We start from the raw sequence: 112,977 nt of genomic DNA on the forward strand, positions 1-112,977 counted from the left end.
ATGGCGCTCGAGCCTTATTCTGCAGCCAGTCGCAATGGCAGTTCCGGTTCCTCCGCGTGATCGCTGGGATGCTCCTTGTCTTCTGTCGGCTTGATCCGGAACCAGGCCGCATAAAGTGCGGGGAGGAACAGCAGGATCATCAGGGTACCGACGGCGGTGCCGCCGATCAGCGTGTAGGCCATCGAACCCCAGAAGACCGAGTGGGTCAGCGGAATGAAGGCGAGAACGGCTGCCAGCGCGGTCAGGATAACCGGACGGGTTCGTTGTACGGTTGCTTCGATGACGGCGTGATAGTCGTCCAAACCTGCCGCCTGGTTCTCCTTGATTTGCTCCGTCAGAATGAGCGTATTGCGCATCAGGATGCCGGCGAGGCCGATCAGACCGAGAATGGCGTTGAAGCCGAAGGGCTGATGGAAGAGGAGCAGTGCCGGCACCACGCCGGCAAGGCCGAGAGGAGCCGTCAACATGACCATGGTCATGGTCGAAAGGCTGCGAACCTGAAGGACGATGACAATCAGCATCGCGGCAATCATCAAGGGGAAGATCTTGACGAGTGCGACGTTCGCCTTGAGCGACTCCTCGATATTGCCGCCCATTTCGATCCGGTAGCCGACGGGCAGCGACGCGATCAAGGGCTGCAGGGCCTGCATGACCGCCTGGGACACTTCCGGCGGCTGCGTCGCCTCGTTGATATCAGACCGGATAGTGATGACCGGGGTGCGGTCGCGGCGCTTCATGATCGGCTCTTCGAAGCTGACCTCGGAATGACCGATCTGATCGAGCGGAATTGCCCGACCGTCTCGGCTGATGAGCGAGAAGTCCGACAACCGCGAAGGGTCGAGGCGATTTTCGCCGCCGCTGCGCGCCACGACCGGGACGTTGCGGATGTTCTCGCGAACCTGCGTGATCGGGACGCCGCTCAGCAGGAGCTGCAGTTGTTGCCCGGCTTCCGCGGGTGACAGGCCAATGAGGTTCAGCCTCTCCTGATCCGGGATGAAGCGGACGACAGGCGTACGGTTGCCCCAGTCGCGGTTTGCCTGGCGGACATCCGGTACCGTCTTCATGATCGCAAGGGCTTGTTCCGAGATCTGATAGAGCTTCTCGGGATCAGGTCCCTTGATGCGAAACTCGACGGGAAACGGAGTGTAAGGCCCGAATACAAGCTGCGCGACCCGGACCGATGCCTCCGGCGCGAGACCGTCGGCGATTGCCGCACGCAGGCCATGCTTGAGCGCTTCACGGCCCTCGGCATCAGGCGTCAGGGCAACGATCTTGGCGAATGCCGGATCCGGCAGTTCAGGGGCCATCGCAAAGAAGAAGCGCGGCGCGCCCTGCCCGATATAGCTGGTGACGATCTTCGATTCGGGTTGCGCCTGCAGCCAGTGCTCGACCTTTTCGACCGTAGCGGTGGTGGTCTCGATGCTCGTGCCTTCGGGCAGGCGCACCTCGACCAGAACTTCGGGACGGTCCGACGTGGGGAAGAACTGCTGCTTCACGCCACCCATGCCCACGACGGAAACGCCCATTACCACCACGACGATGGCGCAGGTCATGAACTTGTGCCGGACAGCGAATTTGATCACCGAACGAAGGCGCTGATAGTTCGGCGTCCCGTAGATGGCGCCATGACCGCCGCTGACGGGCTTGATGTCGGGCAACATCTTGACGCCAAGATAGGGCGTGAACACGACCGCGATGATCCAGGATACAACCAGGGCGAAACCGACGACCCAGAAGATGTTGCCGGCATACTCGCCGGCTGTCGATTTCGCAAAGCCTACCGGCATCAGGCCGATGATGGTGACAAGCGTGCCCGAGAGCATTGGGGCCGCCGTATGGCTCCACGCATAGGCGGCCGCCTTGATTCGGTCCATGCCCTCTTCCATCTTCACCACCATCACCTCGATGGCGATGATGGCGTCATCGACCAGAAGGCCGAGTGCCAGGATGAGCGCGCCAAGCGTGATACGGTCAAAGAAGCGGCCGGTTTCGAGCATGATCAGGAAGACGACGGCAAGCGTGAGCGGCACGGCAAGCGCAACAACGATGCCGACGCGCCAGCCCAGAGCGATCAGGCTGACGAACAGCACGACGCCGAGCGCCATGGCGAACTTCATCATGAATTCGCCGACAGCTTCCTGGATGTTGACGGCCTGGTCGCTGACCTTTGCCAAGGTTATGCCAAGAGGCAGCGACTGGGCGATCGTTGCCGATCTTTCCTCGAGCGCTTTGCCCAGTTCGAGACCGTTCCAACCCGACTGCATCACGGCAGCGAGCATGATGGCAGGCTCACCCTCGTGACGGATGACATAGGTCGCGGGATCCTGGTAGCCGCGACGGATATCGGCGAAATCGGAGAGTTTCAGCGTTCGCCCACCCGCGACGATCGGAGTATCGGCGATTGCCTGGATATTATTGTAGGCGCCGTCGAAACGGATAAAGACCTGCGGACCACGGGTATCTATGGAACCGGCGGGTGTAACAGTGTTCTGGTTCTGAAGGGCGGACGCGATATCCTGCGCCGAGACGCCAAGCGTGGCGAGCTTGGCGAAAGAGAATTCGACGAAGATCTGTTCGGGCTGCTCGCCGAGAATGTTTATCTTCTTGACGCCCGGCACATGCAGAAGGTCCTGCCGGATCGTTTCCGCCTGGCGAACGAGATCGCGCATCGGCATGCCCTTGGCTTTCAGGGCATAGAGGGCGAAGCTGACGTCGGAATATTCGTCATTCACGAAAGGACCGAAGACACCGCGCGGCAGGTTTCTTGCCTCATCGCCAAGTTTCTTGCGTGCCTGGTAAAACTCTCCCTCGACGGCACTCGCCGGCGTATCGTCGCGAAGGGTCACGGTCAGGAACGCGTAGCCCGGGCGTGTCGTCGTCTCCACCCTGTCATACCAGGTGAGTTCCTGAATGCGTTTCTCGAGCGGTTCCGCGACGAGATCCTGCATCTCCCGCGCGGTTGCACCCGGCCAGACGCTCGTGACGGTCATCGTCTTGATGGTGAATGACGGGTCTTCCGCGCGTCCGAGGCTGAGGAAGGCATACACCCCCGCTGCTGCCAGAAGAATGATGAAAAAGAGGGTTACGGCCCGCTCGCGGACGGCGAGCGCAGAAAGATTGAAGCTCATCACTTGGCCGCCTCTGCTTTTTCGACGCTGGTCCGGATCGTCGCGCCATCGGTGAGGAGATGCGCGCCGAGTGCGACGACAGCCTCTCCCGGCTTCAGGCCTGAAACGATCGCATCTTCTTCGCCAAGCCGCTCAACCTTCAGCTCCCGGAAGTGAACGGCAGACGACTTCTCGTCTACGACCCAGATGCCGGTACGGATACCGTCGTCCAGGATGGCACCCACCGGCACCTCGGCATGGGATTGCGCATTCTTGTTGGGGATCTTGATCGTGACCGTCGCGCCGAGCGGCGCTGCGGCGGCACCGCCTTGGAGGACCCACCGGGTTTCATAGGTGCGGGTGCGCGTGTCTGCGGCGGCCGAGATCTGACGAAGCACCGCGTTGTCTTCGGCATCTCGGCTATAGATGGTGGCCTGGGCGATCGCGCCGATCTCGGGCCTGAGATTTTCCGGCACCCATACCAGCGCTTCTCGTGCTCCGGCCTGGGCGAGCCTGACGACCGTCTGGCCGGCTGCAACCACCTGTCCAGGTTCGCCCAGCGTTTCGACGACGGTTCCGTCAGCATCTGCCAACAGGACCGTGTAAGTCGCCTCGTTCTCGGCTACCTTTTCCTCGGCTTTCGCTGCGGCGAGTTGCGCAGTGGCCGTGTCCAGCGCAGCTTTGGACCTCTCATACTGCTGGGTGGAAGCCGCCAGGGTTTTGACCAGGGCGGCAAATCGCTTTTCATCAGCCTGCGCCTGAACGAATGCCGCCTGGGCGGCCGCTACGGCATTGCGTTTCGCGGTCAGCGCGAGGCGCAGATCCGTCTCGTCTATCTTCATCAGGGGCTGCCCGGCCTTCACCTCGTCACCGAGGTTCACCAGCCGTTCGATAATCTTGCCGGGCACCCGAAAGCCGAGGTCGCTCTGGACCCGCGCCGCAATCGTCCCGGTAAAGCTTCTGGCAACGGTATCGGGTGTCTTTGCCTTTACGACGCTTACAAACGGAACGGCCGTCCGAGGGTCGGCAGCCGCGGAAACTTTCTCGGTCGGCCAAAAGAAAACTGCTGCCGTGGCGGCGCCGGCAATCAGGACCGCCGAGGAGAGAAGAAACTTCGTTTTCATGTGATGACCCTTCTTGACGGTCGATACGTTCGAATTAGATTGCGATCTAACTCTAAAACGTATATAGATGTCAATCGAAATCTAAAGGAGACGCGAATGAGAGTCAGTCGAGCCCAGGCCGAGGCCAACCGGGAAGCGGTGATCAACGCGGCGAGCCGACTTTTTCGAGAGCACGGCTTTGACGGCATCGGTCTCAAGGACCTGATGAAGGGGGCCGGCCTCACCCAGGGCGGCTTCTACAAGCAATTCGAATCCAAGGACGATCTGGCGGCGCTTGCTTCCAGGCGCGCGATGGAAAGCGCGACGCGCCGGTGGTCTTCCGTCGCCGCTTCGAGTTCGGATCCGTTGCGCGCGGTCGTCGATCTCTACCTCTCCGACGGCCATCGCGGCGACACCAGCGATGGATGTCCCTTGGTCGCGCTTGGCTCGGACGCCGCCCGGCAGAGTTCCGAGGTTCGAACGCCTTTCCAGGACGGGATCAAGGCCCACTTGCAGGTTCTGGAGGAATTGATGCCGGAAGAGGGTGAGCCCGGGGCCGATGAAAAGGCGATGGTGATGTTGTCCCTTATGGTCGGCGCAGTCACGCTTTCGAGGATCATGACAGACCCCGACATGTCGGATCGCCTGCTTCAGGCGGCGGCCAACGAGGTCGCGCGCCTTGCACCTCTCGACGGAGATCAGGGCGTGTCGTCCTGATCTCGCCAAACAGAAATTCTTGGAGTCGTCATGCGTCGTATCGTCGTCACGGGCATGGGAGCGCTTAGCCCCCTCGGTGCCAATGTTTCCAGCTCATGGGCCCGGCTCAAGGCCGGCCGGTCCGGCATTCGCCGTCTCCCCGATGAGGTCGTCGGCGATCTTCCTGCCAAGGTCGGCGGCGTGGTGCCGTCCATCGACGAGGACGCGGAAGCCGGGTTCGATCCCGATCGCGTCTTGCCGCCGAAGGATCAGCGCAAGGTGGATCGCTTTATTCTGTTTGCGCTTGCCGCGGTTGATGAAGCGCTTGCGCAGGCGCGCTGGAAGCCCGGTTCGGAAGAGGACCGCCTTCGGACGGCAACGGTCATCGCCTCGGGGATCGGCGGTTTTCCCGCCATCACGGACGCCGTCCGGACTGTCGACCAGAAGGGACCGCGGCGCTTGTCGCCCTTCACCATTCCGTCGTTTCTGGTCAACCTGGCGGCGGGCCAAGTCTCGATCCGCCATGGTTTCAAGGGGCCGATCGGGGCGCCCGTCACGGCATGCGCCGCAGGCGTTCAAGCCATCGGCGACGCGGCCAGGCTCATACGTGCGAACGAGGTCGACATCGCCGTTTGCGGCGGGACGGAAGCCTGCATGAATATCGTCAGCCTTGGAGGCTTTGCCGCCGCTCGCTCCCTGTCTGCCGGGTTTAACGACACTCCCGAACTGGCATCGCGGCCGTTCGATATGCTGCGCGACGGGTTCGTCATGGGCGAAGGCGCGGGCATCCTGGTCATCGAGTCACTCAGCCATGCGCTCGCGCGCGGCGCCGAGCCGCTCGCCGAACTGGTCGGTTATGGCACGACGGCCGACGCTCACCACATAACCTCCGGCCCCGAGGACGGATCGGGCGCCGCAAGAGCCATGCAGATCGCCATCAAACAGGCCGGGATCTCTCCGCACGATATCCAGCACCTGAATGCACATGCGACCTCGACACCGGTCGGGGACCGCGGGGAAATCGAGGCCATCAGGACCGTGTTCGGTAAAGCCCCCGAATTGGCCGTGAGCGGCACTAAATCCGCGACCGGTCACCTGCTCGGTGCAGCCGGCGGACTGGAAGCGATCTTTACGATCATGGCGCTTCGCGACCAGATTGCGCCGCCGACCTTGAACCTCAATGCGCCCGACCCCGCCAGCGACGGAATTGACATTGTCGCAAACGTGGCCCGGCCGATGCCTATGAATTACGCGATCACCAATGGCTTCGGTTTCGGCGGCGTGAATGCGAGCGCGGTGTTCAAGCGCTTTTCCGCAAAGGCGGCATAGGGTTCTCCCATCTTCGCTTTCCGGCGCCGGGAGGCGCCGGAAAGACCGCGCTCATTGGTGTCAGATACCCATGCACAGGTACTTGATTTCGAGATAGTCATCCATGCCGTATTTCGAGCCTTCGCGGCCGTTGCCGCTCTCCTTGACGCCGCCGAAGGGCGCGACCTCCGTCGAAATGATGCCTTCGTTGATGCCGACAATGCCAAACTCAAGCGCTTCCGCCACCCGCCAAACCCGGGAAATGTCGCGCCCGTAGAAGTATGCGGCAAGTCCGAATTGCGTGCTGTTGGCAAGTTCGATCGCTTCGCTCTCCGTCTCGAACCGGAAAATTGGCGCTACCGGCCCAAAAATCTCTTCGCTGAAAATCTGCGCCTCCGGCGAGACGTCGGCGAGCACGGTCGGCTGATAGAAGCTATGCCCAAGCGCGTGTCTCTGCCCACCTGAAACCACCCGTCCGCCGTGACGGAGCGCGTCCGAGACGAGATCTTCCACCTTCGCAACCGCTTTTTCGTCGATGAGCGGGCCGATCTGGACACCCGCTTCGAACCCGTTGCCGACCGGCATCGCCGAAACGGCCTCGGCAAGCCGTGCAACGAAGGCGGCATAAATCCCGCTCTGTACCAGGAATCGGTTGGCGCACACGCAGGTCTGGCCGGCATTCCGATACTTGGACGCGATCGCACCCTTAACCGCGGCCTCCACATCGGCATCGTCAAAGACGATAAAGGGCGCATTTCCGCCGAGCTCCATGGAGGTGCGCTTGACCGTGCCGGCGCACTGGGCCATCAGCACCTTGCCGATCTCGGTCGAACCCGTGAAGCTGAGCTTGCGGACGATCGGGTTGGCGGTGAGTTCGCCGCCGATCTCGCCCGCCGACCCCGTCACACATGACAGCACGCCCTTGGGCACGCCGGCGCGCTCGGCAAGGACGCATAAGGCCAGCGCCGAAAGCGGCGTCTGGCTCGCCGGCTTGATCACCATGGTACACCCCGCCGCGAGCGCCGGCCCAACCTTTCTCGTGATCATCGCGGCGGGAAAGTTCCAGGGCGTGATCGCGGCACAGACGCCAATCGGCTGCTTGATGACCACGATCCGTTTGTCAGCCGTCGGTGCGGGGATGGTGTCGCCATAGACGCGCTTGGCCTCTTCGCCGAACCATTCGATATAGGAGGCCGCATAGGCAATCTCGCCCTTGGCTTCAGCAAGCGGCTTGCCCTGTTCGGCTGTCATGATGGCCGCCAGGTCATCCTGATTTTCGATGAGGAGATCGAACCACTTGCGCAGGATCGCGGCGCGCTGCTTGCCGGACAGCGCTTTCCACGCAGGCAGCGCCTTGCCTGCTTCCTCGACGGCGCGCCTGGTCTCGCCGGCACCCATGCGGGGCACCGTCGCCACGACGGAACCGTCTGCAGGATTGGTGACTTCGAGTACGCGACCGTCGTCGGCATCACGCCACTCTCCCCCGAGGAAGCACTTATCAATCAGGAGCGAGGGGTCGTTGAGTGTCAGAGCTGCCATGGGATTACCTTTCTCGGGATAGTTCAGGACGAAGCCAGGAGCGGCTCGAGCACACGCCTTGCGCCCTCACCGAAGTGTACCGGCCGCCGTGAGAAGCGATCGACGTTTACGTGGACGAAAAAACCCTCGGCCGACGCCACGTCATCGTCGTTACGGAAGAGGCCGATCTCGTATCGAACCGAAGAGTTGCCGAGTTTCGCCACCCGTATTCCAGCCGTCACGCGATCGGGGAATGCCATTTCGGCATGATATCGGCATCCGGTCTCGACAACCAGGAAAACATCGGAGCCGCCCCTGATGTCCAGCGCTCCGTTTTCGATGAGAAAGGCGTTCACCGCCGTATCGAACATGCTGTAGTGCACGACGTTGTTCATGTGCCCGTAAATATCGTTGTCCGACCATCGCAAGCCGATGGTGCGGAACACCTTGTAGGCCGAACGATTTCCAGGTGCTGCTCGTTCCGCCATCACCACGCCGCCCTGTAGATCGAAAGCGCGTCCGCCTCGCTGACGTCGCGGGGATTATTCACGAGGAGCCTGGTCTGCTTCATGGCGTCCCGCGCCATTCCGGAAAGGTGCTCTTCGCCAATACCCACGTCGCGGAGCCGCGGCTGAAGGCCGAGCTTGACGGACAACGCTCCAAGACGCTCGATGAAGGCGGCGCAGCGTCCCTGGTCGCCATGTTCCGATGCGAGGTCCGGAAATACATCGGCCGCGATCTCAGCGTAGGTCGATGCAGCGTCCGGCGCGTTGAACCGCAGAACATGCGGGAGCACGAGCGCGTTCGAGAGCCCGTGAGGAATGTGGAAGGTTCCGCCAATAGGATAGGCCAGCGCATGGACGGCCGCGACGGGAGAGTTCGCGAAGGCTTGTCCTGCCAGCATCGAACCCAGAAGCATCGCGCCGCGGGCGGCACGGTCCTTGCCATCAAAGACCGCCTTTTCGATATTCGCGCCGAGAAGCTGAAGCGCCTGACGCGCAAGCATCTTGGAAACGGGGTTATTGTTCGCGCTCTTCGATGCATAGGCCTCAATCGCATGTACCATGGCATCGATCCCGGTGGCTGCGGTGATATGAGGCGGCAGGCCAAGGGTCAGGTCGGGATCGAGGACCGCGATATCGGGGAGGATGATCGGCGACGAGATACCGCGCTTCTCGTCGGCGCCGACGGTGATAATGGAGACCGGAGTGACCTCCGATCCCGTCCCGGCGGTGGTAGGAACTAGAACCAGAGGCAGCCGCGGCCCCTTCGCATTCCCAACACCCCAGGCGTCGTCGATCGGTTCGCCGGAACCGCAGAGCAAGGCCACGACCTTGGCCACGTCGAGCGAAGACCCGCCGCCGAAACCGATCACCCCCGAGACCTTATCCGCCTTGGCGGCATCTGTTGCCGCCATCACCGTCGCAAGCGACGGATCGGCTTCGACCCGATCGAACACGATGGTCTCGACGCCGGAGGCAGCCAGAGACGCGAGAGCGGGATCGCAGAGGCCGAGCTTCCGCAAACCGGGGTCGGTCACGAACAGAATACGGCTGCCGAGTTTCTGCTTTACCAGATCACCGATCGCAGTGGCAGCGCCAGGCCGATAGACGATCTGAGCGGTCGTACTGAAGATAAACGGGTTCATGCACGTCTCCAAATGGCGATTTGCGCTTACGCGGCGGGCAGGCTTTCGCGAAGTTTAACCCGCAGGATTTTGCCTGAACCGGTGCGGGGTATCTCAGCGACGATATAGACGCGGTCCGGGACCTTATAGGCTGAAAGACGGCCTTTACAGTGCGCCAGCAGAGCATCCGGATCGAACGCGACGGCATTCTTTGGAACGATGCATGCGACCGGCACCTCTCCCAGCATGGGGTGGGGCATGCCGATGACCGCGCAGTCCATGATCGCGTGGTCGAGCAAAATCGTCTCCTCCACTTCCGCGGGAGCGATATTCTGCCCTCCGCGAATTATGAGTTCCTTGAGGCGACCGGTGATCGTCAAGAAACCGTTCGCATCGGATTTCGCGAGATCGCCGGTATGATACCAGCCATCGACAATGGCCTTTAGAGTTTCCGCCGGCTTGTTATGATAACCGTGCATCAGGTTCGGCCCCTTGCAGATCAGCTCGCCTTCCGTCCCGGCAGGAACGTCATGTCCCGTCTTTGGGTCTACGAGACGCACCGACAGCCCCGGAACCGGCAACCCGCACGACCCGGAAACACGCCAGCGGCCGGGCCAGTTCATGGTCACCATCGTCGAGGTCTCGGTGATCCCGTAGCCGTCGAGCAAAGGCACGCCGAAAAATTCCTCGAAATCCGAGTTCAATGGGCCGGGCAGGATCGCCCCGGCCGACACGCATAATCTGACGGACGACAACAGCTTTTCGCCGCTCTCCTGGCACGCCGAAAGGAAATAATGGAAGACGGTCGGGACGCCGGGCATGAATGTGAAGCGCCCCGTACGCAGCAATTCCGTCGCCTGCGTCGTCGAGAACTTCTCCATGATGTATTCGCTCGCCCCGGTCGCGATGATGGATAGCACCGCGATGTTGAGAGCGTAGGAGTGATAAAGCGGGAGCGTGTTGAGAACGACATCGTTCTCGTTCATCCCGGCAATCGGCGCCCAGCATGCGCACGTCACCCAGAGCATCGAGCGCGTGGAGAGGAGCACGCCTTTCGGCTGCCCCGTGGTTCCGGACGTATAGACAATGTAGGCAGGCCGATCGACATCCAGGTCGTCTTCGAAAACGTCGGACTGGGGGCCGGCCGTGTCGAACCCCGTCGAATCGTTCGCTTCGATCAGCTCGACCGGACTTCCCAGGCGCTGCAGCAAACATTCGATCATCGGTCGTTTTTCCGGCAGGCTGATCAGCGCCGAGCAACCGGCATCCGTCAGGCGATAGCCGAGTTCTGCCTCGGTCGAGTCGATGGCGACCGGGACGGAAATCCCCCCGGCCCTGACAACCGCGAGGCACGCGACGACCCAGTTTACCGAATTGGGAAGGAAGATCGCGACTGCCTGCCCTTTCTTCAGCCCCGATGCGAGAAGACGTGAGGCGAGAGCCTGCGTCTCGGCGTCGAGCCGGGCATAGGAGACGGACCTTCGCCGGTCTTCGAAGGCCAGTTTTTCAGGATAAAGTCGGGCGTTCCGTCGGAGGATCTCTCCGACGGGCGCAATAAGATCGAAGTGTATCATTGTCAGCTCCTCCCCTATTCCACTTACACCATGCAAAAGCCGCCGTTGACACTGATGACCTGGCCGGTGATCCACGACGACGCCTCCGATGCAAGGAAGGTCACCGTGGGAGCAACGTCATCTGGCCGACCGATGCGGCGGAGCGGATAAGCCTTGACGATCTTCTCGCGGTTCTTCTCCAGAAATTCCGGATCGGAATGGGATGTCTCGATCAGGCCAAGAGACACCGTGTTGACGGTGATGTTGTTGCGACCGAATTCGCGGGCCAGAGACTTGCCGAGAGCGATCGTGCCGCCACGAGCGGCCGCGGCAATTGCGAGATTGGCCTCCCCGATCCGGGAACTGTCACCGACAAGATTAATGATACGGCCGGAGTTCTGGCCGATCATCAGCGGCGCGACCCCGTGGCAGCAATTGATTGCTCCGTAGAGGCAGATGTCAATCTGCTTCTTCCATTCTTCCGGCGTCGAGTCGACAAACCGCTGATACTTGACGTACCCGGCATTGTTGACGAGCACGTCTATGGTTCCGAAATCGGCCCTGACCGCATCGACCATGGCTTTCACCTGCTCATTGTCACTGATGTCAGCCTGGTAGGCCTTCGCCCTCCCGCCGGTGGCGACAATGGATTCGACCACTCCTTCGGCTTCCGACTTCGAGCGGCTGTAATTGACGGCGACGGCGGCACCCTCGGCCGCGAGCGCGCGCGCGATATCGCCGCCGACGTCACGGCCACCGCCTGTTACCAGCGCCACCTTACCCTTCAGATTGGTTTGCATTCCAAGTCTCCTTTTAAATTTCGGATGCTGCCGATGCAGCGAATTCTTCCGGATGCTTCGATCGGGTTATCGGCCCAGGAACCGTGGTGGGCGTTTCTCGCTGAACGCCTTGCGCCCTTCGGCGTAATCATGGCTCGCGCTTGCCTCGTCGATCAGCCTCTCCGCCTCGGCAGGGTCGAACTCCCCCTTGGCGCAGCCATTCAAGATGAATTTCGCGCCGCTGATGGACAGGGGGGCGTTCGCAGCCATGGACCGGGCGCGCTCCTTGGCCGCTTGGAGCACATCGTCCGCCACTCCATCGGCGAAGCCGTTGCGGATCGCATCTTCGGTACCGAAACGGTTTGCCGAATACAGGATGCGCTTTGCCTCGGTGATCCCGACGAGGGAGAAGAGCTTGCGGGTCGCAGAGACTCCATAGACGATGGAAAGCCGAGCCGCAGGAATTCCGAACACCGCACCACGTTCGGCGATCCGGAAATCGCAGGACATCGCGAGGTGGGCAGCACCACCCAGGCAGTATCCACGGATTGCCGCGATCGTGGGTTTGGAGACACCGTAAATTGCGTCTCCCGCGGCATCGACGGCGACTTCATATCGCTTGCTCTCTTCCGCGCCGCCCCTGATCTCGTCGAACTCGCTGATATCCGCGCCTGCCGAAAAATCCGAACCTGCTCCGGTCAGGATAACCGACCGCACGTCGGCGTCCTTGTCGAAGTCTCGAAACAGTTCCGCGAGCCCACGCCACATTTCGAAAGTCACCGCGTTGCGCTGCTGTGGCCTGTTCAACGTGACAACCGCCACGCCTTCGGATTTCTCAACCAGTATATCGCTCATGTCCTGCTCGCCTTGCTTTCCCGATCGCATCGCGATCCGGCATACGCCATGGATTGAAGGGATGCCCGCAGCCAAACGGGCACCCCGTTCGGTCATTTCTTGACCAGCGGGCACTGGCTTTCGGAAAGCGGGCGGAAAGCCTTGTCGCCGGGAATCGTCGTCACGAGTTTCAAGAGGTCCCATTCGCTCTTGGATTCAGCGGGCGTCTTGACCTGATAAACGTACATGTCGTGGACCATCCTGCCGTCTGCCCGGATTTTTCCGCCCTTGGCGAAAAAGTCGTTGATCGGGGTCTCCTTCATCTTCGCCATGACCTGCTTCGTATCCGTCGTGCCGGCGGCCTGAACGGCTTTCAGGTAGTGCATGGTCGAGGAATAGTCGCCCGCGTCGCCCATATGAGGCGGGCGCCCTACGCGCGCTTCAAACTTCTTGGCGAAGGCTCGCGTTTCGTCGTCGCGATCCCAATAAAAAGCGTTGGTGAGGATCATGCCCTGGGCGGTTTCAAGGCCGAGCGAATGGACGTCGGTGTCCCATACCAGCAGGCCGGCTACCGTTTTCCCGGACGACGCGAGGCCAAATTCCGATGCAGATTTGACGGCGTTCACGAATGTCGTGCCCGAGCCGGCCATCGCAACCACGTCCGCGGGCGAAGCCTGCGCCTGCAGCATGAAGGCACTGTGGTCCGAAGTCTCGATCGGGTAGCGCACGGCGCCGGACACGGTCCCGCCACTCGCCTTCACGATCTGGCTGGCGTCCGCTTCCAGTGCATGACCGAAGGCATAATCGGCCGTGAGGAAGAACCAGTTCTTTTTCCCCTGCCGGATCAGTTCGTTGGCCGTGCCGTTGGAAAGCGCGTAGGTATCGTAGGAATAATGGATGCTGTTCGGCGTGCAGCTGTCGTTCGTCAGACGCGACGAGCCGGAGCCGTTGACGATGGCGATCTTGTCCTGATCCTTGGCCACCTGCGTGACGGCAAGCGCGATGCCGGAGTTGATCAGGTTGTTGATCATCGTCACGCCCTGTGACTCGTACCACTGGCGCGCGGTGGAGACAGCCACTTCCGGCTTGTTCTGATGGTCGGCGACGACGACTTCCAGAGTGCGATTCAGGACCTTCCCGCCGAAATCTTCGACCGCCATCTTTACGGCCGCGACCGCCCCGTCCCCGCTTTCGTGAGAGAACTGGCCACTGACATCCGTCAGCACGCCGATCCTCACCGGGCCTGTTGTCTGCGCATATGCCGACAGGCTCATCGCTCCGAGGGCGGCGGCGCACGACAACAGAATCTTTAGACGCTTCATAATTCTATCCTCCCAGATCCGGCGCCAAGGCTCCTCCGCCGCGCCGATATGAACTTGCGTTATCATACTTAGATCCGGCTGAAGCAGGAGTTATATGCAACGCAACAGCCGATAACGGTAAGAAAATCAGATATTCGAAAAATATGCAAGCTTGCATTATTAGACTTTATGTGATTTTCTCAGAATGCCTCTCCCACGGGACGAGGTGCGCGAACCATCTCGTCATGGCTTCGCTGGAGGAGAATTTAAGACACTAGGGAGGACGACGCGTGCCGGAGACCGCACCCGTTATCGAAGCGCGCAATCTGACGCGCTCATTCGGCGGCTTCGTTGCCGTCAACAACGTCGACATCAAGATCAGCGCAGGGACCATCCACGCGCTGATTGGACCCAACGGGGCGGGCAAGAGCACTCTCTTCAACCTCCTGACGAAGTTCCTTTCTCCAAGTTCAGGGCAGATCTTCTTCAAGAACCGTGACATAACCCGCATGGCTCCTGCCGACATCGCCCGGCTCGGGCTGGTGCGCTCGTTTCAGATCTCTTCCGTGTTTCCGCATCTGAGCGCGCACGAGAACGTTCGCGTTTCCCTGCAGGCCCGCGAACGCGAAACATTCTCGTTCTGGAAGTCCGACCGGTGTCTCAAGCGCTTCAACGATGAGGCGGGCGCGCTGCTTGATAGCGTCGGCCTCGCCGACAAGGCCCGATCGAAGGCGAGCGAACTCTCCTATGGGCGGAAACGGGCTTTGGAACTGGCGACAACGCTTGCGCTGCAGCCGGAAGTGCTGCTGCTCGACGAGCCGATGGCCGGCATGGGCACGGAAGACATCGGCAGAACCGCAGCCCTCATCCGCCGGGTGGGCGAAGGCCGGACCATACTCATGGTCGAGCATAACCTTGGCGTCGTCGCCGATCTCTCCGACAGGATCACGGTCCTGCGCCGCGGCGAAGTCATCGCCGAGGGCAGCTATGTCGAAGTCTCCTCGAATTCCGAAGTCCGCAAGGCCTATATGGGAGGCGCCCATGCCTGAACCGGCACTCCTCAACGTCAGCAACCTCCAAGCCTGGTACGGCGAAAGCCACGTATTGCATGGCGTCACCTTCGACGTCAGGAAAGGCGAAGTGGTCACATTGATCGGGCGCAACGGCGCGGGCAAGACCACGACACTGCGCAGCCTGATCGGGGTGGTGGGAAAACGTGCGGGCAGTGGCACGTTCAAGGGCGTGGACCTCCTCAAGGTCGCACCACACAAGGTCGCCCGGCTCGGGATCGGCTATGTCCCGGAAGAGCGGGGCATATTCTCGAAACTGAATGTCATTGAAAACCTCTTGTTCCCTCCTGCCTGGCAATCCGGCGGGATGAGCGTGAACGAGATTTATAGCCTCTTCCCCAATCTCAAGGGTCGCGACAGCACCCCCGGAACCCGACTGTCGGGCGGCGAACAGCAGATGCTTGCCATCGGCAGGATATTACGGACCGGAGCCGACTTCATTCTGCTCGACGAACCGACGGAAGGCATAGCTCCGGTCATCATCGAGGAAATCGGCGCTGCGCTGCGCATCCTCAAGGACCGCGGAATGACCATCATTCTCGTGGAGCAGAACCTGCGCTTTGCCGCCTCCGTCGCCGACCGGCATTTCGTACTGGACCAGGGAAAGGTCGTCGACGAAATCGCCAACCATGCACTCGACGCCAACATGGATCGCCTCAACCGGTATCTCGGGGTCTGACCATGGCGCAAACACTTCAACAGGTAGGAATCCGATGACAGACTTCCTCGGGGTGCCGATACCCGTTCTCCTCGGCCAACTGCTGCTCGGTCTGATCAACGGCTCTTTCTACGCGCTGTTGAGCCTCGGCCTTGCCATCATTTTCGGCATGCTCAACGTCATCAACTTCGCCCACGGAGCTTTCTACATGCTGGGCGGGTTCGTTGCGTGGTATCTGCTCTCAAAAATGGGCCTGGGGTATTGGTGGACATTGTTCGCCGCCCCCTTCCTCGTCGGCCTTGCCGGCGTCATCATCGAAAAGACGCTCCTGAAGCGGCTTTACCGCATGGACCACCTGTATAGCCTGCTTCTCACATTCGGCATCGCCCTGATGCTGGAAGGGCTGTTCCGCCATATCTTCGGTGCGGCGGGAAAGCCTTATCCCGTTCCGGCCTTGCTAACGGGCGGCATCAATCTGGGATTTATGTTCCTGCCCGTGTATCGCGCATGGGTGATTGCCGTGTCGCTCGCTATCTGCATCCTGACCTGGCTGGCGATCGAACGGACGAAGCTCGGCGGATATCTGAGGGCCGCGACGGAAAATCCGGCACTGGTGCAGGCGTTCGGCATCAACGTTCCCCTGATGCTCACGCTGACTTACGCATTCTGCGTCGGTCTGGCGGGATTTGCCGGGGCTCTTGCCGCACCCCTCTATCAAGTGAGCCCGGGCATGGGATCAAGCATCATCATCGTCGTGTTCGCCGTCGTCGTCATAGGCGGCATGGGATCGATCGGCGGCGCAATTGTCACCGCGCTTGCGCTCGGCGTGATCGAGGGCCTGACGAAGACATTCTATCCGGCAGCGTCGTCAATCGCGGTCTTTGTCGTGATGGTGCTGGTGATTCTCATCCGGCCGTCCGGCCTGTTTAGTCGTGAGGCGTGAAATGAACGGAACAACCCTCTCCGCCACCTCGGCCGTCCCGAACTCCGCAAGGACGCTGGGCCTGACGCTCCTCGTGGCTGTCGCAGCCGTCATGCTGCTCGCCCCCTTTGCGGTATATCCTCTGTTCCTGATCAAGATTCTCTGCTTCGTGCTTTTCGCGGCGGCATTCAATCTCGTTCTCGGTTACGCAGGGCTGCTTTCGTTCGGCCATGCCGCCTTCTTCGGCGGAGGAGCCTATATCGCGGCGCATGCCGCCAAAGCGTGGAATTTGCCGTTCGAGCTGGCAATTCTTTCCGGAACGGCGTTCGCAACCCTCATCGGCTTCGTCTTCGGAGCAATCGCGATCCGCAGGCACGGCATCTATTTTGCCATGATCACGCTGGCACTGGCGCAGATGATCTACTTCCTCGCGGTCCAGATGCCGTTTACCGGCGGTGAAGACGGCATTCAGGCGGTGCCGCGCGGCTACCTGCTGGGCATGATCGATCTACGGAACATCACGGCGATGTACTACACCGTCCTGGGCGGCACGGTTATCGGCCTGATCATCATCTGGCGCGCCGTCAACTCGCCCTTCGGCCATACACTCTCCGCGATCCGCGAGAACGAGACCCGCGTTACGTCGCTCGGCCTGAAGCCCGACCGCTACAAGCTGATCGCATTCACCCTGTCCGCAGCGCTATCCGGATTTGCGGGCTCCATGAAGGCGCTGGCTTTCCAGCTGGCGTCGCTGGTGGACGTCACGTGGCACATGTCGGGCGAGGTCATTTTGATGACCCTTCTGGGAGGCATGGGCACGCTCATCGGACCGATAGTGGGCGCGACCGTCGTGGTGGGCCTGGAGCACTTCCTGTCCACGAGCGGCCTGCCGATTACCTTCATCATCGGCCTATTCTTCGTCATCTGCGTGATGATGTTCAGACGGGGCGTGTTCGGCGAGCTGAAAAACCTGCTGGAGCGCCGCCAGCGCTGAAGACAAAAGTCTATTTATGCAAGCCAATATGAAAGGCCGGAATTTTGTTCCGGCCTTTTTCAGTTCCCGCCACGCGACTATCTCGATCTTGCTCCGAAAAGATAGCCGACGGCCGCAGCCATGACCATCAGGGTGACGCTCGCCAAGTCGGCCGGGAATCTTCCAGAAGCGCTGACCGCGGGTGCCAGGGCCGGCATCAATACGCTCGCCCACATGGCAGCCAGTACGGACGCGAATACGACCAGGGCCATCGCCGGCAGAGAGATCCCGACCCCGGAGCCGGCGACCGCCGGGACGATCGGTGAACGCGAAACCGGCGCGCCAGGAGCCTGGTGATGTGTCGCGACCGGCTCGCCGGCGTGCTGCGAAGGCTTTGGCCTTGGACTTTCCGACCGTTGATCGCCCGGCATGACCGGGCTCTGTCGGGCCTCGATCTCCTCGGCAAACCTTTTGAAGAACTGCCCCGCCATTTGCTTTGCCGTCACGTCAATGAGGCGACCGCCAAGCTGCGAAAGCTTGCCGCCGATCTGCGCGTCGACAGTGTAGCCAAGCACCGTGCCGCCATCGACCGCCTCCAATCTAACGGTTGCCACGCCCTTGGCGAAGCCCGCGACGCCTCCCTGCCCCTCGCCCGTGATCCTGTAACCGTGCGGCGGATCAAGGTCCGATAGCGTAACCGCTCCCTGAAACCGTGCCTTAACGGGACCGACCTTCATCACCGCAACGGCGGACATTTCCGTTTCCGACGTTTTTGTCAGCTCCTGACAACCCGGAATGCAGACCCTGAGCACGTCAGCGTCGTTGAGCGCGGCCCAGACCGCTTCTTTCGCAGCCGGAATCAGCTGCTGGCCAGACATCTCCATCGATATTCCTCCTCTCCTGCTTTCTCGACGCGACCGCCGAACGAACCCCGCAAGGGACTGCTTGACATTCTCCTTTTAAGTCTAATAATGCAAGTTAAATATATAAAGCCACCGATGCTGAAGGTGGTGGTGGAGGAAGCCTGATGGCGCATTTTTCAACGGCTGGAGCAATCGGGCCGGACGGAGGGTGAGACGATGAAACCAGCACAATTCGACTACGCCGCGCCCAAGACGATCGAGGAAGCCGCGGCCTTGCTCGCCGCATCCAACGGCGACGGCAAGATCATCGCAGGCGGGCAGAGCCTGATGCCGATGATCAACTTCCGTCTGGTGAAGCCGGCGATCCTCATCGACATCAACCGGATCGAAGGGCTCGATCGGATCGAACTGGAGGGCAATAGAGTGAGGATCGGCGCCACGGTCCGCCACTGCAGGACAGCGACCGATCCATTGATATCCGAACACCTTCCGGTGGTTCACGAGGCGATGCATCACGTCGCGCACATGACCGTCCGCAACCGGGGGACCTTCTGCGGCAGTGTCGCGCATGCCGATCCAGCGGCCGAGATGCCCATGATGACGCGCTTTCTCGACGGTACGATCGTCGCGTTTTCAGTACGCGGCGAGCGGCGTATCCCGGCCGCCGAGTTTTTCGTCGGCTCATTGGTGAATTCGCTGGAGCCGGACGAACTCGTGACCGCCGTTGAAATCGACGCAATCCCTCCGGACGCCGGATGGGGCTTCGAAGAATTCGCCAAGCGCCACGGCGATTTCGCGTTGGCCTGCTTCGCAACCACTCTTCGTGCAGTGGGCGGACGCGCAAAGGATGTCCGGGTAGGAATGATGGGGGTGGGCGAAACACCGATGCGGCTGCGTGAAATCGAAGACATCGTGGATGGGACGGACGTTTCCGACGTGGTGCTCGATGAGGTCGCCAGGAGGCTGACGGACATACTCACTCCCAACACCGATATCCACGCATCTGCCGACTATCGCAGGCATCTTTCCGGTGTCCTGGCGAGGCGGGCTCTCCGTGCGGCCTGGGGCCGGGCGAATGGCAAGGGTCTCGACGCATGAGCGACAAAACCATCAGCCTCAGCGTCAACGGGTTGTCCTATACCCGCACCATCGAAGCCCGCATGCTGCTCAGCGATTTCCTGCGCCAGGAGCTTGGCCTCACGGGGACGCATGTGGGTTGCGAGCACGGCGTCTGCGGTGCCTGTACCATCCTCCTCGACGGCCGCAGTGCCCGTTCGTGCCTGACCCTCGCGGTCCAGGCCGAAGATTGTGAAATCGAAACCGTCGAAGGCCAAGGCGAAATCGACAGGCTCGGGCGGGTGCAGGAAGCCTTCCGCCAGCACCATGGTCTCCAGTGCGGCTTCTGTACGCCCGGGTTCATCATGGCGATCACCGACCTTCTCCGCCATCACCCGCTCGAGACCGACGAGCAGATACGCGAGGCGCTGTCCGGCAATATCTGTCGCTGCACGGGATACGAGCACATCGTCAATGCCGTTCGTGAATTGGCAAGCGAAAGAGGACCTCTCGCATGAAGATGCATTTTCTCGAGAGCGGCCGGCTTCGCATGCGCCGGTCAATCTTTGTCGCCGGCGCACCTAAGGAAGAAACCATCGAGCTTCCTGTGCACGCCACCCTTATGCGCCATCGGGAAGGCAACGTCCTCTTCGACAGCGGTTGCAACCCGGATGCGGCCGTTGACCCGCAAGCCAGATGGGGCGGGTTGAGCAAGGTCATGACGCCGATCTTCGCACCGGAGCGGACGGTCGTGCATGAGCTGGGTAATATCGGACTCGAGCCCGATGACATCGACGTCGTGATCTGCTCCCACCTTCATCCTGACCATTGCGGATGCAACGTCTATTTTCGCAAGGCGACGATCCTTTGCCACGAAGCCGAGGTTGAAGCTGCGCGGGCGGATGGCGCCGCAACTCTCGGCTACCTCCCTCGGGAATGGGACCAGCCCCAGGGCTTCCAGACGTTCGCCGAGGAACACGACGTTTTTGGCGATGGCCGGATCGTCCTCCTGCCCATGCCGGGGCATACGCCGGGCATGAGCGTCGCGCGTATCGACCTGCGGAAGGACGGGGCCTTTGTTCTCGCGTCGGACGCCGCCCCACTTCAGACAAACATCGAAAGCGGCGTCGCACCCAAGAATACCTGGAATATGGAACTTGCCGGGGCGGCGCTTGAGCGCCTGAAAGCGCTGCGAGACGGTGGTCACACGATCATATCCGGCCATGATGACGCGCAATGGCAAGGACTGCGCAAGGGCGCGGAGTATTACGAATGAACCACCGGGACCGTTCAGCCGAACTTCGGCCCAAGCTGGTCGGAACACGCGTCAAACGCACCGAGGACCCCCGTCTTCTGACCGGTCTCGGGAAATACGTCGACGACATGTCACCGGCGGGCATGCTGCATGTCGCCTTGAGGCGCTCCGACCAGCCTCACGCCCGGATACTCAAAATCGATGTCGGCGATGCATTTTCCGTTCCCGGCGTCGTCGCGATCTATGATGCGACCGACATCGAGACAGAGATCAAGCCTGCCATTCCGGTCTCCCGCATGCCGGGTTATTACGCCACTCCCATCTGGCCGCTTGCGCGGGGGAAGGTGCGCTACGTCGGCGAACCGGTCGTCGCGGTTGTCGCAGAAAGCCGTTACGCCGCGGAGGACGCTCTCGAGCACATCAACATCGAATACGAGCCCTTGCCTTTCGCAATCAGGCAAATCGATGCGGTCAAGGAAGATGCGCCCTTGCTCCATGAGGAGGCAGGAACAAACACGATCATTCGCCGCGAGTTCAAGCGAGGCGACGTCGACGCAGCGTTCGAGGATGCAGCCGTCACCGTGAAGGGCCGTTTCCGGATGACCCGCAAAACTGCCGTTGCAATGGAGAACCGGTCCTATCTGGCGGAATGGGATAGCAGGAAGCAGTCGCTTACGCTCTACACCTCCTCGAATATTCCGGGAGTGATCCGCGACGTGCTGTCGGGCTGTCTGAACCTTCCGGGAACCAGGATGAGGGTCGTCGCGCCGGACGTCGGCGGGAGCTTCGGCGGCAAAGGATCGCTCTACGGCGAGGAAATCCTCGTTTGCGTATTGGCCCGCAAGCTGAAGCGCCCGATCAAGTTCGTCAGCGACCGCCTGGAGGACCTTTCCGCGACAAGCCAGGCTTTCGACGAACTGATCGAGGCGGAACTGGCGGTGTCGAGCGACGGAATGCTCATCGGGCTGCGGGCGGACGTGATCGGCGATGTCGGCGCCTATTCCATCTATCCGTGGACTGCGGCGCTGGAGACTGTACAGGTCGTCAGCTTCCTGCCCGGCCCCTACCGCATGGAACATTACAGGGGCCGGATCAGGGGCGTGCTAACCCCGAAACCGCCCACAGGTCCCTACCGCGGTGTGGGCAGGCCCTCCTCTACCTTCGCGATGGAGCGGCTGATCGACATGGCGGCGCGCAAGCTCGGCATCGACCCGGTCGAATTTCGCCGGAAGAACCTGGTCAAAGCCGAAGAGTTTCCCTATCGCACGGCCTCCGGCATCATCTGGGACAAATCCGCGTTTCAGGAATGTCTGGAAGGCGCCTGCGATTATGCGGATTACCCATCCCTTGTTCGCGAGAGGGACGCCGCCAGGAAGACTGGCCGCTGGGTGGGTATCGGCTTGGCGAGCTATGCCGAGTTGACAGGCATAGGCTCCCGCATTTCCGTCGCGCCAGGCATGCCTATCAATACCGGAACCGAGACATCGAAAATCGAGATCGACGCTACCGGCGCAATCACCGCGGCATTCGGCATTTCCTCCCACGGCCAGGGACTGGAGACCACGCTTGCGCAGGTGATCGTCGATGAACTGGGCTGCAAACTTGAAGACATCGAGGTCAGGCATGGAGACAGTGCGCTGGTGCCGATGGCCAGCGGTACCTATGCCAGCCGCTCTGCGGTTCTCGGCGGAGGAGCGGCAACGCTTGCGGCACGCGCCGTCAAAGGCAAGGTCCTGCGCGCTGCGGCCTTCTTGATGGAACAGAATGCCGACGATCTCGACATTCATGACGGCATCATCACCAGCAGGACCTCCAACCTGACGATGACGCTGAAGGAGGTGGCATCCGCGGTCTACACCCAGATGGGACGCATCCCGAGGGATCAACGGGAGGACCTGACGGCGTCGGAAACCTACGACCCCTATCTCGGAACCGCCTGCTCATCCACGCATCTGGCAATGGTCGAGGTCGACCCGGAAACCTACGGCGTCAAGATATTGCGCTATGTCGTCGCCGAGGACTGCGGAAGGATTATCAACCCGATGATCGTGGACGGACAGGTGCACGGAGCGGTGGCGCAAGGCATCGGCGCCGCGCTTCTCGAGGAGATCATCCACGACGATCAAGGACAGGCGGTCGCAGCCAGCCTCGCCGACTATCTCGTTCCGGTCGCGAGCAGCGTTCCGCAGATCGGCATCGTCCATATCGAGGCCGATCTGCCCAACAATGTCGGCGGCTTCCGCGGCATGGGCGAAGGCGGCACGATCGGCGCTCCGGCAACGATCGCGAACGCCGTCTCCGACGCGTTGTCGCATCTCGGGGTCTCGGTCGAGACGCTTCCGGTCACCCCGGAGCGGATATTCCAGATGTTGCGGAAGGAGGTTTCGGCGCCTTCCGACACACTGGACGCGGCCTGATACGCGTCCAGCAGCCAGGCTTACAGATCGAACGGATACCTCAGCACGTAATCGGTGTCTTTCGCCGATATCGGCTTTTTGCATTCAGAACAAACCACGATGGCGGAGAAGTCGTTTCCGCATGCCTTGTGCCGGAGACGCATGGGCGGCTTGCCGTCTGCGAGCCACCGGTCGCCCCATGCCATCATGACCAGCATGGGCTTGTAGAGATCCAGCCCCATTTCAGTGAAACGATATTCGAAACGGTCGCCCGAATTATAGGGCGTTTTACGGAAGACGCCCGCCTGGAGCAGTCGCGCAAGCCGATCCGCCAGAATGTTGGTCGCAATGCCGAGGTTCTCGCGCATCTCCTCGAAGCGTCGAACCCCGTTCCAGGCTTCGCGGAGAATGAGAAAACTCCATCGATCCCCGATAATGCCCAGGGTGCGCGCGACCGAACAAGGCCTCACCCTTTCGAGCAATGTCGGATCCGAGCTTCTCCGCGATGTGGGTCGATTTTCCACGGGCGCATACCCGGCTCCCGGCCCATCGCGCGGTGCAACCTCCTTTGCCGTGAACGGCTGGAGGCATTCGGAACAGACGGTCACGGGGTGACATTCACATCCGCAGTTCTTGTGCACCAATTGCAGGGGAGGCTCGGTATCACCGGCCAGCCACTTGTCACCGAACTCCATCAAAGACAGCATCGTAGGGAACAGGTCTTTTCCCCTTACCGTCAGGAAGTACTGCTGGCCCGGCTCATTTGGCCGTTTTCCCGTCGTCAGGATCTCGTTCACGACAAGCGCCGAAAGTCTCGACGACAGCGTCTGCCGCGGGATGCCAAGCCGCTGCTGGAATTTGTCGAACCTGCGAACGCCGAAGTAAGCCTCGCGAAGGATCAGGAAGTTCCAAGTATCGAGGACGATCTCCATCGTCTTGCGCACCGACGATTGGCGCTGCATGAGAAGAGGCTTGTTGCCGTCGCCGGAGATCGGAAAAGGGCTGTTGTTCGCTATATCCATGCAGCTAACGTCGTCTTCGGAGCGCGCTCTTAGCCGAGCGCCGGATCATACCGGACTATATAAGACGCCAAGTCTAATATTGAAAGGCTGAGAAACGCTCTTTCGGCAGCAGCGATCGATTGGCGATCAGGCAGGGGTGATGATTTCCAGCAGCTTTGACGCCGGAACCGCAGCCTCGGTCTTCGGTGCTGGGAATAACGTCGAACATGCCGTGCACTGCAAAGCGCACGGCGTTCAGTCAGTGCCCCTATCGGGCATTGACGTTTGGCTCAGCCGAGCATTTCCGAGATGCTGACCTTCCGGTTTTCCCCGCCGGCCTTCGCGATCGCCAGCACGGTCGCAAGTGTCATCATGCCGTCCCGCGCGGAAATCAGCGGCTGTACCTTGCCCTCGATGACATCGATGAAATGGTTGAGCTGGTTTTCGTAGGCTCGGCTGCTGTCGAGGGTCACGTGCTGGCGTATCAGGGGGTGCTGCCAATGCCCGTCTTCCGTCTCGTGCCGCCAGATGTCCATGCCGGGTATCGACAGCGCCGCCTTGGTGCCGGCGAGATGGTAGGAATTTTCCGGCTGATGCGGGAAATAGAGCGCCTGGCCGGCTGCCGTATCCCAGTTGAACGGCGAGACGGCCGTATCGCTCATCAGAAGCGTGCCGAGCGCGCCGCTCGCGAAGCGGACGCTGACGCTTGCCGTATCTTCCACCTCGAACGACCGCACCGCGTTGGAGGTGAATGCCATGACCTCGGTCACGTCACCGCAGATGAAGCGGAGGCAGTCGATGTCATGGATGAGATTGATGAGAAGCGGCCCGCCTCCCGGCAGCCGGCGCCAGGTTGCGTCGAAATAGGGGCCCGGCTTGTCGGTCATCCACATGGCGTTGACCGCGACCAGCCGGCCGAGCGCACCGTCGGCGACGAGCTGACGGGCCTTGGCGATATCGGGGCTGTGGCGCCGCTGATGGCCGATCAACACCGGAACGCCGGCCTTCTCGACCTCGGCGACGAGATGCATCGCGGCTTCCAGCGTATCGGCGATCGGCTTTTCGACCAGGCAAGGGATCTTGCGCTCCACGCAGGCGAGCGCCGCCTCGACATGCAGGGAATTCGGGAGCGCGATGATTGCGCCATCCGGTTTCAGCACGTCGAGCATTTCCCGCATGTCGGTGAAGAACTTCGCCCCGAATTCGTCGGCGACGGTTTTCGCCCCCTGGGACACATCGGCAATGCCGACCAGTTCCACACGGGGATTGGCCCTCAGCAACGCGGCATGCTCGCGCCCAATCAGCCCCGCTCCCATCAGTACTATTTTCCGGGACACGACATACGCTCCTTTGCTTGAGGCCAGCGGCTTGCTCACACTCTGGCGATCGACCGAAGTTCCTCTGCGGTGGTTGTTGGAAAACCGAAAAACTCGAGATAGGCGGGGATCTGCTCGAACAGCATGTCGATGCCCACCTGGAATTCGCAGCCGCGCGCCCGGACCGCCGCCAGGAAGGGCGTGATCTCCTGCTTCAGCACCACTTCGCCAACGAAGGCGGAGGGGGAAATCCGCGAGACGTCGAGCGGCAGCGGGTCGCTCTCGTTCATGCCGAGCGGCGTGGCATTGACGACGATTTCGTAACCGGCCGGATCCGCCGACCCCGTGACGACGCGCAGATCCGGGTAGTTGAGCCGCAAACGTTCGGCCAGACCGTCCATCATGGGCGCGTGCGCGTCATAGAGCGAAAGTTCGGCTATGCCCGCCTGGGCAAGCGACGCGGCAATCGCCGAACCGACGCCGCCCGCGCCGGTCATCATCGCGCGGCTGCCGCGGACCTGCCGCCCGCGCCGCAACACGCCGCGCACGAAACCTTCGCCATCGAACATATCGCCGATCAACGTACCATCCGCACCAAGACGCACGGCGTTGCAGGCGCCGGCAACCCGGGCGCTCCTGGAGACCTCGCCAAGCAACCCCATGGTGGTGATCTTGTGTGGCATGGTGACCAGCGCGCCATGGATGTTCGAAAGCCTGAAGACCAGCTTCAGAAACGCGGGGTAGTCTTCGGCCTTGCATCCCATCGGCACGACGATCGCGTCAATGTCGTGTTTGTCGAAATAGGGATTGTAGATCAGCGGCGCCTTGAACGAATGCGTCGGATAACCGAGATGGGCGATGAGCTTCGTCGTGCCGCTGATCATCGGCGTAGGCCTTTGGAATTTGGACGTCTCTGAAACTGCGGCATGGGGTCCATCCTGGACGGTTGGGAACACCCCGCCGGCCAGCCCGGCGAGGCAAGTGCTTCATCTGATTGCAGTTCGTGGCGGCTTGAGACCGTGCCCGGTACCTTCCGGTGCCGGCGCTCGGTCAGTGCCTTCCGAGGATTTCGCCGAGGAATTTCCGGGTGCGTTCGTGTTTGGGATCGGAGAAGAATTCGGCCGGCGGCGCTTCCTCGACGATCGCGCCGCTCGCCATGAAGATGACCCGGTCGGCGACCTGGCGGGCGAAACCCATTTCGTGGGTGACGCAGATCATCGTCATGCCTTCCCGGGCAAGGTCGATCATCGTGTCGAGCACTTCCTTGACCATTTCCGGATCGAGCGCCGATGTCGGCTCGTCGAACAGCATCACCTGCGGCCGCATGCAGAGTGCGCGCGCAATCGCCACGCGCTGCTGCTGGCCGCCGGAAAGCTGGGCCGGATATTTTTCCGCCTGCTCGGCGATCTTCACCCGCTCCAGCAATTGGCGCGCCCTTCCCTCGGCCTCCGCCTTGCCGAGCCCCAATGCCCGCATCGGCGCCAGCATGCAGTTCTGCAGCACGGTGAGATGCGGAAAGAGGTTGAACTGCTGGAAGACCATGCCGACTTCGCGGCGCACCGCGTCGATGCTCTTTGCCTGGTGGCCGAGCAGAATGCCGCCGACGCGGATCTCGCCCTGCTGATAGGCTTCCAGATGGTTGATGCAGCGGATCAGCGTCGACTTGCCGCTGCCGGACGGGCCGCAGAGAACGATCTTCTCGCCCTTGCGCACCGAAATGTTGATGTCGTTCAGGGCCTGGAACGCGCCATACCATTTCGCGACGCCAGTCATGCTGATCATCGCATCGGCGCTGGCCTTGGTGGTCGAGATGTCGCTCATGAATGAGCCTCCGGATAGGTCGTCGAGAAAGTCGAGAGCTTGCGGTTCATGGCCTGCCTACCTCACTGACGCCGCGAACTTGCGTTCGAGATGGGCGCCGTAGATCGTCAGCGGGCAGCACATGACGAAGTAGAGGATGCCGACGATCCCGAAGACCGTCAGCGGCTGAAAGATCTGGTTGGAAATTATATTGCCGGCGCGGGTGAGTTCGGTGAAACCGACGATCGAGGCAAGCGACGTGCCCTTGATGAGCTGCACGAGGAAGCCGATCGTAGCCGGCAGCGAGATCCGTAGCGCCTGCGGCAGGACGACGTCCTTCATCCGCGAGACATAACCGAGCGCCAGCGCCTTGGAGGCCTCCGTCTGGCCGCGCGGCACCGCTTCGATCGCGCCGCGCCAGATTTCACCGAGATAGGCACTGGCATGCAGCGTCAGGCCGACAGAGACCGCAGCCCAGGCATCGACCTTGATGCCGATCAGCGCCAGCCCGTAATAGACGACGAAGAGCTGCATCAAGAGCGGCGTGCCCTGGAAGAGGGCGATATAGCCGGCGGTAATCCGCTCCACGAGCGCGACACCGGACGTCCGCGCCAGCGCGATCCCGAGGCCCGCGATGCAGCCGCTGACGAAGCCGATCACCGACAGGGCAACCGTCCACTTGAGGCCCATCAGGAGGAAGAGGAACTCGTCTTGACCCATGATCGTCCCCTCACTTGACCGGATAGGCGAAATAACGGGCCGAGAAGAATGCGAAGAGGCGCATCATCAGCCAGGAGATGACGAGGTAGAAAGCCGTCACGGTGAAATAGACTTCGAAGCTGCGGAAGCTGTCGGATTCGATCCGCTGGGAGACCGACGTCAGCTCGTAGGCCGAGATTGCCGAGGCGATGCTGGTCGTCAGCGTCAGGAGCACGAACTGGCTGGTGAGCGACGGAAAGATCGCCCGCAGCGCCGGCTTCAGGATGATCAGCCGGAACACCTGCGCCTTATGCAGGCCGAGCGCCAGTCCCGCTTCCATCTGGCCCTTGGAAATCGACTGCACGCCGCCGCGGATGATCTCGATCGCATAGGCGCCGCCATTGATGCCGAGCGCGATGATCGCCGTCGGCGTCGGGTCGAGCCGGATGCCGGCGAGCGGCAGCGCGAAATAGATGAAGAAGATTTGCACCAGGAACGGCGTGTTGCGGATCAGTTCGACGAAACCGATCACCAGCCAGCGCAGGGCCTTGATCTTCGACGTGCGCAGCACGACGCCGCCGATGCCGATGACGGTCGCAAGCAGCATGCCTGAGATCGCCAGCATGAACGTCCCGAGACAGGCCGTCAAAAGGTTGGGCATGCCCTCGATGACGGGCGTGAAATCCAGAGTGTAGTTCATGGCAATTCCTAAGGGCAGTTCCTATGGGTCTTCCCTGAAGATCAGGATGCCTTCGCCATTCCGGCCATGGCCTCAATGGCCAGTTCGTAGCCTTTCGCGCCGAAGCCGATCATGATGGCCGTCGCAACGCGGGAAATCAACGAGTTGTGGTAGATGCTCTCCCGGGCATGGACGTTCGAGATATGAAGCTCGATCTTCGGCCCGTCGAACGTCTTCAGCGCATCGAGAAGCGCGATGGACGTGAAAGTATAGGCGGCCGGATTGACGATAATGCCGCACGCTTCCTTGCGCGCCTGATGAACGGACTCGACCAGTTCGCCTTCGAAATTCGTCTGGCGAAAATCCACCTTGAAACCGAGGCCCGCCGCCCGCGCTTCGCAGCATTCGCGGATATCTGCCAGCGTCGTGGTGCCGTAGATCGCCGGCTCGCGCTCGCCGAGCAGGTTGAGGTTGGGGCCGTTCAGCACAAAGATCGTATTGCTCATAACAATGCTCCGGAAGTCGCACTTTCAGGCGCGCCGGCGCCCACGCAGCCGCGCGGCACCGGCGCGGGCATCGCGTTTTCGCGATGCCGCGTCACGAATGTTGAAAAACCAAGACCGATCTCAGCTTCAGTTCGCGGTGAACGGAATGCCTTCGAGGCTTGCCGGGAATTCCGGAACCGGAACCTTCATCCACTTGTCGTAGATCTTCTTCAGCTCGCCATTGGCCTTGATCTTGTCGATGAAGGCGTTGAGCGCGGCGTTGATCTCTTTTTCGCCAAGCCGGGTACCGGCGCCGTTATAGAGCTTCTGGAATTCCAGCTTGTTCTCGAACTTGCCCGGAACGGCCTTTTCCACGCGGTCCATATAGAAGATGTTGCCGCCGAGAGCTTCCGCCTGGCCGGAAACCAGAGCCTGGATGCTCGGCGCGTCACCATCGTAACGACGGATCGTGGCGGATGCCGGCGCGTTCTTGGTGACCTGCGTATCCTGCGCCGCGCCCTTCGCGACGGAAATGGTCATGTTCGCCATGTCTTCGTTGGTCTTGATCGACTTGTCCTTCGGACCGATCAGAACGATGGCGTTGGCATTGTAGGGCTTGGAGAACTGGATGGCCTTGGCGCGATCCGGCAGCATCGCCATGGTCGCGAACAGAACATCGACGCGGCCGGACGTCAGCGCCGGGATGCGGTTGTTGACTTCGAGCGGAACGAATTCGACTTCGACACCGAGTTCCTTGGCGAACAACGCGCCCATATCGGCGTCAAAACCGTCCTGCTTGCCGCCGCTGGTGACGAAACCCCATGGCGGGTTGTCGCCCTGGATGCCGACGACCAGCTTGCCTTTTGCCTTGATCTCGGCGGGCGTGACGGCGGCTGCAGGCTGACCCAGCGATACGGCAGCCATAAGGGCCGCAGCTCCCAGCAGGGCATGGCGGCGCTTCAACTTCATCTCAAACATATTGCTCCTCCTCGAGCGGTCAAACGAGACCCCTGCCAGCACTCCGTTTGCTGACGACGACATAAAACTGCCACGGGAGCATCTTTAAATCAACAGAGTTTTTCTATAATCTATGATAAAGCTCATTTCAGCATGGACATTCGGCCGTAAAATATGAAAGCGATATGCTCCGGCAGGCGTGACAGGTGAATGTGCCGGCGGGGCTCCCGGGAGGAGGATAAAGATGAAGACGTCGATAGCCACGGTATCGATCAGCGGGGAACTGCCCGAGAAGCTGGAAGCGATTGCCAAGGCCGGTTTTGATGGGGTGGAGATCTTCGAGAACGATTTCCTCGCCTTCGACGGCAGCCCGGCGGATGTCGGGAAAATGGTCCGCGATCATGGGCTGGAGATCACGCTGTTCCAGCCGTTCCGAGATTTCGAGGGCATGCCCGCCTCGCATCGCAGCCGCACCTTCGACCGCGCCGAGCGCAAGTTCGATATCATGCAGGAACTCGGCACCGACCTCGTTCTCGTCTGCTCGAACGTCTCGCCGGTCTCGCTCGGCGGTATCGACCGGGCGGCGGCCGATTTCCACGAGCTCGGCGAGCGGGCGGCCAAACGCGGGTTGAGGGTCGGCTACGAGGCACTCGCCTGGGGCCGCCACATCAACGACCACCGGGATGCCTGGGAGATCGTTCGGCGCACCGACCATCCGAATATCGGCCTCATCCTCGACAGCTTTCATACGCTGTCGCGAAAGATCGACATCAATTCGATCCGCTCCATCCCCAAGGACAAGATCTTCATCGTCCAGCTCGCCGATGCGCCGCTGATCGACATGGACCTGCTCTACTGGTCGCGGCATTTCCGCAATATGCCAGGCGAAGGCGATCTGCCGGTGACGGCGTTTGCCACCGCGATCGCCGAGACCGGTTACGACGGTTATTTCTCGCTGGAGATCTTCAACGACCAGTTCCGGGGCGGCTCGAGCCGGGCGATCGCCGATGACGGCTACCGTTCGCTCATCTATCTCGGCGACCAGGTGCGGCGCAGCCCGAACGCATCGGGCCTCACGGTCCGCGACATGCCGGCCCGCGCTGCCGTAAAGGGGGTCGGCTTCGTGGAGTTCTCCTCCGATGAAAAGGATGCCGCCGACCTTGCCGCAATCCTCGCAACGCTTGGGTTCCGAAAGACAGCGAAACACAAGACAAAAAAGGTCAGCCTCTACAGCCAGGGCGATATCCGTCTCCTCGTCAACACCGACGAGAAGGGGTTTGCCAACGCCTCGTTTGCCGTTCACGGCACCTCCGCCTATGCGATGGCGCTGGTCGTCGAGGATGCCGGGCAGGCCTTCGAACGGGCCGTGGCGCTCGGAGCCGAGCCGTTCCTGCAGCAGGTCGCGGCAGGCGAGGTGGAGATACCGGCGATCCGCGGGGTCGGCGGCGGGCTTGTCTACCTGATCGACGACAAGAGCAATCTCGGCCGCTTTTCGGAGATCGATTTCCAGCCCGTCGGCGAGGAGGATGAAGCCCACCTGGCGCCGGCGCATCTCCTTCACGTCGATCACATCGCCCAGACGGTGGCCTATGAGGAAATGCTCACCTGGCTTCTGTTCTATACCTCGATCTTCGAGGCCCAGAAGACGCCGATGGTAGACATCATCGATCCGGCCGGCGTCGTGCGAAGCCAGGTGGTCGAAAACGCCTCCGGCACGCTCAGGATCACGCTGAACGGTGCCGAAAACCGCCGTACGCTCGCCGGGCATTTCATCGCCGAAAAATTCGGGTCCGGCGTCCAGCACCTCGCCTTCCACACCGACGACATCTTTGCGACGGCCGCCGCACTGCGCAAGAACGGGTTCAAGCCGCTGCAGATCTCGCCCAACTATTACGGCGACGTCGAGGCCCGTTTCGGCCTCGATGCGGAGCTTTCGGAGCGGTTGAAGGAAGAGAACATCCTCTACGACCGCGACGAGCACGGGGAATATTTCCAGCTCTACAGCATGACCTATGGCGAGGGTTTCTTCTTCGAGATCGTCGAGCGGCGCGGATACAAGGGCTACGGCGCCCCGAACGCCATCTTCCGCATCGCCGCGCTGAAGAAGGCGCTGCGGCCCGAAGGCATGCCGAGGGTGTGAGCCCGGCTTTTGCCCTATCCTATGAGGAAATTTAGTCTCACCTTACAGTCCGGTGCGATTGTATTAAGTGCAAGTTCTGATTTATATATGAGGATAGACAAAATATCAGAGATATGTCCATGCTGCCGAATACAACTGTCGAGACCGTCGCCGAAAGCAGTTACAGGCGCATCCGCGCGGACATCATCTTCGGCCGCCTTGCACCGGCCCAGAAGCTGAAGCTGGAAAGCCTGAAGGAGACCTACGGGACCAGCGTCAGCACGCTTCGCGAAATATTGAACCGGCTCTCCTCCGAGGGCCTGGTGCTTGCGGAAGGACAGCGAGGGTTTGAAGTCTCCCCGATCTCGGCCGTCGATCTGAGGGAGATCGCGGCACTCAGGCTTCTTCTCGAGACCCATGCGCTCGAACAATCCTTTCAGCGGGGCGACGTAGAATGGGAGGCCCGCCTGGTCTCCGCACATTACAAGCTCTCGCGCATGGAACGGGTGATGGCGACCGGCGATACCAGTCAGGCGGAGGACTGGAAGCGTTATGACTGGGAATTCCACCAGGCGCTGATCTCCGCCTGCGGCTCGAAGCTGTTGATGGATACCCATTCCGTCGTCTTCGACAAATACCTTCGCTACCAGATGGTCGCATTGTCCTATCGCGGCGAGATCGCGGCAAAGGAGCATCAGAAGCTTCTGGATGCGGCGCTGAGGCGGGACCAGGAAATGGCAAAGACGGTTCTGACCGTGCATATCCAGGACGGCGTGGAACATGCGCTCGCCCGCAACTCTCTGTTGTAGATGCGAGCCACGGGTCGCGAACGCAGGACGTGAAACCAGGAGACAAAATGCTGGAGCGAGTGGGCGAAACTGCGGAAACGATCAGCGACATCGTGTTCCGCCAGGTGAAGCAGGATATAATCGCGGGCGTGCTGCCCCCGGGCGCCAAGATCAAGCTGGAGCAGGCCAAGGAGCATTATTCGATCAGCGTTTCCTCGCTGCGCGAGATCCTGAGCCGGCTTACGACTGAAAATCTGGTGATCGCCGAGGGCCAAAGGGGGTTCGAAGTCAGCCCTGCCTCCCGCCGGGAACTGATGGAGCTCGCCGACCTTCGCATCGTGCTGGAAACGCACGCGATGGGCCTGGCATTCGCATCCGGCGACCTCGAATGGGAGGGCCGGATCGTTGCAGCGCATCACAAACTCGCGGCGGCCGAACGTCGGCTCCTGGCCGGCGACGCTTCACGCACCGTCGACTGGGTCCGTTGCGATTGGGAATTCCACCATTCGATCGTCTCGGCCTGCAATTCGACGACCCTGATGTCGAACCTTTCTTCCGTGTTCGACCGCTTCCTGCGCTACCACATGCTCGCCGAAAGTTTCAGGGGAAAGGCGGTTGTCGACGACCACAAAGTGCTGTTCGAACTCGCGCTCGCAAGGGACGTCGAGGGCGCAAGGAACATCATCCGCCGGCATGTGGAAAGTGGCGTCGAGCACGTTCTGAAAAGCAATAGGATATTTTAAGGGCTCTTTCGGCCGCAGGAGAGCAGGCAAATCGTCCATGGTGGAAACGAGTTCACGCGGCGGAGATGGAACGATCCGACGCGCGCGCATCCGATCTGCCGTTGTTTAACCTCTCGAAAAAGCTGTAGCCCTCTGTCCAGCGTCCAAAGCCGCTTGCGATATTGATATGTCCCGCAAAGCCGATCGTCGCCAGGTCGCTGCCCCAGGCGTTGACGTGCCGCTCCAGATCCGGGACGCTCATATAAGGATCGTTCAAACTGCCGATGACGAGGCTCGGGAAGGGAAGCGGCGCCAGCCGTTCTTCACCAAACTCTATCATGCAGGGATGAAGACGCCGCGTCATCTGCAGCGAACATGGCGCGACGAGCAATGCGCCGCGGATTTTTCCGGCGATGCTGCGCCCGGCATAACTCGCTGCCAGAAGACATCCAAGGCTGTGCGCAACGAGAAAGGCTCCATCCACCGCCAAAAGCGCCCTGTCCAGTTCCGCCTGCCAGTCCTCGAGGATAGGACAACTCCAGTCCTCCTGCTCGATGACTGACGCATTGGTGCGCTCTCTCGCCCAATGGCGCTGCCAGTGACCTTCCGGCGATCCGTTCAGTCCGGGCAATATAAAGGTCGGGGACATGCTAACCTCCGTGACCTATCGCAACCGAGGGAAACAGACTTCAGAACACCTTTCCTTCCCGGAGGTGCGTGACCGTTCCGTTGAGCAGGTAGTCGCCTACGACGCGCGACTTGTGCAGCAGCGGATTATGGTTGAGGACCGTGCGGATATTGCGCCAATGACGGTCGAAATTGTTGTTGCGGGAGGTGGCGGAACCGCCCCCGAGTTCGAACATGCGTTCCGCGCTGCGCGGCCCGAGCTGGCCGAGCACAAGCTGCGTGCGCGCGGTCTTGAGCGCGCTCGTCACCAGGGCCTTCTCGATCTCCGCCTCGTCACCTTTGCCGAAGGCAGCAACGGTTTGGTCCAGAGCCTCCGCCGCTGCCGCGACAGCTGCGTCGATCGCGAAGGAATTGGCGGCAATCTCCCCGATCACCTGCTGTACGAATGGATCCTGATTGGCCGTGTCCGCCATGCTGTGGGCTGCCGAACGCGCCTGCCTTTGGACATAGGCGATCCCGTCCGAGAGAACGTTGCGGACCGCACCCGCGGCACTTGCGGCCAGATGCAGCTGCCGCAGCGTCGAACAATGGCGGCCGACGAGATTGTCGAGGCCGCGTGTCGCAAACTCGTGGGGAAACACCTCCACATTTTCCAGAAGAACGCCACCGCTCGCCGTCAGGCGCTGACCCATTCCGTCCCAATCGTCGAGAATCCTGATGCCTTCCCGGTCGACCGGCAGGAGAACGCCGACGGTCTGCCCCTGCTCGTCCAGAGCGCTGAAAGAGGCGAAATCCGCAAAGGCGGTGCCGGTTGCATACCATTTGCGGCCATTGAGACGGTAGGTGTCGCCCTCGCGCACGATCGTCGTCGTCACCTGCCCCGGCCGCGCGGTTCCCTGTTCGGTATGGGCGCCGCCAAACAGTTTTCCCGCAAGAATGAGTTCGACCGCGCCGGCATCCCTCTCCCGCGGTTCGCTGAGGATGACATTTTCGACATAGTTGAAATGAGAGCGCAACGCATGCGCCACGTTCGAGTCCGCCGCGCCTATCGCGGCGATCATCTCTATGTAATCGGCCACAGACCCGCCCGGCCCGCCAAGTGCCGCCGGGATGCGTAGCGTGCCGAGGCCCAGTTCCCGGAATAGCCGGAAGGCTGCGAAGGGCAGTTCGCGATCGAGATCGCGCTGCGCCGCGCCCCTGGCGATTTCGGCGGTGAAAGCCGGGATGCGGGCGAGAATCTCCTCACGCGTCGGACCTCTGTTGGGCTGCAATTTGGCGATACTCAAGCGACTGTCTCCGGACATGGAAAAGCAAATGTGGCCGGGCCCAGGCCCGGCCATATCGAGGATCGATCAATCTTCGAGATAGATATCGGCGCCGTTGCTCCAGAGATCCTCGACGCCCGTCTTCAGGTTCTTGATCCGCTTGTCGTAGACGGTGATCACCGACGGTGTGACGATGTCGAGCGTCGGCAGATCCTGTACGACGAGCTTCTGGAAGTCGTTAAAGAGCTGCAACCGCTTCTTCGGATCGACCTCGACTGCGGCCGTTTCGAGCAGGCGGTCCACTTCCGGATTGAAGTATTTCGAACCGTTGGTGAAAGGCACTCCGGGCTTGAAGTTCTTCGACCAATACAGTCGCTGCACGCCAACCGTCGGATCGTAGAGATTGCTCATGCCCTCGATGGCGATGTCGAAATCGCGATCGGTGAAGACCCGCTTCACGAAGGTGGCGAAGTCCTGGCTGCGAAGTTCGACCTTGATGCCGACCTTGGCAAGCGCCTGGGCGAAATATTCAGCCGTCTGCTTGGGAGGACCAGAGGGCTGGGTCGGATCGATGAACAGCTTGAAGCGGAACCCGTCGGCGCCGCGCTTGTAACCGGCTTCATCCAGAAGCTGGTTCGCCTTGGCCGGATTGAACTCGTATTTGGGGAGGTCGGGGTTATGGAATTTCGCCAGGTCGGGGCTCACCGGCCCGTCGAGGCGCGTCGCATAACCGAGATAGACCGTATTGACGATGAAATCCTTGTCTACCGCGTGCGCGATCGCGTGACGCACCTTGATGTCTGCTAGATACTTGTTTTCCAGGTTGAATTCGGCGCGGGCAATGCTGGGCGAATAGGCGGCCGGGGTCGTGTCGACGACCAGGTTCGGATTGGCCTTCAGCCGGTCGATATCCGTGAGGGGCAGATTGGCGGTCGAGACCTGCACCTCGCCGGTTTCGATCGCCGCCACCGCTGCGGCGGGGTCGATGATGAAGCGGAAGATGATCTGGTCCAGATAGGGCTTCGGCGAACCCCAATAGTCTTCATTGCGGACGAAGAGCGCGTGGCTGCCGCGCACCCACTCGACGAACTTGTAGGGACCGGTGCCGACCGGCGCGACGTTATGCGGGTTCTCGGCGATCTTCGTGCCTTCGTAGAGATGCTTCGGCACGATCGGTGCTTCGAAGCTTGCGAAGGCGCTCAATAGATAAGGCGCAGGCTTGGAGAGAATGAGCTCGACCTCATGGGTGTTGAGCGCATTGGCCTTCTGCACATAAGCAAAGGTCGCCCGGCCGCGCGGATGATTTTCCTTCAGCGCGAGAATGGAGAAGGCCACGTCTTCAGCGGTGAAATCCTTGCCGTCGTGCCATTTTACGCCCTGACGTAGCTTGAACCAGTAGCGCAGACCGTCTTCGCTGACTTTCCATTCGGTTGCCAGAAGCGGCTGCGGGTTGAAGTTACGATCGTAGGTCAAGAGACTTTCGGTCGCCTTGCCGCTGATATAGTAGGCCGCGCCGGCGCTATGGGCGATGAGCACCAGAACCGGCGGTTCGGTGCCTATATTGATCGACACCGAACCGCCGCGAGGTGTCTCGTCCTGTGCCCGAGACACATGCGGGACGGCGGCCGCGGCCGCAAGCGCAACCGTGGAAAGCAGGAAGGCGCGGCGGGTCGCCGTCGGTACGCGTGAAGTTTTGATCGTCATGAGATATCCCCCAAAGCAGCCATTCGCGAAGCGGAACAGCCTGGATTTCGTCCGGCACCCAAGCGAGGGTGATTGGCTTGACGATATAAAATCTACTAACTTTATCGAGATACTCTATTTCTAAAGCTCCAAGCCTATTTGAAAAAAGCGACGGGTTTTTGCGGATTTTCGGAGAATTTTTGGCGGGTGCCGGCAAAAGCTGTCGATCTCCGCAAATTTTATTCTCAAAAGGAAGCTCGTGCCGCAGACGGACCTTCCGTCCCCGAGGCGAACGAAATCCCACGAACTGCCGTCGCGTTGAAAATCCGTCCCACGATCGCTCCGGAAAACGCAATCGACAAAGTCTATCAAAGAAATAGACTAAAGCTGCCCGACGCGGCGCTCGACAGAAGGTACGGGCGACGGCCCGGGCACTGAAATCGGATCGCCTTCAGGAGCTATTGATGCAACCCGAATTTATCGGCCATACGTCCAATCGCGAGGGTTCGGACATCGTCCCCGCAGTCGGGCCGGTCATCGACAAGGCCTATATCCGCAGCCACGTTCAGGCCGCGGAGGCCGCCGGCATCGACCGGCTGCTGATCGGCCAGTTCGCCCAATGGCCGGACAACAACCAGATCGCGTCCTATGTCTTCAGCCAGACGGAGCGTATCGGAGCGCTGCTTGCCCATAGGCCGGGACTGATGGCACCGACGCTCGGCGCCCGCCAACTCGCCACTCTCGATCAGTTTTCGGAAGGACGCGTCTGGGTCCATATCATCACCGGCGGTTCCGATTCCGACCAGGCCCGCGATGGCGATTTCGAAGACCACGATACGCGCTACGCCCGTACCGACGAATATCTGACCGTGCTCAAGAAGGTCTGGGAGAGCGACCAGCCCTTCGACCACGAAGGCCGCTTCTATAAGTTCAAGGGCGCCTTCAGCCAGGTGAAGCCATTCCAGAAGCCGCGCATCCCGATCTCCTTCGGCGGGTCATCGGACGCTGCGATCGCGGTCGCCGGCAAGCACGCGGATATCTATGCGCTCTGGGGCGAGCCGCTGGACGGCACACGCGAGACGATCGACAAGGTTCGGGCGGCAGCCGTCGCCAACGGCCGCTCGCCCCACGACATCCGCTTCACCCTCGCCTTCCGTACGGTGGTGGCAGATACGGAAGATGCTGCCTGGGAAAAGGCGGCCGGCATCCTGCAAAAGGTGAAATCCCAGGTCGCGAGAGTGGCCGGCGGCAATGGCGAGAAACTGCCTTCGAATGTCGGCTCGGTGCGCCTGCGCGAGGCGGCGAGGCGGGGCAAGATGCTCGACAAGCGGCTGTGGACGGAAGTCGCCGAAGCAAGCGGGGCCGGCGGCAATTCCACGGCACTGGTCGGGACACCCGAGCAGATCGCCGATGCCATCCTCGACTATTACGACGCCGGTGTCTCCAACTTCCTGGTCCGCGGCTTCTATCCCACCCAGGACACCGTCACCTACGGGCGGGACGTCGTGCCGCTCGTCAAGGCGGGGATTGCCGAACGTGAAGCCAGAAAGGTAGCCGCAGAATGACCGCGCCGCTCGATATCGTCGATATTCATACGCATCTCTGGCCGCCGGCCTGGGGGCCGGGTGGAAAATACGCCAAGCCCGCCAGCGGCTTCGCGCCGGAAATCTACCGCAGGATCACCACGCCGCAGGCGCTGGTGGACGAGTTCGAAGCGGCAGGCGTCTCCCTTGCAATCGTCACTGCGACGATCGAAAGCCTGTTCGGCGCCGAAGGGCCTGTCGATCCCGCCGCTGTTCAGGAGGCCAACGACTGGCTTGCTACTCTCCCGCACTACAGTCAGTCGCTGGCCGGCTTCGCCGTCACCGACGCATTCAGCGGCGAGGCCGGTGCACGCGAGGCGGAGCGGGTGCTCGGCGAACTTGGATTGTCGGGCCTCGTGATCGACTCCTCGCGCGACGGAAAGTTCCTTTCGGATCCCTCCGTCAGGCCGACGCTGGAAGTTGCGGCGCGCTACAAGGTCCCGGTGTTCGTCCATCCGGTCGCTCATCCCAATTCGCAGGCGCTGATCGCCGGCGCCGGCATGCTGGGCAATTCGCTCGGCCGTGGATTGATGAACGGCGTCGCCTTCCTCTCCGTTATCCAGTCGACACTGCTCGACGACTTGCCGGATCTTCACCTCATCTTCGCCACCCTTGGCCTCGGCGCGATCGTCCAGGCGGCTCGCGGCGGGATCTATGGCCGCGCGGAACGGGCTGCCGGCAAGCGGCCGAACATCTACTTCGATACGATGGGCCATGACCCGGCGATCATTCGAACGCTCACCGGCTTCTTCAGTGCCGAGCGAGTTCTGGCCGGTACCGACTGGCCGATCCTTGCCGCCCTCGACAAAAGGAGCTTTGCGGCGAGCCTCGCCGAAGCCGGCCTTTCGGAGGCGGAAGCCCGGCTCGTTGCCGGCGGCAATGCGAGGCGGTTGCTTGGCTTGCGTGATGTCCAGGCGCAAGCCGCGGAATAAACCATCCCGCCATGCAAAGGCCCCGGACCAAAATCCGGGGCTTTATCTTTAGTCGATGCCCGGCCGTCTGGCGGCCGGGCGAAAATCGATCAGGCAACCCGCTGCGGGCGGGTAAGCGGAATGACTTCGCCGGATGCAGTTCCCGAACGCGGAACACGGCCCTCAACCGGATGGCCGGGATCGGTAAAGCCCGGAGTGGACGGGTGGCCGGTCGCAACCAGCCGGTCCACGAGTGCTTCGTCTTCGGCATCGAGCTTCACGTCGAGCGCCCGGATATAGCCATCCCACTGTTCTTCCGTGCGCGGTCCGGCGATCGCAGACGTGATGAGCTTGTTGTTGAGCACCCAGGCGAGCGCGAAATCGGCAGGCGAAATGCCCTTGGCCTGCGCATGCGCGGCGATCTGCTTGGCGATGGCGATCGACTCCTCGCGGAACTCGACATCGTGCATGCGCTTGTCGCCACGGCCGGCACGGGTATCGGCAGCCGGAGCTTCGCCGACATTGTACTTGCCGGTCAGCACGCCACGGGCCAGCGGACTGTAGGAGACGACGCCGAGACCGTAAGCGGCGGCTGCCGGCAGCTGCTCGGCTTCGGCCGTCCGGTTGACGATATTATAGAGCGGCTGGCTGGCGATCGGACGGTCGATGCCGAGCTGGTCGGCAAGGTGTGCGACTTCAGCGATGCGCCAGCCGCGGAAGTTCGAGACACCGAAATATCGCAGCTTGCCGGCCTTGATCAGATCGGCGATGGCCCGCACCGGCTCTTCCAGCGGCGCATCGAAGACGGCGCGGTGGAAGTAAAGGATGTCGATATAGTCCGTGCCGAGATTGCGCAGCGAATTTTCGACGGTCTGATAGACCCACTTGCGGGAATAGCCACCGAGGTTCGGCCCCTTGTTGTGGGAGTTGACGAACTTGGTCGCCACCACCCAGCTGTCGCGGTTCTTCTTGATGCCGCGGCCGACCACCTGCTCCGACTTGCCGTCATGGTAGACGTCGGCGGTGTCGATGAAATTGATCCCCTGCTCATGCGCCTTGTCGATGATGCGGAAGGCGACGTCGTCCGGCGTCTGATTGCCGAACATCATGGCCCCCAGCATCAGGGGCGAAACCTTGAGCGCGCTGCGTCCCAGATAACGATACTCAACCATATGAAACTCCCTTTCAGTTGATGTGGTCCGCGAAATGGCACGCGACCTGATGGCCGGGCGCGATCTGGCGGAATTCGGGTTCCTGTGTGCGACACCGGTCGGTCGCGAGCGGGCAGCGGGTATGGAACCGGCAGCCGGATGGAATGTCGCTGGGGCTTGGCAGGTCGCCGCCGAGCGGGGCTGCCTGGCGCGGCCGCGCCGGATCGGGCACCGCCTCCATCAGCGCCCGCGTATAGGGATGCCGCGGATCGGACCAGAGCGTCGCGTTGTCGGCGCTCTCCACGATCCGCCCGAGATACATGACCATAACGCGGTCGGCGAAATAGCGCACCACCGAAAGATCATGGCTGATGAAAAGATAGGAAAGGCCGAATTCCTTCTTCATCTCGACGAGCAGATTGAGGATCTGCGCCTGGATCGAAAGGTCGAGCGCCGAGACGGGCTCGTCGCAGACAATCAGTTCCGGGTTGAGCAGCAGCGCCCGGGCGATCCCGATGCGCTGACGCTGGCCGCCGGAAAATTCGTGCGGATAACGGCTGACCGACTCCGCCGGCAGCCCGACCTTGGCGACGATGTCGGCGACGATCTGCCGCCGCCCGGCACGATCTCCGACCCTGTGAACGACAAGCGGCGCTTCGAGGATCTCGCCGATCGTCTGGCGGGGATTGAGGGAGGCGAACGGATCCTGGAAGATCATCTGGATCGACTTGCGCACGCCTCGCAGGCTGCGCTGGTCGAGGACGGTAATATCCTCGCCCTTGAATACGATGCGGCCCGCCGTCGGATCGACCAGTCTGAGAACCGTCTTGCCGAGCGTGGACTTGCCGCAGCCGCTTTCGCCGACGAGGCCGACCGTCTCGCCGCGCTCGACGACGAGGTCGATACCATCGACGGCGCGCAACAGGCCGTCCCGGCTCCTGTAGTGGGTCTTGAGGTCAGTGACTGAGAGCAGCGGCATGCGGCACGGCCTTGATGGATGTCGTGAAGGGGCAGGCAACCAGCCGGTCGGCGGCCGGAACGATCAATTGGGGCACGTTGTGGCCGCAGCTGGCGCGCGCCTGGTTGCATCGCGGCCGAAAGGGACAGCCCGTTTCGCCGGTGGCCGAGACGATTGAGCCCGGGATTTCGGTGAGGGCGCCGTCGCGATAGTGAAAATCGTGCTTCAACCGCGGCGAAGCCGCCAGCAGGCCGCGCGTATAGGGATGCAGCGGATCGTTGAAGAGATCTTCCGGCAGCGCCTGTTCCACCTTGCGGCCGGCATACATGACCACCACCTTGTCGGCCCATTGCGCCACAACGCCGAGATCGTGGGTGATCAGGACGACGGCCATCTGCAGTTCTCGCCGCAGCGTGTCCAGAAGATCCAGCACCTGTGCCTGGATGGTCACGTCGAGCGCCGTGGTCGGCTCGTCCGCGATCAGCAGTTTCGGCTTGCAGGCAACGGCGATCGCAATCATCACACGCTGCCGCATGCCGCCGGAAAGCTGGTGCGGATAGTCGTCCACCCGCTTTTCCGGCGCGGGAATGCGGACGAGCTTCAGAAGCTCGATCGCCCGTTCCCGCGCCGCCCTGCCCGACAGCTTTTCATGGACCTTCAACACTTCGGCGATCTGCCGGCCGATGGTCATGACCGGGTTGAGACTGGTCATCGGCTCCTGGAAGATCATGGCGATCTCGCGGCCGCGCAGATGCCGCATCTCGCGCTGATCGAGCCTGGCAAGGTCACGCCCGCCGAAGACGATGCGGCCATTCGGGATCTGTGCCGCGCGTGGCAACAGCTGCATCAGCGCCAGCGCGGTCAGCGACTTGCCCGAACCGGATTCGCCGACGATTGCCAGCGTCTCGCCCTCGGCAATCTCGAACGAGAGATTGCGCACGGGCTCGGCGCGGGGAAAACGGATGGTCAGGTTATCGACTTGAAGCAATGAAGCCATGGGTCAGCGATCCTGAGAGAAACGGGGATTGAGCGCGTCGTTCAGGCCGTCGCCGATGAGGTTGAGGGCCAGAACGGTGAAGACGATTGCGAGCCCCGGCAGCGCGGTCAGATACCAGGCGGTCCGAACCAGCTCGCGACCGGTGCCGATCATCGAACCCCAGCTGACCACGTTGGGATCGCCGAGCCCCATGAAGGAGAGCGCCGATTCCATCAGAATGGCTGTCGCCACCATCACGGAAGAGGTGACGATGATCGGCGGCAGCGCATTCGGCAAGATTTCCCGGAAAATGATGCGGGCATGGCCGTAACCCAGGCTGCGGGCCGCGACGACGAAATCCTTCTCGCGGATGGCACGGAATTCGGCGCGGGTCAGTCGCGCCACTGTCGGCCACGAGATGACGGCGATGGCGAGCGTCACCGTCGCTGCCGAGGGCTGGGCTATCGCCACCAGCACGACCAGCAGGACGAAGCTCGGCAGCGTCTGGAAGATTTCGATGAGCCGGACCAGGATATCGTCGATCCAGCCCCCGAAATAGCCCGCCGTCGAACCGACCAGCACGCCGAATGTCAGCCCCAGCGCCGTCGCCATCAGTCCGACGAACAGCGAAATGCGCGAACCGTGCAGGATGCCGGCAAGCACGTCACGGCCCAGCGAATCCGTACCGAGCGGAAAGCCGGCGTTCTGACCGGGCCACAGGAACGGGCGCCCGACCATGGACAGCGGATCGTCGGGATATAGCAACGGCGCAGCCAGTGCGGTGAGAATGACGAAGGCCAGGAAACCGGTGCCGAAGAGGGCATTCGGGTTCGATAGGAAGACCTTCAGCGCTCGCCGCCCGTTGGTCACCGCGACTGCCGCGCTCTGCTGCGAACGGGCATCCGGCGCCTTCATATTGGACCATGCCGGCCCGTCGTCAGCGGCACTCGTCGCGGGCGCTTCGTGCTCCACGGCGAACGGGCGTTGGGCTGCAAGGCCGCGGAAGTTTCCGCTATCGATCGTGGACATCAGCGGGCTCCAATACGGGGGTCGAGCCAGGCGTGAATGATATCCACGGCGGCATTGGCGATGATGACGAGAAGCGAGGACAAGAGGAGGATGCCGAGCAGCACGGTAAAGTCGCGCCCCATCACGGCCTCGAAGGCGAGCCGGCCGAGGCCCGGCCAGCTGTAGACGGTCTCCACGACGACGGCGCCACCCAGCATGCCGCCGATATGCATGCCGGCCATGGTGGTGATCGGGATCAGCGCGTTGCGCAGGATATGCCGGGCCGTGACGCCGAAGGGCGTCAGCCCTTTCGCATAGGCCGTGCGCACGAAATCCTGGTTCTTGACTTCCAGCATCGAGGCACGCGTCAGCCGGGCGTAGATCGCCACGTAGAAGAGCGCCAGCGAAGTCGCAGGCAGCACCATGTAGCGCGCCTTGTCGAGGAGCGCCGGCAGACCGGTCAGCCGCGAACCGATCGTGCCTGCTCCGCCGCTCGGCAGCCAGCCGAGCTTCACGGAGAAAAAGACGATCAGCATCAGGCCGATCCAGAAGCTCGGGATCGAATAGAAAAGCAGCGAGAAGATCGACAGAAGGCGGTCGGGAATACGTCCCGCAAACGTCGCCATGAACGAACCCAGGATCACGCCGAGCAGAATGGCGATGGCCAGTGCCACTGCCATCAAGGTGAGCGTCCCGGGCAGACGCTGCGCGATCAGGTCGGCGACCGGCATGCCGTATCGCGGTGAAAAGCCGAGGCTGAAATGAGCGAGATTGTTCAGGTAGTGCCCCAGCTGCACGAGTAGGGGATTGTCGAGGCCGAAGCGCGAGCGCAGCGCCGCCATGCCTTCCGCGGTCGCTGAGCCTGCTTCGCCAGCCATCACATCGGCCGCATCGCCGGGAGCAAGCTGCAGCAGAAAGAAATTCAGGATGACGATCCCAAGCAACGTCGGGATTGCCTGCAGCAAGGTGCGGCGGAGTGTCCGTCCAATTCTCAGCAGCGCCGGCATCGTGCTCGCCTCTAGGGTTGGAGTGGCCACAGGTTTGCGGCCCAAAGTTTCCGAAATGCCTTTCTCGGCCTCCGTTGATTTTCATAGTTGACTAATTCTATAGGCTTTGTCAAATCTGTTTGAGAAAATAAAACCTGAATTCGGCATTTTGTGAAATTCAGTTTTCATAAATGCTCGCAATGGCTCAACATAAGCAACTATTTCCTAATAGATGCAGGTGAACGGCAAGAAGCCACTCATCCGCGGCGATTAGGAGAAAAACGCTTCCGGAAGCCCGCGACAAAGGGCAAGGCACAGGAGGATTCGATGACTATTCGGAACGCCATTTCCCAGATCTGGTATACCCGTTGCCCCGTGCCCACTCCGGTGGGTCTGGCGACCCAACTCGGCCTGCTGGACGAAACTTTCGCCAAGGAGGGGATCACCCTCAGCTCGATCATCGACAGCACGGACCGGAACATCCGGTCGAGCCACTTCAATCATCACCTCGATTATTCGTTCCGTCACGGCGGCAACGTTCCGCCGATCCGGGCCCGCTCGGAGGGGAATCCGACCCGGCTCGTCGGCATCACGTGGACCGACGAGTTCCAGGCGATCATTACCTTGCCGGATAGCGGAATCAGGACGACGAAAGATCTCGTCGGCCGCCGTTTCGGCATCGCCCGCCGGCCGCCGGGGATCGTCGATTTCATGGCGGCCACCGCGATGAAGGGGCTCACATCGGCACTTTCCCTGGAAGGCCTCACGCACCGTGACGTGGAAATCGTTGACATCGCGCTTCCGGATTCGGTGCTCGACAATCGCGAGGGCCCGCAACTTTATGGCCTGCGAAACCGGCAGGCCTATGGCCCCGAGATTGCCGCCCTGCTGCGCGGCGAGGTGGACGCGATCTATGTCAAGGGAACACCGGGCATCGGTGTCGCCAATCTCTTTGCGACCCATACGGTCACCGAATTCGGCTTTCACCCCGACCCGAAGATCCGCATCAATTCCGGCTCGCCGCGCATCCTGACGGTCGATGAGAGATTTGCCGAAGACCGACCTGATCTCGTGGCAAAGCTCATCGACACCCTGAAGCGCGCCAGCGCCTGGGCGGAAAACCACCCGGACGACGTGCGCCGCTTCGTTGCGCGTGAGGTCGGAGCTTCCGAGGAGGTCGTCGCCTCCGCCAACGGGCCGGACCTGCACAGGCATCTCGGCATCGGCCTTGAGCCGGAACTGGTGGATGCAATCGGGCACTACAAGGATTTCCTGCACGAATGGGGCTTCCTCGCCTCCAATTTCGATATCCGCGAATGGGTTGATCATCGCCCCTGGGCGCTTCTCGAAACCCGTGCCGTCGCCTGACCGGAGAGTTTTATGACCGCTTCGATCGATTTTGCACCGGTGATTGCCAAAGCCGAGAAACTGGGAAAGCGCTTTGCGCTTACCGCCCGGCACTATGACGAGACGGGCGAATTTCCTTTTGCCAATTTCGACGCGCTTCACGAGGCCGGGCTGCTTGGCCTCGTGACCGGCGTCGAACATGGCGGCCTCGGCGGCGGCCTGACGGAAGCGTTGGCGGTCGTTTCTGCCATCGCGCGCGGCGAGCCCTCCACCGCGCTCGTCCTTTCCATGCACTACAACCAGCACTATGCGATCCGTGCTTCGGGCAAGTGGCCGGAACATCTGGTCGATCGGGTTACGAAGGCCAATCGTGAGGGCGTGGCGCTCATCAATGCCGCACAGGTGGAGCCGCGTGTGGGCTCGCCCTCTCATGGCACGCCGCCGGAAACCATCGCCCGCAAAGTCGGCAACGAGTGGCGGATCACCGGCCACAAGACCTATGCGACCGGTATTCCGCTTCTGCGCTGGGTCTCGGTTCTTGCCATTACCGACGAGCCGGAGCCGCGCCTCGGTTCCTTCCTTGTGCCGACCAGCGCCGATGGCATCCGGGTGGAAAAGACATGGAACGCCACCGGCATGCGGGCCACCAACAGCGACGATCTGATCCTTGACGATGTCGCGATCCCGCTGGAGGACGTGCTCGACATGGCGCCCGCCAGCGAAGGCATCAAACGCGACGAACGCCTGGGGGCCTGGTATTTCAGCCTGGTTCCGGCGATCTATGACGGTGCCGCCCGCGGCGCCCGCGACTGGCTGATCGACTTCACGTCGAAGAGGACGCCCGCAAGTCTCGGCGCTCCCCTTTCAACGGTACCTCGAATTCAGGACGGCATCGGCCAGATCGAGGTCTGGCTGACGGTAAACCAGCGCCTGCTGCGCTCCATCGCCGAGGATTTCGACGCCGGCCGGCCATTCGGCCAGGATGCTGCCGCCGTGAAGCATATCGCCATGGAAAACGCCATCGCGGCCACGACGCTGGCGCTGGAGCTTGGCGGCAATCCCGGCATCAGCCGCGACAACCCCCTGGAGCGGCATCATCGCGATGCGCTTTCGGGCAAGGCGCATGCGCCGCAGAACAACCTGATCCGCACCATGCTGGCCAAGGCGGCACTCGGCAGGCATGCCGCCGCATCCGTGGCTCCGCTCGAACCGGTGCCCGTCCGTCCTCATCCGCAACCACGCCTCGCCGTCGTCGGCTGATAGTCAAGGAGCGCCTCCCATGTCATCCCTTTCCTCGGTCTGGTACACCCGCTGCCCGGCCCCGACGCCGCTCTCGATCGCACACCAGCTCGGGTGGATCGACCGCCGGTTCCAATCCTCCGGCATCGCCGTCCATTCGATCCGCGACAGCAAGGACCCTGTGGTCCGCCAGAGCCATTTCACCCATGCGCTCGACTACTCGTTCCGGCAGGGTGGCAATATCCCGCCGATCTGGGCCCGCTCCGGCGGCCGGGAAACCCGGGTCGTCGGCATCACCACCACCGACGAATTCCAGGCGATCATAGCGCTGCCTTCATCCGGCATAAGAAACGGAGCCGACCTGAAGGGGCGGCGCATCGGTGTGCCACGCAGGCCCGACGAAAAGATCGTCGACTTCCAGCGAGCGACGGCCTTGAAGGGCATCGTCTCCGCCCTGTCGCTTGAGGGCCTGACCCATGCGGATATCGACCTCGTTTATCTCGACAGCTCCGAGGCCACCCTGATCGAACGGGGCAATGCTGCCTTTCTCGGCCTGAAGCGCCGCTATCCTTACGGCGACGAACTTCTGGCGCTCGCTCGGGGCGAGATCGACGCCTTCTTCGTCAAGGGTGCAGAAGGCATCGTGCTTGCCAATCAGATCAGTGCCACCGTCGTCTCGGAATTCGGCTTCCACCCGGATGCCAGGATCCGCATCAACAACGGCACGCCCCGCCCGCTCACCGTCGATGCACGCTTCCTCGACGAGCATCTCGATCTGGTCACGGATCTGGTCGAAACCATCGGCGAAGTGGCGACCTGGGCAGAAGTCAATCCCGCCAAAGCGGTAGGTTTCATCGCCAATGAGATCGGCGTTGGCGAAGATGCGATCTGGGCGGCAAATGGTCCTGACGTATACCGGCATCTGGCGCTCTCGCTCGAGGCGGACCAGATCGCCGCGTTCGACCATTTCAAGAACTTCCTGGTCGAATGGGACTTCATTCCGGCCGATTTTAACGTCTCCGCCTGGATCGACCACAGGCCGCTCGAAGCGGCAAACCGCCGGCTGGCCGCATGAGCCCGATCCTCGTCACCGGCGCGACCGGAAGGCTCGGCCAGCTCGTCGTGGAGCGGCTCGTCGCGCAGAAGCTGCCCGTCCACGCCCTCACCCGCCACCCGGATGCCGCGCGCCAACTGTTCGGAACGACTGTCCGGATCGTGCCGGGAGAGTTTGCCGACCGCCTCTCGCTCGACACTGCCGTGCGGGGCATCGACCGCCTTCTGCTGCTGTCACCGATCAGCCCGAGCCTCGCTGCAAGTCAGATCGCGGTTGTGAACGCGGCAAAAGCCGCCGGCGTCCGGCGCATCGTGAAGATTTCCGGCTCGGACTGGACGATCGACCCGCCCGGCAGCTCGATTGCCGGTGACGCTCATGCCGCGGTCGAGCAGCATCTCCGCCGCCTGCCGGTCGAGTCCGTTTGCCTGCGCCCGAACGCCTGGATGCAGGTATCGCTTGCCAATACGATCAGGCAGGTTCGCGCGGGCCATCCGGTGACGGCGGCAAACCTCGATGCCGGCGTGGGCTATATCGATGCCCGCGACATAGCCGACGTCGCGATTCACCTGCTTCTCGCCGACCGGATCACCGGCGGCGCCCTGAACCTCACCGGTCCCGACGTGAAGACGCCGCGGCAGATTGCCGATTTCATCGCGACCGCGCTCGGACGAAGGGTTGCGGCAATCGCAAAGGCACCTTCTCCCGTCGCGGCGGACGCAGATTTCGAGCACCGCGCCGTTGCGCAGTTTTCGACCCTGATCGCCGCCGGCCGCGCTGCGGTGACGACGGATGTGGTCGCCTCTCTTCTCGGTCGACCGCCGCGCAGCGTGGAAGCCTTCATCTTCGAACATCTTGCCGCGCAAGCGGCGCTCGCCGGATAGAGTTCATGAGCATTCCTTTCATCGACATCGCTATCATTGGCGGCGGCCCGGGCGGTCTGGCACTTGCGCAGGGCCTGAAGAAAAACGGCATCGACACCGCCGTCTTCGAACGCGACCCGGTCCGCGCCGATTACGTGCAGGGTTTTCGCATGCGCATCCGCCAGCGGGGCATCGATGCGCTTCAGGCCAACCTGCCGCCGCATCTTTACGAGGCCTTCCTCGATACGCTCGGCCTCGCGCCGACCGAAAACCTCGCACTCGACGAGCAATTCAACCGGCTCCACGATACCGGTCGCGGCAGCGTCGAGCCGGAAGATACGCATGTCGAAAAATCCGTCAGCCGCATCACGCTGCGCCAGATCCTGCTTTCCGGTCTCGACGCTATCTTTCATAGCGGCAAACATTTCGAACGATACGCAGTTCAGCCGGATAACACGGTAATCGCCCATTTTGCGGACGGCTCGGCGGTGCGCGCCAATCTGCTCATCGGTGCCGATGGGGCGGGATCGCCGGTGCGGCGCCAGCTCCTGCCCGATCTCTCGAGCATCGACACCGGCGTGCGGCGACTGGCCGGCAAGATCACGCTCGCGGACGCGGAGCGTCACGGCATCTCGCCGCTATTGACCGATTTCAACACGCATGTCCGGCCGCGCGACGGCCGCACGCTGATGATCACCAGCCATCGGGTCGATCCGGCCGCTTATGCCCGTCACGGCCTGATCGGCGCCGATGACCCGAGCCACGGAGATATTCCGGGGTTCCACTTCAACAACACGACCAGTTATGCCTGGTGGAACACGGCCTATGACACCGACGAACTCGGGCCGGACAGGGCGCTCGAGACGCTTGACGGCCGGGCGTTGCTCGAAACGCTCCTCGCGCGGATCGCCCATTGGGACGAGCGTATCCTGAAACTCATCCGCCATACGGATCCCTCGACGGTTGCCTTCCTCAAGGTGAAAAGCTCAACGCCCGGCGCCGTCTGGCAGACCGGCCCCGTTACCCTGCTCGGCGACGCCATCCATGCCATGACCTATTTTCGTGCGCTCGGAGGCAATACCGCACTCTACGATACGGGCCTTCTCGTACCTCAGCTCGTTGCCGCCCGCCGCCACGGAAAGCCGCAGACCGCCGCCGTCCACGACTATGAAAATGCCATGCGCGCACACGGCTACGAAGCGGTTCGTTCCTCCCTGTCCGCAATGCTCAGCAATGTCGGCGCCGGCCGGCCGCTTCCGGCGGTTGCGGCTCCGCGATAAACTCAAGGAACAGATCCCATGTCCATCGTCGTCTTCGGCGCCTCCGGCAATATCGGCAGCAATATCCGAAAGGAAGCGCTGTCTCGCGGGCACCGGGTTACCGCCGTCACCCGCTCAACCGACCTTGAAGCCGAGGAGCGCCTGACCGCCCTCAAGGCCGATATCGCCGATGCCGACGATGTCGCGAAGATTGTTTCCGGCCATGAAGCGGTGATCAGCGCCTACAGTCCCGGCCTGAGCCGTCACTCTGCGGAAGATGCGGCCGAACTGATCGGCAAGGCTCATGACGCCCTGTTTGCCGGCATCAAACGAGCGGGCGTGCGCCGCCTCATCATCGTCGGCGGCGTCGGCAGTCTTGAGGCAAGTCCCGGCATCGACGTGGTCGACAGCGATTTCTACCCCGCCGAACACAAAGCCCACACGCTGCGCAACCGGGAGATCCTGCGAAGCCTCAGGCGCGGCGACCACGACCTCGACTGGACCTATGTCTCGCCGCCGCTCTCCATCAAGGCCGGCGAGCGCACCGGAAAGTTCCGCCTCGGAGAGGACCGGCTGCTGCGCGACGAAGCCGGCGAAAGCCGTATCTCGGAAGCCGATTTCGCGATCGCCATTCTCGACGAGCTCGACAGGCGCAAATTCGTCCGCCGCCGCTTCACCGCCGCCTACTGACCGCCCTGCCCCAGGATAACCAGACGCATGACCAGCAAACAGCGCAAACTCAACCTCAACGTCGGCATCAATACCACCGGCTACCTTCCGGGCGCCTGGAAATACCGCACCGGCACCCGGCACGAGATTACCGATCCCGACTACTACCGGCGCTTGACCGAGCTTGCGCACAGGGGTCTGTTCGACGCCGTGTTCTTCTCCGACCATCCGGCGCTCATGACCGATCCCAACGGACGTCCCTTCCACACGATCGATCCGCTGATCCTCTGCACCGCACTTGCCGCCCAGGTGCCGGACATCGGCTTTGTCGCGACCATGTCTTCCACTTACAACTCGCCCTATAATCTGGCGCGCCGCACCCAGTCGGCCGACATCGTTTCCGGCGGCAGGCTGATCATCAACATCGTTTCCTCCTTCAATCCCAACGTCGCCGCCAATTTCGGATCGGAGCCGCTGCCACCGCGCCACGAACGCTACGCCAGGGCCTCCGAATTCCTCGACGTCGCCAAGAAGCTCTGGTCGAGCTGGGATCCGGCCCGCGAGGGCGAGGTGCCGGAAGACCGTTTCTGGGATGCGACGAGCGCCCACACGATCGATCACCAGGGCGCCTATTTTACCGTCAGGGGTCCGCTCAACGTGCCGGTCGGTCCGCAAGGTCATCCGGTCATCGCCCAGGCAGGCGCTTCGGAAGGTGGCATCGACCTCGCCGCCCGCCACGGCGAGATCATCTATTGCAACATCCTTTCCCGGCCGGCCGGCAAGGCCTTCGGCAAAAAGGTGAAGGACCGGGCAGTCGCATTCGGACGCGACCCCTCCGGTATCCGCATCGTGCCCGGCCTCGTCGCCATCATCGGCGAGACGCGCGAGGAAGCACTCCGCAAGCATGAACTCTTCAGCGGCGCCGGTTCCGAAGACGGCCTGATCGCCCGCTTCGTCAAGGAAAACGGCATCGACCCGAACGGTTTCGATCCGGACGCCGTTCTGGATGCGGAGCGTTTCATCCCGGATGCAAACCGGCTGCAGGCCGTCGGCATGGGGCTCGGCTTGTCCGATCTTCTCACCCACGAAAGACTGACGGCACGGCAAGCCGTGCGCAGGTCGGAAGGGCATCATCGGCTGGTTCTCGGTACGCCCGAGGAAGTGGCGGATGCGATCATCGATCTTTGGGCCGATGGCACGGTTGACGGCTACACGCTGCAGCCGCCCCGCGCACCGGATGATATCGAGGAGTTCGTAGAGAAGGTCGTCCCGATCCTTCAGGACCGCGGCGTCTATCGTACCCGGTACGAAGAGAAAACCGTTCGCGAACGGTATGGCCTGCCCTTTCCGGACGCCGATACCGGCACCGAAAGGAGCGCCGCCGTTTCCCGGCTGGGCTGAGCACGATCTTTGAAACGCATCGCGGCCGTGCGATGAAAGCTGGACGAACTCTTCCGCGTCTGTCAAAAGCCGCGCAGGACGCGACTGCCGTTAGATTTAGAACGGGGTCGCCCGTAGCAGTCCCGTCCATGCGCTGGTCGAACTCACCGAAACGGAGGTCGCTGCGCTTCGGCTAAGACCTAGGGACGACACCCCTCTTCGGCACGGGGAAAATCCAAACCACGCACGCACCTGGCCCTTTCATGCCGATAAGGACGCACCGCCAGCCCTCATCGATCAAACTTATCACATTCGACCGGTGCCAAATCCGATCGCAGCTACATCGACGCGCTGCCCTCAATTCCCGACCGCCTCGCGGCAGTCGCGGGACCTGACGGCTGTTGGCAGCGGCTGCTCAAAATCTCCTTACCGGATTGGCCAGCAATCCACCGCTGGACTGGCTTCATGCTGCTTTTCAAGACAGGGTGCCTGCCCAGGCGATTATGCCGGCATCGTCATGGCGTCCGATCGAGGTGCTCGGGAAGTGCGGCAACCGATTCGCGGCGATCCAGCGCATCGCGGCCCATTTCTAAGTTTGCTCAACGTCGTTTTTTCAGGATGATGACGAGGGGCCGGAGTGGGCAGTCCAGGCCCATGCGCAGCCGGTCTATAACGGCGACACGCTGTTTCGGTGGATCCGTTTTTGAAAGGGCCGTTTCGGATCTGCTGTTTTGGCTGCAGCAGTCCTTGTTCGACGCGATCCGCAACTGCGTGTGAAGATCACCAAGCCGCTTTTTGCATTAGAGACGCCGCTCGGGCTGTGCCGCTCGGACTTCCTGATAGAGGCGACCAAAGGGGAATATCGGCCTGTAACGCTCATCATCGAGGCGTTCGGTATCGAGACCGAAGAATACCGGAAAGCCAAGGACAAGATCGGGCCGCGCATGAATTACCTCGGGCCGATCTTCAGTCTCTTTCCCGAGGACCTCGCCGAAGCGAATGCGCCAGACGCCTCAAAGATTGGGTGATCGATAAGATCTGCTCTGCCGCAATCCGATGACGAGGCTGGGAGGGACAATGTCGATCACTGATGTGGCGAGGCGGCCAGCTCACGTTTAGCGGCTGCCACCAAGGCTTCCTGAACAGGCGCCAGCATCTCAGGAGGGCAGCTCCCGAACATGCGCGACACGAGGTCATCAGCAAGTTCCGATAGCCGCGGCTTCAGCCGGTTCGGAAACAAGCGGTCAATTACAGTTGGGTCAGCGTCCAGGCGCTTCAATTCGGTCATTATCGCGCGCATTTCAATTTCGCGCTCTTTCACCATTAGCCAAAGGCCGGGGTCGGCCCTTGTCCGCTCAAGACTGCGCTCGTCCGAACACGACGTTCGAAAGGTGTTCATCCTGGCCCTGATATGCTTCTCCTGACAGTCGGGCGGTGCGCCATAATGCTCGCGGCCGCCGCGCGGCTATATCTCATCTGACCTAAGTTCCGACGGCTCGCCATCTTCGCGCAGCGGATCGCGCGCCGTGTGGGCGAATTCGCGTAGATAGGCTCTTGACCTCTCCTCCGTCAGGCGATCCGAGAGGGCGTCGATCAGCAGCTCGACATCCGGATTCAAATCCGCCGGCTCGATCGTATTCTCCTCCCCCTGCTGGAAAATTGCTTCGTTCAAGGCCTGGAGATCGTCTCCAAACGCCTCCCTGACCTCCTGGCGCCGAAGGACGGCCGATCCGGACACCCGGTCGACGGAGGCGTGCGGGGAGATTGAGGAACTGTCACGCTGATTGCGCCGCCGCGCAGAAGATGCCGAATAGGTGTTTCGATTGAGCTTTTCGTTATCGATATCGAGATCAATGTCATCAGCGGGCACGGTGCGAGATCCACGCCTCGCATTTCGTTCCGGCTGTTGCTCCGCATTCTGCAACTCTTCTTCAGCAACTCCGGCCGCGCGGTTCTCATCGAGATCCAAACGGCGACGCAGTTCATCAAGTGAGGAAATATAGACATGACGAACGCCCTCCTTGACGATGAAGCGCAGATCTTGTGGTTGTCTCGGCCGCTCGACAGCTGCAAAATCGACGTCGGTTCCCGCAGATCCGCCGACGTTCCAGTCAGCTTGTTTCGCGACTTTCGACGCTCCCGGCGCGACGAATGTGCAGTTGTCGCTGTCGGCGATCGTCCATTCGACGGGCTTCATACAAGGTCTGGGTACCGGCCTAAATCTGCGGACTTTGGAGAACATCCGTTCGCCACTAGAGTCCAGCTTCATGATGCGCATCAGCGGCATGCCGGTGACCTGCAGGATCGCCTCTTCTGGCCTCATCATCATCAGCGTATTGACCGGAAGAAGATCGACAGCAACCGGCACTTTCGAGATCGACCGTTGCCTGCGACCATGACGATGGGAATAGGACGATTGCTCCACCCATTCTGTGGTCTTGCCGGCCGCCAGCGAGACCGCTGTCGCATCATCCTGGTTCTGAAAATTCATGAACAGCTTGATCGTCGACGCGCCCATCAGGATCTTCTGGCCCGAGCGCTGGTACAATCGCTCGAGTTGGGCACCGTCCTGAAGGATGAAGACGAAACGCACCCCGTTCTTGCGGATCAAGGGAGCAAGTGTCAGCACCGTGTCGATGCGACCGCCATTGCCGAATTCGTCGAGCATCATGAGAACTTCGTGCTCGCCATCTCGTAGTTCACCCATCTGCACGAGCTTGTCGGCCATCTGCTGGATGAACATCGAGATCAGCCGCTCGTAGATCTGCATCGCGTTCCAGTCGGCCTGGACGTAGATTACGAGCTTACGCTTTCGGATGACGTCGATCGGGATTGACGTGATCGAAGTCAGCGCCTCGACCAGCGGGTTCTGCAGGAAATTGAGCTTGGCGACGATCTCTGCCGCGATCCCTTCGCCGAGTTTTTCATGGCGACCGGCGAATTTGGTGAGCTGCATGCGGGTCTGGTCGGAAAGGACGTCCTCGTAATTTTCCAGCAACTGGATGATTGCCTTGCGCTCGTCTGACATCGAATTGAGGATACGGTAAAGCTCACTGAGCGACTTGCGTGTGTCCGGGCATTCAAGGACAAAGCCGAGCATTGCCGTCAGCAAGATCCTGGCGCTCTCCTCCCAGAAGTCTGAGGAGTCCGACCGCAGTCGCTCCGGCAACAACATCTGCGTCATCTTCTGAAGGTCGGTGATCCGCTCGTAGGGGTCGGTGCCGATGAGATCGAGCGGATTATAGCCGTCGGTAAATTTCGATCCGGGCGCCAGCAGGAAGGTCTCGTAACCCTTGTGCTTGAGATAACCGGAGGTTTGCTTGTAGAGCTCACCGCTCATATCGAGCACGACCTGCGACCCTTGAAAACTCATCATCGTCGGGATGGCGAAGGCGCGAGACTTGCCTTGACCGGGCGAACCGATCAGCATCACATGCTGGTCGCCGTCATTGCGCAGCAAAAGCCCCTGCTTCAGCCCGAGCACGATGCCATGCTTGTCGCGCAGGCGAAAGTCGGCGGCATCTTTCAGTGTCGCGAGGCGCGCCCGGCCCATGATCATCCGCTGGCGTTTCTGGATTGCCGCGCCGATCGGGAAGCCGATCAGCGCACCGGCGGCGGCAAGACCAGCCAGTGCGGCGAGCACCGTCTGCCGGGAGGGCTTTTGATAGACGCCGGCAGCGTCGACGGCCCCAAACGGCGCCTGGTACATGGCGGCGAGATGATTGCCAAAATAGCCGGCAATCTCGGCATATTCACCAGCCTTGGTGACGACGAGATAGAAGGCAACGCCGTAGGCGACGACACCCCCATAAGCAGCGGCAAAGATAAGAGCCGTGTGAGCGATCAGGCTGAACATCGACCGGACATGCAGAAGGTATAGGATCTTGCGCGACAGCGCCCGGCCACCTTTCAGCATCCAGAGGGAAAGGAGAAAAAACAGAAACGGCGCGGAAAGGGCAAACGCCAGGAGGGACAGTCCGACTGTATTGCGGGAGTGGATGATCGACAATGTGTAGCGAATGGCGTCGACAAAGCGCACCCGCGCGACGTAGTCAAAGTACGAGGCCGACCCGAAAGAGGAAATATACGCATCATAGATCAGCGTGAAGAAGGCCAGCCAGATCATGGCAAGTCCGAACAACGTGAGCGGCAAGGTGAACAGCGAGACGCGCTGCAGACCAGTCCATTTCGGGCGGTCAGTTTCGGTGTGCGTGAATACGCTTGCCATCTTCGTCCACCTCATCGGCAAAGTAGATTTCGCTGACGCCTCGGCCCCCGGCGGCATCGCTCTTCTTCAATTGGACCACGATCGGGATGATCGAGCGGATGTATCGAATGATATCGTCGCGCTCCATGCGCACATTGCTGTTCAGCACCAGCGTCGAAAGACGGTTGAACGCATGGTGGGGCGAGTTCGCATGGATCGTCGACATCGAGCCCGGGTGCCCGGTGTTGATGGCATTCAGGAAGTCGAACGCCTCGTCGCCGCGCAACTCGCCCATGAAGATGCGATCGGGCCTCAGACGAAGCGCCGTGGCCAGAAGATCGGTCATGGTGACCCTGGCTTCGCCCTGTCCGCCCTTCGAGACGAGCAGCGACACGACATTCTCTTGGCATGGCTCCAGCTCGGCCGTATCCTGCATCAGGATGAACCGCTCATGGTTCGGAATGGCAGTTAGCATGGTGTTGAGGAACGTCGTCTTGCCGGTCGACGTCCCGCCGGAGATCAGCATGCTGCGGTGGTTGATCGCGGCAAGTTCCAGGAAATCCCGAACCCTGCCCGCCCGCAGCAACCGCGACAGTTCGATATCGACATCGTCGATATAGTCATCTCCAGTGACCTTGGTGAAGCGGAATGCGCCAGCCTTTTCATAGTCGTTAAGATCGAAGCGGCGGATGAACTGCTTGCGGATCGAAAAAGCGTGGCCGGTTGCAGACGTGGGATTCAAAACGAACTGGACACGCTCGCCGCCGGTGAGCGTCGCAGACAATAACGGATTCTCGGCATTGACGGTTTGTTTGGTAAACGATGCCGCCCGTGAGGCCATGTGCCGGATCGCTTCCTGATCCAGGTCGCCGACGTCTTGTCTGACCATGCTGAGCTGGCCGATCTTTTCGAGCCAGATTTCGTTGCTGCGCTGGCAGGAGATCTCGACGACGGCGGGATCGTCAAGGAAGCCACGGATCGGTTCCAGCGCCTCTGCCAGAAAATGCTGCTCGGCGGAGATTGCAGGACGTGCGTTCATTTGCCGTATCTCTGCTTGCGCAAGCTCTCGAACCGCTCGCGAACCGGGTCGGGGTAGAGGTCGGCGAAATCAAGATCGCGTGTGACGAAGACGTTGATGTCGGAGCCCTGCGGAATATGGATCGTTGGCCGGATGTTGCGGCTGTCCTGAAAGGCTTCGGTGCCCAATTGCTGAATGCCGGAGGCGATGGTTTCAGCGGCGATTTCGCGGGCACGATCCTGTGACGTCTCGCCATTGTCCTGCGGGATGCGGGTGACGCTGCCATTATCGTTGACGATGGTGATGTAGCGATCTTCCTTCTGGCCAAGCTGGGCGATGTATTGCGTGGCGCCGCCGATCAGCGTCATCAGCGCCGGCGGTCCGAACCGCTCCCAATATTTCCGGTCCACGACACCGGTCATGCCTGACCGGCCAAGCCGGTCAGTACCGTAGGAGCCGAGCTGCACCGAGACGCCGTCGCCACGGATCATCCGCGTCCAGACGATCAAAATGCGCTCCTGTCCGCGTTCGACGCCGGATTTGTAATCGCCGATCAGCGACGAACCGGCCGGTATGAGGATGCGACGCCCGTCAAAGGAATAGACGTCCTCGCGCACGACCCCCTTGACCATGCCGGCAAGGTCGGAATTGATCGCCGTCTCCAGCGTCCCGCGGATCATCGTGCCCTGCGGGATCCAGGCGTCGGTGCGGCGGTTTTCCGTGGCGACGGAAACGTCCACCCCCTGCCCGCCCATCGACTTGAGAAAGGCACGGTCATTGTCGACCGCACCGCCGCCATCCGTGGCAGTCGCCGGCTGGGCACCCGTCCCGACCCCTGAGCCGAATAGGCCCGCGCCCGTACCATCACTGGACGCCCGGCCCGCGCCACTCGTCTGGTCCGATTGATCGAAGACAATTGCCGACGAACGTACGCGCTCCAGCAGTTTTGCATCCCGCGCGAGCTCGATGCACCGCGGGTTGTCGGGGTTCTTGCCTCGTGTGCAGTCGACTTCGGCAGGAGGTGCGGCCGGAGCGGCGGCCGGCACGACAGGTGCTGGCGGCGGAGGTGGGGGCGGCGGGGCCTCGGGGACCTCCACAGTCGGCAGTGGCGGTGGCGCCGGCGTCTTGAAGCCTTCATTGCGCTTTGCCTGGGCTGGACGAAACTCCTCACGCGGGGCGGTATCGACGGTCGGCTCCCTCTCTCCGCCCGCAAGGAGGAAATACAGTATCACGCCAACGCCGGCGACTGCCGCCACGAGCGCGACCGGACGCATCAATCCTATCCCGGAACGTCTGACCTGTCCTCCGATGGCGGTATCGTTGTCGATCGAGTGGTAGTTGGGATCGGACATGGGGCGCCTCCTATCGCGGTTGGGGTTGCGGGTTGCCGGCTCCGATCCGCTTGGGTGCGACCGCGCCTTCGATCGGCGCCGGGATATCGGCAGGGGCAGTCCGAAGATTGAAGAGGCAGGTTTCGCTGTCGGTGCCGTAGCGCAGCGTCCATTGTCGTGAGACCTTGTCGATGACGATGTAATCGGCCTCGCGGCGGTAGTTCACGAGGCTCTCGCGGCGCCTGCCGTCTACGATGAAGATCGCCGGAACGTCGCCCGTGAATTTCATGAAGGTCTTGAGCCCATCGTCGAATACCCACAGCGGCTTGGCTACATCGCTTCCTTTGAAGCCGTAGTCGTAATTGACCTTGTCGCGGCGAATGTTCTTGATATTCGGATTGCGCTCGGCGTCCTGAGCCTGTTTCCAAAGCTCGGCCGTGCCTTTCAAGCCGGCATCCTCGGGGTAGATGAACTTCAGCTTGAATGTCTGGTTCTGCATTGCCTTGCTGTCGTTGACGCGCAGATCGAACGAGTAGGTCCGCTTGGTGGTCACGACAGAAAGATTGGTCGCCGCGTCCTTCTCCATCGGCTTCAATGTCAGCGAACGCCGGTCGGCCGACGTGAGGATCTGCCAGGAAACAGTGTCGCCCGCGACCACCTGGGTGATTTCCTCGTCCGAACCGAAGAGGATTGTCGTCACCAGTCCGTAGGTGCCCGTCACCTGAAACACCTGCTCTGCCGAATAGGGAAGCGAGCGCACACGAGGGTCGAGCCGTCCGGGCCGTGCCAGCAGTTCGGGATGAGCGACGGTCGGTGAGAGCAGCAGAAAGAGGAAGAATGCAGCCACCCATCTCATCACGGGGCAATCCCCGACGGCATGGTCTCAGGGACTTTGGCGTATTCGGTCACCACGAATCCCAATGGATTATAGAGCCGAACCCGGTTGCTGGCGGGAAGATTGATCTGCCGGTAGCGCACCGTTGCCGACCAGCGATTGACGACCTCGCCGCCGCGGCGGCGCTCCCGTGTTTCGAACCGCACGGCCATGGTCGAGGGATTGAGGGGATTGACCGAGAGGATCTCCGGTCGGATGTCGCCGATGGCGCCTATCGTCTTCACCGGCCCCCGCGGATTGGACGGGTTCATCCACTCTTCGTAATCCTTGAAGGCCTGTGAACCCGGCTCCGACCACAGCGCAATCATGTCGAAATTGTCAGAAAGATAGCGTGGATCGTAGGTCTCGCGCCGGATAACATAATTGCCGACGAATGACGCACGCACGGCCTGCATTTCTGAAACGTTCGATCGATCCCTGTCGAGCGTCGTCACGGTCTCCATATAGCCGGTGTTCTTGTCGACGATGAGCGGAACGACCTCGGTGCGAACGAGCGGAAAAAGTTGCGCCACCGAAAACGACAGCACGCCAGCGACAGCCCAGCCGGCAACGGCGAACGCCAGGAGGATGAGACCGATCAGCGTGCGAAGAGACCGGTTTTTTTCTCCCCACGACAAGTGCTGATCGTAGATGTCCTGAGGACCTGGGACACGTTCGGCCGGGGTGGCCCTCAATTGCCTTTTGAACAATGCCAAATGCCGAACCTCGAAGTCATCATCTTGAAATCAATCCCGTCGCCGTGTCGTCATTCGCTGTTGCGGCGGCGGTTGGTCAGCATTCGTCCGAGAGCGCCGGCACCTGCCATGCCGCCACGTCCGGCGAGCGCCGCTGCAGTCACTGCTCCTCTTGGGCCTGCCAACATGCCAAGAGTAACCGCAGAGGCCTGCCCGGCCCTCGAATTGCTGGCCAAAAGCTTTCGCCGAGCCGCGCCATAAGCAGCATCGACGCCGCCCCCTCCCGGTACACCCGACACGGCTGTCCCGTAAGCGAAGGTGCGGGCGAAATCGGGCACCTGGAAAATGAAGTACGAGATCAGTGCGAGGTAGAGCACCATGGCCAAGACGATCGCCAGCGCGTTCTCCTTGGTGGCCATGTCTCCGTTGATCGTGTCCATCATGCCGATGAGAAACCCGAACGACAGCCCGGCCATGATGTAGGTGAAGAGCAGCATGAACATGCCGTAGGCGACGCCTCTCACCCAGGCGTCGAAAACAAACCGGGTGATGCCGAAGAAATAGCAGAGGATGGCGATCGGGCCGATCGCCAGCATGACGGCGGTGATCATCTTGGCGAACAGCGTGACGCCGGTGAGGATCAGCAGCATCGGCAGCAGGCCGAAGACGAGTACGATGAAGACGACTACGGCACCCGTGACGTTCGGCAGCCAGCCGGATTCATAGGAATTGAATAGCTGCATGACGAAGTCGTAGACCTTGCGGGCCATCGAGGCGACTTGGCTGACAAGATCCGCTCCAGCCGACTGCCCGCCCATCACTGAGGAAATCGCCGAGCCGAGATCCTGGGGCGTGGAGAGCACGAACTGGCCAATATTGTCGTAGAACGTTGCCCAGGACATGATCAGGGCGTAGGCGAGCGCAAGCTTGACGGCAGTGACCGCCATGTCCTGCAGCGCGACGCTCGACAGACCGAGCGCGCCCCAGAGAAAGTACAGGATCAGGAAGATCGCGAGGATGCCGGAGACGAGATTGCTGTTTTCGGCAAATAGCCCCCAGGCGCGCTCGAGTGATGCTTCGTTGATCTTGTCGAAGTATCGCAACGCATCGCCATAGAAATTGATCGCGTAGCTGACCGGATCCATCTCGCATCCTAAAAGTGGTTCCCAGAACTGCCTAGAATTGATTGACTGGCCGCATCGGACCGCAATCGTCCCTCATCGCCGCCGACAGTGCCTGTACAGGCGGAGTTGGCTTCAGAGCGTCGTCATATCCGAGAGCTGGCACTGGATTTTCATCAGCCGAGCATTTCGCCAGCTGCTCGTATTTTCCGCCGCAGCCACTCAGCGCCACGCAACCGAGGATCAGGACGAGGATCAGCCTCATTGAGACTGTTCCTCGAATGCGCGCAGTTGGTCGCGAACGGAGGCCCCTTGTTGTTCAGTTCCGCCATCGCGCATGACGCTGTCGGGAAGTGTCGCAAAGGTCTTGAGGTTCTGGGACGAGGTCGCGAGCGCTGCCTTATATTGCTGGTTCAGAAGCATGACCTGATTGTTGAGTGAGCCGACCGCCTCGTTGGCGGTCTGGTTGCCCTGCAGCACCATCTGGGTGTTCTGCTCGAGCGCCCCCTTCAGGTCCTGCGCCGTGCCGATCTGCTGCGTCGCCTGCATGAAGGAATTCTGCCGGTCCTTTGAGGCGCTGTTCATGGCGTCGGTGAGTGCCGTCATCGTCGTCAGCGTATTGATACCTTGCGAGTAAGCCTGATTGGCACCTGATAGCTCGCCGCCCTTGACGGTATCGACGACCATCTTCACCAGATTGAGCCCGTTGATTAGCTTGGCCGCCGTGTTCTGGAACTCGCCGCCAATCCCGCCGAACAGCGCCTGATTTCCCGACAGGATGCTGTTGAAATCCGGCGCCTGCCCCATGCTGAATCCGTTGCCGGTAGCAAGTCTTGCGAACTGGCCGGCGTCTTGGGTGCGATCGCCGGTGATCGCCTGCAGCGTCTTCGTCGTGTTGTCCTTGACGACGGACGTGTCTTCCTGAATCTGCTTCGAAAGCCGTTCGATCTCCTGGCTTATCGAGATATTAGCCGAATCCTTGACCGGCACCTGCGCAGAAGCGTGCGATATGGCGGTGATGCTGAGCGCTGTCGCGATAACGAGTTTTCTCATCTGCCTGTCCTCTCATTGCCTGTTCAATTCGCGGTCGGCCTGGCCTCGACCACCGTCACGAGCCCGAGGGCCGGATCCTCCATCGCAGAGAAGGTCGCGACGGTGCCGTTGGCGCGCGCCTGTTCCTGGAGATCCTCGAGCCATCGCTGGATCTGTTCGGTGGTCGCGGTCGACGGCACGGCGAAGCAGCGAGTGCTGCCGGTATCGATGATCGTCGACGGGCATTGGATCTGCGCCATGACAAGCGAGCCATCTTGGTCTTTCGCATTGCCGCTGCCCGAGCCGCGCAGGTTCGCTGACGACGATCGAAGCCCGGCTTGCAGGCGCTGCAGATATTGCTGGTTAGCCTCGGTCGATTTGCGAACAAACTCGTTCCACACGTTGCCGCGCTCGATCTGAGCCTCGGTGTTGCGATCGAAAGCTTTCTTCAGCTGTTCGCCGCATCCCTGGCTGTCGCTCACGGTTTCCGACACGGCAGTGTCTCCCGCCGGCGTGCGGTCGCCATTCTGCGCCTTGTTGCGGCTGTAATAGGCGGAAACCTTTTTGACGTAATCCTGGGTTTCCGGGATGTTGGGAATCTGGCCGTTCTGGAGTGATTGGCGATAAGGGCCGGCATTGTAGCCGGCGGCGATCAGGTCATAGCGACTACCGAACATCCCTTGCAGTTGCTTGATGTATTTGACGCCGCCGCGGATGTTGTCTCGAGGGTCGTAGGGATTGACGCCAAGCCCTGCTGCGGTTCCCGGCATCAGCTGCATGACGCCGGTGGCGCCGACCGCGGATCGCGCAGATTGCCGGAAACGCGATTCCTGCTCGGCGATAGCAAGCGCGAAATTCGGATCGACGCCTTGGCGGATCGCCTCGTCCTCGACCATTCGGGCGACTTCCTGCTGGCTCGGCGTCCGCTTCGATTGCCCTGCAGGAGCGGTGTCCCCGGCCATACCTTCTGCCGAGCAATCAGCGGGTGCGCCAGAGCCTTGACCGGGCGCCACGCTGTCCGTCGTTCCGCCCGATGCACCTTTGAATGCCTGGGTATCGGCTTGGTAGGTCCTGTACCAGTTCTCGGTTGCCTGCTGAATGTTCCGGCGGGCATCGTCGATCACTGGCACCTGTGCGTGGGCGGCAGAGGTCATCACCGCAGCCAGCACCAGAGCGCTGACCGAAGCCCGCTCAGGAAGCTTTGCGTTGGTCATCGAACGCATCCCCCTCCCAAGTGCAGAACTTCGACAGCCAGTTCTTCGGATCGCCGCCATATTCGTCGAGCAGCATCTCAACCTCGCGGACTGTTTCTTCCCGGCCCGACAGCACCTTGATAAACTCGGGCATGTGGGACATGTCGACGCGTGCGATGACGCTGCTCTTCGCCTGCTTGATCAGCATGAAGCGCGAGCTCGGGTCGCCGTTCTTGACCCAATCGAACTCGGCCCGTGAAAGGCCGAAGTGATCCATGTAGGAGTTCTCGTCGGCTTTAGGATTGGCAAAGAAGACGTTGGTCGAGGTCTGCTCGATGATCGTCCGGCTGACACTGGACTGCACCACGTCATCGGCCGACTGCGTACCGAAGATGACGAGACCATTTCGTTTTCTGATGGTCTTGAAATAGTCCTTCATGGTGCGCTTGAACTCGTCGTCGTCGAGCAGCTTCCAGGCTTCGTCCATCAGGTTGATGATCGGCGCCTTGCCGTCATAGATCGCGTCCAGCCGGTGGAACATGTAGAGAAGGGCTGCCGTGCGCACCGGCGGGTCGTCGAGGATCGACGTCATGTCGAAGCCGATCATCGGCCGGGAGATATCGAGATTGTCGTCGGCATTGTCGAAGAGCCAGGCATAGGGGCCGTGATCGACCCATTTGTCGAGCCGTGCGATCAAGCTGCCCTCGGTCCGCTCGCTGCCGGCAAGCAGGGCGCGGAGCGACGACAGACGGCGATACGACCTGTCCTTCGTCTTGAGGACCGACTTGATCGCGTTGCGAATGGTCGCCTCTTCCTGGGGCGTCAGGCTCTCGTCTTCTTTCGAAGGCTTCAGCATGAAGCTCAAGAGGCCGTAGAGGAAAACGCGGTTCTCCTCGGTATCGTCGAGCAACAGTGGGTTCCAGCCCGACGGCTCGCCAGGTTCGAGCGTCATGTAGGTCCCGCCGGCGGCCCGCACCATGATGTCGAGGCCACGATCCTTGTCGAAAACGATTGTCTTCAGACGCGGGCTGACCCGGTAGGCCTGCAGGATCAGGAACGCCATGATCACGGTCTTTCCGGAACCGGTAGGACCGAACACTGTCGTGTGCCCGACATCACCCTGATGGAAATTGAAGAAAAACGGCGTGCCTGATGTCGTCTCGAAGATGGTGATCGCCGGTCCCCAATGATTGCCGTCAGGCTTCCCATAGGGATAGGCATGAAAGCTGCTGAGGCCTGCGCAATTGAGCGTCGAGATCAAAGCTCGGCGCGCGATATAAGCTTGATTGCCGGGAAGCTGCGCCCAATAGGCCGGTTCCGCGTTCAGGTCCTCCCGGACATAGGAGGCGCCGAGCGCGCCCAATTCATTGCCGATCAACGCGACCGCGTCATCAAGCTGGCCGGTCGATTTCGCGACGGGCATGACGGTCAGATGATGCTCGGTGAACGCGACGCGTTTGCGCGCCAGCTCATCGCGGGCGATGTCGAGATTGGCCTGGACGCTGGAGCCGCCTTCGTCGGCTTTCGACATCTGCCGGTCGAGCCGTTCGATCCGGCTGCGGGCTGCCATATCTTCGATGAACGACATCGACTGGGTCACCACCATCTCGAACGGCAGCTTGAGGATATAGTCGAGCATGCCGGCGCCGGTCTCCGGCGGATATTCCTTGAGCGACACCATCGCTGCATAGCGGTCGTCGTCCTGCGTATCGCCTTGGAGATGGATGATCCGATTGCCGATCGACGTTCGCCGTGCCGGCAGCATCTCGTCGATCGGAATGTTGCCGAGACGGACCGGTCTGACTTTCCCTCCGTTCAGAAGGGTGTAGAAAAACTCGCATTGCTCCGAGAACCAGATCTTCCGCGTGCCCTCTTCGACCACCATATCCTCGGTGAGATCGCGATAGATCGTCTTTCCGCTTCCAAGATCGGCCTCGATGCGCTGCACGTCTCGCAGCACCTTCGGGCCATAGGCAGATAAGGACTTTTCCAGTGCTCTCGTGGCTTCCACGAGCTTGTCGCGCATCGCCCGGAACTGCTCCTTGCGGGCGACGTTGCCGCCCACGCCCATGACTCGGGAGAGCACCGATCCTTTTTTGAAAAGCGGACGCACCACCAGCGAGACGTAGGTGTCGTTGACAAACATCTCGTTTCTAGAAATGCGTGACTGATAGACGTCGTCGAGGCGCCGCATGAATGGATCGGCGAAGCTCGAGGGCAGCGATGGCGCCACCTTTCTTCGGACGACATGGGTGTAGAGCGCGAAATTGCCGATGGACGAAATCGCCCGAAACGCCGCATTGCGTTGGCGCTGCAACATGTTGATCGTCTCGATATCGGCGGTCTCGAATGAGAAGCCCGTCAACTTGATGGTCGAGACCAGGCAGTCGTTCTTCAACCGGATGATGCCGTTTTCGATCGGCACGTAGAACGGGACATGGGCTGAGATACTGCGATCGGCAAAGATCTCCCGCCCCTTCAACAAGCTTCCTTTCAGCGATCTTGCCATCGTGCTCATGGGTCAAGCTCCATAGGTCCGGATGCCGCCGCCGAGCCGGCGCCCGAGCGGGTTGATGCCGCACAGGCTGAGCCTGCCGACGATGTCGAAGAACCAGAGGTCGAGCTTGACGGTCAGCACATAGAGAATGGTGTGCAGGATGACGAAGGAGACCGGGAACCAGAGGATCGATCCGAGGATCATGAACACCATCAGCGAGACGAAGCATTCCGCCAGGAAATAGGTGTACGGAATGCCCATGACCGTCGGCGGACGGGTCAGGGCGAGAATGACAGGATAGCACTCGATATACTCGTCGCCACCGGCAGGAGTTTGGGTAGACCCGGCCATACTCAAGACCCTCCGCCAGCGAGAAAATCAACGAGTTCGGCGGCGGCAAACATGCCCGCGAGGCTTCCTCCAACGCGAAGCAGCGCTCCCCACGACCAGTATCCAAAGGCAGCCGCCAGAAACATGCCGATGAAGGCGATTGCTCCAACGGAGCGACCGAACGGGCCGGTAAAGAACTGCACCAGCCGATCGGCGGCGTTCTGCAAGGCATCGAGGTTTTGCGCCGCGGCCGGCTCGTATTGGCTGACGACCAGGAGCGTGGTCGCAAGTAGCACCATTGCGGAATGGCCGACCCACCTGCGCTTGGCCATGGAACGGCAGACGACGCTACCGCAAAGCACTGCCATTGCGAGTATGTTCATTGATGCACCTCTTCCTTGACGATTTTCAGCGGACTGCCGAGCTGGTTCGCCTCCTCCACCTGGTGAAGGCGAGTTTCCGGTGCGTGCGGGTCCGCACTCGAGAAGACAAGCATTGGGGATCTTGCCCGGCCTGCGGGCCTAATTCGGCCTGGTTGACTCGGGTCGGGACGAGAAGGCCGGCCAACCTGCGGAGTCGGAGCAAAATCCGCTGCGCCCGTGTAGTAGCCGACGACCCGCGTCACATAGTCCGCAGTTTCGCGGATCAGCGGCAGCGACCAATGGGCGTCGACACGAGGCTCGCCGGCATTATAGGCCGATGCGATAAGCACCGGGTTTCCATACTTGTCGATAAGAACGCGGAGGAACCGCGTGCCGGCTCGAATATTCTGCTCGGGATCCGTGAGATCATGCGCGCCGAAAGCCTCGCCGATCTTCGGCATCACCTGCATCAGACCGATCGCGCCGGTCGAACTGACCAATTGGGGATCGAACCCGGCGTTTTCGGCCCGCATGATCGACAGCACCCAGTTCGGATCGACCCCCTCCTCGGCTGCGATTGTCAGGGCGAGCTTGGTATAGCCATGAGGCATTCCGGAACGCAGGTCAGGCCGGGGCTGCATCAGCGCAGCGTCGGCATCGTTACGCGGATCGCTGAGCGGCAGGACTGCGCCTGAGTTAAAGGAGAAGACGCTCATCGGTGAGAGCACGGCGCGTTGGCGCCGCGCTCTCGTGCTTCCTGCCGCTTCTCCCGGTCGCTCCGAATCGAGGCCCCCGTAATCAATCCCGACTTGATCAAGGTGACGCGGGCTTGGCGCGAGCATGTCGGTCTCCAAGTTCCCCGCAAAGCGCTCGTTGAAACTGGCGAGATCGATTGATGGCGGTGGGAGGCGCCTTTCTTCAACAGGACCAGACGATGCGGCAATCCGCGTCGCGAGCGCGCCGGCCTCCCTGAGACGGAGAAGCACCGCTTGATCGGGGATTCCGGCTGCCGGCTGTGGTCCATTATCGGCCGAACTGGCGGCCGATCCGGTAAAGAGAAACGCGGACGTCACGGCAGACCAGATGGCGCTGCGTGGCCAACGGATTAGCGGTCTTTTCACAGAAGAATGCGAGCTGCGATCCATCACCAAACCAGTCAAACTTGTATTTCGGTACAAATTTTGAACTTCATTCTTCGGCGGAAATCAACTCCAAAGTTGCACTGCAGTACAATTTTTGATGCAAAGAGACAGCCTTATCCAATCGGATATCCAAGGAATTCAATCCGATAGGCGCGACCATCGATCCGGCTTCCAACGATACTCGATCTGCTCTCGATCGCCGAAAATTCGCGACAAACGCACAGCGGTGCCGCCTTTGACCAAAACCGAACGGAGATCGGCTGCCGACCGGCTATCATAGATTCGGCATGTGAAATTCGGGAGCTCCCGCTGAACCCTGGGCGCTTGCCAGCACGTGAGTACCTGAAAGCGATGACCACTAAGCCCCCTGGCAAGATCGCGTGAGATCAGCTGCACGGGGCCGAGACGATGACGTTGAAATTCTGCGCCATATTCCAGCTGGCACTCAACGAATTGCTTGGATAGTTTCTGCAGGCGGCGAGAGTGAGATATGCAAACGGCTCTGGCGGCAGCAGTCGCTGCGCCTGCGTCAGTTGCCCACATCCGGCTAATGGAATCGCAATGGCCATCGGCCAAAACAATGCAGTCCAGATCCGCACGGCTTCATCTCCTGGTTTCCTGCCGATAGCCGGCATGTTCGAGGGCTTCGAGAAAGAGATCGCGGGCGAGCCCGCAGAAGGGCGACGAGGTCTGGGCCACGCGCAGTTCGGTCAGCACCGGCCCAAGTCTGGAGATAGTTGCGACGACCTCCGCCAGATCGTCATTGAGACCGTCGCGAAACATCTCGCGACCCCGATGCCCCTTGACGACAATGGCGTAGTCGTTGCGCTCGATGCTATGCCATAATTCGAGGGTCCCGGTTTCACCGCCATGGCTCTCCGTGTCGCAAATGAGCATCAAGGCGTAATCCGGATGAGGCAGTTCGCATTCTTCGATCGACGTGCCGCCGTGAAATTCGGTCAGCACCGCCGCTGACGAGAACAACAGCAAGCGCTCATTGATCAGCAGCCGCCGCTGTCCGAGATGCACGAACCCGTTCATGACGGCCGACCGCAGCTGGCCCGGCGTGAGATTTTCCGCGCAGTGCTCGCAGATCGACACCAACTGATCGCTTCTCAAGGCAAATGCGTTGTGGAAACGGCCGACAACGAAACGCTCCATATTCTCGGTGCGACCGCCGAGCGACTCGACGAACGCGAAGGCACCAAGCCGCGCCCACGGCGTCTTCAGGTCATCACTATCAGCCGACAATCCGGCGACACTTACCAGGCTTGACGATCCGACGACAATTCCGGCGGCCCGGGTTTGCGCACCGCAATCCGGGCAGTGGACGCAGACCGGAACCTTGTACCATTCCTTCGTCAGTAGGGATCGCTGGCTTGTCAGTGGAAGACCCGTCTCACCGATGGAAAGCCACGCAACGCCGGCGTCGGCCAGACGCCCGCTGCCTTGCAGCAGACCAGAAACGTCACTGGCAAGGCATCCGGCTTTCCGAGATCAAACTCGTACTACAGTACAATTTTGTAGCAGCCCGAAACCGATCGCTCAAGATCGCAAAATTGGTTTGGTTAAAAATGCCGATTTGGCCACACGGTCAGGTCGCCTTGCCGTGCGCCCCGACCTTAGAGGGCGGGGCGTTGGCACGGCGGTACTGTCGGCTTTTCAGTCCGGCCCGGGGAAAGCCTATCAGGTTCTCGAAGGCCGGATTACTCCCGACAACGTCGGCAGCATTGCATGCTGCCGGCGGTGCGGTTTCACTATTCTGCCGGAGCTCGATGCAGAGGGCTTCATTCAAGCAATTTATCGCAGGTCGCGCGATTGCTGAGATGCGAGGGTCCAGCCTAAGCCGTGGTCTCGTGGGACCATATGCCGTTGTCGTTGTCGCCGAAATCCGAGATTGTCGCGATAGCGCTGGGTAGCTTGGTGCAGAACCTATTCTGTGTTGCCAGATGCAAGGCAGCAACGAATGAATCCCGAGATTTCGGAGTTTCAGATGATAAAAATCGGTTCGATCGTGATCCATTGTTACGAATTTAAACGCATGGTCGGGTTTTGGCAGGAAGCCTTGCATTATGTACCGCGTGCGCCCGCAAGCAATGACTGGATCGTGCTTTGTGATCCTAACGGTCATGGCCCCAATATTTCCTTTCAGGCTCGCGATCGCCGTGGCTGGCGGAGAAGCTGGCTCCACCTGGACCTTTATACCGATTGTCAGGAGGAAGAGGTACGTCGCTTGTTGACGATCGGAGCGAAGCAATATCCGTGGCGCTATCCCCAGAACGCTGACTACGTGGTCTTGCAAGACCCGGACGGAAATCTTTTCTGTATCGTGCAAAAGTCGCCAGTTTCCTAAGCTCGTTCTGGCGGGTTTAGGTCCTTACAGATGAAACAGCTTACTCAAAAAGGCAGCCAACGGTATCGCGACGGCCAATCATGCGTTGACGCCGAGCTGGGGGCCGGCGCTATTCTTGGTTGGACCGGCTATGCCACCGTGCGTGCGCATGTTCGCTTATCGGTGCCGTCACCAATTCACTCCAGCGCTCATGATCTCATTCCGCCCATTGCCTACCAGCGCGTTCGCTGAATCGGTCGGCTCCAGGTTCGCCTATTCGCGTATTGGAGTATTCGTCTATTCGCGGACCCACCGATCGCGCATTGCCGCAATCGCCGAAGTGCGCGTTTACCTGTTTGCCGATTGCCTCAAACGCTGTTAAGCGCAGTCGCCTATTCGCCGATTCGCTTATTGGTAACTGCCCGGTCGGAAGCGGGTCGCACCCTCCAAGGCTGACTCCACCTTCCGCCTCCTATCGGCCCGAATTCAATCGCGCACTCAGCTCGCACGGTTCCAGATTGAGCTAGAATTGTCGGCGCCGATACCACTGGACTCGCCTAGGCGACGATCGCCCCTCGGGCGAAACGGCTGATGGTATACCATTAGCCTATCCTGCCATCTCTCACCAGCCATCTCTCACCAGTTCGGCCAGCACGCCGTACCTCATCCGTCGATGGGAGCGCATCGGTGCTCCAGGGCGAAGGCTGGTGCATCATTTCCAGCGCGAGGAAGAAGCGGTCGAGCTCTTCCTCGCACTTCTCAGGCAGAAGCGCTCTCGCGGATACGGATTGAGACCCCACGCCGGGCGGGAGACGGTCTACTGACCGGCCACAAAAAGAGCTTGGCCTGCGCAGCAAAGCCTGCGCCGGGGTTCGATGCGCGGGCGCAGGCTCCGGGTCCATACCTTCAAGGGGGTGTATAGACTTCATTCGGCCGATCGAGTAGCTAGGTTGGCGAAGCGGCATTCCCAATCGGAAGAAGGGCCGTTCCGGCCCCTCCCCTTCTTTTCTTCGATCTAGGCGCGATTTGAAAAGAGCGGCATGATGCGCTTCTTTGCGAGGCGGTCTCGCGTCGTGGTGAACATCGAGCACCCCATTCCCGCCAAGTTTACCACCCGTTGATGTTGGCGGGTCCGTACCAGAAGCGCACCTTGACGGTTGTCTCATCGATTTCCTCGACGATTGAAACGGTGAAGCTGCCACCAAGGTTCGGTGGAGTATCATACACCTCGACCTCTTTTTGCCGATCGGCCATGTTCAGACCTCCGAGCCGATGATTGTGGGCTGGTTTTGCTGAACCCGAATGGTGAAACCAGCAACGCGGGTGCCGATGATGCCCGGCTCCTCGATATGCTCAAAAGCGGGATCGAAGACGGCGCGCGAAATCAGGAACCGGCCCGCCACGAGATCGATGGAATGTGTCGGCGAAACGCTGTCGCCTTCCTCGTTCTCGCCCGTCACGAGCAGGTTCCCCGCAAGCGGCGACGGAAAATCCGCCAGTTGCGTGAAGCATTCGAGGCCGTCGACAAGGCCGTTATCGTCGCAATAGGCGATATGGTAATCCCCTATCCGAACAATATCGATGCACGTGCAATCGATATGGGCATAGATGGATTTCAAAGCGTCCTGCCGGTTGATCTCCACGCTGCGGATGGTTCCGGCCTTGGCGTCGATAAGATAGCCGGTAAGTATGTCTGTCATTGGGATGATCTCCTTCGTCCTGCGAAACGGTGCTGCTCTTGCCCTCGGGGGCAGAAGCTCGGGGTTTTCGGCCCGCCCGCAGGGAGCTATCCCCACGGGCGAGACCGATGTTCCAATCGCTGGCTCAATCCCAGGGAATGACAGCCATCAGGTCCTCTTCGTCCTGACCGGGGTAACGGCCCAAATTGGCATTGAGCCGCCCATGGCCGGTGTTGATGGAAAGGCTGTAGTAGTCGCCGCCGCTCTGGTTCTTCCTCTGCCAGACCGCACCGATTTCGACATGCCGACCCCTCGGGGACTTTGCGAAGAGGCGGTAAACCGGCGCATCGGGATTGGTGCTGCGGTTTTCCTTGCCCGTTATGTCGAGGTCGTAGGAGATGGAAGCGATGTTGCCGGTAAGGGTGTTGTTCTCACCGAAGCGGATGAAATTTGCGTAGTCGGTCATTGTCTGTCTCCGTTGGATGCGGTTGCCACCCCGAAGGGCAAGCCCCCTCGGGCGAAGCCTCCCCGGTCTGTCCGGGGGAATGGCCTCTGACATTCCCCCGGACAGAGGGGGGAGGGCATAGCCCGCCCCTCGGCGACGGCTGTTCGGGTCAAGGGGTCGTGACGAGGAAAAAACGGAAGGTTCGGCCGCAGGCGGAAAGCCGTTTTTTTCCCGGCGCGACAAGCGGCTGTGCCGCGCCTGCCCCTTGATCCGGGCGGCCGGCGATGTCAGGGGCGAAACAAACAGACGCGGCCCGGAATGGGCCTCATCGCCCGGTGCAAATCACCCGCTGGACAAGCGATCGTAACCGGGATCGGCGGAGCCGGCCAAAGGCCGGCACCGTGCCCATCGGCATTGAGCGCGATCCGCTCGGCGAGCGGATGGCCCGAACAGAAGGAACGATCTTCAACATAGGTGGAGGTCAGGTGGTCGTTTCCCACGAGGCTCCGGAAAACCCTACGGCGCTATATGGGAGCGCGGGTTTCCTCCGCCTGCTCCGCTCGCCTCAGCGCAAATGCAATAGCATTTGTCGCGGGCTCACTCCGGCCGCGGTCGCGCCGCCCGGCGGCGCTGCGGCTGGGAAACGATTTCGGACAGCGCTCACGCGCAGACTCTGTCCTTTTGATCGCGCCAGCGCGACGTGAAACGAGCACGGCGCGATCCTGCAAAGATGAAGAATATCGGAGAAATCAGCATAGCGCCGGCCGCCGGCCGGGATTTCGGGAATTCTCGACACGCAAGGAGCGGAAAAAGGGCAGCCGCAGGAGCTTCAACAAAGTGGCCCGAAGGGGAAGCGGGATCGACCGCCCCCGTTCCTTGCGCTCCGTTTTCATGAGGGCGGGTGGGGAGCTGCGAGGGGTGGGGCGCCAGGGGCACCCCTCGCGCCTGACCGCGCCGCTTCGATAGCGGCTCGGGCAGGAAAGCAGCTTCACCCACTCGATCCGGTCGTCTTTGATGAAAATGGAAGCTGCGCCGCCCTGTGCCGACGGCGCTCGCTGCTTGAACCGTCACCTTGCAGCTTTCAGCGCCGCCATCTTCTCGCCGATCAGCCAAAGCGCCTTGTTGAGCTTGATGTCCTGATCGATGCCGTTCACGGCCCGGGATTTCATGCGGCGCGGGCGGCCGAGATCGTCACGACCAGTGCCGCGTAATCCGCCCTTGACGGCATTCTCCTGCACCACGTTCCAGACCGTCCACAGATCATCGGCGCGGTCATCATGACGGCGGGGAACGAGCAATTGTTCGGCCTTGATCAGCGTCGTCGTTTCGCCTTCGCCGTCCCCAAATCGCAGGACGTGGGCGGCGTCTGCGAGAATATCCCTTTCATCGCGGTTTAACTTGAGGGTTGACCAGTCCTGCGGAGCGGCAAGGGTGCGTTCGGCCTCGCCGAGAACGCGATAGGTGCCCTCGATGACCTTGTGCTGCACGTCGCCGGAATGGCGCACCTTGATCGCATCGATCGTGCCGGTCTGCGTCACCAGCGAGTTCATGCAACGCACGCGGAAAAGCCCGGCCATCAATTCGTAGGCGCTGGTTCCGTCATTGGCGTTCTTGAGGAGGATTTCGCAGACGGTGTCGCCGACATGATAAACCTTGCCATCGTCGATGCGGCGCATGCGAATGAGGTGTTTGGTGAAGTCGGCTTTGCCCTCGGTGCGGCTGCGCGACTGTTTCGCGCCAACCGGCATGAACCCTTCCCGCATGAGGCCGCGCAGAATCTCGATGGTTGGAATGGGCTGGAACCGTTCGGACCGGCTCTCGTGGGCGGTCACGGCGAAGATGGAGGGGGCGATTCGGCGCATTTCGGTTTCACTCAGCGCCCGACCCGTGTCGAAACGTGCGGTCTCGGTGTAGATGCTCATTGTCTGTCTCCAAGATTTCCCGTTGCCACCCCGAAGGGCAAGCCCCCTCGGGCGAAGCCTCCCCGGTCTTGTCCGGGGGAATGGCCTCTGACATTCCCCCGGACAGAGGGGGGAGGGCGAAAGCCCGCCCCTCGGCGGCGGTTGTTCGGGTCAAGGGGTCGTGACGGGGAAAAAACGGAAGGTTCGGCCGGAGGCGGAAAGCCGCTTTTTTCCGGCGCGACAAGCGGCTTGCCGCGCCTGCCCCTTGATCCGGGCGGCCGGCGATGTCATGGGGCGAACTAACGGAAGCGGCCCGGAACGGGCCTCCTAGCCGGGTGCGTCAGCGACCGCTGGACAAGCGATCGTGACCGGGATCGGTGGAGACGACAGAAAGACGGCTCCATGCCATCGGCATAGAGCGCGGTCGGCTCAACGAGCGGATGACCCACGCAGAGCGAACGATCTCAGTGGAAGCGCAGGGATGCTATGCCTGCAGACCCCACGGATTCACAAGTGCCACTCCCATACCCTCGAAATCCTTGATATTGCGCGTGACCAGCGTCATACGCCGCGTGAAGGCTGTCGCCGCAATATAGGCGTCGTTGATCGGTTTGGGATTGGGCACATGCCACCGGGCGGCCTGAACGGCCGCAGCCTCATCCAAAGGCAGGACACGGCCGGAAAACGCAGTGAGAACGGTATTTTCCAGCCAGTTGCGCAGCACCTTCCCGGCGGCGACATCATTATGCTCGACCAGCCGAACGCCAATCTCCAGTTCGTGCAGGACGACGGAGGAAATGAACGTCTCGGCCGGATCGACGGTTTCGTTCCAGACCACGACATTGGGATCAGCCTTGCCGCTCGCAACCTTGCGCAGTTCGGACACGACATTGGTATCGAGCAACAGCATCAGGACAGATCGACCGGTTGGGCATGTTCACTGCGCTGCGGGAGCGGCAAGTCGACGTCATCAGCCCCAGGCGCTGCCAGCATGTCGCCGAGCGTCCGCATTTTTCCAGTCAGTCGCTTGTACTCGTCAAACGACAGAAGCACATGCGCAGGCCGTCCCCTGTCGGTGATAATCACAGGCCCATCCTTGGTGGCGCGCTTTGCGCGGCCAAGGTCCTGATTGAGTTCTCGACCTGAAAGCGTGGTGACGGTCATGGCGAGCCTCCAAGACTCGTGGTTACGTAACCACATTTAATCCGCGTTTGCTGGAATTGCAAGATGCAGCGGCGCGCGCGGGACACCGGTCGCAAGCTGCCCGACCGCGGTCGGCGAGTGCGATCCTACAGAGATGAAGAATATCGGAGAAATCAGCATAGCGCCGGCCGCCGGCCGGGATTTCGGGAATTCTCGACGCGCAAGGAGCGGAAAAAGGGTAGCCGCAGGAGCTTCAACAAAGTGGCCCGAAGGGGAAGCGGGATCGACCGCCCCCGTTCCTTGCGCTCCGTTTTCATGAGGGCGGGTGGGGAGCTGCGAGGGGTGGGGCGCCAGGGGGCACCCCTCGCACCTGCCCGCGCCGCTTCGATAGCGGCTCGGGGCAGGAAATCGGCGTCGGTATCGGCCTGACGTCGGCTTGCGCCGGCCTTGGCGCAATCGAGGACTTTTCTAAATCCTGCCGTGAAAATCCAAAAAGTCTGAGCTGCCCGGTTTTTTCGACATTAATGGGCGGTTCCTTTGGTTCGGGGGCGCGCGATCTGACAGGCTGCGCCCCGTCAATGCCGGGCGCTTCGGGCGAGGGCGGCGGCGCGGCCCCCTTCCCTTGCCCCTCGACTCTCCGGAGCTTCGCATTCCAGCCGCCCATGATATGGGCCAGCGTGTGCCATTCCTCGTGAAACCTCACGGCGAGGCTGTCGCCTACCAGAACGGTTGCGGGAATATGCAGAAGCGAGAACTGAATGTAGGCCATGTGGACGGCGCGCCGGTCAATATCGACGGCGGTGACATGCAGGCGTTGCTGGTAATTGAAACCCGCATCCCTGATGGCCTCCGCCAGGGCGACGATCATAGCGCCGCTTCCAACGGCGGGTTCCTGCGCAGTCAGGAAGCCGCGTTCCTCTATGATTTTTCCTATGTCCTCTCTGCTGCCGGCAAGCATCTGCGCCATCATCCGGCAAATGGGATAGGGTGTGAAGAATTGCCCGCGCGCCTTGTTGTGCAATTCGAGCGCATGGAACGTTGCCCCCAGAATATCTTGCGGCCCGTCCTCCATCGCCATCGTGACCTCCCCCATGATCCGGGCGAACGTCTCCATTGTGGCGTGGTCATACTTGCGGATGATTTCGAGATATCGGGCTTCTCGCCCCTCGAATTGCCCGAGATCGACGGCGTTGCTCATGGCGATGGCAGCACATTCGCACCAATCGGAAAACACCGAATAGAGGTCGTGCTTGTAACGGCAACTCTCGGAAAAGCTTGACGATTGTTTTGAGGCGGGAATTGTTCATGGAATGGCTCGACGCTCGATCGATCCGCGAAGCCGGCTCCGATTTTCCGAAGGCAGGCGTATCCTGCCTTCAGGTCGCGGGAACGGGGGCGGAACGGTGTTTGGGGAGAGAGGGCCGAGCCTTCTGCCCTGCCCTTCAAGAATGGATGGAAGGTCCATGAGCCCCGCCGCTAATCGACGCCGCGGCGGGCGCTCAGCGCGCTATCGGTCCCGCTCTGCCAATTCGGCGATAGGGGTTTCCGGCAGATCGAAAGCATTGAGGGCAGCGCTCAGGGCGTCCTGCACATCGCTCCACTTCACGGCTTCATGACCGGCAAGGTAGGCGCTGATCAACTTGCAGCAGACTTCGGCGGCGAGCGTAGGATCGGAGGTTTGATCGCACATCGGATTGTTCGTCTGAGAGGGAGGAACCGGCCGCGCTGGAGAGGCGCGACCGGCTGGCGGCTGCGGTGGATTATTCCGCTGCCATCGGGAAGGATTGTGCCTCGGCCTCGGCTTCCCCGTTCGGATCGGCTGCGATCCGAACGGGCGCTGGGAGCCAGCCTGAACCCTTGATTCTGCGTTCCGCGACCAGGACAGCCTCAGCTTTCTTGGATGCAGCCGAAACCGCAAGGGCGGCGTCCGGTCCCTGCGCTTCAAGAACGGCCTGTTCGATCCCCCGGCGATTGATGTGGCTGAAATAGCTGTCGGCGGTCGTTTCAAACCAGTCCGTCATGTCGACCTTGAGGGCGCGGCCAAGCTGGTTTGCCTGTTCGATACCGTTCCGGCGGTCGCTGTATTTGACCTCTACCGCGTTGACGGCATGCGCAGCGGCATAAGCCAGCAGCGACAGAAGCTCCTCGCGGCTCTGCGCAAGGCACCAGTCGAACAGGTCTGCAGGATTGCCGGGGATTTTGTGCCCGTAATTCTCCTGCAGGTTCTCGAAGGCAACCGAGGCTGCACAATCTGCCGGCTGCTTGATCCATTTGCCCATGCGCTCATGGGTGAGCGTCACCTGCAGGGCGCTTTGCTCGGACACAAGCCCGCCATAACTGATACGCAACAGCATCGCGTGGACGACGGCGGCCAGGGCCACATCGGGATTGTGCGCCAGTTCCACACGCAAGGCAGCGGTTTTCTTCGCCGTGAGAACCTCGATCGGCGCTTGGGGGTGCGTGAACTTCGGGCTTCTTTCCTCGGCCTCGCTGCTTCCTGCGCCGACGGCGACGGCCTCGCCGCCTCCCGTTCCGTCGTTGTTGTCGTCTGCCGTTTCCTCGGGTTCGTCTTCCTCCCTGACGATTCCGATCGCGGTTTCCGCTTTGCCGGAGTGGTTGACGAACACGATCACGCCGCTGCGCGCCATGTCGTCCGGGTGATAGGCTTCCGTCTTTTTGGAGATTTCATCCAAGCGCTTGTCGATTTCCGCGACGCGCTGCTCCGCGTCATCGTCGGCAAGATCGTTGTCGATCAGCTCGCCCAGTTCGTCACGCTCGCTCACGAGCGCATCATGGTCGGCCTGGTCCTCGGCGGAGAGCTCAACCTCTTCGGGGTAGATGCGCGGAATATTGAAAATCCAGTCCGGGCGCGCGAATGCCGTCTCCACCCATTTCCACCCCTGTTCGCGATAGGGCGAGGCGACGGCGTCCAACTGCTCCGAAGCGAGCTTGTCGAGCAATGCGACATCAAGCACGTAGCCGCCGCCCTGATCATCGAAGAGATCGCGGCGCACAGCACCGCCTGCCTGTTCATAGGCGTCCAGCCCGCCGATCAACTTTACGCGCCGGTCGGTGCTGGCAACCTCGCCGGTGACGAGATTGGACTTGATCCGATGGGCGTGACGATCCCACCCCGGCAGATTGTCCCAGACCTGTTCCTGCCGCTCATGGTCATCGCAAACGGTGAAGGCGGAAAGCTGCTCGAAGGTCATCGCCCCGTCACGGTGAAGCTCAAGCAGCCTGGGTGATACCTTCGCCAGCGCCAGACGGCGGCGCACGATGATTTCGGTGACGCTGAAATGGGCTGCGATGTCGGCTATGGATTTGCCCCCATCCGCCATGACCGAGAAAGCCTCGAACTGGTCGACCGGGTGCATGTCCTCGCGAAAGATGTTTTCCGACAGGCTGGTTTCCGTGGCGTTGGCACCGTCGCGCACCTTGCATTCAACCGGATGGTTCTTGGCGATCTTGCCCTGCTCCAGCAGCAGCAGCAGGGCCTTTCTCCGGCGTTCGCCAGCAGTCACATAATAGCGGCCCCGCTTCTCGCCGGCTCTGACGACGAGGTTTTGCAGGACGCCTTCCGCGTCGATATTGGCGGCGAGTTCCGCGATTTTTGCAGGATCGTATGTCTTGCGGACGTTCCTGGGGTCGGCGTCCAGCTTGTTCAATTCAATGATGACAGTGGTGGTCATGGCTCAATCTCCTGATTTCCCGTTGGTTCGGGCCTTAAAAACCCGCTGTGGGCGAAGCCTTCTTCCTTTGATCCGAAGGACGTGCCCGCACGTCCTCGGGACGAAGGGAGGGGGCGTAAGCCCGCTCCCGGTAGGGCGAAGATCCGGTCATGGGTCGGACGGGGAAAAATCGGAAGGTTCGGCGCGAAGCGGTGAAAGCCTATTTTTCAACGGCCGACAGCGCCCTCGGGCGCGCTTTCCCATTGGCCTGATCTACGCCCTATCGTAAGAGCGGCAATGTCACGGTGCAGAAGCGCATCCGCCCCGATGCGGATGCTCCTTGTGAGATGCGGGCGCACCGGCGCCCTCCCGATCTCGTCCACGCCTGCCTTGGCGGGCCGCGCAATGTGATCGTAACCCGCCTGGGCCGAAACCCGCTTCGGGGTTCGGTGGAGTCGTGCCTGGTCTAGGCGAAGCGGCGACAGGGCGCGGCGCAATAGAGCACGCTCCCTTGGGGGATGCGCTCAAGAGACAAATCGAACTTGGTTCTCAGGCTCAGTCTTCAGACCGCATTGTCCGGCAAATCGGTATAAGCCATCCCCTTGAACAAATCAGGAGAGAACATGGAAACCGTGGAAATCAGCAGCCGCAGCGACTTCGCTCTTTGGGCAATTGCACGGGCGCGAGAAATCGTAACGTCCGAGGGGGCTGCTTTTGCGATGGCCGCTCGCGATATGGACGAGGAGGCGCTGGCGCAAACCGCAGCCGCGCTTGGCAAGGCCATCAGCGATGCGATGGTGGAAGTGTTTGATGGCCTGGTAGATGAGTCGTGATTTTCAGAGCGACAGCGGGCCACTGACCAATATTTCGATATAATTTTTGGTCAGCACGGTCCGGCGCCGTCGTCTTTCGCTCCCGTTGCAAACTGTCAGAAACTTGCATATATTTCTGACAGGAGAAAAGCCGTGCAAAAGCTGACATCGCAAATCATGGGACATGCTGAACGACTGCCGGAAGGATCTGCGCTTTCGGCAAAGGGCTTTCTGCATCTCGGAAATCGTGCCGCGCTGGACCAGGCCCTGTCGCGACTGGCCGAGCGCGGCGAGCTCGTCCGGGCCGGCCGCGGTATCTATATGCGGCCCGTCAAAAGCCGTTTTGGCAGTCGGCCGCCGACGGTCGAACAGGCGGTGGAGGCAGTGGCGCAGCAGCGCGGCGAGGTCATCGTCTCAAACGGCGCCGCCGCGGCGAATGCCCTGGGGCTGACAACACAGGTCCCGGTTCGCTCCGTCTACCTGACATCCGGCCGCAGCCGCACGATGAACCTTGGACAGCAGACGGTCGAACTCAAGCACGTGCCGCGCTGGCAACTGGCCTTGGCCGATCGGCCCGCCGGCGTGGCGGTCCGTGCGCTCGCCTGGCTTGGACCGGAGAAGGCCGATGAAGCACTGTCGCGGATCAAGCGAAAGCTGCCCCCGGACGCGTTCGGCGAGCTGGTGGCGGCGGCTCCGCAGTTCCCGACCTGGCTTGCAAGAAGCGTGGGAAAGGCTGCGCATGGCTGATCTGTTCCTGACCTTGTCAAAGGATGACCGGCGCGAAGCCTTGGCTGTGGCAGCCGACCGCACCGGACGGCCCATTCATCTGCTCGAAAAGGATGTCTGGGTCGTCTGGACGCTGCAGACGCTCTTTTCCTCCAGGCTTGGCGAGCATCTCGTCTTCAAGGGCGGCACCTCGCTTTCGAAAGCCTATGGGGTCATCAAAAGGTTCTCCGAGGATGTCGACCTGACCTACGATATCCGCGCCCTGGCGCCGGACTTGGTCGGCGACAATGACGAAGCACTGCCGAAAACCCGCAGCGAGGAGAAACGCTGGACCAGCGAGGTGCGAAAGCGGCTTCCGATTTGGGTGGCGGCCTCAGTGGAGCCGGTGATCGCCGGTGCGCTACGCGATCAATCTCTTCCGGCGGCAATCCGCCTCGAGGACGATACGCTCTACCTCGACTATGAAGCGGTGAGCAGCGGATCCGGCTATGTCGCACCGAGCGTCATGCTCGAATTCGGAGCCCGATCCACCGGCGAGCCAGCCAGTATTCGCGATGTCGAGTGCGACGCGTCGGGTCAGGTCGACGGTGTCGAATTTCCGAAAGCGAGCCCGCGCGTCATGCACGCGGAGCGGACATTCTGGGAGAAAGCGACCGCGATCCATGTCTTCTGCCTGCAGGAGCGCCTCCGCGGAGATCGTTTTGCCCGCCACTGGCATGACGTCGTCCGGCTGGACGATGCCGGCTTCGCCGACAAAGCATTTGCGGACCGGCAGCTAGCCAATGCCGTAGCGAAACACAAATCCATGTTTTTCGCGGAGAAGGCGGCCGACCGATCGCCCATCGACTACGCAGCAGCCGTCAACGGCAATCTGGTTCTTGCAGCATCCGGAGAAGGTCTCCGCGCGCTCGACGAAGATTACGCACGCATGGTCGACGACGGTTTGCTGCTCGGCGATGCCGAGCCGTTCGAGCACCTGATCGAGCGATGCGCGCAAGTTCAGGCGCGCGCCAACAAAGCCGACACGTCGAAATAGCCGATTACAGGCGGACTGCCTCACTGGCTCAGTGCTATTGGTTGACTCGTCGACGGGTGTGGCTTTGCGACGATCTATTTCATAATTTGAGGACCGAGCAAATCTACTGAAAATTCCGACTCCGGATCTTCAGCGTATCGATATGAAGATCCGGCGTGAACATGTCCCTCGCCCGAACCCCCGGAGGCGCTTTTTCGCGCGAATCCGGGCTGCCGGGAGAGCCATGGGCAAATTCATCGCCGCGGCCGGTCGGCGACCGGAATGATCCGTCCCGCCCGGCAAGCCCCGACAGATCGGCCGACAGGTCAAAGAGCTGCTGGGCGACCAGGTGAACCACCTCGCCTTCGCGCTGGATCCTGCCGTTGATCGCCATCATGCTGGCGCCGAGCACCACGCGGCGCGAGCGCTCGAACAGCTTCGGCCAGACGACGACATTGGCAATGCCGGTCTCGTCCTCGATGGTGATGAACATCACGCCCTTGGCCGAACCCGGCCGCTGGCGCACCAGCACCAGCCCGGCCGCCATCAGCCACTGGCCGTCCCGCGCCGTCATCGCCTCTGCACAAGTGACGATCCTGCGCTTGGCGAGATCGGCCCGCAGGAACCTCAAGGGGTGCTCCCGCAGTGTCAGGCCGACATGGCTGTAATCCTCGACGACGTTATGCCCGTCGGTCATCTGCCTGAGCTCGACGTCCGGCTCCCGCTGCTCGGCAATCGCCCGCGCCTCGCGTTCGGCCGCGGCGGTGAACAGAGGCAGCGGCTCGTCGCGGAGCGCCTTGATCGCCCAGAGCGCATCGCGTCGTTCGAGCCGCAATGATGGCAGGAACGCGTCGGCTTCGGCGAGCTCGACGAGGGAAGCGACCGGCACACCAGACCGGCGCCACAGGTCGTCCACCGATGCGAAGGGCTCGTCGGCACGCGCAGCGACGATGCGCGCGGCGTCGGCGGTTGCCAAGCCGCGCACCAGCCGCATGCCGAGCCGTACCGCATGTCGGTCCGTGCCTTCGACCTCCTCGAGCGTGCAGTCCCAACGCGACCGGTTGATGCAGACCGATCGCACCTCGACGCCGTGTTTCCTCGCATCGATAACGATTTGGGCGGGCGCATAAAATCCCATCGGCTGCGAGTTCAGGAGAGCGGCGCAGAAGACATCCGGGAAATGGCATTTGATGTAGCTGCTGGCATAGGCGATCAGTGCGAAACTGGCAGCATGGCTTTCGGGGAAACCATAGGAACCGAAGCCTTCCAATTGACCGAAGGTGCGCTTGGCAAACTCTGGTGAATAGCCGTTGCGGATCATGCCGGAAACGAGCTTGTCCTCAAACCGGCTGACGCCGCCGGTGAACTTGAAAGTCGCCATGGATTTGCGGAGCTGGTCGGCTTCGCCGCCGGTGAAACCGGCACAGACCATCGCGATCTTCATCGCCGACTCCTGGAACAGAGGCACGCCCAGTGTCCTGTGCAAGACCGCCTCCAGCTCGGGCGTCGGGTATTCGACCTTCTCCTTGCCTTCGCGCCGGCGGAGATACGGATGAACCATGTCGCCCTGGATCGGTCCGGGGCGGACGATCGCCACCTGGATGACGAGGTCATAGAAGGTCTCCGGTTTCATCCGCGGTAGCATCGACATCTGCGCCCGGCTCTCGATCTGGAAGGTGCCAAGCGTGTCGGCCTTGCAGATCATCGCATAGGTCGCCGCGTCTTCCTGCGGGATCGTGGCGAGGTCGAGATCCTGATGCTTGTGCTCGGCGATAAAGGCAAAGGCCTTTGCCATGCAGGTCAGCATGCCCAAGGCCAAGACATCGACCTTCATCATCTTGAGCGCCTCGACGTCATCCTTATCCCATTCGATCACCTGGCGGTCGGCCATCGCCGCCGGTTCGATCGGCACAAGATGATCGAGCCTGTCATGGGTGAGGACGAACCCACCCGGGTGCTGGCCGAGATGCCGTGGCGCTCCCATCAGCTGCTGGGCAAGCCGAAGGGTCAAGGCGAGACGCCGATCCTTCGGATTGAGGCCGAGAGCACGCACTTGGTTCTCTCCGACGGTTTCCGACCAGGACCAGATGCCGGAGGAAAGCGCCTTGATCAGATCCTCGGGCAGGCCGAGCGCCTTGCCGACGTCGCGAATGGCGCCCTTGGCGCGATAGCGGGTCACGGTGGAGCAGAGGGCCGCCTTATCATGGCCGTAGGTCTTGTAAATCCACTGAATGACCTCCTCCCGCCTCTCATGCTCGAAATCGACGTCGATGTCGGGCGGCTCGTCGCGCTCCTGGCTCACGAAGCGCTCGAAGAGGAGATCATTGGTATCCGGGTCGATCGAGGTGATGCCGAGCACATAGCAGACGGCGGAATTCGCCGCCGATCCCCTGCCCTGGCAGAGAATGCCCTGCGATCGGGCATAGCGGACGATCGAGAACACCGTCAAAAAATAGGGGGCGTATTTCATTGTCTCGATCAGAGCGAGTTCATGGCGGATCGTCTTCTCGACATGCGCCGGCAGGCCCTCCGGATAACGCGTCTTCACGCCTTCCCAGGTGTAGTGCTCCAGCGATTGTTGCGCCGTCATGCCAGAGATCAGCGCTTCCTCGGGATATTGATAGACGAGCTCCTCCAGACTGAAGCTGCAGCACGCGACGATTTCCATCGTGCGTGCCAGCGCTTCCGGATAGCGGGGAAACAGACGCGCCATCTCCTCCGGCGGCTTCAGGTAGCGATCGGCATGTCGCTCTCGCTCGAAGCCGACATCGTCGATGGTCGTGCCGGTACGAATGCAGGTGACGACATCCTGCAGCTGCCGCCGGCCGGGTTCATGAAACAGCACGTCATTGGTGACGACCGTCTTCACCCGGTGCTGCGCCGCCAGATTCGACAGCTCGTGCAGCCGCAGCTGATCGTTGGGACGCCGGCGCAGACAGAGCGATACGTAGGCGCGATCGCCGAAAATCTCCGCCATCTTCCTCAGTTGTACGGCGCAGGCGTCGTCCGGCATATCCGGCACAAGGATGCCAATCAGGCCTTCGGCATAGAGCCTGACATCCTCAAGATGCAGGATGCAGTTGGCTTTGCCGCCGCGGCCCTTGCCCAAGGTCAAAAGCCGCGTCAGCCGCGAATAGGCGGTGCGGTCGGTGGGATAGACAAGGATCGACATGCCGTCCTGTAGATCGAGACGGCAACCGATGACGAGCCGCAAGCCGGTGGCGCGCGAGGCTTCGAGCGCCCGAACGATGCCGGCAAGGCTGTTGCGGTCGACGATGCCGAGCGCCTCGATGCCCATGAGCTTGGCGGTGGCAAAGAGTTCCTCCGCCGAGCTTGCGCCCTTCAAGAACGAGAAATGCGTGGTGACCTGCAGCTCGGCGTAGCGCATCAGGCAAACAATCCATGCAGAAACCACTTGCGCGATCCGGTGTCGGCGTCGACGCCATCGCCGGAGCGGAAAATCCAGAAGCGCTCGCCGGCATCATCCTCGACGACGAAATAGTCTCGGACCGCAACCCATTCGGAGCTGCGCTGCCACCATTCCCCGAATATACGCTCAGGGCCGTCGGCGCGTTTTACCCGGCGCCGCTTGCCGCGCCAGGTAAAGGAAACCGGCGGATGATCGGGCAAGAGCGCAATCACCTCAATCGCTTCGGGATGTGGCAAGAGCCGCGACGGCCGCGGCCAATGGAGCGGCCAGGTGGCGCCGACCTCGTCAGCCGTCGGTGCGATCCGCCGGACACTGCGCTCAGGCACGTCGCTTGCCACCGGCGCGACGCGGAAAATGCGCTGGCCGCCGCGGTTTCCCAGCACGTCGATCAGCGGCGTGACATCGGTGATCTGCTCTTCGATCAGGGAAGAGGCCGACGGCGACTCAACGAGCGGTTCGGCGATAATTGCCGCGAGGCTCAGCTTCTCGATGCCGAAGCCCGGCTCGATCTTCTCGATCCGGTCGCGGAAGAGTTTCGTCAGCCAGGGGATGTCGCGGACAGGCTTGGCGGTGCCTGCCCGGAGCGACTGGATCGTGTTGTCGACGCGGTGGACGATGAGATCGGCCCGTCGCACGCCGAGTCCACGCTTCTCCAGCTCCAGACAGATCTGCCGCACCAGACGGCTCACATATTTCTCGATGGTCTCCGGTGCCCCGATCGGTTCGGCAAAAGTTTTTTGGACCTCGACGAGATCAGCCGGCCGGATCGGCTCGATAGGCTCGGCGAGCCGGCCGAACATCTGATCGAGGCGGCGGCCGACCTCAGGCCCGAAACGCAGCGTCAGCGGCGCCCGCGGCGTCACTGCCAAATCACCTACGGTGGCGAAGCCGAGGGTTCGGAGGCTCCCGACGATCTCGGCCGGCAGCCGCAGTAAGGATAGTGGCAAAATATTGACCGCTTTGGCGGTGTCGCCGCGCGGGATGATGACGGTCTCGCGATCCGCTGACCGGGCAAGCGCGTGCGCAGCGCCCCAAGTGTCGGCGATCGCCGCGCGCGCGGCGAGACCGCGGATGCGGAAGCGGTTGACGAGACCGGAGAGCATCAGGTCCTCGCCGCCCTGCAGATGATCGGCGCCTTCGGTATCCATGACGATACCATCAGGAGCATCCATGGCAACAACAGGAGAATATTGCGACAAGGCCCAAAGCGTCAGCCGTTCGAGTGTCGCGAGGTCGGCCGCCGGATTGGCGTCGATCATCGACAATCCCTGGACCAGCGCCTGCGCTTTGGCGGCCGGCATGCCGACGCGCAAGCCCAGTTTGGCAGCTGCCTGATCGGCCGCCGCCACCCATCGCTTCGACCCGCTCCTGGCGATCACCACCAGCGGCGTGTCAGGATTGAGCGAAGAATCGGCGCGCCTGATCCGGTCGGTCGGCAGCGTCGGGAGAAAGACAGATACGACCCTTGCCATCACATGCTCCGATAATGAATTCTCCTCCCTCACCTGACCTGACCCGCATGAGCTCGGCCAGCCAACGCGCGCGACCCACGCCCGGGACGGGAAGCGGCTCGGACGGCAGCACCGAGATCCGCCAGCGGGTTACAGCTGCCGTTGGCATGCCGAAATCGGAGGCCTCCGTCTGGCGCCGCCATCGGCGGATCACCAGGCCCAATGTGCCGGACTTTTCCGCCGCAAGCTGCAGCCGGCGCGATGCCGTCATCGGCAGGCGCACCAGTTCGGCGACGACGGCGCCGAGGCCGCCATAGCGCAAGGCCTCTTCGAAGCTTTCGAGCACGGTCTCTTGCCTGTCGCATTCGACGAAGATGACGCGATCCGGATGAAGCCCGACCTGGGCGAGCGCTGGAAAGAACAGATCGAAGCGGGTGAGACACCAGACCACCTTGCCGGTGGTCCGGGCTGCGATACCGCCGATGAAGAGCGCCGCGGCCGCGCCGTCGATCGCGCCGTTACCGCCGCCGGCGACTTCGTGCAGCGCGCCATAGGCCAAACCGCCTCCCGGCAGCCGCGCATCGACATCGCCAACCCCGAACGGCAGGACGCTGCGCCGGCGCGAGCCCGCTCCTTCAAGGCTGGCGATTTTCTCGCGCAACTCGTCGAGGACGGCATTCGAAGTGGCGATGGCTGTAGTCATGATCTCCTTAACGGCACCCGTTTTGGACTTGAGGAAACGCGATATGTTCTTTATTTGTTCTCAAAGAAAAAACGAGTCAATGCACACCGGACGCGCTCAAGTTGAGCGCGGATCGGGCTAGAACGATTCCATGAACGGATTCAATCCGATGCCCGAATTGGGAATTTTTTCACACGCGACGGCGGAAGCGGTCCGCGTCTGAGGTTCGGACGGGGTCGCGGCACGTTGCAACATCAGTGCTTGCGGTCACCCTTGTCGCCTTGGCCAGGCTTGCCCTCGTGCTTCGCGTCGCGGCGCGCGTCGGTGGAGAGCGACCGCGAAACGTCGTCGCTTTCCTTGAACCTGCCCTTCTTGTCGCGGCGGACGTAGCGTTTATCGGTGCCGGTATCGAGCAGTTCACGCTTGCTCATGGCAGGACTCCTTTGGGGTTGTTCCACCCAAAAAACGCGCGCCGGCCCTAAAAGATGCATGGAATCATGAGTCTAGGCAGGACTCGCACAACGCGCAGCCTGATAGAGCTAAGTCATTGAAAAATGATTCGTTTCGACTCGGAACGATTCGCTGCCGAATCACTTGAACCGCTTGAGTTGCGTCCGGAGTGTCGGTGTCATGGCGGGTCCAAGAGCCAATTGGAAGGGGTATATCAAGTTCGGGGAGGTTTCTTGTCCGGTGGCCCTTTACACCGCGGCTTCCTCGTCAGAGCGCATCGCCTTCAACACCCTCAATCGCAAGACCGGAAACCGGGTCAAACGTGAGTTCATCGACAGCGAAACCGGGGATCCGGTTGAGCGCGAGGACCAGGTTAAAGGCTATGAAGTCGAGAACGGCCAATACGTCGTGCTCGAGCCTGAGGAAGTCGTCGCGGCCGTGCCCGAAAGCAACAAGACATTGAAGATCGAAGCCTTCATTCCCTGTTCGCAGATCGACACCACCTATTTCGACAAGCCCTATTACCTGGCCCCCGACAAGATGGGCACGGATGCCTTCCTGCTCCTCCGCGACGGGATGAAGAAGCAAGGGGTCGCGGCTATCGCCCGGACGGTGCTCTTCCGCCGGCTGCGCACCGTTCTCATCCGGGCGCACGGGAAAGGACTGATCGCTTCGACGCTGAACTACGACTACGAGGTGCGCTCGTCGGAAAAGGCGTTCGAAGAGCTGCCCGACCTGAAGATCGAAGCCGAATTGCTCGAGCTCGCCGAACACATCATCGCCACCAAGAAGGGCAGCTTCGACGCCAGCGCTTTCGATGACCGCTACGAAGCCGCTGTCGCCGAACTGGTGAAGGCGAAGATCGAGGGCCGCGCCCTGCCGAAGCGGAAAGCTCCGGTTGCGTCTAAGCCCAGCGACCTGCTGCAGGCCCTGCGCGAGAGCGCCGGCATCGGCGCCAAGGAGACGAAACCAAAGCGGACGGCGGCGAACGCCAACCGAGGCACCGGCCGCCAGAAGGCGGCCAAGCCCGCCGCGAAATCGAAGCAGGCGGTGGCGCCGACGCGACGGGCCGGCTAATCGGAGGAACGTGCCATGGCTCTACGTCCCTACTGGCGTGGCTATCTCAAACTCTCGCTCGTTACCTGCCCGGTGCAGATGATGCCGGCAACCTCCGAAAGCGAGAAGGTCCGTTTCCACACGCTCAATCGCCAGACCCAAAACCAGGTTGTCAGCCACTATGTGGACTCGATCACCGGCAAGGAGGTCAGGGACGAGGATGAGGTCAAGGGCTATCAGCGTGGCGAAGACGAATACATCATCCTCGAGGACGAGGAGCTCGAGAACGTCGCGCTCGAGAGCACCAAGACGATCGACATCTCGACGTTCACGCCGCGCGACAGCATCGAGTGGATCTGGCTCGACACGCCCTATTTTCTCTCCCCGAATGATCCAGTCGGGCAGGAAGCTTTCTCCGTCATTCGCGATGCGATGCAGGCGCAGGACATGGTGGGCATATCGCGGCTGGTGATCTCGCGACGCGAACGCGCCGTCATGCTCGAGCCACGCGGCAAGGGTATCGTCTTGTGGACGCTGCGCTATGGAGACGAAGTCCGCGATGAAGACAGCTATTTCGAGTCGATCGGCGACGAAAAGGCGGATTCCGAAATGATGCCGCTGGTCCAGCAGCTGATCAAGAAGCAGACGAAGGACTGGAGCCCGAAGATGGTGGCCGATCCGGTCCAGGAGCGGCTGCTCGATATCATTGCCGCGAAGAAGAAGTCCCTGAAGAAACCCGTCAAAGCCAAGGGCAAATCCGCGCCATCGGCTCCGCCGAACAATGTGGTCAATATCATGGATGCCCTGAAGAAGTCGGTCGCGGCCGAACAGCGGGCCGGCAAATGAGTCGTCGTGCCAAACCGCTGCTGCAGGACGATTCTGTTGCCAAATCCAAGCCGGCCCGACCGCGCGATCCAGCGCAGCCCCATCTTCCGTTCGATCCAATGCCCGACCGTATCGAGCCGTGCCTGGCGCTATCGAAAAAGGCACCACCGAAAGGTCCGGATTGGGTATTCGAGCTAAAGTGGGACGGATACAGGTTGGCGATCCACATCGAGCCGAAGGGTGTGCGGATTATCACCCGCGGCGGCTACGATTGGACCGACCGTTTTCCGGCCATCGCCGAGGCGGCCAGGAGGCTCGGTGTCGGCACCGCCATCCTCGACGGCGAGGCGGTCGTGCTCGACAAGGAGGGGCGCTCGGATTTCGGGGCGCTGCAGCGCTCGCTCGGTGGGCGCGGTGGCAAACGCTCGTCGGCGGAGTCGGTGTTTTTCGCCTTCGACCTTCTTTATTTCGATGGCCACGATCTGACCGGAACGGAACTTTCGGTCCGCCGGCACCTGCTGGAAGATTTTCTCGATGGCGCCACCGGCGCGATCCAGCTGTCGGAAGAAGTCTATGGCGATGGTACAGAGCTTCTGGCGAATGCCTGCGCGATGGGGCTCGAAGGCATCATCGCCAAGCATCGGGATCAGCCCTATCGCTCCGGCCGCACCGGCGATTGGTTGAAAATCAAATGCGTCCAAAGCGAAAGCTTTATGATCGTCGGCTACGAACAGTCGACAGTTGCGCGCAGTGGGGTCGGCAGCCTGCTGCTCGCTGCTCGCAAGGGGCATGACTGGGTTTATGTCGGCTCGGTCGGCACTGGGTTCAACGCCAAGGACGCCGAACAACTACGCAGCATGCTCGACAAACTGAAGACCAAGCGGGCGGCCGTGCCGCTCAAAGGCAAGAACCTGGTCTTTGCCCAACCGACACTCATTGCTGAGATCGAGTTTCGCGGATGGACCCATGACGGCAGTTTGCGTCATGCTTCCTACAAGGGACTCCGCGAAGTCCAGGACAATGCCGCGGTCTTCAACATAGACGACAAGCCAAGTGCCTGAAAAGCACAGGGCGCTCGACCCTTGCGGGGAGCGCCCTGTCGGACCCGGACGACCACGCGCGGCAGACAGGCTGCTCGGCAAAGCGATCATCGATACGGGTGGTGAGCGATAGATGATGACGGGCTGCCCGGCTTTCAAGGTCCGTCGACACACTGAAGTTCGAAGAAGTAGATCCGCTCGTCACCCTTGATCGCCATCGCGCCCATGATCCTTTCGGCATCGATCCGCCGGAAATAGTCGACGATCGGCTGGTCGTCATAGACCATTGCCGCGCTCTCGGCGCCGCCAAACGCCATCGTTTTCAGAGACGCCACCGGCCCCCTCGCCCGCAGTCGGCGCTGAAGATAGGAAAACAGGTTTCTCGCCACCCTTGTGCGGCCGATATGATGGAAGCGCAGCGCGAGGCCAAGCGGAATCCATTTCGGATCGATGGCGACCAGCCGGTGTCCGCCCGACTGGAACAGTAACGCGTCGGCCCGCATATTGAGCGTGAAGCGCTTGCCGAACCAGCCGAGATTTTCCAGGACACCGTCGAACGGATGCCCCGCCGGTATGCCATGCCCTTTCCACAAGCCGACGAATTCGCGCGGCTCGATCGGGGGCAAGCGTCGGAATTGCTCAAGGATTGCCTGCTGGTCTCTCACTGGATGCGTTGCCCCTTTGCTTGCGCTTTTGTGCCCGCTGCCTGGATTTGGCGTCGCGCCGAGCAATCCGCAACTCCTCCAGATCAGGCATCCACCAGCCGCGGTCGCGCTCGCTTTGCGTCGGCGGTGTTCGCGCCGGCCAGGTCGTCGCCAATTCTTCGAGCGAGCCCGATCGCCATGATGCCCAGACATAGTCCTCACTCTCGGCAGCCGGAAAGTAGAATTCAGTGACGGTTGGCGGGTCTGCCAGCTCGCCGTCCGTGCCGGTGAAGAAGACGATGCCGATATGGGTGCCGACCGCACGATCAAGAGGAGGCGGGTCATTAGCGTGGACAGGATAACGTTTCCGCCGGCGTTCCCTTGCCCTCGCCTTGGAGGCCTCTTCTTCTTGTGTACCCTTGATAGCCTCGCGCCGAGCGCGGCGGGCTTCCGGTTCGCTCCGCTCAGCCGCCGCCTCGATTGCCGGCCAGCGCTGCCGAAGTTCGTCGATGGAGCGGTAGGGCACGGTCCAAAGGCGGCGATCGTCAACCCATCGGGCATAAGGGATTTCGCGGATTTCGTCGACGGTCGCGCGAGAATAGGGCGTTCGGATCTGAAATGCCGTGGGAGCTGCTTCGAGATAGCGGCTTTTGATCGGTTCGAAGGCGAAGGCATCCCTGCCCTTTTCGTCGGCGAAGGCGTCGGCCTGAGCTTCCATCTCGGCCAGCCAGCGGCTAATGCGCTTTTCAGCGGTGCGGCCCGGCACGAACCACGCGTTCAGCCTGTCGCTCCACCGGGCGCGCGGGAACGCCTTCCGAAACCGTGCGACTGTTATTCGGTCATGCGGCAGATCGGTCGTCGCACCCATGCGGGCGGAGGTGGGGGATTGGTCGCTTGTTTCTTCGTTCATCGGTCATGGTCCGGGCCAGTATCCTGCTCACGCTGCCCGCTTTGATTTTCCGAGGCGCCGGATTGCCTGCTCCAGCGGCCGCTCGCCATCGCAATAATCCTGCCAGGCCGAACTTTTGGCAAGCAGCGTCGGCACCGTGCGGAGCGTAAACCGTTTCGGATCCAGGTCGGACTTCACCTGGGTCCAGGTGAGCGGCATCGATACGGTGGCGCCGGGGCGGGCGCGTGGTGAGAGCGGCGCGACGGCGGTGGCCATGCGGTCGTTGCGGAGATAGTCGAGGAAGATCCTGCCGCCGCGAAGGCTCTTGGTCATTTTGATCAGGTAGAGGTCGGGATTGTCGCGCGCCATCTCAAGGCAAACATCATGCGCGAAGCCCTTGGCCTCCGCCCACGCGAGAGGCTTGCGCTTGTTGACGGCAAGCGGGGTCACGACATGCAGGCCCTTGCCGCCCGTCGTCTTGCAGAAGCTGACGAGGCCGAGCTCATCGAGCCGGTCGCGCATCTCGCGGGCGGCTGCCACCACGGTCGCAAACGGCACGTCGGGACCGGGATCGAGGTCGAAAACCAGACGGCCGGGCACCTCCGGCTTGCCGGGCTCACAATTCCAAGGATGCAGCTCGACACCGCCGATCTGAGCGATCGCCGCCAGCCCCTCGATCCTGTCGATCTGCAAATAGGGCTTCTTGTCGCCGAAGACTTTCACCAGCTCGAGAAGATTGGAGGTCCCGGGCATCGCATGGCGCTGGAAGAACTGTTCTCCGCCGATGCCGTCCGGTGCGCGGATGATCGAACATGGCCGGCCCTTGATATGCTCGATGAGCCAGGCGCCGACGGCTTCATGGTAGCGGGCGAGATCTTCCTTGGTAACAGGCTGGCCGTCGCCGGCGTCTGGCCAGAGCGGCTTGTCGGGGTTCGAGATGAGCACGCCCATCACCTCCGCCTTCGCGCCTTTGCGACGAACTGGCTTGTGTCTGGCGGCCGCGGCAGGTTCAGCCGTTCCCGTCTTGACAGGCGGCGCCGGTTTTTCGGCCTCGACCTCTTTCGCAGGCTTATCCTCACGCAGGCCTTTGAACGCTGCCTGGCGCACGAGGCCGTCGGCAGTCCACCCTTCGAATTCGATTTCGGCGACAAGCTCGGGCTTTACCCAGACAACTTCGGCCTGCTTCTTCGGCGCTCCGATACCGGTGAACGGCGATCTCGCTGTCTCCAGCGCCTTCAGTCTCGGCAGCAGCATGTCAACTTTCTTCGCGCCGTAGCCGGTTCCGACCCGACCGACATAGACGAAGTGATCACCGCGGTGGACGCCAACCACGAGAGACCGGAACTTGCCATTCGTCTTGGCATATCCGCCGATCACCACCTCATGGCCGGCCCGGCATTTGGACTTTGCCCAAGTGTCGGTGCGGCCGGATTGATAGGGCGCATCCATCTGCTTGGAGACGACGCCCTCGAGATGCAGCTTGCAGGCGGAGCGCAGCACGGCATCTCCGCCGGACTCGAAATGCTCGACATAGCGGATGCGAGGATCGTCACCGGCATCGTTGAGAAGTTTTTGCAGCCGCTCCTTTCTTTCGATCAGCCGCATCGACCGCAAATCCTCGCCGCCGTCGAACAGCAGGTCGAACGCGAAATAAACAAGATCGCCGGTCTTTTCTTCAGATAGAGCAGCCTGAAGTGCTGCGAAATCGGGCGCGCCATTCTCATCGAGCGCACAGATCTCGCCATCGACAATGCAATCGGGCAGTTCGGACGCCGCGTCCGCGATCTCGTGGTATTTCGCGGTCCAGTCGAGGCCCTTGCGCGTCTTCAGCGTTACTTGGCCATCGGCGACACGTATCTGGATCCGATAGCCGTCGAACTTGATCTCGTGCAGCCAATCGTCGCCGGCCGGTGGCCGATCGAGCCTGTCGCAAAGCTGCGGCTCAATGAAATCCGGCAGGTCGGCGGCGGCGGAGCTCGCGACATCTTTGCGGGTCTTCTTCTTGCGCTCGTTGGCGGCCAGGCCATGTTTGCTGTCCCAGACGGCGTCCGCCTCGATATCCGTATTCGCCATCATGAACGGCCGCGGCTTGCGCCCCTTGCCCTCGGCGATCTGCTCCATGCTGCGGCCGGAAGCGACCGAGGTCGCGTTTTCCTCGAGGATCACCGCACCATTTTCCTCGACCGAATGATCGTCATGATGCTTGATCAGCAGCCAATTCGTCCGCTTGCCGCCATCGCGGTCATTGCGCATTCGAACCAGGACGAAGCTGCCGTGCAGCCGCTTTCCCTCGAGCGTGAACTTGAAATCGCCCTTCTTCAGGGCCTCTTCGGGCGACTTGCGACCTTCCGGCTCCCAGTAGCCGCGGTCCCACAACATCACCGTGCCGCCGCCATATTGACCCTTGGGTATCGTGCCTTCGAAGTCACCGTAGTCGAGCGGGTGGTCCTCGACCTCGACCGCCAGTCGCTTGTCATGCGGATCGAGCGATGGTCCCTTAGTCACCGCCCAGCTCTTGAACACGCCATCAAGCTCGAGCCGGAGGTCATAATGGAGCCGCGTGGCGTCGTGCTTCTGGATCACGAACCGCCGGCGGTTCGATGGTTTGACGCCCGCTTCCCCGCTCGGTTCGCTGGTCTTCTTGAAATCACGCTTGGCGCGGTACTTCGAAAGATTGTCGGCCATGGAACTCATGATCTCCTGCCGACGCGCAACCTGCGCCGGCATCGTGCTGGTCAGTCTTGTGACACGCGCAGCGCACCGGCATTTCCGAGACTGCGCTGCACGGCGGCGACCTGGCTGGATGCGATATCCGCCGAGACCTCGATCTCGCCTTCGAGCGGCGCGTCACGACGGGCGCCATCGTCATGCGAGGCATCGCCGCCCGATGGCGCCGCGCCGGCAGTATTCCGGTCGCTAGCCGACTGGATGAAGATATCGGGCCGGGATATGCCGTGTTGCTGAACCAGATGCTCGACGGCAAGGTCGGCTGCTTCTCGCGTTTCGAACGTGGCTCTGATCGTCGTGGTGCTGTCGTCCGCCATTAGGCCAACTCCTGATGTTGATTTCCTTAGGGATGAGAACGCCGCCGGTGGCTGGTAGTTTCGGCCGCAGGGCCGAAACGCCATAGAAAAGGTTGATATCGCGCCGAAGCCTGCTATGTTCTTGCTTTGTTTCGGCGTGAATTTCTAAAGCCGATCCTATCTCGATCGCTGAAGCCGCCATGAACGACATGAGCTCGCCCCCTGTCCGAAAAATCATCCATGTCGATATGGATGCGTTCTACGCGTCGGTCGAGCAGCGCGACAATCCCGATTTGCGCGGCAAACCTCTTGCGGTCGGCTATGCGGCCGCGCGCGGCGTGGTGGCGGCGGCAAGCTACGAGGCGCGTGCGTTCGGCGTGCATTCGGCGATGCCGTCGGTGACGGCGAAGCGCAAATGCTCGGAGCTGATCTTCGTGCCGCCGCGCTTTGACGTCTATAAGGCGGTGTCGCAGCAAATCCGAGAGATTTTTGCCGAATATACGCCGCTGATCGAGCCGCTGTCGCTCGATGAGGCCTATCTCGATGTCACCGAAAACCTGAAGGGCATGGAGATAGCGACCGAGATCGCTCTGGAGATCCGCGCGAAGATCAAGCAGGTGACCGGCCTCAACGCCTCGGCCGGAATTTCCTACAACAAGTTCCTGGCGAAGATGGCGAGCGATCTCAACAAGCCCAACGGCCAGGCCGTCATCACGCCGAAGAACGGGCCGGCCTTCGTCGAGGGCCTTCCTATCAAGAAATTCCATGGTGTCGGCCCCGCTACCGCCGAGAAAATGCACCGGCTCGGGATCGAAACCGGCGGCGATCTCAAGCGGCAGACCCTCGAGCTCCTGGTCGAGCATTTCGGGAAGTCGGGGCCGTACTTTCACGGCATCGCCCGCGGCATTGACGAGCGCCAGGTCAAGCCGAACCGGGTGCGCAAATCCGTCGGTGCCGAAGATACCTTCTCACAGGACCTCCATGCCTATGACCAGGCCCGGCAAGGATTGCAGCCGCTGATCGAAAAGGTGTGGGGTTATTGCGAGGCCAATGGGATCGGCGCCAAGACGGTCACGCTCAAGGTCAAATATGCCGATTTCAATCAGATTACCCGCAGCAAGACTGTTCCCACTCCTCTGGCCGCGATCGCCGACCTGGAGGAGATCGTCGACCTGCTGCTGGCGCCGAACTTTCCGCCCCGAAAGGGCATTCGCCTGCTCGGCGTCTCGCTGTCGTCGCTCGAAAGGCGCTCCGCGGGAGCGGAACCGCAACTGCGGTTGGCGCTTTAGATCGCCAGCAGCGGCTGGGCAGGCTCGCCGGCGTGGCGTTTGACCCGGAAGGTGCCCGGCGGCAGCTGCCGCAGGATTTCCTCTTCGGGGACAAGTCCATCCAGCCAGGCCATGCGCTGGTCGCGTGTCAGCACCGCCATCTGCCGATCGTGAATAGGCGCGATGTCGGCATTCGCCTCGATGGTGAGGATGGCATAGGCCTCCGGCCAATTCTCAGCCGGCCGCCAGATCCCCGCGAAATAGAACCAGTCGCCGTTGGCGAGCGAAAAGCTGAAGCTCTTATGGCGAAACTCCGAGGCCGGGACCAGGCAGCGGTGGCTCGGAAATGCCCGCCCTTCCGATCGGACGACGTTGACAGCGCGCGGGCCGCCGTCGCGGGGTCGCAGCCCCCATGGCAGTTCCACCATCTCCACATCGCCGTCATGGCGTCTTATGATGACGCGGCGCTCGTCGAGCGGGGCGTCGGATTGGAAAATGGTCGCCTTCATAGCGACAGGAACGTACCAGGAACATATACATTAGACAAGATCGATGGATAATTCCATGCGGATGAATCAAAGCTGCCAATTTCAATGCGCCCAATTGAGACCGAGCTTCAGATGGTCATGCGACACGTGCGAGATGGCGCTGCCATCGTCGTGCGTCAAACTGTGCTCGTCAAAAGACTGGCCACGCTCAGTCTGCCGACACAGGAAGCTAAGGAGCTGCTCGTTCTACTGGAGCGCGTGCAATCCGAGCATATATTGCACCTGCAGCGCCTTGGTCGCGAGGTGATGGGACCACACTCGAAGGGAAGAGCAATGTGCAATGACTATCGGCTGATGGTGGATGCCGCCTCGATCGCGAAGGACTTCGCCGACCTCAAGATCAAGATCCGTTTCGGCGAAGGCACGCCGAACCTCCAGGCGCGGGAGGACATCAAGATCACCGACGTCGGACCCATCGTCAGGACGATCGACGGGATCCGCGATGAGGGCGAGCTCGTGCAGCGGCGCTGGAGTTGGCCGGGGCCGAACAAGCGGCCAGTCTATAATTTCCGGTCGGAAGGTCGAGAATTCACATCCAATCGCTGTCTGATCGTTGCCGATGGCTTCTACGAGTTCACGGATCCGAAGGACCCGAAAAAGAAGCGCAAGGACAAATGGCTGTTCACGAAGCAGGACGAACCGATCTTCTGCATCGCCGGCATCTGGCGCGAAACGCCGGAAATCGGGCAGGCTTTCACGATGCTGACCATGGAGCCGGGGCCGGACATCGTGCCGTACCACGACCGGCAGATCGTCATCCTTAAACGCAACGCCTGGGCCGACTGGCTCGATCCGAAGGTTTCCGCGAAGTCGTTGATCAAGCCTCTCCCCGCGGGGACCCTGTCTGTGGAGCAGGTTGGCTGAACCGGAAGACCCGCAGCACCATCCTGATCAACTGTCGATTCCAAAAAATAGCTGCCGCGTGGGTGCATTGAACGCATGCAATTGTGGGATGATCATAACAACCCCATGGGTTACCGTCACCTACCATCCCATCAGCTAGGCGGATCCTATGACGCCCACCGCTCAATGTTGGCCGACTTACATTGGATGGCGAAGAATTGGTCTCCGAGATGGGGCCTACCTCTAGAAGATCAGGACCATCCCAGCGACAACAAATGCGGCTCCCGCCCATGCGCCAGACGCAGGAATTTCACCTGTTTTCAGCCAGAGCATCGGCAGGATTATGACGGGCGTCGTCGCAGACAGGGTCGAGACTATGCCGACCTTTTCGCCGGACAGCGCGAAGAGAAGGAGCGTCATGCCGATGGCCAGGGCGATGGTACCCGTCATGGCAGTTTGGAGGAACACGGTGGTGGTCAGCGAGCTCTTCGGTTTGACTGCCTCCATGGGAGGCGTGTGAGTGCCGTCAGGCAGAGGGCAGCGATCGCAACACGCAGCGCGGAGGCGGCCAGAGGCCGAGCAGGCCGGCAACGAAGAGTTGCGCGTCGTTGAAGGCCGGAGCTCCGAGATGTCCGGCTGACCCTGCAGACAGCAGCCTGTCAGCGCCAGAACGTCGCGGCGCCTACTGCCACCAGTTCAAAGATCGGGATCTCGTCCTCCTCATTCCACGGCCCGCTCATCTCGCCGCTGAAGTTACCTATGCTTGCGCGCCCATCGCAGGTTCTGGGTCAGTCCGCCATAGCCGTAGGCATCGCCGGCGACGGGGTGGGCCAGCACATAGCTCGCTTCGTGCACGGGACCGACCGGACGTCATCGATCTGCTAAACACCTAGTCCGCGCATCTTAGTGTTAGCCCATGTCAGCCTGAATCGCCTCTCTCGAAATGGGCGATCTGGTCAGCCACTGCCTTCCTGAAAGCCGGCCGGCTGCAGACCCTCTGAATATAAGCTTCCAGAGTGGTTGAAGCCGCAAATTCGCGGAGATCGGGGGTCCGCAGGATGTCGGCCATGAGGAGATCCGCGACCGTGAAACGTGACGAGGTGAGCCATTCCCGGGTGTCGAGGATTTGCTCCAATTGACGCAAACGGCTGCGGAGTTTGTCCGCGAAGGCATTATCGTGACCCGCAGAGGAAGACAGGAACAACCAAGGAGCACTTACAATCTCTACCGTGTTCAGAGCGGCTATCACCCATTGCAAGGTGTCAACTTCGCCTGCAGGTTCTCGGGGCATAAGTATTTCGCTTTTTCGGGCCACGTAGAGAAGGCATGCTCCGCTTTCGAAGATCGTCAACTCGCCGTCCGTCAAGAAAGGGACGAGTCCGAAAGGCTGTCGCTGGAAATGTTCAGGGCCGCGGTCTCTGAAGGGCAGCACCCTCGTAGCATAGACGAGACCCGCTTCTTCGAGCGCCCAGCGTAGGCGAACGTCGCGCACATAGCCACGCTTGGTTTTTGGCACCCAGTCAAAGGTCCATATCGTCAGGGTCATAAACGAGGATCCTCCATGTGTACGATGCCCTCATCTGCAGTGATATCGGGCGGCAGGTTAGGACGGGGTTAGCACCTCAAGCGGCTCCCTGTTAGGACTGGATTGCAGGGTGACGGCTGACGAATGATCCGCTAGTTGGCCCATGCCACGATCCGTTCCGCTATCGCTTCGGGAGCCTCTATGTGCAGGAAGTGACCGACGTGGGGGACGACTTCCCGCGCGTGCCGGGCGGCGAATCGATGCCGATCGTCGAGCTGCTGAGGTCGGATGCCGCCGTCGTCGGCACCGTGAAGCTGCAGCAGGGGCACGGTGATCGGCTGAGACAGGCGGCGCAACAACGCGAGCATGCCGGGTCGCAGCATCTGCCGGTAGTATTTGAGGGGCGCAGGCATGCTCGCCCGCAGATCCTTGTGTAGCTCCGCCCGCAGAGCCGGATCAAGCGAGAGGCCGGGCGACCACTGACGCCAGAGGCGGTCAATGAGGGCGAGATCGCGGGCGGTAGCCAGCCAGCCGCTTCCCGGCAGTTGAAAGAGCCCCATGTGCCAGTTCCGGCGTAGCTGAGCCAGGCTCGTCTGCTTTAAGAAAGTGTGTGGGTGGGGGATGGCGAGCGTGACTGCGCGTTTGATCCGCTCTGGCGCGGTAGCGCACGCGTCGTATGCGATAAAAGCGCCCCAGTCATGGCCGATCAAATCTACGGCTCGCCCGGGAGACCAGTGGTTGATCAGCGCGAGCACGTCGCTAGTGAGAGATGCAAAGTCGAACGGCCCAGCGGTCGGGGATGGAGCGTAACCGCGAAGCCAGGGCGCGACGACGTGACGTCCTCGGCGGCCGAGCTCGGCAAGGAAGGGCTTCGCAGTCGGCGGGTGGTCTGGGAAGCCGTGCAAGACCACCGTCGGCCGACCACTTGGATCGCCGCCCTGCAGTGCGTGAAAGGTGCCGTGTGGCAGGTCGAAGGTTACGTGTTCGAAGTCCATTTGGGTCGGGTTCCTCTGAGAACGGTCATTTGAGGATCAGATGCCCCACTCCTGCGAGGCCCTGTAGGCGGCAGCGCCGGAATAGTCAGAGCCAACGGCGAACCTCAGCCTTGTAGCGGCGGTAATCGTCGCCGAACTTCGCTTCGAGATAGCGCTCCTCGCGGGCGATAACCTGCGTATGGATCGCGATCAGCACCAACGGAAGCAAGGCGAAGGCGATCGGTCCGTCGAAGCCGATCGCAAGGCCGGCATAGATAAGCGCCATACCGAGATACATGGGATTGCGGGTCCACCGATAGGGACCGGTCGTTGCGATGAGAATCGTTGGCCGCGACGGCGGAACGTTGGTGCCTAGCCGCCGGAACAGCCCCGCCGCTGCAAGCATGATCGCCGCGCCGGCAACGAACAGCAGCGCGCCCGTCGGGACCAGCAACCGCCAGTCGATGCCGAAAGAGCGCAGGGTGACGAAGCGCTCCGCCGCCAGCCCCAATAGCAGCGCTCCCAGATAGACGAAGGGCGGAGGGAAGCGCACGCCCGCGCTGTCCGGTTCGGCGGCCATGTTCATCTCCAATCTGTGCTGTCAAACCAGCATCGACTGCTGGGCTGAGATGCCCGCCATCGCGCCGTACGATATTGCCGTGGTGACCGAGGGCATGCCGGGGTTGGCGAGGTCGCCGGCGGCGTAGATGCCGGGCATACTGGTTTCACGGCGCTCGTCAACTTTGAGGGCAATGCCGGTTGGCGTATCGACCGTGGCGAGGCCTAGGGATTCATGCAGGCTTGTGGACGGCTTGGTGCGCGGATGCGCGAACAGAATGTCGACCGCGACATCGGGAGCGGTATCGAGCTTGACGGTGGCATTATGGCCCCCGTGACGGGCGATCCCGGTGATCCGGCCATCAGCGACAGGCACGTGGCGGCCCGCCAGATCGGCGCGGATATCGGGTGCAATGTCGTGACCATCGGCGAAGACCGTCAACGTGTCGGTCCAATCGTGGAAGAGTCTGACCTGATTCATCGACTGCGGGCCGGACCAGACGAGGCCCCAATGCTGGCTGGCGACTTCAAAGCCATCACAATAGGGGCAGGGCACGATGGATGTGCCCCAGCTTTCGGCAAAGCCGGGAACAGCAGGCATCTGGTCGACGACGCCATAGCTCAGGATCAGGCGGCGCGCCCCGAGGCTTTCCCCATCGCCAGTGAGGACGGAGAAATTGTCGAGGGAGCCGGAGATGCTGTCGGCTCGGGAATTGACCAGCTTGACCGTGGGATAACGCGCCAGTTGCTGTCGCGCCTCGGCCAGGATGTCCAGCGGTGGCTTGTGATCGTGGCCGAGCAGACCATGGGAACGGCCGGCGAAGCGATTGCGCGGCAGGCCGGTATCGAGAACGGTGACCTTGCGGCGCGCACGACCGAGCTGAAGGGCCGCGGCGAGGCCGGCAAAGCTGCCGCCGATGATAATGACGTTATCCATGTTGATGGGCTCCATTGCAGTTGGCCTGGGCCTGGCTTGCAAATTTTAGACACTGCGTGGTATCGTAATTCAAGAATTAGGATACTGTCAAGGACTGGAATTGTCGTGACCGAAAATAGCCAGATTCGGCGGGGCCGCCCCGCCAACGAGGCGCTTGGCCAAACTATAATCGACGCCGCGTGCGAACTTTTCGTGGAGTTGGGTTTTCAGGCGACGACATTGGACAAGATAGCCCAGCGAGCGAAGATATCTAAGCTCAGCATCTATCGGCGCTTCGAGAACAAGGAGGCGCTGTTCGGCGCGGCCATCGCGGCCGGCTGCCATCAGTTTGCACAAGCCCTTTTTGCGGGCGTCGACGGTTCGGCCGAGGAGCAGCTCATGGCGGTGGGATCATCCTTGCTTCGCACGCTGTTGAGGCCGGACGTCCGTAGTGTCGAAGCCATGATCATGGCCGACAACACGAATCAAAAGTCGTTAAGCAAGCTCTTTTACGAAGCCCGTCCCGCCCATATCATCGCCCAAATCGAGGCCCTGTTGCGTCAGTTGCACGCGAAGGCGGTTCTGAACGTGCCCGATCCTCTCCAGTCCGCCCGCTTGTTTGCCGCGCTTTTCAAAGGATCCGATCTCCTGATTATCGCACGCTTCGATGAGGCGAGAGCAGAGGACGACAATGAAATCGAATCCTATTGCCGGTCGGCCGTCGCCATGTTCATCGCCGCGCACGGTGGCCACGAGCACGCGGTCGGATAGCCTAGGCGTACTTGTATGAAATTTCGAATGCTCGCGTTGACATCAACGTGACTATTATCGTGGTAGTGGGCTGACCGGCCGAGTAACGGCTACCACCCCATGCGAGGCCTTAGTGCCGGCTAACAGACCGTCAGCTTTTGGGAAGCTGCAACGGTGGTCTGAACGGCAAAGTAAAAAGCGCGAAGTGTCCATGATACGATAGACAGCAGGCGCCTAGGGCTTCGCGCGCCCGCCTGCGCTAAACTGCCGATTAAACCCAAGACCACGACAACGATGCTCGCCGAGGCACCGAAAATGATCAGCTTTGGCAGGAAGTCCGCCTCGCTCGGCCGAGATAGAAGAACCAGACCGAACACAAGAGCCTTAGGGTTGAGCGTCGTCGTCAGATATATTCGGCGTGCGGTCACGGCGCCGCATGCGACGTATTTGTTGGGCCGGGACTTAATAGGAGAATGAACAGCGCTGAGATATATGCTGGATAGCTCGTTATAGGTCGCTCAGTCGTCCTACCTCCAATTAATCCCAGTGGGGTTCAAGCACTTGTTTCCTTTGGTTTTCTCAAGCCCAATTATCTGTCTCGTCGCTGCGAGGAATGCTCGATTGGCTTCCCGGACGTGAGCAGGCAATCGCTGCGGCCTTTGCGGCTCGTCGCATTGCCGCATCGAGCGGAAAACCTCGATCGAGAGCAGACGCGAGGACACCTACAAAACAATCGCCAGCTGCGGTCGTATCTACAGCATCAATCGGTAGCGCCGGGACCGATTCTTTCTTGCCATGGAGAAAAGCTTCGGCTCCTTTTCCTCCCATCGTGCGCAAGACGCCGGTATTCAGGGCATCGGACAAGGATCTCGCGCTCGGTTCGCAGCCAAGCCAACTGGAAAGAGCTTCGGCCTCGTCTTCGTTGACGATCACGATGTCGACGAGTGAGAGAAGGTCGGGATCGAGCTTACGGGCCGGCGCGAGGTTGAGAATAGATTTTGCCGAATGTTTGGCAACCCGCCTGATCAGATTTTCGATCTGAACAACATCGTTCTCCATCTGCAAGAGGACGAAACTTGCGTTACGAAGCAACTCATCTTCAACGCCATCGGACTTGGCCGCAAGGTTGGCGCCCGCCGCAACTGCGATCATGTTGCGGCCGTCAGCGTCGATCATTACTGCGGCGGAGCCAGTGGGCTCTTCCAATCGGACCACGCGGCTGATATCGACTTCCCGTTCCAGATTTTGAAGGGCGATGGGAGCCATCGCGTCCTTACCTACCGCACCGATCATGGCGACATTTGCGCCGTCCCGTGCAGCTGCAATCGCTTGGTTAGCCCCCTTCCCTCCAGCCTCGGTTCTGGATCCGCGGGCTAAGATCGTCTGACCCGCTTCAGGTATCTGGTCGACCAGGTAGATGAGGTCAGCATTTATGGATCCGAACGTGACGATCATGCTTTAATTCTCAATTTGTTGCCGGAGGGCGCCAACGCATAATTGCTGCGAGCTTCGCTTCAACATCGCAATGAAAGTCGCCGTCACACTCGGAGAGTGACCTTTCGATTAGAAGATGTTTACATTTTAGAATCCATTTCTGTTTTTCTCAAGCCCCAAATATTGCCAGAATCCTAACAGTGACCCCAGCGCCCACCACAGAGGTTTGCAACCAGCGAAGATAGTTTCGACGGCCTTTGGAAGCCTATTCCAGTTTGGAAACAAACCTTGTACTCTCCGCCAAAAGGAGATTCAGGCTTGACTGTAGCAGCCGTATCAAGATGCCTCACACTTCTGGAAGTGTTGGCTGGTGAAGCAGGACCAATCGAGTTGTCCGACCTCGCTGGACGGCTCGATATGCCGGCTAGTGCCGTCCATCGTCTGTTGACGACCCTCATCAGCCACGGATGGGTAACACAAGACGCCGCGAGCCAAAATTATGCTTTGTCTCTTCGGTTAAGCGCATTAGCATTCCGAAACCTTGATGCGCGAAACGTCCCGGATGTGGTCCAGTCCGTTTTAAATCGGTTGGCGACGCAGACCCAAGAATATTGTCGCCTCGCAATCCTGGAAGGCGAGGATTTGGTGTGGGTGGCACGTGCACAAGGTGCGACAACAGGCCTCCGATACGATCCGGACATGGGACAGGAGATCGTTCTTCACGCAACGGCAAATGGAAAAGCATGGCTTTCCACTCTGCCCGAAGAACGAGCGCTTGAGATCGTGTATTCGCGCGGCTTTACGGCCAAACGAAAGTTGGGTCCCAACTCTGCTCAAACCATCGATGAACTCAGAACTCGGCTGCATGAAACGCGAGAACGAGGCTTCGCAACCTCTGTCGAAGAAGGAGAGGCTGGCACCGCCGCTGTCGCCGTTCCATTTCGGGCAAGTTCGAACGCAGAAGCTCCGGTGGCGGGGACTATTTCCGTCGCAGGGCCTCTCATGCGCCTAACCGAAGATCGTTGGCCTGACCTTGCCCGCTCACTTCATACGGCCGCGGCGGAACTGAGTGATATCTGGCCTCTCCGAATTCGTCAGCGAACCATGACGCCGCTGATCGTGGCCACGGGCGCAGTGCGGTAGCTGCTACCCACCAGTACGGCACATTAGAAGCGCGGGGGACCGCCAGCTCTATAGTTGCGCTGTTAAGGTCTCTTCCGTTTACGAGCAGGCGCCTGTTTGCAGTTTTCAAAGCTATCGCGTCCCGCCAGGTGCAGCGATAATCTTTTACGTTCGCCGTCCGGGTCCGCCCCCAACTCTCCCCGCTCTGTAGTCTGATGGTTCACCCGCAAAAAATGCAGCTCCATTTTTCGACTAGATTTGAAAGGAGTTTTCGTTTTAGAATTGATTTCCAGATAAATGAATAGGGAGGGCTCTATGAGCGTTACTCGATGGGAGGACGACGCCACCGTTTGGCATGGTCCCAACTACGGCTCGGAAGCATTGCAATATCATCCTGACGTAAAGTCAGCGGCCGTTGCAGGGCGCATCATTACATGCGTCGAAGTGGTGGACTGGAGCGGCACAGGCACGAAGGACATGCTGATTTCGGCCTGGGACGCCTGTTATGACGGTCGTGTCTTCTTGCGCCGCCAGATCGGCACGAATTCCGACGGCACCCCTATTTTGGGTGAAGAGGAACTGGTCGAAGGCATCCGCGGCTACGTGACGGCAGTCAGGGATGGCAATATTTTTCACCTGGTCTCGGCATCTCGTCTGCGCAAGCAGATCTATGTTTTCCCCAATATCGGCATGAAGGGTGCGCCAAAATTTGGCGATCCCGTCCGGCTCGACCTGGATGCCGACTGGGTCAAGGGCAATGAGTATTTCCACATGGCCCGCTTCCACGACATCGATGGCGATGGCGTGGCTGAGTTGATCGTCGGCAGTGACTATTGGAACGACTACTGGCCGAACGGTCTGGAATGGAATGACGAAGGATATCGCGGATATGACGATGCCGGCCGCTGGCTGGGTGGTCCGCTGCGCGGTTTCCTCTACGCCTTCAAGAACAGGGGCACGCTCGCGGCCCCTGTTCTGGAAAAGGGACATGCGCTCATCGCCGGAGAAACGCCGCTCGAGGTCTATGGCCAGCTTGCTCCAGCCTTCGGTCGCTTCGGAGCCGAGCGCCAGAGCATCGTTGCCGGCGAATTCTGGAATATCCTGCATATCGCAAAACAGCGCGAAGACGGAACTTTCGAGCCTACCAGCCTGGTCCGCACCCTCGACGACAAGGTTCTGGAACTCGAACAATGCATCCACCTGCCCTGCGTGGTCGATTGGGATGGCGACGGCCGCGAGGATATCCTTTACGGCGCAGAGGACGGCTATATCAGCTTCCTCAAGAACGTCGGCAATGGCGAAGACGGTCTTCCTCGTTTCGAACAGCGCGGGCGGATCGAGACCACTAAGCCTCTAATCCATGCCGGCATCCTGCCAAGCCCGGCCGCGTACGACTTCAGCGGCGACGGCCACTACGACCTGGTCGTCGGCAACAGTACTGGCGAACTGCTCTTCTACCAGAGCCGGGAAAAGGACGGCACGATCTATCTCGACAGGGAAATCATGCTGAAGGGTGGCGACACGCCGATCCGGCTTGCAGCCGGATTGACGGGCTCTATCCAAGGGCCGTCGGAAAAAATGTTCGGCTATTCGTGCCCGACCCTTGCCGATTGGACCGGCAATGGCAGCATGGACATTCTCGTCAGCGACGTGACCGGCCGGCACCGTCTGTTCCGCAATACCGGCGAAAAGACGATCCCGCCACGCTTCGGCGAAGAAGAGTTCCTCACTTATAAGGGCAAGCCGCTGAAGACAGTCTGGCGGGTCCGACCGGCGGTCGTTGACTGGCTCAAGGACAACGAGCTCCACTATGTCGCATTGGATGAGGGCGGAGTCCTCAGCGACTGGAGGAAGGGGTCCGATACGGAACTCGTCGACAAGCGTTTCCTCCAATGGGAAAATGGCGATGCCATGCGCTTCACTGTGGATGTCGGCGGCGGACGCGGGCGGGTGAAGCTTTGTTTTTGCGATTGGGAAGGCACAGGTCGCACCGACCTGATCTTCGGTACTCATGCCCGCGCCTGCGTGCCGCCGGATCCGAAGACTGGGGCGCCTCGCAATACCACCAAGCAGGCCGGCCTCTTCTACTCGCGCAACGTGGGGACACCGAAAGAGCCTCGTTTTGCATTGCCGGTTCCGATCAAGCATCGAAACGTGACCATTCAGATGGCGATGCATGTCGCCTCCCCGGAGGTCGTCGATTGGGCTGGTCGCGGCGTGCTCGACATTATCGTCGGCATCGAGGACGGCAGCATTGTCTGGCTCAAGCGCGAGGAATTGTCGTGGTAAGTGGCGTCACCATTCGCGGCACGACTAAGCTGATTGGCATCATCGGCGACCCGATCGTCCAGGCCAAATCGCCGGCGGCGGTCAATCCGCTCTTTGCGGCACGTGGAGCCGATATCGTATCTGTCCCGCTCCATGTTCCTGCAAAGGATCTGCCTACGATCTGGGCCGGTCTGAAGGCCATGCCGAACCTCGTGGGATTCGGCATTACCCTGCCCCACAAGCAGACTGCTATCGATCTGTGCGATAGTCTTGACCCGGTTGCCGAGCGGGTCGGCGCCGTCAATCTCGTGCGCCGCGAGAAGGACGGCAGCTTCCGCGGCTACCAGTTCGATGGCAAGGGCTTCGTGCGCGGTCTCCAGTCCAAGGGGATCACGATCGAAGGCCGTGATGCACTCATCGTCGGAGCAGGAGGCGCCTCGGTTGCTATAGCATTCGCACTCGTCGAGGCCGGTGCCATTAGCATCACGGTATCAAATCGGACCGCGGACAAAGCTGAAGCACTAGCGGAGGCGGTAAATGCCGACTTCGGAAGGCAGGTTGCCAAAGCAGGCAGGCCAAAGCCGGAAGCCGGTCAGCTCGTCATCAATGCGACTTCGCTCGGCCTTCACGACACGGACGCGCTTCCGCTCGATCCGGACTTGCTGCAGCCGGGAATGACATTCGCCGAAGTCATTGCCCAGCCAGAAACCACGAGACTTCTCGCATTGGCCGCGGTGAAGGGCGTCGAAACCCATTCCGGCATGCACATGATCACCGGACAAGCCGACCTCACCGTCGATCACATCTGTGAGCTCTGGGCTTAGCTGCGTTTCGCCTTGGCGCACCAATCGTCATGCCTGACCCGGCGGACATGACGTTCTCGCGAGCCATCCGGTGTCGCGGCATATTCCGCGTCTTTAAGCGACATGAACCGAGCGTCATCTGAGCGCGCTCGATATGGCACTCGATCTCCGGACCGCTTTTCCTTCGAGGGAAGCTGTGAGCTTGGCCAAAGTTATCCGTCTCCCTGATGTTGCAGTCTCAGACCTTTCTCCGGCCACCGGAGTCGGCCAACCCGACCTGTCAGCGATAGGGTCACGACGGCATCCTGCAGGTCTTGCCCTACAAATCCCAGATTTGTCGGATAAATTTCCGGCATCCACACTTGGTCGAGTAATTGGCCTCCTGGCGAAACGACCGTTATGCAGCCCGTCACCAAGGTCGAGACGCAGATGTTACCTGACGCTGCTACCTTGAGACTATCCAACCGCTGAAAGCCGCCAAGCCCGATGATGAGGTCCCCTCCACTTTGGCTCGGAAATGGCTTTTTATGGACCACTCCCGGCTCGGCGATGGCGTAGCTCCACATTCGAGCGGTTTCCATCTCAGCGACGTAAAGGGTCTCGAGATCGGGCGACAAACCAATTCCGTTTGGCGCAAGGAGCGGAAACACCACCCTCTTTATCGAACTGCCATCGGCTTTTCCGTAAAACACCGCACCGTGGTCGCGCTGGAACTCCCGCACCCTGCCGGTGTCCGTAAAATAAAACCCGCCATGGTTATCGAAAACGATGTCATTTGGACCGCTAAGGGTTCGGCCGTCGCATTGATCATACAAGGTCGTAACCTCGCCGGTAGAGATATCGACCTTTTGGATCATGCCGCCGCCGTAGTCAGGAGCCAGGCCGGCGGGACGCAGCCAACCGCCCTCCTCTGCCCAGGTGAACCCTCCATTATTGCACACGTAGAGCGCCCCATCCGGTCCCAGAGCCATCCCGTTGGGACCACCGTTGGTCACCGCCAGCAGTTCGTGTCTTCCGCCTTCTCTGATCCTCACAATCCTGCCACGGCCGATCTCCACCACGGCGATCGAGCCGTCAGGAAGTTCAACAGGTCCTTCCGGGAAGTGAAGTCCCGTCGCGATGATCTCGATATGAGGTTTCGTCATGGGATCCTAGCGACTGCGTTCGACCTGCTCAGGCGCCCCCCCGTTTGCCGCCGAACGATAGCCCGCTTCAATCACGGCCAGCGCGCGCTCCGCTTCGAGCAGGCCCGCAACGGGAGGGCGCCCATTTGCGAAATCCGCCCAGCTGCGGCGGAGGAAGACCGGGTAATATTCGTCGGTGTTGTACTCGATGGTCGCCGCGAATGCCTTCTCTTGCTCGCGCGACTTGGCATAGAACCGGTCGGCATAACCCCGAATGTAGGAATGACGATGCGACAGCGAAAAGGCGAAATCCCGCTGATCGTCGGCTGTGGAGGGATACAAGTACCCTGTCTCGATCACGCCGATCTGCCCTGCGGCAGTTCGGCAGGTGAAGACAGCCTGTTCGTCGACGGTTACATCAGGTCGGTAGATCTGGACCTGGCCTGAAACCTCGGTGATGGGGGACTGCGTCAGGTCTGTGATCAAGTCGATGAAGTGAATGCCAACATTCAGCATCGACCCACCTCCTGCGAGCGCCTTGTCAAGCATCCATGCGCACCCGTTTCGCTCATATCGAGCGACCGAGCCTACAACAAATCGGAAGGAGAGGTGTTGAAACCCGTCTGGCATGAGGCCTGCAGCCGGCGAGAGACGATCAGCCAGGTCGCTGACGCGTTGAATGAATGGCACACTCACGAAGACGCCGTGTTTCTCAGACAGTTCGCGGATACGACGAACTTCCCCGAGATTAAGCCCGCATGGCTTCTCGATGAGAAAGGGCTTACCCTTGGCGATCAGCCGCTCGGCGAGTTCGGCCATGTCGGAATGACGGCTGAATACAAGCGCGAAATCGAAATCCTGGCTCATCAGTTCGTCGTTGGAACCATACAGCTTGCAATTGAGCAGCTCGGAGAAACGCGCGCCGGCAAATGCCGCGCTGTCGGATATGCCGATGACTTCGATCCCCGGATCCTTCAGTGCAGCGATGTAAAGCGGAAAATGCCAGTGGCTGACGTCGAATACTGCGATCTTCATCACGACTCCGTTCATTGCGGGTTTATCAAGGCGAGTAGCCATGATTAAACTCAACAAAGGCAACGACCCGGATGATCCCCATAGCGCGCGGCCTGATGGTTTATTGCCGTTCAAGCGGCTCCTTGTGAAACGCCCCTCGCAATGCTATTGGAATAGCGTTCCGATAAATCGAATATCGTGGTATCATGCGACTTGTCAAATCCCTTCTAGACCGTTGTTTTGACCTCATCACACTGTTGAGTGAGAACGCCAGCGGGCTGTCACTCGGTGAAATCAGCCGCCGGCTGGACGTCCCAAAGAGCGCGGCGCATCGCCTGCTCAACAGCCTATGTGACTTAGGCTGGGCCGAACAGGACCCAGAGAACGGGTTCTACCGACTTTCATTGCGCCTCGCCGTGGTGGGCCAGCGCCTGCTCGCGGGGACACGGATTCCCGACATCTGCCAGCCGATTCTGGACCGCTTGGCGAACAATACGAAGGGGCTCGGCAGGATTGCGATCCTTGACCCAGATGGTTTGACCTGGATATCCCATTCACAAGGCATGCGGTCCGGCCTGATCTACCAGCCGGAATTGGTAGCGAAGGTCCCGTTGCACACGACAGCCAACGGAAAAGCGTGGCTGGCAACACTGGATCGAGAGGAAGCGTTGGCCAGGGCCGTAGCGAGCGGGCTCGGACGAACAGACCTGGGTGGTCCGCGGGTTATTACCTCCCGGCAGACGTTTTCTGCGGCCTTGGATGAGACCGAAGAACGGGGATGGGCCACTGCGATCGAGGAAGCTGAACCCGGCGTCGCAGCTGTCGCCGCCGTCATTCGCGTTGCGGGCCAGGTTGTTGGAACGGTCAGCATCGCCGGACCGATCCACCGCTTTTCGCCGCTCGTACTCCCTCAGTTAGCGGAACAGGTGAAGGCCACTGCCGAGGAACTTTCCGACCTTTGGCCCTATCGGATCGCCTCGCCCGCCCCACAAGCCAACGCTTCGAATAAGTCGCAAGTAGTTGGAAATATTATCTAAAAATTTTCATTAACGACCAGTGTGCTTATCGCATCGCTGACCTCTGTTGACACCTGCCTTTCTTAATGGAATAACGTTCCGATAGCGATTGTGGAGATCGCCTTGAGGAAGTGGCTGCTTCGGTGGCCGGTAGGAGGAAACAGTTGGCAAGTGTTGAGCTGAAGGCCGTTCGTAAAGCTTACGGCGCCGTACCCGTGCTTCATGGCGTGTCTGTCGATATCCATGAAGGTGAATTTGTAACCTTGGTCGGGCCCTCGGGTTGCGGAAAATCAACTCTGTTGCGGATGATCGCCGGCCTCGAAAATATCTCCGGCGGCGAAATTCAGATCGGCGGACGCACCGTCAACGACGTACCTCCGAAGGCCAGAGATATCGCTATGGTCTTCCAGAATTATGCCCTTTACCCGCATATGACCGTCGCGGAAAACATGGGCTTCTCCTTGAAGCTCAAAAAGGCTTCCCGCGAGGAGCGGACAACGCGCGTTCAACGAGCAGCCGAAATCCTGAGCCTTGCGAAACTCCTTGATCGCTACCCTCGCGAACTGTCAGGCGGCCAGCGTCAACGCGTGGCGATGGGCCGCGCGATTGTTCGCAATCCGCAAGTCTTCCTGTTTGACGAGCCGCTCTCGAATCTCGATGCAAAACTGCGTGTGCAAATGCGTGCCGAAATCAAGGAACTGCATCAGCGGCTCAAGACCACCACCGTCTACGTGACCCACGATCAGGTCGAGGCGATGACGATGGCCGATAAGATCGTTGTCATGCACGACGGTCATGTCGAGCAGGTCGGCGCGCCGCTCGAGTTATATGATTATCCTGCTAACGTATTTGTCGCTGGATTTATCGGCTCCCCGTCGATGAACTTTCTCAAGGGTACGGTGGAGAAAGGTCACTTCGTACTTGAAGACGGACACAAGCTGCCTTTGCCCGCGGGCGTGGCCGAAATTCCCGAAAAAGTGATTTACGGCGTGCGCCCTGAGCATCTCACCCTCAGTGACGAGGGACTGCCGCTTACCGTCACAGTCGTCGAGCCGACAGGCTCGGAGACACAGATCATCGCTCGGCATGGCGTTCAAACCATCGTTTGCATATTCCGAGATCGAGTTCTTCCGAAAGTTGGCGAGACCATCACTGTCGCCCCCGATCTTTCACGCGTCCACCTGTTCAGCGAGAGCACCGGCCGGCGGTTGTCCTGACAACACGCCACCGCTCTGCATTAGCCGCCTCACGGGAATA

General features: G+C 61.1%; 105 protein-coding genes and 2 pseudogenes. 40 read left to right on the top strand and 67 right to left on the bottom strand.

The window, feature by feature from the left end:
* Positions 1-14 precede the first annotated feature (14 nt).
* Together J2X76_RS24485 and J2X76_RS24490 are read right to left on the bottom strand one after the other, a co-directional pair.
* Positions 15-3,128, bottom strand: a complete 3,114-nt coding sequence (locus tag J2X76_RS24485; protein WP_310220031.1) for an efflux RND transporter permease subunit — start codon at positions 3,126-3,128, stop codon at positions 15-17.
* Complete coding sequence (locus J2X76_RS24490) at positions 3,128-4,231, bottom strand: efflux RND transporter periplasmic adaptor subunit (protein WP_310220032.1); 1,104 nt, start codon at positions 4,229-4,231, stop codon at positions 3,128-3,130. Before J2X76_RS24490 ends, J2X76_RS24485 begins: the two co-directional genes overlap by 1 nt.
* A 96-nt stretch (positions 4,232-4,327) precedes the next feature.
* Here J2X76_RS24490 and J2X76_RS24495 point away from each other — a divergent pair, with 96 nt between their 5' ends.
* Together J2X76_RS24495 and fabF are read left to right on the top strand one after the other, a co-directional pair.
* Positions 4,328-4,927, top strand: a complete 600-nt coding sequence (locus J2X76_RS24495; protein WP_310220033.1) for a TetR/AcrR family transcriptional regulator — start codon at positions 4,328-4,330, stop codon at positions 4,925-4,927.
* A 30-nt stretch (positions 4,928-4,957) separates the two neighbouring features.
* On the top strand, positions 4,958-6,235 hold the full coding sequence (gene fabF, locus J2X76_RS24500; protein WP_310220034.1) for a beta-ketoacyl-ACP synthase II: 1,278 nt from the start codon (positions 4,958-4,960) through the stop codon (positions 6,233-6,235).
* A 60-nt stretch (positions 6,236-6,295) separates the two neighbouring features.
* Here the strand turns inward: fabF and J2X76_RS24505 are convergent, their stop codons facing one another.
* From J2X76_RS24505 to J2X76_RS24535, 7 genes are all read right to left on the bottom strand, one after another.
* Complete coding sequence (locus J2X76_RS24505; protein ID WP_310220036.1) at positions 6,296-7,753, bottom strand: NAD-dependent succinate-semialdehyde dehydrogenase; 1,458 nt, start codon at positions 7,751-7,753, stop codon at positions 6,296-6,298.
* A 23-nt stretch (positions 7,754-7,776) separates the two neighbouring features.
* The gene (locus J2X76_RS24510; RefSeq protein WP_310220348.1) at positions 7,777-8,220 is read right to left on the bottom strand and encodes a thioesterase family protein; all 444 of its coding nucleotides are present in this window, start codon (positions 8,218-8,220) and stop codon (positions 7,777-7,779) included.
* Positions 8,220-9,380 carry an iron-containing alcohol dehydrogenase gene (locus tag J2X76_RS24515; protein WP_310220038.1) on the bottom strand — a complete coding sequence of 387 codons (1,161 nt, stop codon included), beginning with the start codon at positions 9,378-9,380 and terminating at the stop codon, positions 8,220-8,222. Before J2X76_RS24515 ends, J2X76_RS24510 begins: the two co-directional genes overlap by 1 nt.
* A gap of 26 nt (positions 9,381-9,406) precedes the next feature.
* A complete protein-coding gene (locus J2X76_RS24520) occupies positions 9,407-10,933 on the bottom strand; it encodes a class I adenylate-forming enzyme family protein (RefSeq protein ID WP_405030087.1) in 1,527 nt (508 codons plus the stop codon).
* Between the two features lie 23 nt (positions 10,934-10,956).
* Entirely contained in the window at positions 10,957-11,712 is a 756-nt protein-coding gene (locus tag J2X76_RS24525) for an SDR family oxidoreductase (RefSeq protein WP_113128332.1), read from the bottom strand.
* A gap of 66 nt (positions 11,713-11,778) precedes the next feature.
* Positions 11,779-12,546 (bottom strand): enoyl-CoA hydratase-related protein, encoded by a 768-nt coding sequence (locus J2X76_RS24530; RefSeq protein WP_310220040.1) that lies wholly within the window; start codon positions 12,544-12,546, stop codon positions 11,779-11,781.
* Positions 12,547-12,638: 92 nt separating this feature from the next.
* A complete protein-coding gene (locus J2X76_RS24535; protein WP_310220042.1) occupies positions 12,639-13,847 on the bottom strand; it encodes an ABC transporter substrate-binding protein in 1,209 nt (402 codons plus the stop codon).
* Between the two features lie 269 nt (positions 13,848-14,116).
* On the opposite strand from J2X76_RS24535, the gene J2X76_RS24540 reads away from it, so the two are divergent.
* From J2X76_RS24540 to J2X76_RS24555, 4 genes are read left to right on the top strand one after another with little or no spacing between them, the layout of a single operon-like run.
* Positions 14,117-14,875: an ABC transporter ATP-binding protein gene (locus J2X76_RS24540; RefSeq protein ID WP_310220044.1), complete on the top strand. Its 759-nt coding sequence runs from the start codon at positions 14,117-14,119 to the stop codon at positions 14,873-14,875.
* Positions 14,868-15,575, top strand: a complete 708-nt coding sequence (locus J2X76_RS24545; protein WP_162732262.1) for an ABC transporter ATP-binding protein — start codon at positions 14,868-14,870, stop codon at positions 15,573-15,575. The genes J2X76_RS24540 and J2X76_RS24545 overlap by 8 nt, the downstream gene beginning before the upstream one ends.
* Before the next feature lie 34 nt (positions 15,576-15,609).
* The gene (locus tag J2X76_RS24550) at positions 15,610-16,497 is read left to right on the top strand and encodes a branched-chain amino acid ABC transporter permease (RefSeq protein ID WP_113283511.1); all 888 of its coding nucleotides are present in this window, start codon (positions 15,610-15,612) and stop codon (positions 16,495-16,497) included.
* A gap of 1 nt (position 16,498) precedes the next feature.
* Positions 16,499-17,470 (top strand): branched-chain amino acid ABC transporter permease, encoded by a 972-nt coding sequence (locus J2X76_RS24555; RefSeq protein ID WP_310220047.1) that lies wholly within the window; start codon positions 16,499-16,501, stop codon positions 17,468-17,470.
* A gap of 77 nt (positions 17,471-17,547) precedes the next feature.
* Here J2X76_RS24555 and J2X76_RS24560 read toward each other — a convergent pair whose 3' ends face one another.
* Positions 17,548-18,333: a carbon monoxide dehydrogenase subunit G gene (locus J2X76_RS24560; RefSeq protein WP_310220048.1), complete on the bottom strand. Its 786-nt coding sequence runs from the start codon at positions 18,331-18,333 to the stop codon at positions 17,548-17,550.
* Between the two features lie 195 nt (positions 18,334-18,528).
* On the opposite strand from J2X76_RS24560, the gene J2X76_RS24565 reads away from it, so the two are divergent.
* Genes J2X76_RS24565 through J2X76_RS24580 form a run of 4 tightly spaced genes read left to right on the top strand, consistent with a single transcriptional unit; the run spans position 18,529 to position 23,040 of the window.
* On the top strand, positions 18,529-19,410 hold the full coding sequence (locus J2X76_RS24565; protein ID WP_310220049.1) for a xanthine dehydrogenase family protein subunit M: 882 nt from the start codon (positions 18,529-18,531) through the stop codon (positions 19,408-19,410).
* Positions 19,407-19,886, top strand: a complete 480-nt coding sequence (locus tag J2X76_RS24570) for a 2Fe-2S iron-sulfur cluster-binding protein (RefSeq protein WP_310220050.1) — start codon at positions 19,407-19,409, stop codon at positions 19,884-19,886. Before J2X76_RS24565 ends, J2X76_RS24570 begins: the two co-directional genes overlap by 4 nt.
* A complete protein-coding gene (locus tag J2X76_RS24575; RefSeq protein ID WP_310220051.1) occupies positions 19,883-20,644 on the top strand; it encodes an N-acyl homoserine lactonase family protein in 762 nt (253 codons plus the stop codon). The genes J2X76_RS24570 and J2X76_RS24575 overlap by 4 nt, the downstream gene beginning before the upstream one ends.
* Entirely contained in the window at positions 20,641-23,040 is a 2,400-nt protein-coding gene (locus tag J2X76_RS24580; RefSeq protein WP_310220052.1) for a xanthine dehydrogenase family protein molybdopterin-binding subunit, read from the top strand. The genes J2X76_RS24575 and J2X76_RS24580 overlap by 4 nt, the downstream gene beginning before the upstream one ends.
* Positions 23,041-23,060: 20 nt before the next feature.
* Here the strand turns inward: J2X76_RS24580 and J2X76_RS24585 are convergent, their stop codons facing one another.
* From J2X76_RS24585 to J2X76_RS24620, 8 genes are all read right to left on the bottom strand, one after another.
* Positions 23,061-24,041, bottom strand: coding sequence for a helix-turn-helix domain-containing protein (locus J2X76_RS24585; RefSeq protein ID WP_310220053.1), 981 nt, complete (start codon positions 24,039-24,041; stop codon positions 23,061-23,063).
* 269 nt (positions 24,042-24,310) lie between these two features.
* Positions 24,311-25,357 carry a Gfo/Idh/MocA family oxidoreductase gene (locus tag J2X76_RS24590; protein WP_310220054.1) on the bottom strand — a complete coding sequence of 349 codons (1,047 nt, stop codon included), beginning with the start codon at positions 25,355-25,357 and terminating at the stop codon, positions 24,311-24,313.
* A 35-nt stretch (positions 25,358-25,392) separates the two neighbouring features.
* Positions 25,393-26,220: a shikimate dehydrogenase gene (locus tag J2X76_RS24595; protein ID WP_310220056.1), complete on the bottom strand. Its 828-nt coding sequence runs from the start codon at positions 26,218-26,220 to the stop codon at positions 25,393-25,395.
* Positions 26,221-26,386: 166 nt separating this feature from the next.
* Positions 26,387-27,118 (bottom strand): amino acid ABC transporter ATP-binding protein, encoded by a 732-nt coding sequence (locus tag J2X76_RS24600; RefSeq protein ID WP_113128393.1) that lies wholly within the window; start codon positions 27,116-27,118, stop codon positions 26,387-26,389.
* Positions 27,119-27,214: 96 nt separating this feature from the next.
* The gene (locus J2X76_RS24605; protein ID WP_310220058.1) at positions 27,215-27,856 is read right to left on the bottom strand and encodes an amino acid ABC transporter permease; all 642 of its coding nucleotides are present in this window, start codon (positions 27,854-27,856) and stop codon (positions 27,215-27,217) included.
* A gap of 10 nt (positions 27,857-27,866) precedes the next feature.
* Positions 27,867-28,535: an amino acid ABC transporter permease gene (locus tag J2X76_RS24610; RefSeq protein ID WP_310220059.1), complete on the bottom strand. Its 669-nt coding sequence runs from the start codon at positions 28,533-28,535 to the stop codon at positions 27,867-27,869.
* A 41-nt stretch (positions 28,536-28,576) separates the two neighbouring features.
* Positions 28,577-29,020, bottom strand: a complete 444-nt coding sequence (aroQ, locus tag J2X76_RS24615; RefSeq protein WP_310220060.1) for a type II 3-dehydroquinate dehydratase — start codon at positions 29,018-29,020, stop codon at positions 28,577-28,579.
* A 126-nt stretch (positions 29,021-29,146) separates the two neighbouring features.
* Positions 29,147-29,977 carry a transporter substrate-binding domain-containing protein gene (locus J2X76_RS24620; protein ID WP_310220062.1) on the bottom strand — a complete coding sequence of 277 codons (831 nt, stop codon included), beginning with the start codon at positions 29,975-29,977 and terminating at the stop codon, positions 29,147-29,149.
* Positions 29,978-30,200: 223 nt separating this feature from the next.
* Here J2X76_RS24620 and J2X76_RS24625 point away from each other — a divergent pair, with 223 nt between their 5' ends.
* The 3 genes from J2X76_RS24625 to J2X76_RS24635 all read left to right on the top strand — a co-directional run bounded on the left by J2X76_RS24625 (position 30,201) and on the right by J2X76_RS24635 (position 33,606).
* Complete coding sequence (locus J2X76_RS24625; RefSeq protein ID WP_310220063.1) at positions 30,201-32,096, top strand: TIM barrel protein; 1,896 nt, start codon at positions 30,201-30,203, stop codon at positions 32,094-32,096.
* Between the two features lie 119 nt (positions 32,097-32,215).
* Entirely contained in the window at positions 32,216-32,884 is a 669-nt protein-coding gene (locus J2X76_RS24630; RefSeq protein WP_113128394.1) for a GntR family transcriptional regulator, read from the top strand.
* A gap of 47 nt (positions 32,885-32,931) precedes the next feature.
* Positions 32,932-33,606 (top strand): GntR family transcriptional regulator, encoded by a 675-nt coding sequence (locus J2X76_RS24635; protein ID WP_113128351.1) that lies wholly within the window; start codon positions 32,932-32,934, stop codon positions 33,604-33,606.
* A gap of 52 nt (positions 33,607-33,658) precedes the next feature.
* On the opposite strand, the gene J2X76_RS24640 is transcribed toward J2X76_RS24635, so the two are convergent.
* The 3 genes from J2X76_RS24640 to J2X76_RS24650 form a co-directional block, all read right to left on the bottom strand.
* Positions 33,659-34,234 carry an alpha/beta fold hydrolase gene (locus tag J2X76_RS24640; protein ID WP_310220065.1) on the bottom strand — a complete coding sequence of 192 codons (576 nt, stop codon included), beginning with the start codon at positions 34,232-34,234 and terminating at the stop codon, positions 33,659-33,661.
* Between the two features lie 40 nt (positions 34,235-34,274).
* Positions 34,275-35,498 carry an acyl-CoA dehydrogenase family protein gene (locus tag J2X76_RS24645; protein WP_405030082.1) on the bottom strand — a complete coding sequence of 408 codons (1,224 nt, stop codon included), beginning with the start codon at positions 35,496-35,498 and terminating at the stop codon, positions 34,275-34,277.
* Positions 35,499-35,564: 66 nt separating this feature from the next.
* Complete coding sequence (locus tag J2X76_RS24650) at positions 35,565-37,181, bottom strand: ABC transporter substrate-binding protein (RefSeq protein WP_310220069.1); 1,617 nt, start codon at positions 37,179-37,181, stop codon at positions 35,565-35,567.
* 443 nt (positions 37,182-37,624) lie between these two features.
* Here J2X76_RS24650 and J2X76_RS24655 point away from each other — a divergent pair, with 443 nt between their 5' ends.
* Positions 37,625-38,725, top strand: a complete 1,101-nt coding sequence (locus J2X76_RS24655) for an LLM class flavin-dependent oxidoreductase (RefSeq protein WP_310220071.1) — start codon at positions 37,625-37,627, stop codon at positions 38,723-38,725.
* Positions 38,722-39,675, top strand: a complete 954-nt coding sequence (locus J2X76_RS24660) for an amidohydrolase family protein (RefSeq protein WP_310220073.1) — start codon at positions 38,722-38,724, stop codon at positions 39,673-39,675. The genes J2X76_RS24655 and J2X76_RS24660 overlap by 4 nt, the downstream gene beginning before the upstream one ends.
* 89 nt (positions 39,676-39,764) lie before the next feature.
* Here J2X76_RS24660 and J2X76_RS24665 read toward each other — a convergent pair whose 3' ends face one another.
* The 5 genes from J2X76_RS24665 to J2X76_RS24685 are packed head-to-tail and all read right to left on the bottom strand — an operon-like array spanning position 39,765 to position 44,754.
* On the bottom strand, positions 39,765-40,826 hold the full coding sequence (locus J2X76_RS24665) for an aldo/keto reductase (RefSeq protein ID WP_310220075.1): 1,062 nt from the start codon (positions 40,824-40,826) through the stop codon (positions 39,765-39,767).
* Positions 40,827-40,839: 13 nt separating this feature from the next.
* Positions 40,840-41,784, bottom strand: coding sequence for an oligopeptide/dipeptide ABC transporter ATP-binding protein (locus J2X76_RS24670; RefSeq protein WP_310220078.1), 945 nt, complete (start codon positions 41,782-41,784; stop codon positions 40,840-40,842).
* A complete protein-coding gene (locus J2X76_RS24675) occupies positions 41,762-42,760 on the bottom strand; it encodes an ABC transporter ATP-binding protein (RefSeq protein WP_310220080.1) in 999 nt (332 codons plus the stop codon). The genes J2X76_RS24670 and J2X76_RS24675 overlap by 23 nt, the downstream gene beginning before the upstream one ends.
* 3 nt (positions 42,761-42,763) lie before the next feature.
* A complete protein-coding gene (locus J2X76_RS24680; RefSeq protein ID WP_310220082.1) occupies positions 42,764-43,768 on the bottom strand; it encodes an ABC transporter permease in 1,005 nt (334 codons plus the stop codon).
* Positions 43,768-44,754 carry an ABC transporter permease gene (locus tag J2X76_RS24685; RefSeq protein WP_113128360.1) on the bottom strand — a complete coding sequence of 329 codons (987 nt, stop codon included), beginning with the start codon at positions 44,752-44,754 and terminating at the stop codon, positions 43,768-43,770. Before J2X76_RS24685 ends, J2X76_RS24680 begins: the two co-directional genes overlap by 1 nt.
* Positions 44,755-45,060: 306 nt before the next feature.
* Between J2X76_RS24685 and J2X76_RS24690 the strand changes: the two genes are divergently transcribed.
* The 8 genes and pseudogenes from J2X76_RS24690 to J2X76_RS31650 form a co-directional block, all read left to right on the top strand.
* Complete coding sequence (locus J2X76_RS24690; protein ID WP_310220084.1) at positions 45,061-46,101, top strand: ABC transporter substrate-binding protein; 1,041 nt, start codon at positions 45,061-45,063, stop codon at positions 46,099-46,101.
* Positions 46,102-46,113: 12 nt separating this feature from the next.
* Positions 46,114-47,340 carry an acyl-CoA dehydrogenase family protein gene (locus J2X76_RS24695; protein ID WP_310220086.1) on the top strand — a complete coding sequence of 409 codons (1,227 nt, stop codon included), beginning with the start codon at positions 46,114-46,116 and terminating at the stop codon, positions 47,338-47,340.
* A 19-nt stretch (positions 47,341-47,359) separates the two neighbouring features.
* Positions 47,360-48,394, top strand: coding sequence for an ABC transporter substrate-binding protein (locus J2X76_RS24700; protein WP_310220088.1), 1,035 nt, complete (start codon positions 47,360-47,362; stop codon positions 48,392-48,394).
* Positions 48,391-49,254, top strand: coding sequence for an NAD(P)H-binding protein (locus J2X76_RS24705; RefSeq protein WP_310220090.1), 864 nt, complete (start codon positions 48,391-48,393; stop codon positions 49,252-49,254). Before J2X76_RS24700 ends, J2X76_RS24705 begins: the two co-directional genes overlap by 4 nt.
* 5 nt (positions 49,255-49,259) lie before the next feature.
* A complete protein-coding gene (locus tag J2X76_RS24710; RefSeq protein ID WP_310220092.1) occupies positions 49,260-50,513 on the top strand; it encodes an NAD(P)/FAD-dependent oxidoreductase in 1,254 nt (417 codons plus the stop codon).
* An 18-nt stretch (positions 50,514-50,531) separates the two neighbouring features.
* On the top strand, positions 50,532-51,182 hold the full coding sequence (locus J2X76_RS24715) for an NAD(P)-dependent oxidoreductase (protein WP_310220094.1): 651 nt from the start codon (positions 50,532-50,534) through the stop codon (positions 51,180-51,182).
* Positions 51,183-51,209: 27 nt separating this feature from the next.
* Complete coding sequence (locus tag J2X76_RS24720; RefSeq protein ID WP_310220096.1) at positions 51,210-52,562, top strand: NtaA/DmoA family FMN-dependent monooxygenase; 1,353 nt, start codon at positions 51,210-51,212, stop codon at positions 52,560-52,562.
* A 169-nt stretch (positions 52,563-52,731) separates the two neighbouring features.
* A pseudogene (locus J2X76_RS31650) lies at positions 52,732-53,601 on the top strand (hypothetical protein); the annotation flags it as partial.
* A 24-nt stretch (positions 53,602-53,625) separates the two neighbouring features.
* On the opposite strand, the gene J2X76_RS24730 reads toward J2X76_RS31650, so the two are convergent.
* The 15 genes from J2X76_RS24730 to J2X76_RS24800 form a co-directional block, all read right to left on the bottom strand.
* Positions 53,626-53,940, bottom strand: a complete 315-nt coding sequence (locus J2X76_RS24730; RefSeq protein ID WP_310220100.1) for a hypothetical protein — start codon at positions 53,938-53,940, stop codon at positions 53,626-53,628.
* 66 nt (positions 53,941-54,006) lie between these two features.
* The gene (locus tag J2X76_RS24735) at positions 54,007-56,769 is read right to left on the bottom strand and encodes a type IV secretory system conjugative DNA transfer family protein (RefSeq protein ID WP_405030088.1); all 2,763 of its coding nucleotides are present in this window, start codon (positions 56,767-56,769) and stop codon (positions 54,007-54,009) included.
* Entirely contained in the window at positions 56,738-57,787 is a 1,050-nt protein-coding gene (virB11, locus tag J2X76_RS24740; RefSeq protein WP_113128371.1) for a P-type DNA transfer ATPase VirB11, read from the bottom strand. The genes J2X76_RS24735 and virB11 overlap by 32 nt, the downstream gene beginning before the upstream one ends.
* A complete protein-coding gene (virB10, locus tag J2X76_RS24745) occupies positions 57,784-59,118 on the bottom strand; it encodes a type IV secretion system protein VirB10 (protein WP_310220105.1) in 1,335 nt (444 codons plus the stop codon). The genes virB11 and virB10 overlap by 4 nt, the downstream gene beginning before the upstream one ends.
* Positions 59,119-59,128: 10 nt before the next feature.
* The gene (locus J2X76_RS24750; RefSeq protein ID WP_310220350.1) at positions 59,129-59,953 is read right to left on the bottom strand and encodes a TrbG/VirB9 family P-type conjugative transfer protein; all 825 of its coding nucleotides are present in this window, start codon (positions 59,951-59,953) and stop codon (positions 59,129-59,131) included.
* Positions 59,953-60,609: a VirB8/TrbF family protein gene (locus J2X76_RS24755; protein ID WP_310220107.1), complete on the bottom strand. Its 657-nt coding sequence runs from the start codon at positions 60,607-60,609 to the stop codon at positions 59,953-59,955. The genes J2X76_RS24750 and J2X76_RS24755 overlap by 1 nt, the downstream gene beginning before the upstream one ends.
* 128 nt (positions 60,610-60,737) lie before the next feature.
* On the bottom strand, positions 60,738-61,811 hold the full coding sequence (locus J2X76_RS24760) for a type IV secretion system protein (RefSeq protein WP_310220109.1): 1,074 nt from the start codon (positions 61,809-61,811) through the stop codon (positions 60,738-60,740).
* A gap of 237 nt (positions 61,812-62,048) precedes the next feature.
* Positions 62,049-62,840 carry a conjugal transfer protein gene (locus J2X76_RS24765; protein ID WP_310220111.1) on the bottom strand — a complete coding sequence of 264 codons (792 nt, stop codon included), beginning with the start codon at positions 62,838-62,840 and terminating at the stop codon, positions 62,049-62,051.
* A gap of 23 nt (positions 62,841-62,863) precedes the next feature.
* Entirely contained in the window at positions 62,864-64,033 is a 1,170-nt protein-coding gene (locus J2X76_RS24770) for a lytic transglycosylase domain-containing protein (RefSeq protein WP_310220113.1), read from the bottom strand.
* Positions 64,011-66,530, bottom strand: coding sequence for a VirB4 family type IV secretion/conjugal transfer ATPase (locus J2X76_RS24775; RefSeq protein WP_310220115.1), 2,520 nt, complete (start codon positions 66,528-66,530; stop codon positions 64,011-64,013). The genes J2X76_RS24770 and J2X76_RS24775 overlap by 23 nt, the downstream gene beginning before the upstream one ends.
* A 3-nt stretch (positions 66,531-66,533) precedes the next feature.
* Positions 66,534-66,860 (bottom strand): VirB3 family type IV secretion system protein, encoded by a 327-nt coding sequence (locus tag J2X76_RS24780; protein WP_310220117.1) that lies wholly within the window; start codon positions 66,858-66,860, stop codon positions 66,534-66,536.
* A 2-nt stretch (positions 66,861-66,862) separates the two neighbouring features.
* A complete protein-coding gene (locus J2X76_RS24785) occupies positions 66,863-67,222 on the bottom strand; it encodes a TrbC/VirB2 family protein (protein WP_310220118.1) in 360 nt (119 codons plus the stop codon).
* Entirely contained in the window at positions 67,219-68,043 is an 825-nt protein-coding gene (locus J2X76_RS24790; RefSeq protein WP_310220120.1) for a lytic transglycosylase domain-containing protein, read from the bottom strand. Before J2X76_RS24790 ends, J2X76_RS24785 begins: the two co-directional genes overlap by 4 nt.
* A gap of 686 nt (positions 68,044-68,729) precedes the next feature.
* Positions 68,730-68,942, bottom strand: a complete 213-nt coding sequence (locus tag J2X76_RS24795; protein ID WP_310220122.1) for a hypothetical protein — start codon at positions 68,940-68,942, stop codon at positions 68,730-68,732.
* Positions 68,943-68,946: 4 nt separating this feature from the next.
* A complete protein-coding gene (locus J2X76_RS24800; RefSeq protein ID WP_310220124.1) occupies positions 68,947-69,594 on the bottom strand; it encodes a hypothetical protein in 648 nt (215 codons plus the stop codon).
* Between the two features lie 154 nt (positions 69,595-69,748).
* Between J2X76_RS24800 and J2X76_RS31655 the strand changes: the two genes are divergently transcribed.
* From J2X76_RS31655 to J2X76_RS24810, 3 genes are all read left to right on the top strand, one after another.
* A complete protein-coding gene (locus tag J2X76_RS31655) occupies positions 69,749-70,168 on the top strand; it encodes a GNAT family N-acetyltransferase (protein WP_405030083.1) in 420 nt (139 codons plus the stop codon).
* Between the two features lie 141 nt (positions 70,169-70,309).
* The gene (locus J2X76_RS24805; RefSeq protein WP_310220126.1) at positions 70,310-70,696 is read left to right on the top strand and encodes a VOC family protein; all 387 of its coding nucleotides are present in this window, start codon (positions 70,310-70,312) and stop codon (positions 70,694-70,696) included.
* Positions 70,697-71,292: 596 nt separating this feature from the next.
* Positions 71,293-71,499, top strand: coding sequence for a WGR domain-containing protein (locus J2X76_RS24810; RefSeq protein WP_310220352.1), 207 nt, complete (start codon positions 71,293-71,295; stop codon positions 71,497-71,499).
* Between the two features lie 283 nt (positions 71,500-71,782).
* Here the strand turns inward: J2X76_RS24810 and J2X76_RS24815 are convergent, their stop codons facing one another.
* From J2X76_RS24815 to J2X76_RS24855, 9 genes are all read right to left on the bottom strand, one after another.
* The gene (locus J2X76_RS24815) at positions 71,783-71,929 is read right to left on the bottom strand and encodes a hypothetical protein (protein WP_310220128.1); all 147 of its coding nucleotides are present in this window, start codon (positions 71,927-71,929) and stop codon (positions 71,783-71,785) included.
* 2 nt (positions 71,930-71,931) lie between these two features.
* Complete coding sequence (locus J2X76_RS24820; RefSeq protein WP_310220130.1) at positions 71,932-72,375, bottom strand: hypothetical protein; 444 nt, start codon at positions 72,373-72,375, stop codon at positions 71,932-71,934.
* Between the two features lie 124 nt (positions 72,376-72,499).
* Complete coding sequence (locus J2X76_RS24825) at positions 72,500-72,820, bottom strand: DUF736 family protein (RefSeq protein ID WP_310220132.1); 321 nt, start codon at positions 72,818-72,820, stop codon at positions 72,500-72,502.
* A 1,046-nt stretch (positions 72,821-73,866) separates the two neighbouring features.
* Positions 73,867-74,721, bottom strand: coding sequence for a DUF932 domain-containing protein (locus J2X76_RS24830; RefSeq protein ID WP_310220134.1), 855 nt, complete (start codon positions 74,719-74,721; stop codon positions 73,867-73,869).
* A gap of 463 nt (positions 74,722-75,184) precedes the next feature.
* Positions 75,185-75,610, bottom strand: coding sequence for a type II toxin-antitoxin system VapC family toxin (locus J2X76_RS24835; RefSeq protein ID WP_310220136.1), 426 nt, complete (start codon positions 75,608-75,610; stop codon positions 75,185-75,187).
* The gene (locus J2X76_RS24840; RefSeq protein ID WP_310220137.1) at positions 75,610-75,864 is read right to left on the bottom strand and encodes a type II toxin-antitoxin system Phd/YefM family antitoxin; all 255 of its coding nucleotides are present in this window, start codon (positions 75,862-75,864) and stop codon (positions 75,610-75,612) included. Before J2X76_RS24840 ends, J2X76_RS24835 begins: the two co-directional genes overlap by 1 nt.
* 292 nt (positions 75,865-76,156) lie before the next feature.
* Positions 76,157-77,041, bottom strand: coding sequence for an N-6 DNA methylase (locus J2X76_RS24845; RefSeq protein ID WP_310220138.1), 885 nt, complete (start codon positions 77,039-77,041; stop codon positions 76,157-76,159).
* A 309-nt stretch (positions 77,042-77,350) separates the two neighbouring features.
* A complete protein-coding gene (locus J2X76_RS24850) occupies positions 77,351-77,533 on the bottom strand; it encodes a hypothetical protein (RefSeq protein ID WP_310220139.1) in 183 nt (60 codons plus the stop codon).
* A gap of 70 nt (positions 77,534-77,603) precedes the next feature.
* A complete protein-coding gene (locus J2X76_RS24855; protein WP_310220141.1) occupies positions 77,604-79,535 on the bottom strand; it encodes a ParB/RepB/Spo0J family partition protein in 1,932 nt (643 codons plus the stop codon).
* Between the two features lie 602 nt (positions 79,536-80,137).
* Here J2X76_RS24855 and J2X76_RS24860 point away from each other — a divergent pair.
* The 3 genes from J2X76_RS24860 (at position 80,138) to J2X76_RS24870 (ending at position 82,088) form a co-directional block, all read left to right on the top strand.
* On the top strand, positions 80,138-80,347 hold the full coding sequence (locus tag J2X76_RS24860) for a hypothetical protein (protein ID WP_310220143.1): 210 nt from the start codon (positions 80,138-80,140) through the stop codon (positions 80,345-80,347).
* Positions 80,348-80,479: 132 nt separating this feature from the next.
* Positions 80,480-81,073 carry a DUF6088 family protein gene (locus J2X76_RS24865; protein ID WP_310220144.1) on the top strand — a complete coding sequence of 198 codons (594 nt, stop codon included), beginning with the start codon at positions 80,480-80,482 and terminating at the stop codon, positions 81,071-81,073.
* Entirely contained in the window at positions 81,066-82,088 is a 1,023-nt protein-coding gene (locus J2X76_RS24870; RefSeq protein WP_310220353.1) for a nucleotidyl transferase AbiEii/AbiGii toxin family protein, read from the top strand. Before J2X76_RS24865 ends, J2X76_RS24870 begins: the two co-directional genes overlap by 8 nt.
* 103 nt (positions 82,089-82,191) lie before the next feature.
* Here the strand turns inward: J2X76_RS24870 and J2X76_RS24875 are convergent, their stop codons facing one another.
* The 4 genes from J2X76_RS24875 to J2X76_RS24890 all read right to left on the bottom strand — a co-directional run bounded on the left by J2X76_RS24875 (position 82,192) and on the right by J2X76_RS24890 (position 88,061).
* The gene (locus J2X76_RS24875; RefSeq protein ID WP_310220145.1) at positions 82,192-85,455 is read right to left on the bottom strand and encodes an error-prone DNA polymerase; all 3,264 of its coding nucleotides are present in this window, start codon (positions 85,453-85,455) and stop codon (positions 82,192-82,194) included.
* Positions 85,455-86,969, bottom strand: a complete 1,515-nt coding sequence (locus J2X76_RS24880) for a DNA polymerase Y family protein (RefSeq protein WP_310220146.1) — start codon at positions 86,967-86,969, stop codon at positions 85,455-85,457. Before J2X76_RS24880 ends, J2X76_RS24875 begins: the two co-directional genes overlap by 1 nt.
* Positions 86,890-87,651: an ImuA family protein gene (locus J2X76_RS24885; protein ID WP_310220147.1), complete on the bottom strand. Its 762-nt coding sequence runs from the start codon at positions 87,649-87,651 to the stop codon at positions 86,890-86,892. Before J2X76_RS24885 ends, J2X76_RS24880 begins: the two co-directional genes overlap by 80 nt.
* Positions 87,652-87,884: 233 nt before the next feature.
* Positions 87,885-88,061 carry a hypothetical protein gene (locus J2X76_RS24890; protein ID WP_310220148.1) on the bottom strand — a complete coding sequence of 59 codons (177 nt, stop codon included), beginning with the start codon at positions 88,059-88,061 and terminating at the stop codon, positions 87,885-87,887.
* Between the two features lie 199 nt (positions 88,062-88,260).
* Between J2X76_RS24890 and J2X76_RS24895 the strand changes: the two genes are divergently transcribed.
* From J2X76_RS24895 to ligD (J2X76_RS24905), 3 genes are read left to right on the top strand one after another with little or no spacing between them, the layout of a single operon-like run.
* The gene (locus tag J2X76_RS24895) at positions 88,261-89,157 is read left to right on the top strand and encodes a Ku protein (protein WP_310220149.1); all 897 of its coding nucleotides are present in this window, start codon (positions 88,261-88,263) and stop codon (positions 89,155-89,157) included.
* Between the two features lie 15 nt (positions 89,158-89,172).
* Complete coding sequence (locus J2X76_RS24900) at positions 89,173-89,982, top strand: Ku protein (RefSeq protein WP_310220151.1); 810 nt, start codon at positions 89,173-89,175, stop codon at positions 89,980-89,982.
* Positions 89,979-91,022 carry a non-homologous end-joining DNA ligase gene (gene ligD / locus J2X76_RS24905; protein ID WP_310220152.1) on the top strand — a complete coding sequence of 348 codons (1,044 nt, stop codon included), beginning with the start codon at positions 89,979-89,981 and terminating at the stop codon, positions 91,020-91,022. The genes J2X76_RS24900 and ligD (J2X76_RS24905) overlap by 4 nt, the downstream gene beginning before the upstream one ends.
* Before the next feature lie 134 nt (positions 91,023-91,156).
* Here the strand turns inward: ligD (J2X76_RS24905) and J2X76_RS24910 are convergent, their stop codons facing one another.
* Genes J2X76_RS24910 through J2X76_RS24925 form a run of 4 tightly spaced genes read right to left on the bottom strand, consistent with a single transcriptional unit; the run spans position 91,157 to position 95,578 of the window.
* Complete coding sequence (locus J2X76_RS24910) at positions 91,157-91,666, bottom strand: DUF4334 domain-containing protein (protein WP_310220154.1); 510 nt, start codon at positions 91,664-91,666, stop codon at positions 91,157-91,159.
* Positions 91,641-92,555 (bottom strand): hypothetical protein, encoded by a 915-nt coding sequence (locus J2X76_RS24915; RefSeq protein ID WP_310220155.1) that lies wholly within the window; start codon positions 92,553-92,555, stop codon positions 91,641-91,643. The genes J2X76_RS24910 and J2X76_RS24915 overlap by 26 nt, the downstream gene beginning before the upstream one ends.
* A 27-nt stretch (positions 92,556-92,582) precedes the next feature.
* Positions 92,583-95,219 carry a DNA ligase D gene (ligD, locus tag J2X76_RS24920; protein ID WP_310220157.1) on the bottom strand — a complete coding sequence of 879 codons (2,637 nt, stop codon included), beginning with the start codon at positions 95,217-95,219 and terminating at the stop codon, positions 92,583-92,585.
* A gap of 50 nt (positions 95,220-95,269) precedes the next feature.
* The gene (locus J2X76_RS24925) at positions 95,270-95,578 is read right to left on the bottom strand and encodes a hypothetical protein (protein WP_310220158.1); all 309 of its coding nucleotides are present in this window, start codon (positions 95,576-95,578) and stop codon (positions 95,270-95,272) included.
* A 179-nt stretch (positions 95,579-95,757) separates the two neighbouring features.
* Here J2X76_RS24925 and dinB point away from each other — a divergent pair, with 179 nt between their 5' ends.
* A complete protein-coding gene (dinB, locus tag J2X76_RS24930; RefSeq protein ID WP_310220160.1) occupies positions 95,758-96,846 on the top strand; it encodes a DNA polymerase IV in 1,089 nt (362 codons plus the stop codon).
* Here the strand turns inward: dinB and J2X76_RS24935 are convergent.
* The gene (locus J2X76_RS24935) at positions 96,843-97,334 is read right to left on the bottom strand and encodes an SOS response-associated peptidase (protein WP_310220161.1); all 492 of its coding nucleotides are present in this window, start codon (positions 97,332-97,334) and stop codon (positions 96,843-96,845) included. The genes dinB and J2X76_RS24935 overlap by 4 nt on opposite strands.
* A gap of 312 nt (positions 97,335-97,646) precedes the next feature.
* Here J2X76_RS24935 and J2X76_RS24940 point away from each other — a divergent pair, with 312 nt between their 5' ends.
* Positions 97,647-98,237 carry an SOS response-associated peptidase gene (locus J2X76_RS24940; protein ID WP_310220163.1) on the top strand — a complete coding sequence of 197 codons (591 nt, stop codon included), beginning with the start codon at positions 97,647-97,649 and terminating at the stop codon, positions 98,235-98,237.
* Between the two features lie 222 nt (positions 98,238-98,459).
* On the opposite strand, the pseudogene J2X76_RS24945 reads toward J2X76_RS24940, so the two are convergent.
* From J2X76_RS24945 to J2X76_RS24970, 5 genes and pseudogenes are all read right to left on the bottom strand, one after another.
* Positions 98,460-98,791: pseudogene (locus J2X76_RS24945) on the bottom strand (EamA family transporter); the annotation flags it as partial.
* A 344-nt stretch (positions 98,792-99,135) separates the two neighbouring features.
* Positions 99,136-99,762: a glutathione S-transferase family protein gene (locus J2X76_RS24955; RefSeq protein ID WP_310220164.1), complete on the bottom strand. Its 627-nt coding sequence runs from the start codon at positions 99,760-99,762 to the stop codon at positions 99,136-99,138.
* A 131-nt stretch (positions 99,763-99,893) separates the two neighbouring features.
* Positions 99,894-100,736, bottom strand: a complete 843-nt coding sequence (locus tag J2X76_RS24960; protein ID WP_310220165.1) for an alpha/beta fold hydrolase — start codon at positions 100,734-100,736, stop codon at positions 99,894-99,896.
* An 85-nt stretch (positions 100,737-100,821) separates the two neighbouring features.
* Complete coding sequence (locus tag J2X76_RS24965) at positions 100,822-101,295, bottom strand: isoprenylcysteine carboxylmethyltransferase family protein (protein WP_310220166.1); 474 nt, start codon at positions 101,293-101,295, stop codon at positions 100,822-100,824.
* 21 nt (positions 101,296-101,316) lie between these two features.
* Entirely contained in the window at positions 101,317-102,210 is an 894-nt protein-coding gene (locus J2X76_RS24970; RefSeq protein WP_310220355.1) for an NAD(P)/FAD-dependent oxidoreductase, read from the bottom strand.
* Between the two features lie 105 nt (positions 102,211-102,315).
* On the opposite strand from J2X76_RS24970, the gene J2X76_RS24975 reads away from it, so the two are divergent.
* Positions 102,316-102,960 (top strand): TetR/AcrR family transcriptional regulator, encoded by a 645-nt coding sequence (locus tag J2X76_RS24975; protein WP_310220167.1) that lies wholly within the window; start codon positions 102,316-102,318, stop codon positions 102,958-102,960.
* A gap of 558 nt (positions 102,961-103,518) precedes the next feature.
* Here the strand turns inward: J2X76_RS24975 and J2X76_RS24980 are convergent.
* Positions 103,519-104,394 carry a ribokinase gene (locus J2X76_RS24980; RefSeq protein ID WP_310220169.1) on the bottom strand — a complete coding sequence of 292 codons (876 nt, stop codon included), beginning with the start codon at positions 104,392-104,394 and terminating at the stop codon, positions 103,519-103,521.
* A 297-nt stretch (positions 104,395-104,691) separates the two neighbouring features.
* Here J2X76_RS24980 and J2X76_RS24985 point away from each other — a divergent pair, with 297 nt between their 5' ends.
* The 3 genes from J2X76_RS24985 to J2X76_RS24995 all read left to right on the top strand — a co-directional run bounded on the left by J2X76_RS24985 (position 104,692) and on the right by J2X76_RS24995 (position 108,587).
* Positions 104,692-105,516, top strand: a complete 825-nt coding sequence (locus J2X76_RS24985; protein ID WP_310220170.1) for an IclR family transcriptional regulator — start codon at positions 104,692-104,694, stop codon at positions 105,514-105,516.
* A gap of 294 nt (positions 105,517-105,810) precedes the next feature.
* The gene (locus tag J2X76_RS24990) at positions 105,811-107,784 is read left to right on the top strand and encodes a VCBS repeat-containing protein (RefSeq protein ID WP_310220171.1); all 1,974 of its coding nucleotides are present in this window, start codon (positions 105,811-105,813) and stop codon (positions 107,782-107,784) included.
* Positions 107,778-108,587, top strand: a complete 810-nt coding sequence (locus J2X76_RS24995; RefSeq protein ID WP_310220172.1) for a shikimate dehydrogenase — start codon at positions 107,778-107,780, stop codon at positions 108,585-108,587. The genes J2X76_RS24990 and J2X76_RS24995 overlap by 7 nt, the downstream gene beginning before the upstream one ends.
* Before the next feature lie 191 nt (positions 108,588-108,778).
* Here the strand turns inward: J2X76_RS24995 and J2X76_RS25000 are convergent, their stop codons facing one another.
* Together J2X76_RS25000 and J2X76_RS25005 are read right to left on the bottom strand one after the other, a co-directional pair.
* Entirely contained in the window at positions 108,779-109,711 is a 933-nt protein-coding gene (locus J2X76_RS25000) for an SMP-30/gluconolactonase/LRE family protein (protein WP_310220173.1), read from the bottom strand.
* Between the two features lie 6 nt (positions 109,712-109,717).
* Entirely contained in the window at positions 109,718-110,725 is a 1,008-nt protein-coding gene (locus tag J2X76_RS25005) for a Gfo/Idh/MocA family oxidoreductase (RefSeq protein WP_310220175.1), read from the bottom strand.
* A 185-nt stretch (positions 110,726-110,910) separates the two neighbouring features.
* Between J2X76_RS25005 and J2X76_RS25010 the strand changes: the two genes are divergently transcribed.
* Together J2X76_RS25010 and J2X76_RS25015 are read left to right on the top strand one after the other, a co-directional pair.
* Positions 110,911-111,741: an IclR family transcriptional regulator gene (locus tag J2X76_RS25010; RefSeq protein ID WP_310220176.1), complete on the top strand. Its 831-nt coding sequence runs from the start codon at positions 110,911-110,913 to the stop codon at positions 111,739-111,741.
* 143 nt (positions 111,742-111,884) lie between these two features.
* Positions 111,885-112,937: a sn-glycerol-3-phosphate ABC transporter ATP-binding protein UgpC gene (locus J2X76_RS25015; protein ID WP_310220177.1), complete on the top strand. Its 1,053-nt coding sequence runs from the start codon at positions 111,885-111,887 to the stop codon at positions 112,935-112,937.
* Positions 112,938-112,977 lie beyond the last annotated feature (40 nt).

Source organism: Neorhizobium sp. 2083, assembly GCF_031455615.1.
GTDB lineage: Bacteria > Pseudomonadota > Alphaproteobacteria > Rhizobiales > Rhizobiaceae > Neorhizobium.

What these genes read in the sequence shown, in the direction of transcription:
- J2X76_RS24485 (WP_310220031.1), bottom strand. Translation starts at nt 3,128, where the DNA reads ATGAGCTTCAATCTTTCTGCGCTCGCCGTCCGCGAGCGGGCCGTAACC.
- J2X76_RS24490 (WP_310220032.1), bottom strand. Translation starts at nt 4,231, where the DNA reads ATGAAAACGAAGTTTCTTCTCTCCTCGGCGGTCCTGATTGCCGGCGCC.
- J2X76_RS24495 (WP_310220033.1), top strand. Translation starts at nt 4,328, where the DNA reads ATGAGAGTCAGTCGAGCCCAGGCCGAGGCCAACCGGGAAGCGGTGATC.
- fabF (WP_310220034.1), top strand. Translation starts at nt 4,958, where the DNA reads ATGCGTCGTATCGTCGTCACGGGCATGGGAGCGCTTAGCCCCCTCGGT.
- J2X76_RS24505 (WP_310220036.1), bottom strand. Translation starts at nt 7,753, where the DNA reads ATGGCAGCTCTGACACTCAACGACCCCTCGCTCCTGATTGATAAGTGC.
- J2X76_RS24510 (WP_310220348.1), bottom strand. Translation starts at nt 8,220, where the DNA reads ATGGCGGAACGAGCAGCACCTGGAAATCGTTCGGCCTACAAGGTGTTC.
- J2X76_RS24515 (WP_310220038.1), bottom strand. Translation starts at nt 9,380, where the DNA reads ATGAACCCGTTTATCTTCAGTACGACCGCTCAGATCGTCTATCGGCCT.
- J2X76_RS24520 (WP_405030087.1), bottom strand. Translation starts at nt 10,933, where the DNA reads ATGATACACTTCGATCTTATTGCGCCCGTCGGAGAGATCCTCCGACGG.
- J2X76_RS24525 (WP_113128332.1), bottom strand. Translation starts at nt 11,712, where the DNA reads ATGCAAACCAATCTGAAGGGTAAGGTGGCGCTGGTAACAGGCGGTGGC.
- J2X76_RS24530 (WP_310220040.1), bottom strand. Translation starts at nt 12,546, where the DNA reads ATGAGCGATATACTGGTTGAGAAATCCGAAGGCGTGGCGGTTGTCACG.
- J2X76_RS24535 (WP_310220042.1), bottom strand. Translation starts at nt 13,847, where the DNA reads ATGAAGCGTCTAAAGATTCTGTTGTCGTGCGCCGCCGCCCTCGGAGCG.
- J2X76_RS24545 (WP_162732262.1), top strand. Translation starts at nt 14,868, where the DNA reads ATGCCTGAACCGGCACTCCTCAACGTCAGCAACCTCCAAGCCTGGTAC.
- J2X76_RS24550 (WP_113283511.1), top strand. Translation starts at nt 15,610, where the DNA reads ATGACAGACTTCCTCGGGGTGCCGATACCCGTTCTCCTCGGCCAACTG.
- J2X76_RS24555 (WP_310220047.1), top strand. Translation starts at nt 16,499, where the DNA reads ATGAACGGAACAACCCTCTCCGCCACCTCGGCCGTCCCGAACTCCGCA.
- J2X76_RS24560 (WP_310220048.1), bottom strand. Translation starts at nt 18,333, where the DNA reads ATGGAGATGTCTGGCCAGCAGCTGATTCCGGCTGCGAAAGAAGCGGTC.
- J2X76_RS24565 (WP_310220049.1), top strand. Translation starts at nt 18,529, where the DNA reads ATGAAACCAGCACAATTCGACTACGCCGCGCCCAAGACGATCGAGGAA.
- J2X76_RS24570 (WP_310220050.1), top strand. Translation starts at nt 19,407, where the DNA reads ATGAGCGACAAAACCATCAGCCTCAGCGTCAACGGGTTGTCCTATACC.
- J2X76_RS24575 (WP_310220051.1), top strand. Translation starts at nt 19,883, where the DNA reads ATGAAGATGCATTTTCTCGAGAGCGGCCGGCTTCGCATGCGCCGGTCA.
- J2X76_RS24580 (WP_310220052.1), top strand. Translation starts at nt 20,641, where the DNA reads ATGAACCACCGGGACCGTTCAGCCGAACTTCGGCCCAAGCTGGTCGGA.
- J2X76_RS24585 (WP_310220053.1), bottom strand. Translation starts at nt 24,041, where the DNA reads ATGGATATAGCGAACAACAGCCCTTTTCCGATCTCCGGCGACGGCAAC.
- J2X76_RS24595 (WP_310220056.1), bottom strand. Translation starts at nt 26,220, where the DNA reads ATGATCAGCGGCACGACGAAGCTCATCGCCCATCTCGGTTATCCGACG.
- J2X76_RS24600 (WP_113128393.1), bottom strand. Translation starts at nt 27,118, where the DNA reads ATGATCAGCATGACTGGCGTCGCGAAATGGTATGGCGCGTTCCAGGCC.
- J2X76_RS24605 (WP_310220058.1), bottom strand. Translation starts at nt 27,856, where the DNA reads ATGGGTCAAGACGAGTTCCTCTTCCTCCTGATGGGCCTCAAGTGGACG.
- J2X76_RS24610 (WP_310220059.1), bottom strand. Translation starts at nt 28,535, where the DNA reads ATGAACTACACTCTGGATTTCACGCCCGTCATCGAGGGCATGCCCAAC.
- aroQ (WP_310220060.1), bottom strand. Translation starts at nt 29,020, where the DNA reads ATGAGCAATACGATCTTTGTGCTGAACGGCCCCAACCTCAACCTGCTC.
- J2X76_RS24620 (WP_310220062.1), bottom strand. Translation starts at nt 29,977, where the DNA reads ATGTTTGAGATGAAGTTGAAGCGCCGCCATGCCCTGCTGGGAGCTGCG.
- J2X76_RS24625 (WP_310220063.1), top strand. Translation starts at nt 30,201, where the DNA reads ATGAAGACGTCGATAGCCACGGTATCGATCAGCGGGGAACTGCCCGAG.
- J2X76_RS24630 (WP_113128394.1), top strand. Translation starts at nt 32,216, where the DNA reads ATGCTGCCGAATACAACTGTCGAGACCGTCGCCGAAAGCAGTTACAGG.
- J2X76_RS24635 (WP_113128351.1), top strand. Translation starts at nt 32,932, where the DNA reads ATGCTGGAGCGAGTGGGCGAAACTGCGGAAACGATCAGCGACATCGTG.
- J2X76_RS24640 (WP_310220065.1), bottom strand. Translation starts at nt 34,234, where the DNA reads ATGTCCCCGACCTTTATATTGCCCGGACTGAACGGATCGCCGGAAGGT.
- J2X76_RS24650 (WP_310220069.1), bottom strand. Translation starts at nt 37,181, where the DNA reads ATGACGATCAAAACTTCACGCGTACCGACGGCGACCCGCCGCGCCTTC.
- J2X76_RS24655 (WP_310220071.1), top strand. Translation starts at nt 37,625, where the DNA reads ATGCAACCCGAATTTATCGGCCATACGTCCAATCGCGAGGGTTCGGAC.
- J2X76_RS24660 (WP_310220073.1), top strand. Translation starts at nt 38,722, where the DNA reads ATGACCGCGCCGCTCGATATCGTCGATATTCATACGCATCTCTGGCCG.
- J2X76_RS24665 (WP_310220075.1), bottom strand. Translation starts at nt 40,826, where the DNA reads ATGGTTGAGTATCGTTATCTGGGACGCAGCGCGCTCAAGGTTTCGCCC.
- J2X76_RS24670 (WP_310220078.1), bottom strand. Translation starts at nt 41,784, where the DNA reads ATGCCGCTGCTCTCAGTCACTGACCTCAAGACCCACTACAGGAGCCGG.
- J2X76_RS24675 (WP_310220080.1), bottom strand. Translation starts at nt 42,760, where the DNA reads ATGGCTTCATTGCTTCAAGTCGATAACCTGACCATCCGTTTTCCCCGC.
- J2X76_RS24680 (WP_310220082.1), bottom strand. Translation starts at nt 43,768, where the DNA reads ATGTCCACGATCGATAGCGGAAACTTCCGCGGCCTTGCAGCCCAACGC.
- J2X76_RS24685 (WP_113128360.1), bottom strand. Translation starts at nt 44,754, where the DNA reads ATGCCGGCGCTGCTGAGAATTGGACGGACACTCCGCCGCACCTTGCTG.
- J2X76_RS24690 (WP_310220084.1), top strand. Translation starts at nt 45,061, where the DNA reads ATGACTATTCGGAACGCCATTTCCCAGATCTGGTATACCCGTTGCCCC.
- J2X76_RS24695 (WP_310220086.1), top strand. Translation starts at nt 46,114, where the DNA reads ATGACCGCTTCGATCGATTTTGCACCGGTGATTGCCAAAGCCGAGAAA.
- J2X76_RS24700 (WP_310220088.1), top strand. Translation starts at nt 47,360, where the DNA reads ATGTCATCCCTTTCCTCGGTCTGGTACACCCGCTGCCCGGCCCCGACG.
- J2X76_RS24705 (WP_310220090.1), top strand. Translation starts at nt 48,391, where the DNA reads ATGAGCCCGATCCTCGTCACCGGCGCGACCGGAAGGCTCGGCCAGCTC.
- J2X76_RS24710 (WP_310220092.1), top strand. Translation starts at nt 49,260, where the DNA reads ATGAGCATTCCTTTCATCGACATCGCTATCATTGGCGGCGGCCCGGGC.
- J2X76_RS24715 (WP_310220094.1), top strand. Translation starts at nt 50,532, where the DNA reads ATGTCCATCGTCGTCTTCGGCGCCTCCGGCAATATCGGCAGCAATATC.
- J2X76_RS24720 (WP_310220096.1), top strand. Translation starts at nt 51,210, where the DNA reads ATGACCAGCAAACAGCGCAAACTCAACCTCAACGTCGGCATCAATACC.
- J2X76_RS24730 (WP_310220100.1), bottom strand. Translation starts at nt 53,940, where the DNA reads ATGAACACCTTTCGAACGTCGTGTTCGGACGAGCGCAGTCTTGAGCGG.
- J2X76_RS24735 (WP_405030088.1), bottom strand. Translation starts at nt 56,769, where the DNA reads ATGGCAAGCGTATTCACGCACACCGAAACTGACCGCCCGAAATGGACT.
- virB11 (WP_113128371.1), bottom strand. Translation starts at nt 57,787, where the DNA reads ATGAACGCACGTCCTGCAATCTCCGCCGAGCAGCATTTTCTGGCAGAG.
- virB10 (WP_310220105.1), bottom strand. Translation starts at nt 59,118, where the DNA reads ATGTCCGATCCCAACTACCACTCGATCGACAACGATACCGCCATCGGA.
- J2X76_RS24750 (WP_310220350.1), bottom strand. Translation starts at nt 59,953, where the DNA reads ATGAGATGGGTGGCTGCATTCTTCCTCTTTCTGCTGCTCTCACCGACC.
- J2X76_RS24760 (WP_310220109.1), bottom strand. Translation starts at nt 61,811, where the DNA reads ATGGATCCGGTCAGCTACGCGATCAATTTCTATGGCGATGCGTTGCGA.
- J2X76_RS24765 (WP_310220111.1), bottom strand. Translation starts at nt 62,840, where the DNA reads ATGAGAAAACTCGTTATCGCGACAGCGCTCAGCATCACCGCCATATCG.
- J2X76_RS24770 (WP_310220113.1), bottom strand. Translation starts at nt 64,033, where the DNA reads ATGACCAACGCAAAGCTTCCTGAGCGGGCTTCGGTCAGCGCTCTGGTG.
- J2X76_RS24775 (WP_310220115.1), bottom strand. Translation starts at nt 66,530, where the DNA reads ATGAGCACGATGGCAAGATCGCTGAAAGGAAGCTTGTTGAAGGGGCGG.
- J2X76_RS24780 (WP_310220117.1), bottom strand. Translation starts at nt 66,860, where the DNA reads ATGGCCGGGTCTACCCAAACTCCTGCCGGTGGCGACGAGTATATCGAG.
- J2X76_RS24785 (WP_310220118.1), bottom strand. Translation starts at nt 67,222, where the DNA reads ATGAACATACTCGCAATGGCAGTGCTTTGCGGTAGCGTCGTCTGCCGT.
- J2X76_RS24790 (WP_310220120.1), bottom strand. Translation starts at nt 68,043, where the DNA reads ATGCTCGCGCCAAGCCCGCGTCACCTTGATCAAGTCGGGATTGATTAC.
- J2X76_RS31655 (WP_405030083.1), top strand. Translation starts at nt 69,749, where the DNA reads ATGGAAAGCCACGCAACGCCGGCGTCGGCCAGACGCCCGCTGCCTTGC.
- J2X76_RS24805 (WP_310220126.1), top strand. Translation starts at nt 70,310, where the DNA reads ATGAATCCCGAGATTTCGGAGTTTCAGATGATAAAAATCGGTTCGATC.
- J2X76_RS24815 (WP_310220128.1), bottom strand. Translation starts at nt 71,929, where the DNA reads ATGGCCGATCGGCAAAAAGAGGTCGAGGTGTATGATACTCCACCGAAC.
- J2X76_RS24820 (WP_310220130.1), bottom strand. Translation starts at nt 72,375, where the DNA reads ATGACAGACATACTTACCGGCTATCTTATCGACGCCAAGGCCGGAACC.
- J2X76_RS24825 (WP_310220132.1), bottom strand. Translation starts at nt 72,820, where the DNA reads ATGACCGACTACGCAAATTTCATCCGCTTCGGTGAGAACAACACCCTT.
- J2X76_RS24830 (WP_310220134.1), bottom strand. Translation starts at nt 74,721, where the DNA reads ATGAGCATCTACACCGAGACCGCACGTTTCGACACGGGTCGGGCGCTG.
- J2X76_RS24835 (WP_310220136.1), bottom strand. Translation starts at nt 75,610, where the DNA reads ATGCTGTTGCTCGATACCAATGTCGTGTCCGAACTGCGCAAGGTTGCG.
- J2X76_RS24840 (WP_310220137.1), bottom strand. Translation starts at nt 75,864, where the DNA reads ATGACCGTCACCACGCTTTCAGGTCGAGAACTCAATCAGGACCTTGGC.
- J2X76_RS24845 (WP_310220138.1), bottom strand. Translation starts at nt 77,041, where the DNA reads ATGAGCAACGCCGTCGATCTCGGGCAATTCGAGGGGCGAGAAGCCCGA.
- J2X76_RS24850 (WP_310220139.1), bottom strand. Translation starts at nt 77,533, where the DNA reads ATGTGCGATCAAACCTCCGATCCTACGCTCGCCGCCGAAGTCTGCTGC.
- J2X76_RS24855 (WP_310220141.1), bottom strand. Translation starts at nt 79,535, where the DNA reads ATGACCACCACTGTCATCATTGAATTGAACAAGCTGGACGCCGACCCC.
- J2X76_RS24860 (WP_310220143.1), top strand. Translation starts at nt 80,138, where the DNA reads ATGGAAACCGTGGAAATCAGCAGCCGCAGCGACTTCGCTCTTTGGGCA.
- J2X76_RS24870 (WP_310220353.1), top strand. Translation starts at nt 81,066, where the DNA reads ATGGCTGATCTGTTCCTGACCTTGTCAAAGGATGACCGGCGCGAAGCC.
- J2X76_RS24875 (WP_310220145.1), bottom strand. Translation starts at nt 85,455, where the DNA reads ATGCGCTACGCCGAGCTGCAGGTCACCACGCATTTCTCGTTCTTGAAG.
- J2X76_RS24880 (WP_310220146.1), bottom strand. Translation starts at nt 86,969, where the DNA reads ATGGCAAGGGTCGTATCTGTCTTTCTCCCGACGCTGCCGACCGACCGG.
- J2X76_RS24885 (WP_310220147.1), bottom strand. Translation starts at nt 87,651, where the DNA reads ATGACTACAGCCATCGCCACTTCGAATGCCGTCCTCGACGAGTTGCGC.
- J2X76_RS24890 (WP_310220148.1), bottom strand. Translation starts at nt 88,061, where the DNA reads ATGAGCAAGCGTGAACTGCTCGATACCGGCACCGATAAACGCTACGTC.
- J2X76_RS24895 (WP_310220149.1), top strand. Translation starts at nt 88,261, where the DNA reads ATGGCGGGTCCAAGAGCCAATTGGAAGGGGTATATCAAGTTCGGGGAG.
- J2X76_RS24900 (WP_310220151.1), top strand. Translation starts at nt 89,173, where the DNA reads ATGGCTCTACGTCCCTACTGGCGTGGCTATCTCAAACTCTCGCTCGTT.
- ligD (WP_310220152.1), top strand. Translation starts at nt 89,979, where the DNA reads ATGAGTCGTCGTGCCAAACCGCTGCTGCAGGACGATTCTGTTGCCAAA.
- J2X76_RS24915 (WP_310220155.1), bottom strand. Translation starts at nt 92,555, where the DNA reads ATGAACGAAGAAACAAGCGACCAATCCCCCACCTCCGCCCGCATGGGT.
- ligD (WP_310220157.1), bottom strand. Translation starts at nt 95,219, where the DNA reads ATGGCCGACAATCTTTCGAAGTACCGCGCCAAGCGTGATTTCAAGAAG.
- J2X76_RS24925 (WP_310220158.1), bottom strand. Translation starts at nt 95,578, where the DNA reads ATGGCGGACGACAGCACCACGACGATCAGAGCCACGTTCGAAACGCGA.
- dinB (WP_310220160.1), top strand. Translation starts at nt 95,758, where the DNA reads ATGAACGACATGAGCTCGCCCCCTGTCCGAAAAATCATCCATGTCGAT.
- J2X76_RS24935 (WP_310220161.1), bottom strand. Translation starts at nt 97,334, where the DNA reads ATGAAGGCGACCATTTTCCAATCCGACGCCCCGCTCGACGAGCGCCGC.
- J2X76_RS24940 (WP_310220163.1), top strand. Translation starts at nt 97,647, where the DNA reads ATGTGCAATGACTATCGGCTGATGGTGGATGCCGCCTCGATCGCGAAG.
- J2X76_RS24955 (WP_310220164.1), bottom strand. Translation starts at nt 99,762, where the DNA reads ATGACCCTGACGATATGGACCTTTGACTGGGTGCCAAAAACCAAGCGT.
- J2X76_RS24960 (WP_310220165.1), bottom strand. Translation starts at nt 100,736, where the DNA reads ATGGACTTCGAACACGTAACCTTCGACCTGCCACACGGCACCTTTCAC.
- J2X76_RS24965 (WP_310220166.1), bottom strand. Translation starts at nt 101,295, where the DNA reads ATGGCCGCCGAACCGGACAGCGCGGGCGTGCGCTTCCCTCCGCCCTTC.
- J2X76_RS24970 (WP_310220355.1), bottom strand. Translation starts at nt 102,210, where the DNA reads ATGGATAACGTCATTATCATCGGCGGCAGCTTTGCCGGCCTCGCCGCG.
- J2X76_RS24980 (WP_310220169.1), bottom strand. Translation starts at nt 104,394, where the DNA reads ATGATCGTCACGTTCGGATCCATAAATGCTGACCTCATCTACCTGGTC.
- J2X76_RS24990 (WP_310220171.1), top strand. Translation starts at nt 105,811, where the DNA reads ATGAGCGTTACTCGATGGGAGGACGACGCCACCGTTTGGCATGGTCCC.
- J2X76_RS25000 (WP_310220173.1), bottom strand. Translation starts at nt 109,711, where the DNA reads ATGACGAAACCTCATATCGAGATCATCGCGACGGGACTTCACTTCCCG.
- J2X76_RS25005 (WP_310220175.1), bottom strand. Translation starts at nt 110,725, where the DNA reads ATGAAGATCGCAGTATTCGACGTCAGCCACTGGCATTTTCCGCTTTAC.
- J2X76_RS25010 (WP_310220176.1), top strand. Translation starts at nt 110,911, where the DNA reads ATGCGACTTGTCAAATCCCTTCTAGACCGTTGTTTTGACCTCATCACA.